The sequence below is a fragment of the Streptomyces sp. NPDC087787 genome (genome assembly GCF_044743035.1).
In the GTDB taxonomy this organism is placed as follows: domain Bacteria; phylum Actinomycetota; class Actinomycetes; order Streptomycetales; family Streptomycetaceae; genus Streptomyces.
Genome location: NZ_JBIUVQ010000004.1, coordinates 227,139 through 340,787, shown reverse-complemented (window position 1 = coordinate 340,787; position 113,649 = coordinate 227,139). Strand labels below are relative to the sequence as shown.

The window sequence follows — 113,649 nt, the reverse complement described above, 5'->3', positions numbered from 1 at the left end:
TGCCCGCCGTGTCCTCCTCGCCGATGGCGATGTCCATGAGGTAGCCGACGTCGCTGAACAGCCGCTCCGGGTCCAGGACGCAGTCCACCTGGCACCAGTCGCGCCAGGACCGGGCCAGGGTACGCAGCGCCGACGTCTTGCCCGTGCCGGGCGGGCCGTGCAGCAGGAGGAGCCGGCCCGCGATGTCCTCGGGGGTCGTCTTCATCAGCCGGTCCATGGCGTCCGCGACCGGGGCGGTGTAGTTCGCCCGGACGTCGTCCCAGGTGCCCGCCGAGATCTGCCGGGTGGTGCGGTGCGGGCCGCGCCGGGGCGAGACGTACCAGAAGCCCATCGTCACGTTCTCCGGCTGCGGCTCCGGCTCGTCCGCGGCGCCGTCCGTCGCCTCCTCCAGCACCTTCGCGGCCAGCTCGGCGCTGGTCGCGGTGACCGTGACGTCGGCGCCCCGGTTCCACCGGGAGATCAGCAGCGTCCAGCCCTCGCCCTCGGCGAGGGTCGCGCTGCGGTCGTCGTCGCGGGCCGCGCGCAGCACCCGGGCGTCCTCGGGCAGCAGGGTGGCGCCGGTACGCACGCGGTCGATGTTCACCGCGTGCGAGTACGGCTGCTCGCCCGTCGCGAAGCGGCCGAGGAACAGCGCGTCGACGACGTCGGACGGCGAGTCGGAGTCGTCGACGGTGAGCCGGACCGGCAGAGCGTCGTGTGGGTTCGCGGACATGCCGCCATGATCTGTCACGCGGGCGCCGTGCGCACCCGGTTTCCCCCGCGCGTCCTGTGCCGGCGCCCGGACGGAGCCCGTCGTGGGCCGAGCCTGCCGCAACCCTGTCCCGCGGATGATTTCCGCCCGTACTGTGGTCCTTGATGACACGTCATGGGGGGAATATGGGGGCGGGTCGGTGGCGGCTCACCGCGCTGCTCGGCGTGGGAGCGACGGCGGTGGCCCTGCTCGTGGCCCTGATCAGCACGCTGCCCGGCGGCGCGAGCACCGAGGGCACCACACGCGACGGCGACAGGGTGCACGGCACACCGGCCACCCCGCGGGGCGCGGACGTGCCGGACGTCGGCTGGGGCTTCACCCACACCCAGTTCAGCGCCGACGAGGGCGGCGCGGCCGCGACCGGCCGGGTCGAGGCGCTGCTGTCGAAGGACGGCGGCCTGCCGCAGAACCAGGCGATCATGGGCTGGGGCGCCGACAACCCCGAGCCGGTCAAGGGGCGTTACGACTTCGAGGCGCTGGACCGGCGGATCGACTTCGTCCGCGCCTCGGGCGGCACCCCGGTGATCACGCTGTGCTGCGCGCCCGACTGGATGAAGGGCGGCCGGGCCGGCGCGGACAACACCGACTGGAGCCAGAAGGCCCTGGAGACCGCCCCGGCCCGCGACCACTACAAGGACTACGCGGCCCTCGCCGCGACCGTCGCCAGGCGCTACCCGGACGTACGCCACTTCATCGTCTGGAACGAGTTCAAGGGTTTCTGGAACAACGCCGAGAGCCGCTGGGACTATGAGGGCTACACCGACCTCTACAACCTCGTCCACAAGGCGCTCAAGCAGGTCGACCCCAAGATCATGGTGGGCGGACCGTACCTGGTCATGGACAGCGTCGACCCACGGCACCAGGACGCCTCCACCGTCCTGCGCGGCCCCTGGGGAGCCATGGACCAGCGGGTCCTGGACGCCTTCGCCTACTGGAACCGGCACAAGGCGGGCGCCGACTTCGTCGTCGTGGACGGCTCCAGCTACACCAACGACGACGACCTGCTGCCCGACGAGTTCCGCGCCACCGACAAGCTCACGGACGTCGGCCGCTGGGTGCGGCGGCAGACGGGCGGACTGCCGTTGTGGTGGGCCGAGTACTACGTCGAGCCCGCCGACCGCAACGACGACCGCAAGGAGTGGTCCGAGCCGCACCGCGTCGCCGTCCAGGCCGCCGGCCTGATCGCCATGGCCAAGGGCGGTGCCTCCACCGGCTTCTACTGGAACCCGGAGAACCGCACGGGCGACTGCCCCGGCTGCCTGTGGACTCCGACCGGCTCCTCCGGCGGCGGCCGGGCGCTGCCCATGCACGACCTGGTCTCCCGCTTCGGCCGGGCGTTCCCGCCGGGCACCGGGTACAGGACGGTGTCCGTCGCCCCGGACGACGTGCCCAACGTGCGCGTCCTGGCCGACGACCGGACGGTCCTGGTGGTCAACACCCTGAACCGCACGATCAGCGCGCGGGTCGACGGCAGGCGCTTCGACCTGAAGGCGTACGAGGTGAAGTGGCTGCGGCGGTAGACCGCCGCAGCCGCTTCACCCGACGCGTGCTCAGCCGCCTCCCAGCGTCAGGAACCGCTGCACCAGCGAGGCGAACAGCACCGCAAGCAGCGGCAGCGAGAACCAGAAGCTGATCCTGAGCCACCGCAGCCGGCGCACACTGGGCCGCATCGCGACCCGGACGACCTCCCGGGCCGTCAGCATCACCGTCAGCGCCAGCGCCGCGAGTCCGCCGGCCACCGACCACGGCGTCCACGTCACCTTCGGCCCGATCGGACCCGGATGCGGCCCGGGCACAGGACCGCCGGGCCGCTCGCGCAGCTCGTACAGGGTCACGTCGTCGTTGGCGAGGACCTTCCTCAGCTCCCGCCGGTCGTCGAGGTTGCGCACGAGCCGCGACTCCCAGGCGGCCGAGTAGCCCACGTCCATCCGCAGATACGTCACCTGACTGCGGTTGACCATCAGGTACGCGTTGGGCCCCGCGTCCTTCAGCGACTCGACCAGCCCGGAGACCAGCACCGGGTCGGCCGGCGCCAGGGTGGGCACGTAGTCGACGCGCTCCATGTCCCGCGCGCCCCACGGCATGGCCGGAGTGACGTTGGTGGCCGGGTCGTTGCTCAGCCACAGCAGCCGCACCGTCGGCCGGTCGTGGGCGTACACGTAGTCCATCGCCGCGACCTCGCCGGGCCGGATCCGCTCGAAGGTCTCGTTGCCCCACCGGGCGACCAGGAAGCCGCCCATCAGCAGCAGGCCCGCCATCAGCGCGGCCAGCGGCGCGAGGCTCACCCAGTCCTTGTCCCGCTCCTCCGCGGTGGCCCCGGTGCGCGGGAAGAGCGCGAGCGCGGCGAGCAGCGCGGCCCCGGGCAGGGCGAACATGAAGACCCGCAGCGCCATCTCGCCGCCGTAGGACTGCATGCCGAAGCCGAGGAACGGCACGAAGGCGAGCACCAGCAGCGACCGCTCCCGGTACTTGTGCTCGCGCCGCCGCCACCAGCCCCAGCAGGCGGACGCCATCACGGAACCGGCCAGCAGCACGCGTGCGTACAGCACCAGTTGATGGGTCGAGTCGCCGCCCTGGATGCGGCCCGAGACGGACGTCGAGACATTGCTGCCGACCCCGCCGACCCCGCCGAACAGCTCGTCGAAGTGCCCCGACCAGTACGGCTCGGCCATGAAACCCAGCCAGAAGGCCGCCATCACGGCGAACAGCACGGGCAGGCCGCGCAGTTCGGACCTGCGGACCAGGACCAGCACGGCCAGCACACCCAGCATCACGAACGGGGTGAGCTGGTGCGCGGGGACACTCGCGGCGAACAGGCCGATCACCACCAGGAGCAGCACCGCCCGCTGCCGCCGGTCGGCCGGTTCCACCTCCGCCTCGCCCGGCCGCGCCGTGGTCCACAGCATCCGCGGCGCCCGGAACCAGACGAGGAGGATCGCCACGAACGCCAGGTACAGCAGATAGGTGAAGCCCTGCGGGGAGAAGTAGTCCTGGCCCACCCAGCCGCTGAGCACGAAGATCCACACACCGGTCCATCTGGCCCGCCAGCTCGCCCGCAGCGAACGGGTGAGCAGGAACATGGGGGGCAGGTAGAGCAGTTGGACGGTCAGCGGCCACCAGCGGATGACCTCGGTGAAGTCGCTCAGACCGCAGGCGCGGGCGACGAAGGCGGCCACCGCGAAGAACCCGGGCCAGCTCCACCGCGCGTCCAGGTCCGGTACGGCCGAACCGGTGCGGTCGATGAAGTCGATGAAACCGAGGTGCTGCCAGGCGGTGGCGAAGCGCGGCGCGCTCTCGATCACCGCGGGCAGGGCGTGCAGGGAGACGACGGTGGCGACCAGGGTGACCAGCAGCAGCGTCCGGTGCTCGCGGCGCAGCCACAGCAGCGCGGCGAACACCCCGGTCAGCAGCGCCGCGCCGGCCAGGGTCGGCAGCGGCAGCACCGAGATCAGGCCCAGGCCGCCCATCCGGTCCAGGTCGGAGTCGTCCAGGCGCAGCGCGGGCACCCAGTACAGCAGCAGCGCGGTGATCAGCAGGCAGCCGAGCAGGACACCGGCCCGGGTGGGGACGAGCCGCTCCCGCCAGGAGGGGGCGGGGCCGCCGCCCCGGGCGGGACCGGTCTCCTCCGCCGAGGCGTCTTCCGCCGGGGCCGCCGCCTCTACGCCGGGCCGGTCCACGGCCGCGGAGGCCGCCTCCGGTACGCCGGCCGACCCGCCGGTGGTGTGCGTCCCGTCCGGTACGACGGCACGCTCCTTCGTCCCGAACGGGGCGTCCACCTCCGGTCCGCCGGCCGGACCCAGCTCCTGGACGGGCAGCCCCAGGGCCTGCGGCCCGTGCGGTCCGGCCGGTGGCCGGCCGGGGTCCTTGGCGGTGGTGCCGGCGGGCGGGGCGCCCGGTCCGGGCCGCACGTCCGGGCGGCGCTCCACGTGGTCGAAGTCGGCGTGGATGCCCAGGGCGAGGGTGCCGGACTCCAGCGCCCAGGCGGGCGTCCGGTGCGGCGCGGTCCGGGCGGGGGCCTCGCGCGCCCCCAGATCGGCGAGGTCCCCGTCGGGTGCCGCGTCGTCGGGGACGCCAGCGGCGGCCCCGGGCCTGACGGTCCGGTACAGCTTCGGCGCGGCGATCGCGACGATCACGGCGAGGCTGGAGATCTCCGCGACTCCGGCGCCGGTCAGCCCCATCCGGGGGAGCAGCAGCAGCGTCAGACCCAGCACCAGCGCGCACAACAGGCCCTGTAGCCAGGCCAGTCCGGCGGTACGGCTCTGGGCGCGCAGCACCGCGAAGTACGTCTCCATCACGACCCGCAGCAGCGCGCCGACGGCGAACCAGCGCAGCAGAGGGGTGGCGGCGTTGGCGTAGCCCTCGCCGAAGACGTGCAGGATGTACGGGGCCAGCAGGAACAGCAGCCCGCAGATGGGCAGCATGATGCGGACCATCCGCTTCAGCGCGGCACGGGTGTTGGCGGCCAGCCGGGCCGGGTCGTGCGACCCCTCGACGGTCAGCGAGGCGCCCATGTTGATGGCGAGCAGGTTGACCGTGCCGCCGATCGTGGTGGTGATGTAAAAGTACGCGTTGTCGGCGGAGCTGACCTGCGCGGCGATGATCACCGGCACCAGGTAGACGACCGCGAGGGAGAACAGGGAGCCGGTGTAGTCGCCCGCCAGGAACCGCCCGAGCTCCTTCGCCGTCGGCGGCCGGGCATGGTCCTCGGTGGCCCGTACGTGCCGGGGCACCAGGCGCCGGAACACCAGCCAGCCCAGCGGCACGATGGAGAAGGCGATCGCCGCGACCCAGGAGACGAAGACGCCGGTGGTCGGGATCGCGGCGGCCAGTCCCACCAGCAGGGCCAGTTTCACCGCCGAGAACACGGTGTTGCCCACCGGGACCCAGGGCGCGCTGCGCAGTCCGGTCAGCACCCCGTCCTGGAGGGTGAGCAGGTTCCAGGCCATGACGGCGACGACGAAACCGAGACCGTGGGCGAGTCCGTGCAGGAAGCGGTACGACGGTCCCCACACGTCGAGGGTGAGCAGGAACACCCCGGCCGCGCACGCCACGATCACCGAACTGCCCATGTACGTCCGGGCGATGAGATGCCGGGTGGCGCGGCCGGAGACCGGGATGAAGCGGGCCAGGGCGCCGGTGAGGGTGACCGCGGTCAGCCCGGCGAGGAGCTTCATGGCGGCGATGGCGGCCGAGCCCTGGCCGACGGCGTCGTCGGAGTAGTAGCGGGCGGCGACCAGCCAGTAGCCGAGGCCCAGCACCGCGGAGATACCGGTGTTGAGCATCAGCGCGTAGGCGTTGCGGAACAGCGGGTTGCCGCCGGGGGACCGGCCCCGTCCGGGCAGTCGCAGCCGGCGCCCCGGCTGCTCGGGCGCCTCGGGCCCGGTGGCCGATGCCTCGGTGGTGGTGGTCGTGTCAGACACGGGTACGGATGGCCTTCCGGCGGACCTGTCGGGCTCTGCGGACCATGGCGTAGCCCTTGGTGAGGGCGCGGTCCCGGGCGAAGTCGCGGGTGATCGCGCGGCCCTGGACGATCCGCTCGAACTCCTCGGTGGTCGTACTGCGGCGCACGGTGAGCCGCCGCAGGGCGTACGGGCCCTGACGCCGGCGGGCGAGGTCGTTGCCGACGGCGAGGGCCTGGGTGAAGCCGGCGCCCCGCACCAGGGTCCGCACCCGGTGGCTGGAGTAGCCGTAGGGGTAGGCGAACGAGGCCGGCACGGAGCCGAGTTCGGCGGTGACGATCTCCTTGCAGCGGATCAGCTCCGACCACAGGGTGTCGTCGTCGAGCTGGTCGAGCTGCGGATGGGTGTGGCTGTGCCCGCCGATCTCGACCCCGCCGGCGGAGAGTTCGCGCACCTGGTCCCAGTCGAGCATGGTGTCCAGGCCGCCTCCGGTGTCGTGGGCGCCGCGGATCCAGCCGGTGGAGACGAACAGCGTGGCGGGGAAGCCGTAGTGGTCCAGCGTCGGCAGGGCGTGGCGGTGCACGCCCTCGTAGCCGTCGTCGAAGGTGATCAGGACGGGGTTCGCGGGCAGCGGGGGCAGGCCGGTGCCACGCCAGTGCTCGGCCAGCCGGGCCGTGGTGACCGGCTGGAAGCCGCGGTCCTTGAGCACGGCCATCTGCTCCCCGAACGCCTCCGGTGTCACGGACAGATCCCGGGTCGCCTCGTTGGGCTCCGCCGAGACCGCGTGGTACATGAGCACGGGCACGGGCAAGCCGGCACGGCCGTTCATACGGCAGATCCCTTCTCGTCCTGAGCGGCCGTCCCGCTGGGCGGGCACTGCGCGGCCCTTCTGTCCAGCGGTGCCTTCGGGGTGGTCGTCCCGCTCGGCGGGGATGGCGTGGCCCCTTCGCCCGGCGGCGTCCGCGTGGGCGTCGCCCTGGACGGGGGCCGGGTGGTCCTTCCGTCTGGTGGGGTCCGTCCCGTCCGGGGCACCGAGAAGGCCGGGTCGGTTCGGCGGGCCCTCACGGTGCCGACGGCGTAGCCGCTCGCGGCGGTGAGTACGCCGGCGACGATCGCGCCGGCGCGGCCCGCGGCGCCCGGGCGGGCCAGCAGGGCGTCCCGCAGCCCGCGGGCCAGACCGGCGGGCAGTACCCGGGTGGTGTAGCGGCGCTCGGACTCGAGGCCCTTGGCCGCGCCGACGCTCAGCGCGACCAGCGCCTTCGACAGGCCCTCGGCGTAGACGCGGGTGCGGAAGTAGCGGAAGTGCTCGCGCGCCTCGGGCACCCGGTGGTGGATGACCGCCCGGTCGTCGATCAGGAGGACCGCGTCCGGCCGGGCCCGGGTGAGCCGGATGCACAGCTCCGTCTCCTCGCAGCCCAGTGGCCGCTTGTCGCCGTCGCGGCCGATACCCGTGGCGAAGCCGCCCGCCGCGTCGAACGCCGTACGCCGGAAGGAGGCGTTGCCGCCGAGCACGTTGCGCACCCGGACCCGGCCCGGCGGCAGGCCGCGGTAGGTGCAGCCCACCACCCAGTCGAACTCCTCGGGGAACCAGGCCGGCCGGCGGCCCGACGCCCAGACCGGGACCGTCCGGCCGCCGACCGCCATCACGCGCGGGTCCGAGTACCCCTCGGCGAAGTGCCGCAGCCAGTCCCGCTCGGCCACGGCGTCGTCGTCGAGGAAGGCGACGACCTCGCCGCGGGAGGCGGCGATACCCGTGTTGCGGCCGGCGGACAGGCCGCGCGGACCCGCGTTGGCGAGCACCCGCACCTCGCCGCCGCCCAGGTCCTCCGCGTACTCCTCGGCCAGCCTCTCCAGCAGTGCCGGGTTGTGGTCCACCACCAGGAGGATCTCCAGGGCCGGCCGGGACTGCGCCCGCACCGAGGAGACCGCCGCGAGGATGTCCTCCCAGCGGTCCTCGGTGTAGACGCAGATCACGACGGAGATGCCGAGACCGCTCAAGACGCCTCTCCCCGCACCGCGTCGAGCATCGGCGACCGGCGGATCCGGCGTGCCTCGCGGCGCAGTTCGCGCCGGTTGGAGCGCTCCTCGAGGATCACCCTCAGCACGCGCAGCCCGTCCCGCACGGCACGCAGATTGCTCATGCCATGGATGCGCAGGTACTCGTGGCTGGGGATCTCCTGCACCTTCAGCCCGGCCTTGACCACTCTGATGTTCATCAGCGTCTCGACCTCGAAGCCGGTGCAGTCCAGCTCGATCTTGTCCAGGCAGTGCCGCCAGAACGCGTTGTACCCGTAGCACAGATCGGTGTAGCGGGCGCCGAACTTCCTGTTGACCACCGTGCACAGGGCCCAGTTGCCGAGCTTGCGGATGAAGGTCATGTCGTCGGTGCCGCCGCCGTTGGCGAACCGGGACCCCTTGGCGAAGTCCGCGCCCGAGACCAGGGCGGAGACGTAGGAGACGATCTCGCCGCCGTCGGCCGAGCCGTCCGCGTCGACCATCACGATGATGTCGCCGGTGCACTCCTCGAAGCCGGTGATCAGGGCATCCCCCTTGCCCTTGCCGCGCTGCCCGACGACCTTCACCTCGGGCCACAGAGCCCGGGCCACCTCGACGGTGTCGTCGGTGGAGTTGCCGTCCACGAGCACCACTTCGTGGATCCAGTCCGGAAGCGTCTTGAAGACGTAGGGCAGGTTCTCCGCCTCGTTCATGGCGGGGATCACCACGCTCACCGGCGGGGTGATGGCCAAGTGCGAGGAGATGGGCCGGTATTCCGCGGCGAGCGTCGGATCCTGTTCCGACGAAGGCGAGCGCAGAACGGAACTCATGAGTGGTGTTCCCTCTCGTCCGGCGGACCGCCCGCCCCTCGGGCGGCCCGGCTGTGTATCCGGTTCGAAAGGGGGGTTGATCACCCGGGGCGCGCCGGAACGGTTCTGTCGGACACGCCGGGTGAGCTGGCAAAGCTGTCCGGCGTGCCGCGGAACGGCAGCCGGTCGCGCGGCACGGCTCGGTCACACCTGCGGTCACCGAGCACGGCACCCCCCTACCGCGCTCCGCGCCAGAACGTCCCGGCCCCTGAGCCCTCCCCTTGAGCCGCTTGCAGACGGTCCGATGCGGGTGAGATGTACGACGGTATTGACGATTGCACCAGTATGGCAAGACCTGGAACCAAGTCTCACGTTTTTGTTGGTTTTGCCGTAACGCGACCCTGTGTGTGCTGTTCAGTGCCTGGAGCGGATTTGTCCGATGCGCTTCAGAGCCCGATCCGCGGGCTCGAACAGCTCCGGCCGCGACAGCACCGCGTTGCGCAGCGCCCGGACCGGGGCGCGGCGCGCCCGGTGTCCGACCGCCACCGGATGACGGCGTGTCACCCAGCCCTCGGACACGCTGAGTTCGCGTGTCTTCAGGGAGTCCTTGTACTCCTTCTGGCCCCGGCCGAGATCCAGGTACGCGATGCCGTCGGCGGCAGCCGCCTCGGCCATGCGCAGATGCAGGATCAGTCCCGGGGAGAACTTCGCGTACGCCGGGTCGTAGGCCGGGAACCAGCAGGCCAGCACCCGTTCGGTGCGCAGTCCGAAGTGGGCGGCGACCGGCCGGCCGTCCGCGTACAGCACCGACAGGATGCCCGCGAAGGGGTCCGAGCGGGTGTGGAAGAGCCGCGTGACCAGGCGGCTGATCCACTCGGACGCGAAGCGGTCGCTGCGCCCGGTCCGCCGGTACTGGGCGGACTTCCAGGCCATCAGCCGGCGCAGTGCGGCGGGGTCGCGCTCGTCGTGGACGTAGCGCACCGGGCCCGCGTCGCGGCCCAGCTTCCGCTCCTTGGCGAGCGTGGTCCGGGTGAACTTCGGTGAGCGGTCCCGCAGTTCGCGCAGATAGGTGTCGTACCCCTGGTCGACGTCCATGACCGGGGACGGGAAGGTGCCGGAGGCTCCCGCCTCGAACGGCTCCTGGCCCGCCACCAGGTGGTCGAACTCCCAGACGGCCAGCGAGCAGGCTCGCAGCAGCTCACGGGCGTCCCAGGTGTAGCCGGGCCGGTGGACCAGGCCCTGGCAGTCGGAGACGCCGAGCCCGACGGCCCGGCCGACGCCTGTGGCCGATCTCTGGAACGGGAAGAACGCGGCGGGCTCGCCGTCCTCGCGGACCACCGCGATCCGCACGCCGCGTCTGCACCGGCCCACCGCGAGCGCGAACTCGGGGGACAGGAAAGGGTTCGCCAGCTCCTCCGCGCCGTGCAGATGAGCCTTGGACTGCATCGCGGTCCACGCCGCCCGGTCGGCGGCCGTCAGCTCGCCGGGGCGGTACACGCTGATGTCCACGTCAGGAGCCCTGTCTTCTCGCCGTACGGCCGCGCCCGCGCCGCACCAGAACCAGCAGGAGAACGAGGGAGCAGAACGCGGTGACGGCCAGCAGTCCGCCGCCGACGGACCACCGGTGCACGGCCAGCATCCCCTGGGCGACCAGCATGTCGAGGGCGACCGCGCCCGCAAGCGAGACGAGCGCGCGACCGAAGGGATCCAGCCCGCGCAGCGCGGCGGCGATGGCCGCGGCCGGCGCCGCGAGCAGGAAGAACAGCGTCAGCGGGCCGCGCAGTGGGGAGCCGGAGCCGGTGAGCGCGAGCAGCGCGCCGAGCCCCCCGGCCGTCGTCGCGGCGCCCGCGAGCAGCGGTGTCAGGTCCCTCCCCGGCCCCGGCCGCGCCCGCTGTGTGCCCGGTGTCGCAACTGACTTGATGCGTATGGTCTGCATTGGCGACTTTGCCCCCCGAAGCGCCGGATGCCGGGCTTCAATGTCGCGCAGCCCCGCTGCCGCGTCAAGATGCGGACGCGGCCGTACGGGTTCACGCGCGCCCGCACGCCCCTCTCGAGCGTCCGGTTCCTTACCTTCCAACCCGCTTGTGTCACAACGGATTTCATTGATCGTTGAAAAGTTTTGGCATGGACACTTCCAGTCAACACGCGTAGCTGCTACCACGGTTACGGCAGAGATCCTGCTAAAGGGAGGTTCTATGAGACGAAGTTCCCGAATTTCCGCCTATGTCGGCTCTCTCCTCCTGACCATCGGCCTCGCCCTGACCGGGGCGACGACGGCGCAGGCGTCCCAACTGGCGGCGAACGGGCCGTATGTGGCCCTCGGCGACTCCTACTCCTCCGGTGTGGGCGCCGGCAGCTACATCAGCTCCAGCGGCAGTTGCAACCGCAGTACGAACGCGTACCCCTACCTGTGGAACGCCGCCCACTCCCCGTCCTCGTTCTCCTTCAACGCCTGCTCGGGCGCCAGGACCGACGACGTGCTGGCCAACCAGCTCGGCTCGCTCAACTCCGCCACCGCCCTCGTCTCGATCACCGTCGGCGGCAACGACGCGGGATTCTCCGACGTCATGACGACCTGTGTGCTGCAGTCCGACAACGACTGCATCTCGCGGATCAACACCGCCAGGGCGTACGTCGACTCGACGCTGCCCGGCAAGCTGAACAACCTCTACTCGACGATCAGCGCCAAGGCCCCCAACGCGCGCGTGGTCGTCATCGGCTACCCCCGCTTCTACCTGCTCGGACAGCTCTGCCTGGGCCTCAGTGAGGCCAAGCGCTCCGCCATCAACGGCGCCGCCGACTACATCGACGCCGCCACCGCCAAGATCGCCGCGAACCACGGCTTCGTCTTCGGCGACGTCCGCGCCACCTTCACCGGCCACGAGATCTGCTCCGGCAGCTCCTGGCTGCACAGCGTCAACTGGCTCAGCATCGGCGAGTCGTACCACCCGACGGCGGCCGGCCACTCCGGCGGCTACCTCCCGGTGTTCACCAAGGCCGCCTGACCCACCGTCACCACCAGGCCTTCTTCCCGGCCCGAAGCGGAGACTCCCGCCCGCAGGGGTCTCCGCTTCGGGCCGATCCGTTCCAGGACCCCCGGACGACGATGGCTCAGCCCAGCGCCGCCACCGCCCCCTTGAGCATCAGCCCGGTTCCCAGCGCGACGACCACGCAGGCCGATCCGAGCGGCGCGGACCTGCGCACCAGGGCCGCCGCCGGGCCCGCGGTCCAGCGGGGCCGCCCGTCCAGCAGCCGGTTCATCCCGCTGCCCAGCCTGACCACGGCGAACCCGGCCGCGGTGAGGGTCAGGGCGAGCCCGACGCCGTACGCCACCACGAGCAGCAGCCCGAACCAGGCCTGCCCCATCGCCGCCGCGCCCACCAGGACCACCACGGCGGACGGACTGGGCACCAGCCCGCCGGCGAAACCCAGGAGCAGGGTGCCGCGGAGCGTGGGGACGGCGGGGTGGGTGTGGGTGTGGCCGCCGTGGGTGTGTTCCAGGCCGTGGGTGTGGTCGTGGTCATGGCTGTGGGTGTGCCCGTGTCCGTGACTGTGCCCATGACCGTGGCTGTGCCCGTGGTCGCGGTGGCGCCAGGCGCGGCGTACGAGGGCGGCGCCCCCCAGGGTGACCAGAACGCCGCTCGCGATGCCCAGCCAGGCGATCACCGAGGGCGCGGCCGCGGAACCGGCGGCGACCAGCAGCCCGAGGGCGACCACGCCGAGAGTGTGCGTGACGGTCACCGAGGCGGCCAGCGGCAGCACGTCCCGCAGGCGGGCCCGGCCGCCCCGCGCCGCAGCCATCGCCGCCATCACGGTCTTGCCGTGACCAGGGGCCAGGGCGTGCAGGGAGCCGAGCCCGACCGCGACGGCCAGGGCGAGGGCGGCGAAGCCGAGGGTGAGGTCGTGCCGGGCGACCAGGTCGTCCAGGGCCCGCGTCCAGCGGTCGGCGCCGCGGGGCAGTACGGAGGCGGCGGGCGCGTCGCGCCGGTCGTCGGCGAGCGCGGGGCCGCCCGGCCGCACCCGCAGGGACGCGCCGGCGGTGTCGGCGGGGGAGGACAGCAACCGCGCGGGATAGTCGGTCAGTTCACGGGACACGGAGATCGTCGGAACGTCGGACGCGGTGAGCGTCATCCGGTCGCCGCGTGCCGTGATCTCCCGCCAGCCGGGCCCGGACGCCGCCTCCGCGCCCCGGAAGCCGACGGCGACGGCGGCGGTGGCGTCCTCGGGCAGCGGCGCGCTCAGCGCGCACTCCACCCGGAGGGTGTCGAGTCCCGCCTGGCCGGGGCGCACGCGCGCCTGGCTGCTGTGCGCGGTGAGCGCGACCGTGCCCCCGTCGACGGTGACGGCGCTGTCCCGTGCGGCCTTCTCGCACCGCTGCCGGGCCCACGCGGCGAGGCCGATCCGCTCGATGTCCGGCTTGGCCTGGGTCGCCGGGATCTCGGCGAGGTCCTCGACGTGTTCCACGCGGAGCGCGCCGGGGGAGGCGACCAGTCCGTCGTAGCGGTTGACGGTGAAGTTCCCGAGCGGGTGGGCGCCGGCTGCGCCGGCCGGGACGAGGACGAGCGCGCAGGCCGCGGTGAGGGCGGCCGCGGCGGCGCGGAGCGTACGGAGGTGCTTCACCGGGCCGCCTCCAGGGACTTCAGGGCCGTACGCGCCGCACGGGCTGCCGGCGGGGAGAAGCCCGGGTTCAGCCGCAGGGCGGCGGTCAGATGGGTGCGGGCGGCGTCGTCGTGGCCGGTGGCGCGCTCGATCATGCCGCGGTGGTAGAGGAACGCGGCGCTGCGGTAGCCGGTGGCCGTGGCCTGCCGGGCGTGGGGAAGGGCCTCCTGGGCGCGGCCGTTGCGGTACAGCGCCCAGGCGAGCGCGTCCGCGGTGTGCACGGTGTGCCGGCGGGCCCATTCGGCGCGGGCCGCGCGCAGCGCCGCCCCGGTGTCGCCGTGGTCGGCCGCCGCGAGCGCGGTGTCGAGGTCCGCGTTGACGCCGCCCGCGCGGGCGAGCGCGATCCAGGCGTCCACGAGGGCGTACTGGTTCTCCGCCTTCGCCCGGTCCCCGGCGGCGGCGCGGGCCTCGTACAGCTCCCCGAGATCGACGAGCGGACCGGGCAGCGGGTAGCGGGAGACGACGTCCTCCAGGTCCCTGACGGCGTCGGCGCGGTCACCGCTCGCCGCCCGGGCGCGGGCGCGGCCCTCCAGGGCGGGCAGGTAGCCGTCGTCGGCGGCCAGGGCCCGCGCGTAGTGGCCGAGGGCTTCCTTGTACTCACCCTGGTTCCAGGCGAGCCGGCCGAGCTGGGTGGCGACGTAGGCGATGTCGCCGCGGGCGGTGGCGGAGGCGAGCGCCTGCTCGAGGACGCGGCGCGCGGTGGTGACGTCGCCGCGCAGTTCGCGCACGTAGGCGTAGCGCGCGAAGACCGGTACGCCCGGGCGCCGGGCGTCGGCGGTGTCGGCGGCCTCGGACGCCTCGTCGTACCGGCCGAGTTCGACGAGGGCGTCGATACGGGAGCACAGGGCGCGTTCGCTGTAGGGGTTCTGCTTCAGGGCCCGGTCCGCGTAGGACAGGGCGCCGGCGAAGTCGTGCCGGGCGGCGGCGAGGGCGGCGCGGCCGGCGAGGGCCTGCTCGTTTCCGGGCGCCAGCTCCAGCGACCGTGCCAGCGCCTTCTCGGCCTGCGGGTACCGCGCGGGGTCGCCCTTGGTCCGCGCCTCCTCGACGTAGGCGAGCCCGAGGGCGGCCCATCCGCCGTGGTCCTTGGGCTGCGCCCGCAGATGTGCCTGAAGGGACGTCACGTCGGCGCCGCGACTGTTGCCGACGAACGGTTCCGGCGCACCGGCCGCGTGGCCGGCCGCCCCACGGCCGTCCCGCGCCGCCCCCACGGCCAGGGCGCTCCCGGTCATGACCACGGCCAGCAGCACCACCATGCCGGCCATCGGCCCCCACCGCCGCCGACGCCTCTTCCCGGCGCCGCGCCCAGCCAGGGGTGCCGGAGCGGTGACGGTGTTGCCGTGGGGGTCTTCGGCCCCGCGTTCCCGCGCGGCGGCGGGGGTGCCGTCCTGCGAACCTCCGGCCTCGCGCTCGGCGGGGGCGGCGGGAGCGTCGTCGCAGGGGCCTCGGGCCCCGCGATCCCCGGCGTGCCCGGGGGCGTCGTCCCGCGGGTCTCCGGCTCCGGGATCTCCGTCCCGCGGGTCTTCGGCCCCGCGCTCCGCCGGGGCCGTGGGGGTGTCCTCGTGCGGGTGTTCGCGGTGGTCCTCCCTCGGCGGGGCCGCCGGGACGCGGTCGTGCTCCGGGGGTTGGGGTTCCGCAGGCGGCGTGGGGCCCGTGGCGTGTTCGTCGTTCGGTGGGGTGGGGTCGTCGCGCCGGGCCATGCCCTCTCCTTGGTCGCCTCAGTGGTCCGGGCCGTGTCCCAGGTACGGCCGTGGGGTGGGCGGCGCGGCCCGCGTCGTGGGGGACGGGTGGAACGCGGACCGCGCCGGTCGGTGGGGGCGTGGGTCAGTACGCGCGCTGCGAGCGGCGGCGCCACCAGGACAGGCCCGTGCCGATCAGCAGGACCCCGGCCGCTCCCGCGGCCGCCGAACCGGCCATCAGCATCGTGTCGCCGGAGCCGCCCTTGGGCCGCAACGCGTCGGCCAACCCGCTGCGCACGTCCGCGCTCGTGCCTCCGGCGGCCCGTGCCTGCGAACCGGACGCCGGCTCGGCCACGTACGGGAAGGAGTTCTCGAACTCCTGGTCGTTCGCGTCGACCCCGTCGCTCAGGTCGTTCTTCGCGCCGAGCAGCGCGCCCTCCATCACCAGGAGCGCGGCGTCGATCACGTCGTCGGTGAGCCGGCGGCCGTTCGGGAAGCCCGCGGTGTCGCCGTCGAGGACGCCAAGACGCTTCGGGTGCGGGCTCGGCGCGATCGAGGTGTTCAGCCGCAGCTGCTCCGAAGGCCTCACGTACGGTGGCTGGTTGAGGTCCTTCACGCCCTTGAGGAACACCTCCACGAGATCGTCGCGCGGCTCGGCGGGCGCCTTGATGTCGTAGATCTGCTCGATGAGCTTCGGCAGCTCGGGATGGGTGACGTTCCCCAGGAACCGCGCGTCGCCGTCCGGCGAGGACGCGTTGAACGTGTCCTTGTCCTTCTGCGGGTTGACGACCTCGTTGACGAGCGGGTTGCCCAGGCGCGAGACCTGCGTGAAGCCGCCGCGGGCGTTCTTGCGCTGCGTCGTCGACCAGATGCCCACGACCGGCTGCCCGGCCGACTGGCGGATCAGGTCGTTCGGCACCTGGAGGGCGATCGTGTTGACGTTGTAGCCGGCGAGCGTGTCGTTGCCGACCTCGGACAGGTCCCCGCCGTACAGCAGGTCGAAGACGCGCAGGTCCGCGAAGAACGGGTCGTCGGCCTGCCCGGCGAACGTCGCCGCGCCCGCCGCCGTCCGGTGGACGGCCTGCTTGCGAAGTTCGCCGTAGTCCGGCATCGACGCCTTGCCGACGTTCGACGGTGCCACCGGCACAGCGTCCGCGAGGCGTGTCCTGGACACCTGCCTGTGGTGGCGGAACTTGATCAGGTCGACGTCGTAGGTCTGGGTCACGTTCAGGTTCGGGTCGTCCAGGCTGTGCACCGGACCCGTGTTGTAGAGGAACGTGTTCTTGTTCTTGACGTGCGTCCGGAACGTGTACCGGAAGACCAGGTCGCTCTGCGCGTCACCGTCGTTGTCGATGTGCAGGTCGTACTGGGCGTCGTCCGCGAACGTGTAGAAGTTCGGACCCCCGGCCGGCTCCTCGAACGGTATCCAGTTCGCCACGACGGTCGTCGTGTCGGGCTTGTCCGGACTGACGAACGCGTACAGGTCCGTGTTGTCGTACTGCGGTGTGCCCGAGACGAGCGGCGCCTCCCGGTGACTGGAGGCCGCGGCCCGCCCGGGTTCGAGCACGGCCGTGCCGGCGGCCGCGAGACTCCCGGCGGCCAGCGCGCCGCAGAGGAGAGAGGCGAGGCCTCTGCGTCCCTCCCCGGGAACCGAACGCCTGGGGGCGCCCCCGCCGCGCCTGGGGAGACTGGGGAAACTTGTCATGCCGATCCGTCCTCAGTGCCGACTTGCCTGTCGCATGGGGATTCGGAGACCGGGCCGGTCCGGATGGGTCCGTCGCCGGATTTCTTTTCTTCCGGTCCGACCCGCGTTTTCGGCCCGCCGATCCGTACCTCATCCAAGGGGCGCGCACGCGGCGCGCCCCGCGTGCGCGAGGACGGGCCCACTGCGGCCGGCGGAGAGGGGACGGCGGGTGGAGGCGGACGAGCTTCTGGTGCTCGTGGCGGGGGGCGACCACAAGGCGTTCGAGGAGCTGTACGGGCTGGTTTCCGGGCCCATCTACGGCCTGGTGCGGCGCGTGGTGCGCGACCCGGCCCAGTCCGAGGAGGTCGCCCAGGAGGTGCTGCTCGAACTGTGGCGATCCGCCCCGAGGTTCGACCCCGGACGGGGCAGCGCCCTGTCCTGGGTGCTCACCCTCGCCCACCGCCGCGCCGTCGACCGGGTGCGCAGCGCCCGCGCCGCGGGCGAGCGGGAGCAGCGCGAGGCCGCGCGCGCCGCGTCGCCCGCCTTCGACCACGTCGCCGAGGAGGTCGAGGCCGGCCTGGAACGCGAGTGGGTACGGCGCTGCCTGGACCGCCTCACCGCCCTGCAACGCCAGTCCGTCACCCTCGCCTACTACGACGGCTATACGTACCGTGAAGTGGCCGAGCGGCTGTCCCTGCCGCTGGGCACGGTCAAGACGCGGATGCGCGACGGGCTCATCCGGCTGCGTGAATGCCTGGGATGTGCCGCATGAGCCTGCTCGACCGCCTGCTGCGCCGCGAGGACCCGCACTCCCTCGCCGCGCCCTACGCCCTCAACGCGCTGGAACCGGCCGAACGGGTCCGCTTCGAGAAGCACCTGCGGAACTGCCCCGCGTGCGTCGCCCAGGTGCGGGCCCTGGCCGAGGACGCGGTGCGTCTGGCCCGGTCCACCGCCGTACCGGCGCCCGCCGCGCTGCGCGAGCGGGTGCTGGCCGCGATACGCGACATCCCTCAGGATCCCGCGCCGGCGCGGGAGCGCACGCCCCAACTGCCACCGCACGTCTGGGGCACCCGGCCGCCGCCCACGCGCACCCGTGCGCCCCGGCCGCGCCCCCTGTTCGTTCCCTTCGCCACGGTGACGGCCGCCGCGGCCCTCGTCGTCGCGGCGCTCTTCGCCGTCCAGGCGAACCGGACCCAGGAAGAGCTGGCGGCCCAGCGGAACCGGGCGAGTGAGATCGACCACGTGCTCGCGGCGCCGGACACACGGGCCGCCACCAGCCTGGACGCGCAGGGCCGCAGTATCGGAGTGATCGCTTCCGCCTCTCGGGGACGGGCCGTGGTGACCCTGGGCGGGTACGCGGACCCGCCCAGCGGCCGCGTGCGCCAGCTGTGGCTCATGCGCCCCGGCGCGCCACCGCGCTCCCTCGGCCTCTTCGCGGATGACACGCCCCTGGTCGTCGTGGGTCTCACCCGGTCGGCTGCATCACTCGCCGTGACAGTGGAACCCGACGGGGGGTCACCTCAGCCCACTACGCAGCCGATTGTTCAACTCGCCTTGAAATCTGTCGGATTCGGAGAGTAATCGTCAACACCCCTCCAGGGAAGGTGAATCCTGGCACCTCGATACACGAGTGCCCCAACGGGGCGATAGGGTTACCCTGCCCGGGCCGGGTGGACTCGTACGGGTGGGGAGTGACATGGAGCAGATAACAGTGCGCAGCAGGGCCAGGATCCCTGCGATCACTTGCGGGAGCAGCGCGACCAGCTCGCGTCTCGACCGCCATCTGTCGGTGCTGGCCGGCCCAGCCGTGCCGCAGCGGGAGACGGTCGAGGCGACGTCGCTGATGCGCGAGCTCACCGCACGTGGTCCGCACGACCGCACGGGCAGGCGCGCCCGGGTCCACCGCGTGTCGCTGTTCGCACCGCTGCGCCGGCTGCGCCGCTCGCTGTTCGGCGCCCGCTGAGTCCCGGCCGGCGGCCCCCAGGCCCGCTCGTCTCCCGTGTTCAGGCCACCACGCCGTCCCGGCGCGGCGCCGCGATCCCGCCGTCCGTCATTCCCGCGGCACGCCGGCGCCCCGGTGTGCTGATCAGAGCGCGGGTACGTCCCCGTGCCCGGCCCGGTCCCGCCCGGCAGCGTGATCGGGCGGCAGCACCGTCCTGAGCGGCCGACCGGCCTCCCCCACCTCCCCACCTCCCGCCACCGCTCCCGGGCAGGCGGTACACGACCCTCGGACGCGCGCAGGCGATGCCCGCGCCCTCCAGCCGGGCGCCATCTTGGCCCTGTACAACAACGTCCCCCCGCATGGGACGGGTTCGCGCCGCGCGGCTGAGGCGGCCCCTCAGAGCAGGGCGAACTGACCCTCCGGGCCCTCCTCGCGGTGATCGAGGACCGAGGCCGGGCGGCGGGCCGCAGCCGGTACCGGCAGGATTCCCGCGGAGCGCAGGCCGGTCGCGGTGATCGGCGCCGTCACCTCCAACGCCTCGAGCCGCGGCCGGAGTTCCGCCAGCAGGGCGAGGACCGTGATCAGCTCCAGCAGCTCGGACGTCCACGCCTGCGGCCAGGTCGCGGGCCGCACGGCCGCGAGAGTGCCCGGTTCGCCCTGGGCGGTCCGTGCGGCGAACCACCGCTCCAGGACCCGCTCCGAGCCGGCCTCGAAGTCCCAGGCCTGCGGCGGGACGGGGGAGACGCGGCCCTCGTCGAGGTGCAGGGTCTCCTCGTCGCGGTCGTAGCGCAGGGTCAGCGGACGTGCGGGCAGCGGGGCACGGACGTAGGGGCGGCGGCCGCCGGGGAGTTTGGGGCGCTCGCCGTCGCGGCGCATCAGCCACAGCGTCCTGCGGCCCAGTTCCACTCCGGCCGCCCAGGCCCCGGCGTCCCCGGTGAGCGGGACCACCGGGCCGTCCGGACCGGGGCGGGCCGCCGCGAGCGTCCAGGCGAGGACGTCCTCCGGGGTGGGGCGGTGCCCGAGGCGGGCGGCGAGGTGGTCCAGCAGGCCGGGCGCCAGGTTCGGTTCCGCCGCCGCCGGACGGCGGTACAGGGGCCGGACGCGGCCCGGGCGCAGGAGGGGGAGCAGGGACGTCGCCAGCAGGGGCGGTCCGGTGCCGGGCGTGGCGGCGGTCTCCGCCACGAAGACCTGGCGGGCGTCCGCCACCCGCCACAACTCGGGCCGGGCCGCGTCGATCAGACGGTGGTCGGGGATCAGCCACTGCTCGTCGAAGGGCGCCACGAGCACACGTGCCGGCTCCGGGCACGGCCCGGACGCGCGGATCAGCCTCTCGGTGCCGCCGGACCGGCCCGGCAGCTGCCCGACGGCCGTGTACGGCGTGCGCGAGCGCGTCGGCTCGAACAGGGCCTCCCGCTCGGGGCCCCGGGCCTTCAGCAGGGCCTCCCAGCGGGCTTTGAGGGAGCCCGCGTCGGGGGCCACCGGCCACCCCCGGCCCAGCCGCGGCGGTGCGACGGACCACGGCATGAGGTCGGCCAGCGGCGGAGCGTCGTCGTGCGTCACGCCGGGCATCGTACGACCTGGCACGGGCGGCCGGGTCAGGTGGCGTCGAGGGAGACCGTGAAGGAGAAACGGTCCCCCCGGTAGTGGATCACCGCCACGTCCAGCGGCCGCCCCGCCGTGTCGTAGGTGATCCCGGTGTAGTGCAGGATCGGGCTGAGCAGCGGGACGCGCAGCAGCCGCGCCGTCTCCGGATCGGCCAGCCGGGCCTCGACGGTGTCCGTGATCCGGCTGATGTCCGCGCCCGCCACGTCCCGCAGCACCTTGGTCATCGGCCACCGCACCAGATCCTCCGGCGCCATCCGGCGGGCCAGCTCCGGACGGACGTAGTTGCGGGCGTGGTTGGTCGGCTCACCCGTCTTCTCGTCGCCGCGCAGCCGGTGGTACGCCGCCACCTCGTCCAGACCGGGGAAGAACTCGGCGAGTTCGGCGGGCACCGGCTCCGTGCCGTGGGCCAGCAGCTCGGTGGTCATGCCGGACTGCTGGGCCACGATGGCGTCCACCGAGCCCAGCAGCCGCACCGGGGCGCCCCGCCGGGCACCGGGCTCGATGAACGTGCCGCGCCGCCGGTGCCGTGTGATCAGCCCCTCGTCCTCCAGCTCCTTCAGCGCCTGACGCATCGTCAGCACGCTCACCCCGTAGTGCCCGGCCAGTTGTTCCTCGGTGGGCAGGCGCAGCGGGTCCTGGGGCGAGCGGCCGAGGATCGAGGCACGCAGGGACTGCGACACCTGGTACCACAGCGGCAGCTTGCGGTTCAGCACGATCGAATCCGGAGCGAAGGAGGTCACGGGTCATCCGTACCGGTAGGTAATCGATCAAGGCAAGGGTCTTTCGTTCGGATCAGGCCCGCGAGCCCGGCATGATCCGAACGAAAGGCCCTAGGGGCGGAAGTTCCGCTCCAGCCCCTTCCAGACGTCGTCGTACCGCCGCTGAAGGTGCTCTGCCCCGGCCGCGTGGGGGGTGAGCGTCAGCGGCCAGCGCGTCTCGAACATGAACGCCAGCCCGTCGTCCACCTTCTGCGGCTTCAGCTCAGCCGCGCTCGCCCTGTCGAAGGTCTCCCGGTCCGGGCCGTGCGCCGACATCATGTTGTGCAGCGAGCCGCCGCCCGGCACGAAGCCCTCCGCCTTGGCGTCGTAGGCGCCCTCGATCAGGCCCATGTACTCGCTCATCACGTTCCGGTGGAAGTACGGCGGCCGGAAGGTGTCCTCGCCGACCAGCCAGCGCGGCGCGAAGACGACGAAGTCCACGCCGGCCAGGCCCGGGGTGTCGGAGGGCGAGGTCAGCACCGTGAAGATCGACGGGTCCGGGTGGTCGTACGAGATCGTGCCGATCACGTTGAAGCGGCGCAGGTCGTAGACGTACGGCACGAGGTTGCCGTGCCAGGCCACCACGTCGAGCGGGGAGTGGTCGTAGGTGGCGGTCCACAGGTTGCCGCAGAACTTGTTCACCACCTCCACCGGGCCCTCGGTGTCCTCGTAGGCGGCGACCGGCGCGCGGAAGTCCCGGGCGTTGGCCAGCCCGTTGGCGCCGATGGGGCCGAGGTCGGGGAGGCGGAAGGGGGCGCCGTAGTTCTCGCAGACGTAGCCGCGGGCGGTGGCGTCGAGCAGCTCCACCCGGAAGCGCACCCCGCGCGGGATGAGAGCCACCTCCCCCGGCTCGGCGCGCAGCAGTCCGAACTCGGTGCGCAGCAGCAGCCCGCCGCGCTCCGGCACGATCAGCAGCTCGCCGTCCGCGTCGCTGAAGACGCGCTCCATCGAGGAGTCGGCGTGGTAGAGGTGCACGGCCACGCCGGTGCGCTGCGTCACGTCGCCGTTGCCGCCCAGGGTCCACAGGCCGGCGAGGAAGTCCGTGCCGCGGGCGGGCTCCGGCCGCGGGTTCCAGCGCAGCCGGTTCGGGTCGGGCACCGTCTCGGTGAACGGCGCCGTGCGGATCGCGCCGTTGCCGGTCCGGGTGAACGCCGGGTGGGCGGCCGAGGGGCGGATCCGGTACAGCCACGAGCGGCGGTTGTGGGCCCTCGGCTCGGTGAACGCCGTACCGCTGAGCTGCTCCGCGTACAGCCCGAGCGGGGCGCGCTGCGGGGAGTTGCGGCCGTCGGGCAGCGCGCCTGGAACCGCCTCGGAACCGTGCTCGTTGCCGAACCCGGAGAGGTAGGTCAGTTTCTCGGCGGTGCTGCGTGCGTCCCCGCTCATGATCGCTCCCTTGCAACCTGATTCCTATGGAACACCGTAGGATTGCGTTTTCCGGGGCGCAAGACCCCCTACTCCGGGCGGAGGACGGAACCCGACTTCCGGGGGATCCGCCGGTCGGGCCGCTGCTCTACGCTCCCCGTCATGTCGTCGTGGACGCGGGGATCACTCGCTGCGCTCGCGGCCTCGGCCCTGCTCTTCGCCGGGCCGGCGGGCTGTGGACGGAAGGCTGGGCACGGGCAGGGGGACGAGAAGCCGGCCGAGCCCGTGGGCAAGCTGCTCGACCACACCGACGAGGAGGGCCGGCGCTACCGCGAGGTGGACCGGAAGACCGCTCCCGAGGTCCGTGTCGAGGTGCGGCCGGGGTCCGGCGGCGACTGGAACGTACGGCTGGCCGTGCGCCGCTTCCGCTTCTCCCCGGCCGGCACGCCGGCCCGCGCGACGGCCGGGCGCGGCCTCGCCCAGCTGCTGGTGGACGGCCGGCTCGTCGTCCGCCTGCGCGCCCCGGAGTACCGCCTCGCCGGCCGGCTCGTGCCCCACGGCACCCATCACGTCACCGTCCGCCTCCACGCCGACGACGGCACGGTCTGGGCGGTGGCCGGCGACCCGGTCCAGTCCACGGCCGACATCACGGCCGCGCCGCAGGACCAGGGCGTGTCGTCCCCGGCCGTGTCCTCGAAGCGTAGCGGGGCTGCCGGGAGGCGCGCTTCACCCGCTCGCCGGGGGAAGGCATGATGAAGCCGTGTCCGACCCCGCCCCGCTTCGCCGCGCGCCCGTCCAGCGGCGCAGTGCCGAACGGCTGACCCGGATCCTCGACGCCTGCGCCGACCTCCTCGACGAGGCCGGCTACGACGCGCTGACCACGCGGGCCGTCGCGGCGCGTGCCGGCGTGCCCATCGGCTCGGTCTACCGGTTCTTCGGCAACAAGCGGGCGATGGCGGACGCGCTGGCCCAGCGCAACCTCGACCGGTACACCGAGCGCGTCGCCGGGCGGCTGAAGAGGGCAGGGAAGGCGGGGAACTGCGGATGGAGTGCCGCCATGGACACCGTCCTCGACGAGTACCTGGCCATGAAGCGGACCGCCCCCGGGTTCTCCCTCGTCGACTTCGGCAACCAGATCCCCGTCGGTGTCCGCCACGCCGAACCCAACCACCGCGTCGCCGACCGGCTCGCCGAGCTCCTGGCCGGCTACCTGGGCCGCGTGCCGGACGACGACCTTCGCCGCACCTTCCTGATCGCCGTCGAGACCGCCGACACCCTGGTCCAACTCGCCTTCCGTGTCGACGCGCAGGGCGACGAGCGGATCATCGAGGAGATGCGGTGGATGCTGCGCGCCCACCTGGCGCGGGCGCTGGACTGACGCCGTTTCCCCCATGCCGTGAGGTGCCCGGCGGGGAGGGGCGGAACACGGTTGCTCCGGCCGGGCGAAAGCTGACGGCGCGTCGGGTGCGGGTCGCCTCGTGATGCGAGCGCATATGAAAGACAGTCAGTCGAAAGAACGATTTGTATGAAAATCGTCTGACTCGGAGGAACGCGCATGCCCACCCTGACAATCCCACGCACCTTCGGCTCCCGCGCCGTCGCCGTCGGTCTGACGGCCCTGACCGTGGCCGGTGCCACGTGGCTGGCGGCGCCGTCCGCCATGGCCCAGGGGGAAGCCGGCGACATCAAGATCCACAGGGTGGGCGTGCCCTTCGGTGTCTCGAAGGACGACCCCGTCGCCTGCCGGTTCTACCTGGACGCCGTCAACTTCGACGTCCTGCCCAACGTGACCTACACCATCCACGCGCAGCCACCGCTGCCCAACAGTGCCACCGTCACCGGCACCATCGCCCTGGGCGCCGGCGCCGGCCACACCGAGCCGCTGGGGCTCGCCGACGGGCAGTACAAGCTCTCCTGGACCATCGACGGTACCTCCAAGGAGAAGATCTTCCGCGTCAACTGCCGCGGGGACCACGGCCGGCGCGAAGGGGCGCAGGGGCCGGGCCGCCCGATCGAGGACCAGGGCCGCGGCCGCGACGACCGGGGCCGCGGTCACGAGGACCACGGGCGCGGCAACGAGGCGTCGGGCCCGATCCGCGACGACCGCGGCGGCCCGCGGGGCGGTGTCCAGGCGGGCGGCGGCGGCCTCGCCTCCTCGGTCGCGGCGTTCTCGCCGGTGACCGGGGCCGCGGCCGTCGGGCTGGTCGTGGTCAGCGGGGTCGTGTACACGCGGCTGGTCCGCCGGCGCCCGCATGGCGCCGCGTAGGCGCAGACGCAGGCCCTGGTACCGGACCCGTGCCTACCGCCTGGCCAGGACGACCGTGCTCGCGGTCGTCCTGGTCACGGCCGGGAACCGGTGCGGTGGACAGCACGACGGCACCGCGCCGGAGCGAGCCGCAGGGCCGGGCGCGGTGGCCCCGGCCCACCACCCGGGTCCTTCCGGCGCGGCCGCCGACGGCGCGGCCGGCGACGAGGCGAACGGCGGCAGGGCCGGCGACAGCGGCACGCACCGCGGCGGTGTCGGCACGGACGGTTCGAACGGCGACGGCCCGGCCCCCGGCAAGTCCCCCTCGCCACGGCCCGGTTCTCCCTCCCCGCGCCCGCCCGCGCCGCTGCCCCGCTCTCCCGCGACCACCCTGCGCATCCCCTCCCTCGGCGTCGACGCGCCGATCATCCGGGTCGGCCTCGACGGCGACCGGGAGCTGAAGACGCCACCGGTCGACAGGCCCAAGCTCGTCGGCTGGTACGACGGCGGTCCCACACCCGGGGAGCCCGGCACGGCGGTCGCGGTCGGGCACCGCGACACCAGGACCGGCGCCGCCGTCTTCGCCGGACTCGGCCGGCTCGGTCCGGGCCACCGCATCGAGGTCCGGCGCCAGGACGGCCGCACCGCCGTCTACACCGTCGACAAGGTACGGGTCTTCGACAAGGCCCGTTTCCCGGACAAGGAGGTGTACGCCACGTCCCGCCGCCCCGAACTCCGCGTGATCACCTGCGGCGGCCTCTACACCCACAGAACCGGCTACTCCAGCAACGTCGTCGTCTTCGCCCACCTGACGTCGACGACCTGACACCGCGCGGCACGGCGGGCGGGTGGCCCACGACCGGCCGCCCGCCCTTGAACATGATCGTCCGGTTTCTCGCCTGGCGGACGCCGGCTTCCGATCCTGCCCGTTCTCTTCCCCCCGGCGCGCACCGTCCGTTAACTTCCGTGACTCATACGCCCCGTACGACCCGCACGAGGCGTTCGACCCGCGGAGCCTCAGTGCTCTGGTGAGTCCCGGGGGAATGCCTCATGACACGCGCCATCTCTCTGCACGACGTGAGCAAGACCTACGCCAAGGGCGTCCGCGTGGTGGACCGCCTCTCGCTCGACATCGCGCCCGGCGAGTTCCTGGTGCTGCTCGGGCCGTCCGGCTGCGGGAAGTCCACCGTGCTCAGGATGATCGCCGGACTGGAGGAGATCACCGAGGGGCAGTTGCTGCTCGACGGCGAGTACGGCAACGAACTGCCGCCCTCCGGCCGGGACATGGCGATGGTCTTCCAGAACTTCGCGCTCTATCCGAACATGACCAGCCGCGACAACATCGGCTTCCCGCTGCGCATCGAGTCGCCCGGCACGGACCCCGCCCGCCGTGTCGACGCCACCGCCCGGATGCTGGGCATCGAGGACCTCATGGACCGCTTCCCCAGCCAGCTCTCCGGCGGCGAACGGCAGCGCGTCGCCATGGGGCGCGCGATCTCCCGGCACCCCTCCGCCTTCCTGATGGACGAGCCGCTGTCCAACCTCGACGCCAAGCTCCGCAACCACCTGCGCGCCGAGATATCCAAGCTGACCCGGGAGTTGGGTGTCACCACGGTCTACGTCACCCACGACCAGTCCGAGGCCATGTCCCTGGGCGACCGGGTCGCCGTCCTGCGCGGCGGCGTCCTCCAGCAGGTGGACACCCCGCGCGCGGTCTACGCCCTGCCCCGCAACGTCTTCGTGGCCGCCTTCATCGGCACCCCGCGCATCAACCTGCTGCGCGGCCTGATCCGCGCCCCGCTCGACGGCGCCATGACCATCAGCCTGGGCAAGCAGTTCCTGCGCCTGCCCGAACCCCTGTCCCTGGACCATCAGTTGCTGCGCGTTCAGCAGGGCCGCGAGGTGATCGTGGGGCTGCGCTCGGAGGCCGTCCGGATCGCCCCCAAGTTCTCGGCCTCCTCCCGGCGGCCGGGAGTTCCCGCGCCCGCCGCCCGGCCCGGGGAAGTGGCGATCACCGGGCTGGTGGAGCACATGGAGTTCCAGGGCCACGAGGTCCTCGTCCACTTCAACACCGGCTCCCGCCCAGCCGTCGTACCGGACCTGGAGGCCCCGCGCCCCACCCGGCGCCCGACCCGGCGGCGCCGGCGCGAGGGCACGGTCCTGAACCGGCTGCGGGGCCGGGCGGGCGCCCTGCGCGCGGGCCCCGTGGTGGTGCTGGACCACCCCTCGGGACCCGAGCCGGATCCGGTCGCCGCGCCCGACCCGCGCCTGCCGGGCGACCTGGTCGTGCGGACCACGCCGGACATCGAGCTGCGGCACGGCATGCAGGTGCCGCTCCTGGTCGACCTCGCCCGCCTGTTCGTCTTCGACCAGCGCGGCGAGCGCATCTGCCCGGCCCCGGACCGCCTGCCCGACCTGGAGGAGTGAAGCGCCCCGGCGGGCCGTGGGCCGGCCGGGGGGAGGGGCGGGCCGCGCGGCAGAGCTGCCGGCGCTGGTTTATGGACCGTCACCAGCTTGTCCGCGACAGTGATCACGCGGACGAGACCGACGACGGCCCCCGCCCCGGAGGAGCACGATGAAGGCAGACGACGGCATGTACATCGAGGGCGCCTGGCGTCCCGCCGCGGGCCGTGACGTCATCGAGGTGGTGAACCCGGCCGACGAGCAGGTGATCGGCACCGTGCCCGCGGGCACCGCCGAGGACGTCGACGCGGCCGTACGGGCGGCCCGCGCCGCACTGCCCGGCTGGTCCGCGACCGCGCCCGCCGGGCGGGCCGCCCGGCTGGGCGCCCTGCGGGACGTGCTGGCGGCCCGCGAGGAGGAGATCGCCGAGACCGTTACCGCCGAACTCGGCTCGCCGCTCGCCTTCTCCCGGACGGTCCACGTGGGCATGCCGATCGCGGTCGCCGGCTTCTACGCCGAGCTCGCGGCGACGTACGCCTTCGAGGAGAAGGCCGGCAACTCCACCGTGTTCCACGAGCCCATCGGCGTGGTCGGGGCGATCACCCCCTGGAACTACCCGCTGCACCAGATCGTCGCCAAGGCCGCCCCCGCGCTGGCCGCCGGCTGCACCGTCGTCCTCAAGCCCGCCGAGGACACCCCGCTCACCGCCCGGCTGTTCGCCGGGGCGATCGACGAGGCCGGGTTCCCGGCGGGCGTGTTCAACCTGGTCACCGGGGCCGGCCCGGTCGCCGGACAGGCGCTCGCCGAGCACCCGGACGTGGACCTGGTCTCCTTCACCGGCTCCACCGCCGTCGGCAGGCGGATCGGCGCGATCGCGGGCGGCGCCGTCAAGAAGGTCGCCCTGGAACTGGGCGGCAAGTCCGCCAACGTCATCCTGCCGGGCGCCGACCTCGCCAGGGCGGTGAACGTCGGCGTCGCCAACGTCATGTCCAACTCCGGCCAGACGTGCAGCGCCTGGACCCGCATGCTGGTCCACCGCGACCGGTACGAGGAGGCGGTCGAACTGGCCGCGACGGCCGCCGCCAAGTACGGCGAGCGCATCGGCCCCGTGGTGAACGCCGAGCAGCGTGCGCGTGTGCGCGGTTACATCGAGCAGGGTGTCGCCGAGGGCGCCCGCCTGGTCGCGGGCGGCCCCGAATCCCCGCGCGAACGGGGCTACTTCGTCAGCCCCACCGTCCTCGCCGACGTCACCCCCGGCATGACCGTCGCCCAGGAGGAGATCTTCGGCCCGGTGCTCACGATCCTCCGCTACGACGACGTGGAGGACGCCCTGCGCATCGCCAACGGCACGGTCTACGGCCTCGCCGGTGCCGTCTGGGCGGCCGACGAGACGGAGGCGGTGGCCTTCGCCCGCCGCATGGACACCGGCCAGGTCGACATCAACGGCGGCCGTTTCAACCCCCTCGCCCCCTTCGGCGGCTACAAGCAGTCCGGCGTGGGCCGCGAACTCGGCACACACGGACTCACCGAATACATCCAGACCAAGTCCCTCCAGTTCTAAGGGAGTCACGTCCCATGGCCGTACGTGCCGCCGTTCTGCCCGCCGTCGGGTCTCCGCTGGAGGTCACCGGGATCGAGTTGCCGGAGCCCGGGCCGGGCCGGGTCCGGGTGCGGCTCGCCGCCGCCGGGGTCTGCCACTCCGATCTGTCGCTGACCAACGGCACCCTGCGGGTTCCGGTGCCCGCCGTCCTCGGGCACGAGGGCGCGGGGACCGTCGTCGCGGTCGGCGAGGGCGTCACCCAGGTCGCACCGGGCGACGCGGTGGTGCTCAACTGGGCCCCCTCCTGCGGGAAATGCCACCCCTGCTCGCTCGGCGAGGTCTGGCTGTGCGCCAACGCGATGAACGGCGCCGCCGACGTCCACGCCCGCACCGCCGACGGCACCGAACTGCACCCCGGCCTGAACGTCGCCGCCTTCGCCGAGGAGACGGTGGTCGCCGCCTCCTGCGTGCTGCCCCTCCCGGACGGCGTCCCGCTCACCGACGCCGCGCTCCTCGGCTGCGCCGTCCTCACCGGCTACGGCGCCGTCCACCACGCCGCGAAGGTGCGCCCCGGCGAGACGGTCGCCGTGTTCGGCGCCGGCGGAGTGGGCCTCGCCACCCTCCAGGCCGCCCGGATCGCGGGCGCCGAGCGGATCGTCGCCGTGGACGTCTCCCCGGACAAGGAGGAACTCGCCCGCCGGGCGGGCGCCACGGACTTCCTCACGGCCACGGCGGACACACCCCGCGAGATCCGCGCCCTCACCGGGAAACAGGGCGTCGACGCCGCCGTGGAGTGCGTGGGGCGCGCGGTCACCATCCGCGCCGCCTGGGAGTCCACCCGCCGCGGCGGCCGCACCACGGTCGTCGGCATCGGCGGCAAGGACGAGCAGGTCACCTTCAACGCGCTGGAACTGTTCCACTGGGGCCGCACCCTGACCGGCTGCGTCTACGGCAACGCGGACCCGGCCAGGGACCTGCCCGTGCTCGCCGAGCACGTCCGCACCGGCCGGCTGGACCTGACCACCCTGGTCACCGACCGGATCTCCCTGGACGACATCCCGGCCGCCTTCGAGAACATGCTGGCCGGCAAGGGTGGCCGGGCGCTGGTGATGTTCTGAGACCCACGGCGCGGGCCCGGATCAGGGCACGCGTTCCGGACGGGGCTCCTCACGCGCCGTGCGGGAGGTCCGGCGGGGCGGGCGGGAGCGGGAGACCGCCACTCCGGCCAGGCACAGGGCCCCGCCCACCAGGGTCACCGCCCCCGGCACCTCACCCAGCGCCAGCCACGACATCAGCACGACCAGGGCCGGTACGGCGTACGTCGTCGCGCCCATCCGGCTCGCGGTCGTGCGGGACAGCGCGTAGGCCCAGGTCGTGAAGGCGAGCGCGGTCGGGAACACACCCAGGTAGACCATGTTGAGCGTGGCCGGCAGCGGGGCACGGGCGGCCTCGTGGAGCAGTTGGCCGGTGAAGGGGAGACAGACGACCGCGCCGACCAGGCACCCGAACGTCGTCACCTGCAACGCGCTCGCCCGGCCCAGCGCCGGCTTCTGGGCGACGACCCCGGAGGCGTACGCGACCGCCGCCAACAGGCACAGCACCACGCCGAACACCGAGGAGCCGCCCCCGCCCGACATCGACAGGCCCACGGTCACCGCACCCGCGAACGACACCGCCATGCCCGCCAGCAGGCGCGGCGGCATCGGATCACCCAGCAGCCGCGCCCCGAGCAGCGCGATCAGCAGCGGGCCGACATTGACCACCAGGGCCGCGGTACCGGCGTCGACCTGCTGCTCGCCCCAGTTCAGGACCACCATGTAGAAGCCGAACCACAGCAGCCCGGATATCGCGATCCCGCGCCAGGCCGCCCGCGGCGGCCACCCCTCCCGCCGCACCAGGCAGATCGCGCCCAGCGTCAGGGCACCGGCCAGCAGCCGGCCGAGGGCGAGCGCGCCCGGCGAGTACGCGGCACCCGCGCTGCGGATGGAGACGAAGGCGGAGGCCCACAGCACCACGGTGACCGTGGCGGCCGCGGCGGCCGCGCGGGACGGGGAGACGTTCATCATGTTTCCTGAGGCTAGGCGGGCGGGGCAGGGCGGGGCTGGCGGATTTCGGACGGCCAGGGCGGGTCGGCGGCGTGTTCTCAGTGGTGCGCACTCGACGGTCCGGCGCCGCCCGGAGTTCTGAGTATGCGAGCTGAGTATTCCGACGGATGCGGCGGCGGGCCCGTGGGACGACGCTGGTCGCCATGAGTGACACACCGGTCAAGCAGCAGAACACAGCGGCCTTCTACGGGCAGTCGGTCGCCTCGTTCGCCATCGCCATGGCGGCCACCACCATCGGCATCTTCAGGCTGAACGCCGACGCCTGGGTGCGCGCCTTCCTCGCCATCGCCGTCCTGTACCTTGTCACCTCCGCCTTCACCCTGGCCAAGGTGATCAGGGACCGCCAGGAGGCCGGCCGGATCGTCAGCCGGGTCGACCAGGCCCGGCTGGAAAAGCTGCTCTCCGAACACGATCCGTTCGAGAAGCTGTGACGCCACGGGCCGCCGCACACGACCGCCCACAAGGCTAAGCGAGCGCTCACCCTCGGCGGTATGGTGGACCCCCTGACGCGAAAGAGGGGCGAGCGAGCGATGACTACGGCGGAGGAGACGGCCGGCGGCGACCCGCAGCCGTGGGGCGAGGTCACCCCGGACGCGGCCCGGCGGCTGCTCGTGGCCGCCGTGGAGGCCTTCGCCGAACGCGGCTACCACGCGACGACGACCCGCGACATCGCGGGCCGGGCCGGAATGAGCCCGGCCGCCCTCTACATCCACTACCGGACCAAGGAAGAACTGCTCCACCGCATCAGCCGGATCGGCCACGAGAAGGCACTGGAGATCCTGCGCGCGGCCGCCCGGCGCGAGGGCGACGCGACCGAGCGGCTCGCCGACGCCGTGAGTTCCTTCGTGCGCTGGCACGCGGGCGGACGCACCACGGCCCGGGTCGTGCAGTACGAGCTGGACTCGCTCGGCCCGGACGCCCGTGCGGAGATCCTCGCCCTGCGCCGCCAGGTCGACGCCGAGGTGCGCGGGATCATCGAGGACGGCGTCGCCTCGGGCGAGTTCGACGTGCTGGACGTGCGCGGCACCACGCTGGCCGTGCTCTCCCTGTGCATCGACGTCGCCCGCTGGTTCAACGTCGACGGCCCCCGCACGCCCGAGGAGGTCGGCGCGCTCTACGCCGACCTCGTGCTGCGGATGGTCGGGGCCGGACAGCACCGCCCCGAGAGGCCCTAGAGGTAGTACCGCACCACCGACTCGGCCACGCACACCGGCTTGTCGCCGCCCTCGCGCTCCACGGTGAAGGCGACGGTCACCTGCGCCCCGCCCGGCACCTCGTCCACGCCCGTGATCACGGCGGTGGACCGCAGCCGTGAGCCGACCGGGACGGGGGCGGGGAAACGGACCTTGTTGGTGCCGTAGTTGACGCCCATCCGCACGCCCCGCACCTCGATCAGCTGCGGCCCGAAGACCGGGAGCAGCGACAGGGTCAGATAGCCATGGGCGATGGTGGTGCCGAAGGGGCCCGCGGCGGCCCTCTCCGGGTCCACGTGGATCCACTGGTGGTCGCCGGTCGCGTCGGCGAAGAGGTCGATCCGCTTCTGGTCGATCTCCAGCCAGTCGGTGTACCCGAGCGGCTCGCCCACCGCGGCCCTGAGTTCCTCGGGGGACGTGAAGATCCTCGGCTCCGCCATGTGTCCGGCCTCCCGCCTCGCGGATGAAGTCTAAGCAACTGCTTAGCATGGTCGGATGAGGGGCCCCTGTCAACGGACCGGGCGGGTGGCGCGGTCGGTAGGCTCTGAGAGGTGCCCCAGCTTCCCGAGAAGATCCACGAGCTGACCGTCGGCCAGGTGGCGGCGCGCAGCGGCGCGGCCGTCTCAGCGCTGCACTTCTACGAGTCCAAGGGCCTGATCAGCAGTCGCCGCACATCGGGCAACCAGCGCCGCTACTCCCGCGACACGCTGCGCCGGGTCGCCTTCGTCCGGGCGGCGCAGCGCGTGGGCATCCCGCTCGCCACTATCCGTGAGGCGCTCGCCCGGCTTCCCGAGGAGCGCACGCCCACGCGGGAGGACTGGGCCCGCCTCTCCGAGGCCTGGCGCTCCGAGCTCGACGAGCGCATCAGGCAGCTCAACCGGCTGCGCGACCACCTCACCGACTGCATCGGCTGCGGCTGCCTGTCCCTGGACACCTGTGTGCTGTCCAACCCGGACGACGTCTTCGGCGAACGCCTGACGGGCTCGCGTCTCATGGCGGAGCGGGGGAGCGGCCCCGGCCACGCGTAGGCCGCTCGCGCGGAACCGGCCGCCGTCGCACCGGACCCCTCGGGCTGTCCCACGGAATGCGCCGTCCGCCGCCCCGCGAGGCGCGCCGATCCGCACGGTGCCGGCGCCCGGCGGTCCCCCCGGCCGCCGGGCGGCCGGGTTCCGAGGCATCCCCGTCAGCCGCCCGGCGGGACCGGCGCGCCTTGCCTCAAGCGCCCGCCGTCGTGGTCAGGCGGACATCAACAGCCGCCCCCGCCTGGCGTACGCCAGGGCCTCGGGGTCGAGAACGGGCAGCGGGACCAGGATCCCGCAGTCCGCGCAGACCGGCCCGGACGACGGCTCGTGGTCCAGGTCGTGGGACCAGCCGAGCCGCTCCCCGCCGCACACCGGGCACGACGCGCCCGGTTCGCGCTCCAGCGCGGCGATCAGCCGGCGCAGCACCTCGGCCAGCGGTTCGCGCGGGTGCACCCGCGGGTCGTCGCACCAGGCGACCCCGAATCCGCCCCAGGTCATCCGGTGCCAGTCGTCCACGCTGCCCGGCCTGCGCAGCCCGTCGTGCTTCTCCTGCTTGCGGCGCCTGGCGAACCCGGCCTCGTAGTCGAGCCACACCGAACGCGCTTCTTCCAGTTCGTCCAGTGCGGCCACGAGCCGCACCGGATCGGGGGACCTGTCCTCGGGGCCGAACCCGGCCCGCGAGCACAGATGGTCCCAGGTCGCCCTGTGCCCATAGGGAGCGAACCGCTCGAGGCACTTGCGCAGCGAGTAACGCCGCAGCGCCAGATCGCACCGCGGGTCCCTCACCTGTCTCGCCAGACTCCGGAAACCGGCCATCGCCCTGCACCTCCGTCACACCTGCATCCGCACTTCGGTCACTGCGGCGTCGTACGGAGCCGTCACGACGGCTCCGCCGGATAGACGTGCCGACGTCCCATCCGGCTCCATCCGTTTTCCGATGCCCGCCATAACGCCGCCCTGGTTGACCTTCACGGGGTGGCGCCGAAAAGTGACGCACGTTCATCTTCCCCCTGGGGGGATACCGGCGGTAACGTCCGGCACCACCCCTCGGGAGGAGTTGCCATGCCACGGCGCACCCCACACAACGCGCTCGACAGACTGAGAACTCCCCGCACATTCCCCGGGTTCCTGAAGACCGCCTCGGTATGCGTTCTCATTGCCGGTCTTTTGTCACCCTTTTCTCAAGCGGCGGCGGCCGGAACCCCGGCCGGCGCCGCCGCCGCGACCGCCGCGGCCCCGAGCGACTACTGCGGCGGCCGGTGCTCCGACATCCTGCCGCCCGGCGAGAACGGCAACGCCACCCTCGCCCAGGTCCTCCTCAACCAGGCCTTCGGCATCCAGCCCGACCACGCCGAGGACCAGCTCGGCCCTTACGCGAACCTGGCCACGGGCTACCCGGCGCTCACCGACGCGAAGATCAACTCCTTCTTCAACGACGCCTCGTTCGGCGTCCCCTCCGGACAGATCGCGTCCACCGAGAGACCGGCGGGCCGCGCCGACGTGACGATCGTCCGTGACAAGAAGACCGGTGTACCCCACATCACGGGCACCACCCGTTACGGCACCGAGTTCGGCGCCGGATACGCCGCCGCCCAGGACCGGCTGTGGCTCATGGACGTCTTCCGGCACGTCGGCCGCGGGCAGCTGACCTCCTTCGCCGGTGGCGCGGCCGCCAACCAGGGCCTGGAACAGGAGTTCTGGCGCAACGCCCCGTACACCGAGGCCGACCTCCAGGCGCAGATCGACCGCGCCGTGGCCGGCAACGGAGCCCGCGGGCAGCAGGCGCTCGCCGACGTGAACGCCTACCTCGACGGCATCAACGCCTACATCGACGCCTCCGACTCCGGCCGCTACTTCCCGGGCGAGTACGTCCTGACCGGCCACAAGGACTCGATCACCAACGCCGGTACCATCGCCCACTTCAAGGTCACCGACATGGTCGCGCTGGGTTCCGTGGTCGGCGCCCTGTTCGGCTCGGGCGGCGGCGGCGAGGTGAACAACGCGCTGTCCCTGCTGGCCGCCCAGTCCAAGTTCGGAGTCGCGGAGGGCACCAGGATCTGGGAGTCCTTCCGCGAGCGCAACGACCCCGAGGCCGCCCTGACCGTCCACGACGGCAAGAGCTACCCGTACGCGACGAAGCCCGACGACCCCAGGGGCCGGGCGCTGCCCGACGCCGGCTCGGTGGCCGAGGAACCGCTCGTGTACGACCGCACGGGCAGCGCTACGGCCAAGGCGGCGCGGGGTGCCACCTCCTCGGCCGCGAAGAGCGCCCTGTCCTCCGCCCGGCGCGGCATGTCCAACGCCCTCGTGGTCGGCGGCGAGCACACCGCGAGCGGCCACCCGGTCGCCGTCTTCGGTCCGCAGACCGGCTACTTCGCGCCCCAGTTGCTGATGCTCCAGGAGATCCAGGGTCCGGGCATCAGCGCCCGCGGCGCCTCCTTCGCCGGGCTGAGCATGTACGTCGAACTCGGCCGCGGCCAGGACTACTCGTGGAGCGCCACGACCTCCGGCCAGGACATCGTCGACACCTACGCCGTGGAGCTGTGCCAGGACGACTTCCACTACCTCTACCGCGGTACCTGCACGGCCATGGACAAGGTCGAGCAGGCCAACTCCTGGAAGCCCACCGTCGCCGACGGAACGGCGGCCGGCTCGTACACCATGCGCGTGTGGCGCACGAAGTACGGCCCCGTCGAGTACCGCGCCACCGTCGGCGGCAAGAAGGTCGCCTACACCACCCTGCGCTCCTCCTACCTGCACGAGGCCGACTCGATCATCGGTTTCCAGATGCTCAACGACCCCGACCTCGTGAGGGGCCCGGAGGACTTCCAGAAGGCCGCGCAGCACATCAACTACACGTTCAACTGGTTCTACGCCGACTCCCGGCACACCGCCTACTACAACAGCGGCGACAACCCGGTGCGGGCGAACGGCGTCGACGCCGAGTTCCCGGTGTGGGCACAGCCGGCGTACGAGTGGCGCAACTGGGACCCGGCGGCCAACACTGCGGACCACACACCGCCCTCCGCCCACCCCGCCTCCGTCGACCAGGACTACTACATCTCCTGGAACAACAAGCAGGCCCTCGACTACTCCGCGGCCTCCTGGGGCAACGGCTCCGTGCACCGCGGCGACCTGCTGGAGGACCGGGTGAGCAAACTGGTCGCGGCCGGCGGCGTGACGCGCGCCTCGCTGGTGAAGGCGATGGCGGATGCGGCCCTGACCGACCTCAGGGCCGAGGACGTGCTGCCGAACCTGCTGAAGGTGATCAACAGCTCGCCCGTGACCGACTCCACGGCCGCGGCGGCGGTGGGCAAGCTCCAGGCATGGCTGTCCGCGGGAGCGAAGCGCACCGTGATCTCGGCCGGCTCCAAGGCGTACGCCAACGCCGAGGCCATCAGGATCCTGGACGCCTGGTGGCCGCTGCTGGTGAGGGCCGAGTTCGAACCGGGCCTCGGCAGCGACCTCTACGGCGCCTTCACCGCCAATCTGCCGGTCGACGAGTCACCGTCGGCCGGACACGGCCCGACCGGCTCGCACGCCGGAAGCGCCTTCCAGTACGGCTGGTGGAGCTATGTCGACAAGGACATCCGGGCGGTGCTCGGCGAGTCGGTGCAGGGTCCGCTGGGCCGGACGTTCTGCGGCGGCGGCACTCCGAGCGCCTGCCGAGACACCCTGATCGGCACGCTGAAGCAGGCGGCGGGAGCGAAGGCGGCCCAGGTCTACCCCGGCGACGACGAGTGCTCCGCGGGCGACCAGTGGTGTGCCGACTCGATCGTCCAGCGTGCCCTGGGCGGCATCAAGCACGGCAGGATCAGCTGGCAGAACCGCCCGACCTTCCAGCAGGTCGTGGAGTACACCGGCCACCGGTAGGGCCTCGCGAACGCGGGGTCCGAGCCAGGCGGCGGGCCGGTGTCAGTGGACGCGGCCCGCCGCCAGCACCACCCGCGCCAGTTCCGGGTGCAGGATGTCGCTGTGCGCCCCGGACGGCGGGCCGCCGCGCCTGACCACCTCGGACACGTCCACGTTGACGCATCCCGACACCGGGAACGGCCCGGCCAGCGCGGCGGCGAGGGTGCACGCGCGCGTGCCGGGCACCGCCTGCACCCCGTCGTGCCCCATCGCACCCCAGGCGGGACCGAGCAGGGCGCCCACGTCGACGCCGAGCACCGACCGGTCGTCGTCCGCCATCCGCGAGGCCAGCGGATACAGCGTGCCGAGGGCCGTGTCGAAGCGGGAGTGGCAGCACACCAGGGGGCCGTCGACACGGCGCTCCCGGCCCCGCAGCACCCCGCCCGCGCGGGGATCGCCGGGCAGCCGGGACGCGAACGCGTAGTGGGAGAAGGCGCCTTGGAGCAGCGTCACGGACTTCACCGGCCGGGCGCCCTCGGGCAGCCCGCTCAGCGCGAACGACACCAGCCGCCCGCCGAAGCTGTGCCCCACCAGATGGATGCGCACGCCGGGCGCCGCCTGCGCGAGCTGTCCGAGCACCGGCCCGAGCCCCCGCTCGCCGACGACGCCCGCGCGCCGCTTCATCGTGCAGTACGCCGCCTGCCGCAGCAGTTCCTTGGCGCCGTTCCACGGGTTCGGCAGCGTGAACGACCGCTGCCCGCCCGGGTCCTGGAGTCCGGCGAGGGCGCCGGCGAACTCGGCGCAGACCTCCGCCGCGGGCCGTGCGAACATCGCCGGCTCGCGCTGTGGCACGCCCTCCGTCACGGTGTCCGCCGCGAACCGGGCGGCCGGCCCCGGCGATGCGTCCTCCGTCAGCCGCCTCAACAGCCGTCCGAACTCCTCCAGCGCGGCCGGCTCCCGCGCGGGGCCGTCCAGCGTCCGCGCGAGCGCGTCGACCACGGCGGCCCGCCCGGGGAAGGTGTCCCGCAGTGCCTTGCGGGTGTCCTTGTCGAGCGCCGTCGACAGCACCGGTCCGGCGGCGGTGGAGCGGGGGAAGTCGGGGATGGGCTCGTCGCAGAACCGCATCGAGGGCCACACCACCCCGACGTACCCGATCCCGGCCGCCGGGGCGAGCCGCGGGATCGGTGCGAAGAAGCGGCCGTAGAGCCGGGTCGCGCCCGAACGGTCGTTGTTCCAGCCGTGCGCGAAGACGATCAGGTCGCGCACCGCCCGCCGTCCGGCTCCGGCGAGCAGCCGGTCCCGCTCGGCGCCGTCCACGTCCCCGTCGGCGTCGAAGGTCAGCTCCCAGTAGGGCGCCACACCGATGTCCGGATCCGCCATGACCGGCCCCCTCGTCCCCACAGGCTCAGCGATGTGTCGGGCATCGTCCTGCCAACGGGGGAGAGGGGCCAGGGGTCACGGCGCCTCAGTAGAGGAGGTACTGCTTCCGCATCCTTCGGAACGCGGCCAGCTCCTGCCGCCAGGCCGCCACCACCTCGTCGGTGTCCGCCCCGGCGTCGATCATCGTGCGCACCCGGGTGGAGCCGGTGAGCTTGTCGATCCAGTTGTCCGAGCGCCAGGCGAAGCCGCTCCAGACCCGCTTGGCGGTCACCAGCAGACCGATCCCGGTCCGCACCGGATCGAAGGCGTCCCGGTTGTGCACATGGATCTGCACCCCGCCGACGGTCCTGTCCTGGAACTTGGAGAAGGTGGGCGTGAAGTACGCCTCCCGGAAGTGCACCCCCGGCAGGTGCAGCGCGCCGGCCGCGGCCGCCCAGCGCCCGTCGACGCCCTCCGCGCCGAGCAGTTCGAAGGGGCGGGTGGTGCCCCGGCCCTCCGACAGGTTGGTGCCCTCGAACAGACAGGTCCCTGAGTAGACCAGGGCGGTCTCGGGGGTCGGCATGTTCGGGCTCGGCGGCACCCAGGGCAGTCCGGAGGCGTCGTAGAAGTCCGAGCGCCGCCAGCCGGTCATCAGGACGGTCTCCAGCGGGACCGGCGTGGTCAGGAACTCGCCGTTGAACAGCCGGGCCAGCTCGGCGACGGTCATGCCGTGCGCCTGCGCGATCGGCTGCCGTCCCACGAAGGTCGCGAACTCCGGGCGCAGCACCGGACCGAGCGCCTCCCGGCCGCTCACCGGGTTGGGCCGGTCGAGCACCACGAACCGCTTGCCGGCGAGGGCCGCGGCCTCCATGCAGTCGTACAGCGTCCAGATGTAGGTGTAGAAACGGGCGCCCGCGTCCTGGATGTCGAAGACCACCGTGTCCACGCCGGAGGCCGTGAAGACGTCGGCGAGCGGCTGCCCGCTCTTGAGGTACGTGTCGTACACCGGCAGCCCGGTGGCCGGGTCGTCGTAGCGGCCCTCCGAGCCGCCCGCCTGCGCGGTGCCGCGGAAGCCGTGCTCGGGGCCGAAGACGGCCACCAGGTTCACCCGGCGGTCGGCGTGCATCACGTCCACGATGTGCCGCACGTCCCGGGTGACGCCGGTCGGGTTGGTGACCACCCCGACCCGCTGCCCGCGCAGCGAGGCGTAGCCCTCGGCGTCCAGGCGCTCGAAACCGGTGCGCAGCGGGCGGCCGCCCCCGGGGGCGGCCTGGGCCGGGGCCGCCACGGCTCCGGAGGCCGCGGCGGCGGTGGTGGCGAGCAGGCTCCGTCTGGACAGCTTCATGCGGTGACCTCCGTGATCGCTGCGGGTGTCATGTTCACGCACGCTAGCGTGCGCCCGTCCGCCAGGGAACGAAGCGGACGGCGCCTCCTGCGGAACATGTCTTCCAGCACCACATACCGACTGGCTAGTCTGGAGTGGCGGAGTCGTTCCGTGTCATGTCACAGCCAGGCCGAAGGAGGCCGATGGTGCAAGCCGTGCAGGGTGCGGGAGTGGTGGTCACCGGAGCCGGCGGCGGGATCGGCGCCGCGCTGGCCCGCCGGTTCGCCGCCGAGGGCGCCCGCGTCGTCGTCAACGACCTCGACGCGGACCGGGCGGCGGCCGTCGCCGCGGAGATCGGCGGCACCGCCCTCCCGGGCGACGCCTCCGAGGTCGTCGCCGCGGCCCGCGACGCGCTCGGCGGCTCGGTCGACGTCTACTGCGCCAACGCGGGCCTCGGCGCGGGCGGTTCCGAGGCGGCAGGCGAGGAGGTGTGGGCGCAGGCCTGGGACGTCAATGTCATGGCCCACGTCCGCGCCGCCGGGACGCTGCTCCCCGACTGGCTGGAGCGCGGCAGCGGCCGGTTCGTCTCCACCGTCTCCGCGGCCGGGCTGCTCACCATGATCGGCGCCGCCCCCTACAGCGTCACCAAGCACGGCGCGTACGCCTTCGCCGAGTGGCTGTCCCTGACGTACCGCCACCGCGGGATCAAGGTCCACGCCATCTGTCCGCAGGGCGTGCGCACCGACATGCTGGCCGCCACCGGCAGCGCCGGCGACCTGGTGCTGAAGCCCACCGCGATCGAACCGGAGGACGTGGCCGACGCCCTGCTCCAGGGCATCGCCGAGGACCGCTTCCTGGTCCTGCCGCACCCCGAGGTGGCCGGGTACTACCGGGTCCGGGCCGCCGACCCCGACCGCTGGCTGACGAACATGAACCACATCCAGCGAAAGTGGGAGGTCTCGCGGGGAGAGTAGGGACCGGCCCGAGCTGCCGGGATCCTGCCGGACGTGCCGGGGACGGCAAGTGGGAAGATCCTCCGTCGGGAACTGCGTTCCCGTACGCGGGACAGCGAGCAGGAACACGGAAGGCAGGTGGCGGCAGGTGCCCAGGACGACGGACTCAGGCGGCACGCCGGTGCCGCAGCGGCTCCTGGCCGCCGCCACCCGGCTCTTCGCCGAACAGGGCTACGATCGCACCTCGGTGCAGGAGATCGTCGAGGCGGCCGGCGTCACCAAAGGGGCGCTGTACCACTACTTCGGCTCCAAGGACGACCTCCTGCACGAGGTGTACGCGCGCGTGCTGCGCGTCCAGCAGGAGCGCCTCGACGCCTTCGCGGACGCCGACGAACCGGTCGAGAAGAGGCTGCGGGACGCGGCGGCGGACGTGGTGGTCACCACCATCGAGAACCTCGACGACGCCATGATCTTCTTCCGCTCGATGCACCATCTCGGCCCGGAGAAGAACAAGCAGGTGCGCGCCGAGCGCCGGCGCTACCACGAACGCTTCCGCGCGCTCATCGAGGAGGGCCAGCGGGCCGGCGTCTTCTCCACGGCGACCCCGGCCGACCTGGTCGTCGACTACCACTTCGGCTCCGTCCACCACCTGTCGACCTGGTACCGCCCCGACGGCCCGCTCGGCCCCCAGCAGCTCGCCGACCACCTGGCCGACCTGCTGCTGCGCGCACTGCGGCCGTAGCCGGTCCGCGCGGAGCCACCGGTTCACCCCGGTGACCGGTGCCCCTTCAGGCGCTCGTAGGCGGTCAGCCCGTCCGGTACCCACTGCCACTCGCCCAGGCGGCGTTCCACCTCGTCCTCGGGCAGGAAGTCGTACCAGGCGACCTCCTCGGCCTGCGGCCTCACCGGCAGCTCGCAGCGCACCTGGTAGACCGCCGACCACCAGGTACGGCCCGCGCCGTCGTCGTACAGGAACTTGAAGAGGTACTCGGGGCGGGGCAGCCCCGTCACGCCCAGTTCCTCCTCGGCCTCGCGCAGGGCCGCGTCGTCGTAGGCCTCGCCCGCGCCGACCACCCCGCCGACGAACATGTCGTGGAGGGAGGGGAAGACCAGCTTGGTGGAGGTGCGCCGGTGGACGAAGAGGCGGCCCTCCGCGTCCCGGGCCTGCACGAAGACACAGCGGTGGCGCAGCCCCTCGGCGTACGCCCGGCCGCGCGGGGACTGCCCGACGACGCGGTCGTGCTCGTCGACGATGTCGAGGATCTCGTCTGCAGCGCTCATACGCCCATCCAAGCAGGCCGCCTTCGCCGTCGGCGCCGCGTGGGACTCAGCGTGGCTGCAGGTCGCGTTTCTGTTCCGGTACCGTGCCGGCCGGCATCGCCGGGTGCATGCCGAGCAGGACGATGCCCGTCACGATGGCCGCGAGCCCCGAGGCCTCCCAGGCCAGCGCCCCGGTGTCGGTGCGCAGCCGGTCGCCGAGGAAGCCCACCCCGCAGGCGATCCCGGCCAGCGGCTCGGCCGCGGTCAGCGCCGGCAGGGACATGCGCAGCGGCGCCGTCTCGAACGCGCTCTGCACCAGGATCAGTCCGGCGACGCCGATCACCAGCAGTCCGTACGGCTGCCAGCCGGTGAACAGCTCCGTCCAGCCGCCCGCCGAGAACCGCTGCCCGCTCACCCGGGTCAGGGCGTCCTGCACGCCGTAGAGCAGCCCGGCGGCCACCGCCAGCAGGACCGGTCCCCAGCTCAGCCGGGAGCGCTTGGCGTAGGCCGTCAGCAGCAGGGCCACGCCCACCATCACGCCGATGATCAGCCAGTGCCGCAGCGGGTCGGTGACGGCGCTGCCGGCGCGCGGCCGGCCCGCCACGATGAACGCGGTCACGCCACCTGCCAGCAGGGCGAGTCCCGCCCAGCCCTGGCCGCCCAGGGGCTGTCTGGTCTGCCGTCGGGACAGCGCGAGGGCGAACAGCAGGTTCGTGGCCAGCAGCGGTTCCACCAGCGAGATCTCGCCCCGGCCCAGGGCGAGGGCGCCCAGCACCATGCCGCCGATCATCAGCCCCAGACCGCCCAGCCAGCGCGGCACCCGCATCAGGTCCAGCAGCAGCCGGGGCGAGAGGAAGTCGCGAAGCGGTGCCCGCTGGGCCGCGTTCTGCTGGAGCACGAAACCGAAACCCAGACAGCAGGCGGCGCTCACGGCGAGAATCACAACCAGAACCGACACGCTGCGTACCTCGATCATCCGGCCGGGCCACGGGGTGCGTAGTGGCCGACTGTAGCGTCCCGGGACCCGGTCCGCCGCCGGGATGGCCCGGATTCGGGCGGACCGCCCGGTACGACGCTCCGCGGCCGGGGGCGCCGACGCGGCCACTGGCCGTGCCGGGACCCGGGGCAACCGCCGCGCCGACGCGTAGGCCACAGGAGTGACCCTCCCGCCGGAGGGACCGCCGCCACGGCCCGGTGACCCGGCCTCTTCACAAGTGCCGCCTGGGCAAAGGCAGTTGACGCGTGTAACGCACGGCTGACCCTTGACGGGGTGCGTTGGCTGGGGGTTTGCTGTCCGTGATCAGCCGATGGCAAGCCGATGACCGACGAGCAAGCCGAGGCCGGTGAGCCGAACGGGGGCCGCTCCCGGGGCGTGCGCCGGGCCACGAAACAAAGAGCGCGTGAGGAAGTTCCGCGGTGTCCCCACCCCCGCCTCCCCTCGGACGCGGCCGCAAGCGCGCCGCCCAGGCCTTCGACACCGCACTCGACGACAGGGAACTCCGCGAGGCGCGCGCGGCGTTGGCGCAGGGAAGGTGGCAGGCGGTGCGCTCACTGCTGGTGCGCACCAAGGACGACTGGGACCGCCGCGGCCACCGTGTCACCGTTCTCGCGGAGGAGTCCCACACCGCGGCCTGGACCCGTGACTGGCTGCTCGCCGAGCCCGAGTCCGCCGACGCCTCCGTCCTGCTCGGCATGTCCCTGGTGCAGGGCGCCCTGTCCGGCAGGGAGAAGCCGGACCGGGCCCGCGAGGCCTGCCGGGCGGCGGCCGGGCTGGCGCCCGCCGACCCGACGCCCTGGCTGGGCCTGCTCCTGCTGGAGCGGGGCCTCGGCGACGAGGAGGAGGTCGTCCGCCTCTTCGACAGGATCCGCCACCGCCATCCCGACCACCACCACGCCCACCACCTGATGGTGGCCCAACTGGCCGAGCGGCACGCCGACGCCGGCCCCGACCCGCTGCACGAGGTCTACGACTTCGCCAACTGGGCCGCCGAGCAGGCGCCCGCCGACTCACCCCTCGCCATGCTCCCGGTGGTCGCGCACGCCGAGCGCTACCGCGTCCTGGCCGGCGCGGGACACGCGCAGGCCGACCCGGCCGCCTCCGGGCACTGGACGGGCCGCAGGGCCCGGCAGGTGATGAAGGCCGCCTTCGACTGGTGGCTGGAGTGGGAGCAGGAGGACCATCCGCGTCGCCTGGTCGATCTGAACTTCCTCGCCCACGCCAAGCACTGCGAGGGCCGGGGCGCCGAGGCCGCCGCCCTGTTCCACCGCATCGGCGACCATCCCACCCAGGCGCCGTGGGCGTACCCCGACCGAGATCCGTACACCGCCTTCCGCATCGCGCGCGCCGCCGCGCTCGGTGCGGTGTAGTGCCCAGCAACCCCGTACGCACCACGACCCCGACGCCCGAAAGGACGAACCCCCGATGACGACGGGCAGTTCGAGCACGAACAGATCCACCGCCGACGGTGGCGGCATCAGCACCTTCAAGGGGCAGGAGCGCGCCCTGCGCGCCGACCGCCTCGGCACGGGGGGTCTGCTGCTCTCCGTGCTCGCCGCGACCGCCCCGCTCATGGTGGTCGCGGGTGTCATGCCCACTACATTCGCGGTGATGGGGATCGTCGGGCAGCCGCTGCTCTTCGTGCTCCTGGGCACCGTACTGATCCTCTTCAGCTTCGGTTACGCCGAGATGAGCCGCCACGTCCACAACGCGGGCGCCTTCTACGCGTACATCTCCCGGGGCCTCGGCGGCACGGCGGGCGCCGGCGCGGCCCTCGTCGCCCTCGTCGCCTACAACGCGCTCCAGGCCGGCATCTACGGGATCTTCGGCTTCGAGGTCTCCAACCTGTTCGCCACCTACGCCGACCTCACCGTCGCCTGGTGGATCCCCGCGCTCGTGGCCGCGGGCGTCGTCGGCGCGCTCGGCTGGCTGAAGATCGACGTCAACGCGCGCGTGCTCGGCGTACTGCTGGTCATCGAGGTCGTACTCGTCGTGATCTTCGACGTGGCCGCGATCGCCGACCCGGCCAAGGAGGGCCTGTCCCTGCACGCCTTCAACCCGGACACGCTCGCCGGCGCCGGCATCGGCACCGCGCTGTGCTTCTGCATCGCCGCCTTCCTCGGCTTCGAGCAGGCCCCGGTGTACGCCGAGGAGACCAGCCGCCCGCACGTCCTGGTCCCGCGCGTGATGTTCCTCGCCGTCGCCGGCGTCGCCGTGTTCTTCGCGATCAGCAGCTGGGCCCTGACCATCGCCACCGGCCCCTCGGCGATCATCGGCACGTCCCAGAAGGAGAGCGCCGGACTGCTGTTCACCCTGACCGAGTCGCGGCTCGGCGGCACCTTCACCGACGTCCTGCACGTCCTGTTCGTCACCGGCATGTTCGCGGCCATGCTGAGCTTCCACAACGTGGTCGCCCGGTACGCCTTCGCCATGGGCCGCGAGGGCCTGCTCCCGGCCGCCTTCGGGCGCACCTCCAGCTCCAGCGGCGCGCCCGCGACCGGATCCCTCTCGCAGACCGTCGTCTCACTGGTCATCGTGATCGCCTTCGCCGTCACCGACGACAAGCCGACCGGCGACCCGACCGCGCCCGTGCTGCACCTGTTCACCTGGTTCGGCAACCTCGGCGCGCTCGGCGTCATCGTGCTGATGGCGGCGGCCAGCGTGTCGGTGATCGTCTTCTTCGTACGGCGCGGCGCCGCGGCCGCGCAGGCCTGGCGGCTGGTCACCTCCGCCGTGGCCGGCCTGGCGCTGCTGGTGATCGCCACCTATACGGTCAAGGACTTCGACGTCCTGGTCGACGCCGGCCCCGGCTCGCTCCTGAGCCGGGTGCTGCCCGGCATCATCGGCCTCGCCCTCGTCGTCGGCCTGGTCCAGGGAGCCGTACTGCGCTCCCGCCGGCCGGAGGCGCACGCCCGCATCGGCCTGGGCAACGAGGCCTTCCAGCTGGAGAAGGCGGCCGAGGCGGCGGAGACCGCCGAGGCGGCGGAGGCGGCGGAGACGGCGTCCTAGGCCCAGGTACGGAGACGCTGGGTACGGAAACCCCGGGTACGGAAACCCCGGATACGGAAACCCCGGATACGGAAACCCCGGATACGGAAACCCCGGATACGGAAAACAATGACGGAAGTCTGACGAGCACCCGCGATCCCTGGCCCGCCGGGGGCGCGGGTGCTCGAATGAAGACGTGAACCCCGAACTCCCCCAGGACGATGGGCGGCCCGAAGAGGAGGGGCGCCCCGTCGGCCGCCGCGTCTTCCTCGCCACCCTCGGCCTCGGCGCCCTCGGCGTGGCCACCGCGCCCACACTCCAACGCGGCGTGGAGGGCCTGCTCGGCGCGGTGTCCGGCAAGGACCCCACCGGTCTGACCGGCCTGCTGCCGAACGGCGGCGGCTTCCGCTACTACTCGGTCGCCGCCTCGGTCCCGCACAAGGACGCCACGGACTACCGCCTCACCGTCGACGGCCTCGTCGACCACCCCGCCACCTACACGCTGGACGACCTCAGGGCCCTGCCCCGGACCCGGCTGGTCCGCGACGTCCAGTGCGTCACCGGCTGGCGGGTGCCCGGCACCCCCTTCGAGGGCGTACGCCTCTCCCGGCTGCTCGACGCGGCCGGAGTGCGGGCGGGCGCCCGGGCCGTCCGCTTCACCTGCTTCGACGGCACCTACACCGAGAGCCTCACCCTCGCCCAGGCCCGCCGCCCCGACGTGCTCGTCGCGCTGCGCATGCAGGGCAAGGACCTGGCGCACGCGCACGGCGGGCCGGTCCGCCTGTACGTGGCCCCCATGTACTTCTACAAGTCGGCCAAGTGGCTCTCCGGCATCACCGTCACCGACCGCGTCGAGCCCGGCTACTGGGAGAACCTCGGCTACGACGTCGACGCCTGGGTCGGCCGTTCGAACGGACGCAGCGATGTCCCTACGAGCTGACACCCCGGCCCCGCCCGGCACCCGCGTCCGCCGCTTCACCCGGGCCGAGCGGTGGGTGCACCGGACCACGGCCGCGCTCATGGGCGTGTGCGTGGTCACGGCGGCCTGCCTGTACATCCCCCAGCTCGCCGAGCTGGTCGGCCGGCGCGAACTGGTCGTCCGCGTCCACGAGTGCGCGGGCCTCGCCCTGCCCGTACCGGTCCTGCTGGGCCTGGCCTCCCGCGCCTTCCGCGCCGACCTGCGCTTCCTCAACCGCTTCGGCCGGCACGACCGGGTCTGGCTGCGCGCCGCCCTGCGCCGCGACCGCCGGCCCGCCTCCCGCCCGGCCGGGAAGTTCAACGCCGGCCAGAAGATCTACGCCGCCTGGATCGCCGGGGCCGGCCTGGTCATGCTCGGCACGGGTCTGATGATGTGGTTCACCCACCTCACCCCGGTGGCCTGGCGCACCAGCGCCACCTTCGTCCACGACTGGCTCGCCCTGACCATCGCTGTCGTCCTGGCCGGCCACATCGGCATGGCCCTCGGCGACCCGGAGGCCCGCCGCGGCCTGCGCACCGGCCTGGTGACCCGCGCATGGGCGGCCGAGCAGCACCCGCTGTGGCGTCCGTGGGGCGGCACGGACACCGTACGAACGCGGCGGCCGTGACCGGGCGATGCCCCGGTCACGGCCGCCGTGAACCGCGTACCCCTAGATCACCAGGGACAGCAGCAGCACCAGGGCGCCCGCCACCACCGAGATGATCGTCTCCATGACCGACCAGCTCTTGATCGTCTGGCCGACGCTCAGCCCGAAGTACTCCTTCACCAGCCAGAACCCGGCGTCGTTGACATGGCTGAAGAACAGCGAGCCGGCACCGATGGCCAGCACCAGCAGAGCGGCGTGGGTGGTCGACATGTCGGCCGCGAGCGGGGCGGCCAGACCGGCCGCCGAGATGGTCGCCACGGTCGCCGAACCGGTCGCGAGCCGGATCGCCACCGCGATCAGCCAGCCGAGGAGCAGCGCCGGGATCGACCAGTCCTTGGAGATGTCCAGGACCATCTGGCCAACCCCGGCGTCGATCAGCGTCTGCTTGAAGCCGCCGCCCGCGCCCACGATCAGCAGGATGCCGGCGATGGGCATGAGGCCCTTCTCGACGATCGAGGAGATCCGCTCCTTGCTGAACCCGGCCGGCATCCCCAGGGTGAAGACGCCGACGAGCACGGCGGCGAGCAACGCGATCATCGGGGAGCCGATGACGTCGAAGACACGCTGGATCATGTTCGCCGGGTCGTCCACGACGATGTCGACCAGGGCCTTGGCCAGCATCAGCACCACCGGGAGCAGCACCGTGGCCAGCGTGGCGCCGAAGCCCGGACGCCGCTGGAGCTCCTCCGACGGGCGCTGGGGCAGCATCCGCTCCGGGACGGGGACGTCCACCCAGCGGGCCGCGACCTTCGCGAACAGCGGACCGGCTATGACCACCGTGGGTATGGCGACCAGAATGCCCAGCGCCAGCGTCACGCCCAGGTTGGCCTTGACCGCGTCGATGGCGACCAGCGGGCCGGGGTGCGGCGGGATCAGGCCGTGCATCACGGACAGACCGGCCAGCGCCGGCACACCGATGCGCATCAGGGAGTAGTTGCCGCGCTTGGCCACCATCAGCACGACCGGGATCAGCAGCACGATGCCGACCTCGAAGAACAGCGGCAGACCGATCACGGACGCGATCAGCACCATCGCCCACGGCATCGCCCGGCCCCTGGCCTTCGCCAGGATCGTGTCGACGACCTGGTCGGCGCCGCCGGAGTCGGCGAGCAGCTTGCCGAGGATCGCGCCGAGGGCGATCAGCACGCCCACGCCGGCGACGGTGGAGCCCAGGCCGGCGGTGAAGCTGGCGATCGCCTTGTCGAGCGGTGCCCCGGCGACCGCGCCGAGGACCAGCGTTCCGATGGTCAGGGACAGGAAGGCGTGCAGCTTGAACCGGGTGATGAGCAGGACGATGACGGCGATGCCCGCGAGGGCGGCGATGCCGAGCTGGGCATGGCCGGCCGAGGTGATCGGCGGGGGCGCGTCCGCTGCCAGCATCTCGACGCTGAGTCTGGTCACGGTTTTCCCTTGCTGGTGAAGTGGGACGGTGGGGAGAGGTGTGCCGCAGTCGGCGAGCGTGGGGGTGAGGCCCCGCGGCTCAGGGCCGCTGCTCCTCGGCGGACTGCGAAGAGCTGTCGAGGCCGTCCAGCGCGGACAACGCGCGTGCGGTGATCTCCTCGGGCGACCCGGAGACGTCGACGTCGACGCCCCGCTCGTCCCGCTGGAGCGGCTCCAGAGTGGCGAACTGGGAGTCCAGCAGCGCCGTCGGCATGAAGTGCCCCTGGCGCTGCGCCATCCGGTCCTCGATCAGCTTCCGGTCGCCCGTCAGGTGCACGAAGACGACACCGGGAGCCGCGGCCCGCAGCCGGTCGCGGTACGACCGCTTCAGCGCCGAGCTGCTCACCACCCCGCCGAGCCCCGCCCGCCCGTGCGCCCAGGCGCCGATGGCATCCAGCCACGGCCACCGGTCCTCGTCGCGGAGCGGGATCCCGGCCGTCATCCTGTCGATGTTGGCCCGCGGGTGGAAGTCGTCGCCCTCGGCGTACGGAACGCCGAGCCGGGCGGCGAGCAGGGGACCGATCGTGGTCTTGCCCGTGCCGGCGACGCCCATCACCACGACGACGTGGGGGGTGCGCATCACTGCCTCGCTGTCTTCCTCGACATGGGACGCCGACATCCGGCGTCCGCCACACTGAAACCTATAGGTACGACTAATTCAAGAGTGTGTGACATATAAGTCTGACTTTTTGAGATCGTGATCCGCCCCGTACGCTGAGTGCATGAGCACACCGGGCCGAGGGCTGCACGGCCGCGTACTGGACACCCTCGGTCCCGCCATCACCGCGGGCGAGTACCCGCCGGGCAGCGTGCTGCGTACCGACGAACTCGCACAGCGCTTCGACGTATCACGCTCCGTGATGCGCGAGGCGGTGCGCGTCCTGGAGTCCATGCACCTGGTCGCCTCCCGCCGCCGCGTCGGCGTGACCGTGCTCCCACGGACCGAGTGGAACGTCTACGACCCGCAGGTCATCCGCTGGCGCCTGGCCGGCGCCGACCGGCCCCGGCAACTGCGGTCGCTGACCGTGCTGCGCTCCGCCGTCGAACCGGTCGCCGCGGGCCTGGCCGCCCGGCTCGCCACCCCCGAGCAGTGCGCCGAACTCACCGAGTGCGCCCTCGGCATGGTGGCCAACTCACGCGGCCACCACCGGCTTCAGGCGTATCTGGTCCACGACATCGCCTTCCACCGGGTGATCCTCGGCGCCTCCGGGAACGAGATGTTCGCCCGCCTCGGCGACGTGGTCGCCGAGGTCCTGGCGGGCCGCACCCACCACGAGGTCATGTTCGAGGAGCCCGACCCCGCGGCCGTCACCCTCCACGTTCAGCTCGCCGAGGCGGTCCGGGCCCGCGACGAGGACCTCGCCGAGCGGCTGACCCGCGAGATCACCACGGGAGCCCTCCAGGAACTGGACGTCCTGGCGCCGTAGCCCGGCGCTCGCCTCACTCCTCGGGGAAGTCCCCGTCCACGTACACCCACGCCCCGTCGACCCGCTCGAACCGGCTGCGTTCGAGCAGCGAGCCGCCGCGGTAGGACGCCCGGAACGTCACCGTCCCGGTGCCGTGGAAGGCCGAGCCGTCCGTCGTGCCGAGGATCTCCAGCCCCGTCCAGCGCATTCCGGGATCGAGGTCGAGTCGCGCCGGCCGGGTCCGCGGGTGCCAGGTCCGCAGCAGGTATCCCGCGTCCCGCCGCACGAAGGCGCAGTACCGCGAGCGCATCAGCGCCTCGGCGGTCGGCGCGGCGCTGCCGCCGTGGTAGCGGCCGCAGCAGCTCTCGTACGGCTCGGGCAGCCCGCACGGGCAGGAACGCGTGGTCATGCCCCCCATTCTGCCCGCGGCGGCGTCCGCGCCTGCCGCCGGTTCGTTCCCCCCGGGTACGCCCGGGTACGCCCCCCGCTCCGTCGCGCCCGTGCGGCGCGCGCCCGAGGGGGGCACAGTGGAAGACGGAGGCCACGCCGGGTCGCTCGTCGCCTCGACGCCGTGGCCTTGCCTCCCACCGGAGTTGAGGAGACACGGACGATGACTCGACCCGTCGGCAGCCGGCCTCCGTCCGTCAAGGAGTGGCGGCTCAGTCTGTACCTGTCGGAACACGACCCGGACACCACCGCCCGGATCGTCCTGGACACCGGCGACAACGTCATGGAGACCCGCGCGGAGGCCCGCCGCAATCCGTACGACATGGCGGTGCCCGAGATCGGCGACGAACTCGCGGCCGGCCGCGCGCTGATCGCACTCGGCCGCGAGCTGCTGCGCGCCGCCGCGGGCGACATCGACGCGGTGGGAGCGCCCGAGGCCACGCCTCCCGCTCCCCTGTGGACCTCCAGGGAGTGAAGGAGCCGCACGGTGCTCTTCACGGACCGTATCGACGCGGGACGGCGGCTGGCCGCCCGCCTGGACCACCTCACCGGCCAGGACGTCGTGGTGCTCGGCCTGCCCCGGGGCGGCGTCCCCGTGGCCGAGGCCGTCGCGGACGCCCTCGGCGCACCGCTGGACGTGTGCCTGGTACGGAAGCTGGGCGTCCCCTCCCACCCGGAGCTGGGCATGGGGGCGATCGGGGAGGACGGCGTACGCGTCCTCGGCGAGGACGTGCTGCGCGAGGCCCGCGTCACACCCGCGGAGCTCGCGCGCGTCGAGGAGCGCGAACGCCGCGAGCTCGACCGGCGTGCCGCGCGCTACCGGGGCCAACGGCCACCCGCCGCCGTCGCGGGCCGTACCGTCGTGGTCGTCGACGACGGCGTGGCCACCGGCTCGACCGCACGCGCGGCCTGCCGGACGGTACGCGCCCGCGGGGCCGCGCGGACCGTGCTGGCGGTCCCCGTCGCACCGCCGGACTGGACGTACCGGCTCGGCGGCGAGGCGGACGAGCTGGTGTGCCTGGACACCCCGCCGGACTTCTTCGCGGTCGGCCAGTTCTACGCCGACTTCGCCCAGCTCGACGACGAGGACGTCGTCGCCTGCCTCCGCCGGGCGGCGGCCCGCTCCCGCGGGGTCCCCGTCGACCGCGAGGTGGAGGTGGCGGCCGGCTCAGTGCGGCTCGGCGGCCACCTGACCGTGCCCCCCGGCGCCGTCGGCGTCGTGGTCTTCGCCCACGGCAGCGGCAGCGGACGGCACAGCCCGCGGAACCGGTTCGTCGCCGAGGGCCTGAACCGGGCCGGCCTCGGCACCCTCCTGTTCGACCTGCTCACCGAGCAGGAGGCGGAGGAGCGGGCCAACGTGTTCGACACCGAGCTGCTGGCCGCCCGGCTCACCGCCGCCACCGACTGGCTGCGCGGCCGGCCCGGCACCGAGCGGCAGGCGGTCGGCTACTTCGGCGCCAGCACCGGCGCGGCCGCCGCCCTCCGGGCCGCGGCGGAACCCGGCGCGGACATCGCCGCCGTGGTCTCCCGCGGCGGCCGTCCCGACCTCGCCGGGCCGCGCCTGCCGGACGTGACCGCCCCCACGCTGCTGATCGTGGGCGGTGCCGACGACCTGGTCCTCGGCCTCAACCGCGAGGCGCAGGCCCGTCTGCGCTGCGAGAGCCGCCTCAGCGTCGTTCCCGGCGCCACCCACCTCTTCGAGGAGCCCGGCGCCCTGGGGACGGTGACCGAACTGGCCCGGGACTGGTTCACGGACCACATGGCGGCGGCGCATGTGTAGCCCGGGGCCGGTACGCGGTGTGTGCCGGCGCGGTGCGCGGCGGGAACACGAAAGACGGTGCCGACCGACAACCGGTCGACACCGTCTTCTGGTGGTGGGGCACCGACGGAACTGGCTGGCCAGGTGCTATTTCGGTGCTCGCGGAGATCGTTTCCCGCGCTGTTCCACCGGTTTTCCCACGATGCAGGCCAGCGGTCCGGTCACCAGACCACCACCACAGCGTTAGCGGGATCGAGTGCCCCGGGACGAGTGCGCTCCACAGAGCTCGTAAGACGGTCGTGAGCGCCCGTGCTGGCAAGCCGTGGCCGACATGATCGCCCCAGCTTTGGGCGACAGCGATACTTCCGGGGAGGCGCAAGCTGGTCAGTTGACTTGGCCGAGATCCTTGCCGTACCAGATCTCTGTGTACAGCCCCGTGCAATATGCCGGAATCTCGCGGTAGCCGTGGCGGACGTACAGGGCGCGGGCCTCGACCAGGTCCAGGCGGGTGTTGAGGACCATCCGGGAGGCGCCGAGCAGACGGGCCTCGCTCTCCAGTAGCTCCAGCAGGAGGTCGGCGCCCCAAGTACTCGGCAGGGCTCCGGCTTCGCTTGTCTCCTCGTGGCACAGCGAAGAGTGTCGCCCACCCGGACCTCCTGGCATGACAGCGGCCACCACCTCCACCACATGCTGTTCCAAAAACACCCTCCCGGTGTTCTTTCCTGGTGGAGAATCTCGATGGACGCGATCGACCAGTACCGGCCCAGAATTCCCGGCCCCGTCTGGGAGCACATCGGCCCCGACTGCCGCCGCGCGGTGGCCAAGGCCAGGCCCGCCACGCCGAAGGAAGCACGCGACTGGCTCGGCGCCCTCGCACACGCCGCCGCCCACGCGTACGGCACAGGACGCCCCACCCGAGCCGAGCATCTGGTCACCCCCGAAGCGATCGAGTGGTATCTGCCCACCGGCTGCCTGCACGTGGAGGAGTCCTCCCGTTCTAATCGCCGCTGCCGTCTCAACAAACTGCGCCGCGCCCTGCTCGGCCCCGACCGGGCCACCGGCCAGCCCGCCGCCTACTCCGGCTCGGACTCCTCCCGCCCCTACACACGATCCGAACAGGCCCAGCTGTATGCCAACGCCCGCGTCCAGCCCACCGACGAACTGCGCTACGGCCTGCTCGCCCTGCTGGCCCTCGGCTTCGGCTGCGCCCTGGACTCACCCGAGATCATCCCGCTGCACACCCACGATGTCCGCGAAGCACCCAACGGCGCCGTGGCCGTCGCCGTCCGCGGACAGCGCGCCCGCGTGATGCTGTGCCGCACCGCCTGGGCCCCGGTCCTGACCGAGGCCACCGCCTGGGCCTCCCGCCCCGGTGAGGCCCGTCATCTCTTCCGCCCCTCCAGCCACGCCCGCGGCACGAACACCGTCACCAACACAAGCCGGCTTCGCCGGCGCCCAACTCGTCGAGGGCAACTGGTACTGCCCCTCCATGCCCGACGAGCTCAAGAACGCCACCAAGGACCTCATCCACGAGAAGATCGACAAGCAGTCCTGGATCAACCGCATCCGCGCCCGCGCCGCCTACATCTTCATGCCCAAGCAGCGCCCCGACGCCGAGGGCCACCGCCGCGTCATGTGCCCTGCGGAAGCGGGCCGCGCCCAGTGCCCCCTCAAGAAGCACACCCTCGGCCGCGGCATCCACCTGCCCCTCGTCGACCCAGCGCCCAGCCCGGCGGGCTCACCCCCGTGCTGCAGCCAGAAGACCATCACAGTCCCGGCCGAGTCCGGCGCAGACCAGTGGCAGCCCCTCCAATACGGCTCAGAAGCCTGGCAGCGCGTGTACTTCCGGCTCCGCAACAGCGTCGAGGGCATCAACGGCTACGCCAAGGAACGCCTCGAAGATGCCGGCACCCGCCGCATCCGCGGCATCGCCGCCCAGACGCTTCTGCTGGCCTTCCAGCTCGCCCATGCCAACCGCCGCAAACTCACCGCCTGGGCGAACGCCATCGCCCTCCACGGCGACCGACCCCACCGTCGGCCCACCCGCCGCCGCAAGACCAAGCCACTGGGCACCTGGACCCCCAAGGGCTACATCACCGAGCCAGAAAAGACCGAGCCCGATGAGTGAGACTGCCCACACTTCAACAGCCCACTAAAGATCAACAACCACAAAGATCGACTGCCCGGCGGCTCGCCAGCCGCCGGGCAGTCATGCATATAAGCACCATCACACCGACCCTGGCCTGCCCAGGCATACCAAAACGGGCTCATCGTGATCACGATGAGCCCGTTTCGTCGTTGCTACCAGAGCACTTTCATCGGTGCTCCGTGGTGTCCGAGGGGGGACTTGAACCCCCACGCCCGATAAAGGGCACTAGCACCTCAAGCTAGCGCGTCTGCCATTCCGCCACCCGGACGAGGTGTCTGTCGTGCGGGCCTTCCCGCCGCGACGAAGGAAACATTACCAGGCTTTCGGGCAGGTCCGATCACCCGCCCTGCCCAGGGCCGCGCGGGCGCCGGCCGGGGCAGGAGGCTCTCTTGGGGTTGGCGCGGGGGAGGGGGAGGATGAGTGGACCACCGGCACACGAGGTGGCCACCAGCACACAGCGGGAGGAAGCAGCGTGAGCGAGACGGGCACGGCCAGGGGCGTCACCGGCGAGGACGAGGTCGTGAACCTCTGCCGCGAGCTGATCCAGATCGACACCAGCAACTACGGCGACCACTCGGGGCCGGGTGAGCGGGCGGCGGCCGAGTACGTCGCCGAGAAGCTCGCCGAGGTGGGCCTGGAGCCGAAGATCTTCGAGTCGCACCCGGGCCGGGCCTCGACGGTGGCCCGTATCGAGGGCGAGGACCCCTCCCGGCCCGCCCTGCTGATCCACGGCCACACCGACGTCGTACCGGCCAACGCCGACGACTGGACCCATCACCCCTTCTCCGGCGAGGTCGCGGACGGGTGCGTGTGGGGCCGCGGCGCGGTCGACATGAAGGACATGGACGCGATGACGCTGGCGGTCGTGCGCGACCGGCTGCGCAGCGGGCGCAGGCCTCCGCGGGACATCGTGCTCGCCTTCCTCGCCGACGAGGAGGCGGGCGGCACGTACGGCGCCCGGTACCTGGTGGACCGGCACCGGGACCTGTTCGAGGGGGTCACCGAGGCGATCAGCGAGGTCGGCGGGTTCTCCTTCACCGTCAGCGAGCAGCGGCGGCTGTACCTGATCCAGACGGCCGAGAAGGGCATGCACTGGATGAAGCTGACCGTGGCCGGCACCGCGGGGCACGGCTCGATGATCCACCGGGACAACGCGATCACCGAGCTGTCGGAGGCCGTGGCACGGCTCGGGCGGCACAGGTTCCCGGTGCGGGTGACCAAGACCACCCGCGCCTTCCTGGACGAGCTGGGCGACGCGCTCGGCACCGAGCTCGACCCGGAGGACATGGACGGCACGATCGCCAAGCTCGGCGGTATCGCCAAGCTCATCGGCGCGACCCTGAGCAACACCGCCAATCCCACGCAGCTGGGCGCCGGTTACAAGGTCAACGTCATTCCGGGCGAGGCGACCGCGCACGTCGACGGACGGTTCCTGCCCGGCTTCGAGGAGGAGTTCCTCGCGGACCTGGACCGGATCCTGGGACCGAAGGTCAAGCGCGAGGACGTGCACTCCGACAAGGCCGTCGAGACCACCTTCGACGGGGCCCTGGTCGAGGCGATGCAGTCCGCGCTGCTGGCCGAGGACCCGGCCGCGAAGGCCATCCCGTACATGCTCTCCGGCGGTACCGACGCCAAGTCCTTCGACGACCTGGGCATCCGGGGCTTCGGCTTCGCGCCGCTGAAGCTGCCGCCGGAGCTGGACTTCGCGGGCATGTTCCACGGCGTGGACGAGCGGGTGCCGGTGGACGGCCTTAAGTTCGGGGTGCGCGTGCTCGACCGGTTCATCGACGCGTCCTGAGGCGCGTGTCCTGAGACGTGTCCTGCGATCCGCCCGGTCCGTCATCACCGGCTTGACCCCGGTATTCGGCCGCGCGTGCGGGAATGACCGGGACGGGTGAATGCGACCATAAGCTCGTATCCCGATTAGTTCCTCCTCGTTACAGGTGATGCGATCAGCAACATGAGATCGCTTTTGCCAACGAGGAGGAATAATGATCAAGAAGGTCGTCGCTGCCGCGGTCGCCACCGGTGGACTGGTTCTCGCGGGCGCCGGGATGGCCGCCGCCGACTCGGGTGCCCAGGGTGCTGCCGTGCAGTCCCCGGGTGTCCTTTCCGGCAACGTCATCCAGGTGCCCGTTCACGTGCCGGTGAACGTGTGCGGCAACACGATCTCGGTGATCGGGCTGCTGAACCCCGCCTTCGGCAACACCTGCGTCAACCACTGACGTTGTGCCCCGCCCCGTGAGGGTCTGACTCCATCGACTCCGTGGGGGGTCTGAACCCGTCGGCCCCGGAGCGCCCGCCATGCGCTCCGGGGCCGACCGGTTTGCAGGCGCGGTCCCGACGTCGAACTCCGACAGGTGCGACCGCGCGTTCCGGAAGGTTCGAGAAGGTCGAAGGCAGGGATTCAGCAACATGCGACAGGTCACCCGCAAGGGCCTGATGACGGTGGCCGCGGCCACCGGTGTGATCGCCGCGGCGAGCGGTTACGCCCACGCCGACGCGGGCGCTTCCGGCGCCGCGTCCAACTCACCGGGCGTGCTGTCCGGCAACACGGTGCAGGTGCCGGTGCACGTGCCGGTGAACGTCTGCGGCAACACGATCAACGTCGTCGGGCTGCTCAACCCGGCGGCGGGCAACACCTGCGTCCAGCAGGGCGGCAGCCACGCGGGCGGGAACAACGGCGGCTCCCACGCCGAGGGGCGCACCAGCGGCTCGCCCGGCGTCGGCTCCGGGAACACGGTGCAGGTGCCGGTCGACGTGCCCGTCAACGTCTGCGGCAACAGCGTCGACGTGATCGGCGTGGCCAACCCGGCCCTGGGCAACCACTGCGCCAACGGCGGCGGGAGCCACACCACGCCTCCGGGCGGCGACCGGGAGGTCCCGCCCAGCACACCTGGCCACCCGGGCCACCCCGGCCACCCCGGCCACCCGGGCCACCCCAGTCACCCAGGCCACCCCAGTCACCCAGGCCACCCGAGCCACCCGGGTCACCCAGGGAACCCGGGCACGCCCGGAACCCCCGGCACTCCGGGAACGCCGGACACTCCGGGAACTCCTGGAAACCCCGGCACTCCGGGCACTCCGGGCACTCCCGAGACGCCCGGTACGCCCTCCACGCCTCCCTCCGCGGGTGGCGGCAGCGGCACCCCCGGTGGATCGACGCGGGTGAACCATCCGACCGCGCACTCCGTCGCCGTGACCGACAGGGCGCAACTCGCCCAGACCGGCACCGAACTGCCGATGGGCACCGTCCTGCCGGTGGGCGCGGGCGCGCTGCTCGCGGGTGCCGTGCTGTACCGCAGGGCTCGGGCCTCGGCCAGGTAGTCCGACGACGGCCGTGTGCCAGGCGGCCTGACGGCTATGCGCATGACAAGGCGGGCCTCGCATCGAGCGGGGCCCGCCGTGACTCGGGCCGCCTCAGCTCACCATGTGGCGCGCACCTGGCGGATGATCCGCCGGCGCAACCGCACCCTGCGGCTGCCGTCGCGCAGCAGGCTCAGGCGGTACAACTCCCAGTGTCCGTACTCGGCGTGGTCCGTCAGCAGACGTGCCGTCTCCTTGCGGGACACCCCGCGCGGGACATGCACGTCGACAAATTCGTATTCCGGCATCGCATCTATTGTGCGGGCTGGGGCCCGGTACGGATAGCGTCTGCACTATGTCTGATGCTGCGCAGCCCACCGCTGCCGAGGTACGCGCCGCCGCCGAGGCGGTCAAGACCGCGCTCGACCGCCACCTGGCCGCGGTCGAACGCCGGTCGGGGGAAGAGGACCCGGCCGTCTACGAGGGGTTCAACCAGCTGGCCGCGGCCGCGGAGGCGTACGACGAGTTGCTCTACGACCGCTACGACGAGGTCACGCCCTTCGAGATCCCCGGTGACGACTCGCTGCCGCCGTACACGGGGCCCGAGGAACCGAACGCGATCAGCGTGATGATCCGCCGCGATTACGCCGTGGCCGAGCCGCAGCGGCTGCTGGCGCAGGCCCAGCGGGTGGAGGCCGCGGACTCCGACGCCGTCCTGGGCACCGCCGAGGGCGCCTCCGGCACGGTGCACGGGGCGATCGGCATCCTGTTCGGCGAGTTCGAACCGGACGAGATCGCCTCCCGGCACAAGGAGTTCGGCCTGGAGGAGGGAGACTCCACGCTGTGGGTCACCGCCGCGGACGAGCCCGCCGACCCGGGCGACTGGCTGGACGCCCCCTTCGAGCACGTCGATCCGGAACGGGTCGTGTGCCGCTTCGACGTCAGCGCGGTCTTCGACGAAGAGGACGAGGACCTCGACGGCGACCTCGAAGAGGATGAGGACGAGGACCTCGACGAGGACGACTTCAACGCGCCCCTCGACGACGAGGACCTGGAACCGCTGGACGCGAACGACCGCTGAGGCCGTCGGCGGACCGGCGGCCGGCCGGTCCGCCCGGCCGCGCGCCGGTCCGCCCGGCCGCGCGCCGGTGGGCCGGGCCGCGCGCCCGGGTGGGTCCGCGGCGGCCGGGCCGTGTGTTCCGGGCGGTCAGCCGGCCGTCCCCTCCTGGGTCCCGGTGTCCTGCGCCGGGGGCTGGAGCAGGGCGGGCAGACGGGTCGTACGGGGCTTGGCCGGGACCTCGGCGACGGCCCGCGGGAGCGCCTGCTCCACGCCGTGCACCACGGACAGATGCCGGGCGGCCCTGCTGAACGCCGTGCAGACCCACGGGCGGCTGAGCGCCTGTGCCGCGTCGCCGGGCAGCACCACGACCACCGCCGGCCACCGGCCGCCCACCGCCTGGTGCGCGGTCAGCGCCCACCCGTGCCGCAGACGTGTCTCCACCCGCTCCTTCGGGACCACCACGTGGGCACCCGAACAAGACAGGTGCAGCCCCTCGGCGTCGGCCTTCACCACATGACCGGGCAGCGTACGGCCCGGGGCGGGGGAGTAGGCGATCCGGTCGCCCGGGTCGAAACCGCCGAAGCGGCCGGGCCCCGGGTTGAGCCGCTCCTTCAGCGCCGCGTTCAGCGCGCGCGTGCCGGCCGCGCCGCCGTGACCGGGGGTGATCACCACGGTCTGCTCGGCCGGGATGCCGATCGCCCGCGGCACCGAGTCCGCGACGAGCTGCACGGTCCGGTGCACGGCCTCGCCCGCCTCTCGCACCGGGACGATCACGACCTCCTTGCCGGGCGCCGCCACCTGGTTCAGCTCGCCCACGCCGATGCCGGAGACCAGCTCGCCCAGCGGGCCCGGGTCCGGCACGCGCGAGGCGATCTGCGGGCACACCCGCGCCGCCAGCAGATCCGCGAACACCCGTCCCGGCCCCACGGACCACAGCACGGTCGGATCCCCGGTCAGCACCAGCCGCGCCCCGTCGGGCAGCGACTCGACCAGCAGGGCCGCCGTCTCGACGTCCAGCTGGGGCGCGTCGAGCACGACGAGGAGGTCGAGGGCGAGGGAACCGTCCTCGTCCCGGCCGGGGCCCTCGGCGCCGGACAGCAGTCCGGCCACCGTGGCGACGGGGGGCGCGGACGCCTCCGCGGGTGCCTGTGCCTCCTGTGCCTTTTGTGCATGCTGGAGCCGCCGCACGAGCTGCCCGAAGCCGTCCCGGCCGAGCGGGCTGTGGGGGGCGGCCCAGGCGCGCAGTCCGAGGCGCCGTGCCTCGCCCAGCAGCCGCGCGGGCTCCACGCGGGACGCCTCCCCGCCGGTGTGCAGCACCAGGCAGTGCCCGGCGACGGCACGGAGCAACTCGGCGGCCGAGCCCTGGGCGGAGGCGGCGGCCCGTTCCCAGTCCGGGGCCGAACCGCCTTGCTTCGGCGTGGAGTTGATCAGGCGGGCGAGTCCGTCGGCCAGGCTCTCCTCGGCGAGCGCGTACCGCTCCAGGCCGACGAGCACGCGCACCGGGCGCTCGCCGGCCTCGTCCGCCTCCTCGGCGGGCGGGGCGTCCTCCAGGGCGTCCTGGAACACCAGGGCCTCGCCCTCCGCCAGCGTGGCGTTCAGGGCCGCCTCGGGATCGGGCACCGCCCGCTGAGCCAGGGCGGCGGTCAGCGCCGGAGCCTCCAGGGCCGTGTGCCCGGCGAGGGCGGCCTGCTCCAGCAGCCACACGGTGAAGGCCCGGCCGCGGCGCTCGTCGTCCGGGCCGCACTCCGCGCCGAGCAGGGCGCGCGCGAATCCGTCGGCCTGCTCCGGTCGCACGCCGGTGACGTGCAGCAACTGCCAGGGGTCCTCGTTGAGCCGCTCCTCCGCGCCCTCCCCGAGAGCCGCGGCGACCTGCGGGGCGAGCGTCTCCGGGGCGCCGCCCCGGGCCAGCACCCGGCGCACCGCCTCGACGGTCCCAGGCGCCGGAGCGGCGGGCTCGGTGGCGGGCTCGGGGGCTTCGGTCATCGGCCGCCGTGCCGGTTCGGGGGCCGGGCGGCGCGGTGCGGGCTCGGGCTCGGCGAAGACGGTGGCCGCGGGCTTCTCACCGCTCTCCACGGCCCGCACGGCGGCCAGCAGGTCGGCCGCGGTGCCGCTGAGCCTGCCGCCGCTCTCGATCGGCCCCTTCCGCTCGGCCTTCCGCTGCTCGATCCGCGCCCGCTCGACCCGCTGAGCCGCCAACTCGGCCTCGGCCTCAGACCTCCCGCCCGAGCCACCCGCCTCCGCGCCGGCCCGTCCGTCCTCCCCGGCGTCCGACTGCCCGTCGGCTGCGGAGCCACCGTCGCCCGCGCCGTCCGCGTCCGCGCCGTCCGACGACGCGCCGGCCCGCCCGTCCGCCTCCGCGTCCGACCGCTCGTCCGTCCTGGCACCCGACCGCTCGTCGTCCGCCAAGCCGACGTCGCCCGCGTTGCCCTCCGGGCCGCCGTCCGAGTCCGGGGCGGCGCCCGTGCCCCCGGCTTCCGGCGCGCCGCCGCCCGCGTCGGCCTCCGCACCGCCCCCCGGCGTACCGCCCGCCACGACCGGGCCGTCGTGGCGCGGGCCGTTGTCCGCCCCGGGGTCCGGGATGCCAGGCCCGGTCTGTTCCGTGGTCTCCGGCTCCGTGCTCACAGCGTGCTCCAGTCGTGATCGGGATAGCGGTGCACGGGCTCCGACACGTCGTCGAGGGCCCGGCAGATCTCGTCAGGAAGACTAAGCGCCTCCACTGACAGCACGGCCGTGAGCTGCTGCGCGTTGCGGGTGCCGACGATCGGCGCGGCCACGCCGGGCCGGTCCCGGACCCAGGCGAGGGCCACCTCGAGCGGGGTCACCGCCAGCCCGTCCGCCGCCGTGGACACCGCGTCCACGATGCGGCCCGCGGTGTCGTCCAGGTACGGCTCGACGAACGGCGCCAGGTGCTCCGAGGCACCCCGCGAGTCCGGCGGTGTCGCGTTGCGGTACTTACCGGTCAGCACGCCCCGGCCCAGCGGTGAGGACGGCAGCAGACCGACGCCCAGGTCCAGCGCGGCGGGCAGCACCTCGCGCTCCACACCGCGTTGCAGCAGTGAGTACTCCATCTGCGTGCTCGCCAGCCGCGTCCGGGCGCCGGGCGCGGCGAGCTGCCAGGTCGCCGCCTTGGCCAGTTGCCAGCCGCAGAAGTTGGAGACGCCCGCGTAGCGCACCCGGCCGCTGCCGACGGCTAGGTCGACCGCGTGCAGGGTCTCCTCCAGCGGTGTGTGCGGATCGAAGGCGTGGACGTGCCACAAGTCGACGTAGTCCGTGCCGAGGCGGGCGAGGGAGGCGTCCAGCGCCGCCAGCAGATGGCCGCGGGAGCCGTCGAAGCGCCGGTCCGGGTCCGGCACGCTGCCCGCCTTGGTCGAGAGGACCAGGTCACGGCGGGGCACGAGACCCTCCATGAGCCGCCCGAGCAGATACTCGGCCTGTCCGTCGCTGTAGACGTCCGCCGTGTCGACGAGGGTGCCGCCCGCCTCCCAGAACACCTTCAGCATGTCCGCGGCGTCGTGCTCGTCGGTGTCCCGGCCCCAGGTGAGGGTGCCGAGGCCGATGCGGGACACGCGCAGGCCCGTACGGCCGAGATGCCTCTGCTCCATGGTCGCGAGATTACTGGCCACGGCCGACACGTGGGTGACCTGTGGACAACCCGGTTTCCGCCCCTCCGGGCCGGCGCCGCGAACCCGCCGTACCGCAGGTCATGCACTGCCGTGGGCCGCGGGGCCGCGCTAGTGTTCCCCGCACAACGGACGTTACTGATGGGTAAGGGGAACGGCATGCAGCTCGGGATCAACCTCGGCTACTGGGGTGCCGGCATGGACGCGGACAACCTGGCCGTCGCGCAGGAGGCGGACCGGCTCGGATACGCCGTGTGCTGGGCCGCCGAGGCCTACGGCTCGGACGCGGCCACCGTGCTCACCTGGGTCGCCGCACAGACCGAGCGCATCGACGTGGGCTCGGCCATCTTCCAGATCCCCGCCCGGCAGCCCGCGATGACGGCGATGACGGCCGCCACGCTGGACTCGCTGTCCGGCGGCCGCTTCCGGCTCGGCCTCGGCGTGTCAGGACCGCAGGTGTCCGAGGGCTGGTACGGAGTGAAGTTCGACAAGCCGCTGGCCCGCACCCGCGAGTACGTCGAGATCGTCCGCAGGGCGATGACGCGGGAGCGGCTGACGTACGACGGCGAGCACTGGACGCTGCCGCTGCCGGGCGGCCCCGGCAAGCCGATCAAGCTGACCGTGCACACGCAGCGTGAGCACATCCCGCTCTACATCGCCGCCATCGGCCCGAAGAACCTGGAGCAGACCGGCGAGATCGCCGACGGCGCGCTGCTCATCTTCCCCTCCGCCGACCACCTGGAGGACACCGCCGTCAAGCACCTGCGCGCGGGCCGCGAGAAGGCCGGCCTGACCCTGGACGGCTTCGACGTCTGCCCCACCCTGCCGCTGGCCGTCGGAGACGACAAGGACGTGTCCCGCCTCGCCGACACCTTCCGCCCCTACACCGCGCTGTACGTGGGCGGCATGGGCAGCCGCAAGCAGAACTTCTACAACCAGCTCGCCCGCCGCATGGGCTACGAGAAGGAGGCCGCCGAGATCCAGGACAAGTACCTGTCCGGCGACAAGCAGGGCGCCGCGGCCGCCGTACCGCAGCAGCTCATCGACCAGACCACGCTGCTCGGCTCCGTCGACCGGATCGCGGACCGCATGAAGGCCTACGCGGCGGCCGGGGTGACCACGCTGACCCTCGCCCCCGCGGGGTTCACGCTGGAGGAGCGGCTCGCCTCGCTCCGGGCCGGCACCGAGGCCCTGGAGCGCACCGGGCTTGCGTGACCGCCCGCCGCGACAAGGGCGGGCGACGCGTCCGGGAGATTTTCGCGGCCGTGGTGGGGGCTCGGGGGTCTTCCCCGCCACGGCCGTCACGGAGAACAACGCGCCGGCCGCCGCCCGGTTACGCCCGCGCCCGGACCCGTTCGGCCGGGCCAGGTGCTCCGCGCGGCCGGCGTCCACGCCGTGCACGCCTCCGGGCGACTGGTGGGCCTACAGCCAGCCCCGTCGCTTGAACAGCCGGTACAGCAGCATCTCCAGAAGGGCCATCAGCAGGATCACGGCGGGGTAGGACCAGAGCCGGCGCAGCTCGGGCATGTGCGTGAAGTTCATGCCGTAGATGCCCGCGATCATCGTGGGCACCGCGGCCATGGCCGCCCACGCGGAGATCTTCCGCATGTCGTCGTTCTGCTGGACACCGGTCTGCGCGAGGTGCGCCGACAGGACGTCCGAGACCAGCCGGTCCAGGCTCTCCACCGAGTCGTTGACCCGGCTCAGATGGTCACTGACGTCCCGGAAGAAGGGCCGCGCCCGGTCGTCCACGAACGGCACCGCCGGGTGGAACAGACCCGTGCCGCTGCCGCCCAGGCGGGACATCGGCAGCGCCAGCGGGCCCGTCGCCCGCCGGAACTCCGTGACCCGGCGCTTGAAGGCGTAGATCCGTGAGGCGGAGTTCCGCGAGCCCCCGTCCGGCGAGAAGACCTCCGCCTCCAGCTCCTCCAGGTCCGTCTGGAGCTCGGCGGCCACGTCCAGGTAGTGGTCGACGGTGGTGTCGGCGATCGCGTACAGCACGGCGGTCGGGCCGTGGCCGAGCATCTCCGGCTCCTGTTCGAGACGGTGCCGCACGGCGGCCGGCCCGTCGCCCTCGCCGTGGCGGACCGTCACCACGAACGAGTCGCCCAGGAAGATCATGATCTCGCCGGTGGAGACGGCGTCGCTGCGCGGGTCGTACACCACGGGCTTGAGCACCACGAACAGCGAGTCCTCGTAGACCTCCAGCTTGGGCCGCTGATGGGCCTTCAGGGCGTCCTCCACCGCCAGGGGATGCAGCGCGAACTCCTCGCTGACCAGGCCGAACTCCTCCTCGCTCGGCTCGTGCAGCCCCACCCACACGAAACCCCCGGCGGCCCGTGCCGCGGCGAGGGCACCGGAGAGGCCGCCTGAGCCCGATGCGCGGTGGCCGTCGCGATAGACGGCGCAGTCGACGATCACAGAGAGTGTTCTCCCTTCGTCCGGTCACCACCCGAAGCGTCCGTACGCCTACCCTGGCCGCATGCCCACGCTGATCCTCGTCAGGCACGGACGCTCCACCGCCAACACCGCCGGGCTGCTCGCCGGCTGGACCCCCGGGGTCGCCCTGGACGAACGCGGCACCGCACAGGCCGCGGCGCTGCCGGGGCGGCTCGACGGACTGCCGATCGCCGAAGTCGTCACCAGCCCGCTCCAGCGCTGCCGGGAGACCGTGGGACCGCTGCTGGACTCCCGGCCGGAACTGACCGCGCACACGGACGAGCGGATCGGCGAGTGCGACTACGGCGACTGGTCCGGCCGCAAGCTCGCCGAACTCAAGGACGAGCCGCTGATGGAGGTGGTGCAGGCGCACCCCTCGGCCGCCGCGTTCCCCGGCGGCGAGTCGATGCGCGCGATGCAGACCCGCGCCGCCGAGGCGGTGCGCGAGTGGAACGCGCGCGTGGAGCGCGACCACGGCGCCGACGCCGTCTACCTCATGTGCTCCCACGGTGACATCATCAAGTCCCTCGTCGCGGAGGCGCTCGGACTTCATCTGGACCTCTTCCAGAGGATCTCCGTCGAACCCTGTTCCGTCACCGCGATCCGCTACACCCGGTTGCGGCCCTTCCTGGTGCGGCTCGGCGACACCGGGGACTTCGCGTCCCTGGCACCGCGCGAGGAGCCGGAAGGCAGCGACGCACCGGTCGGGGGCGGCGCGGGCGCACCGTGATCGTCGGCCGCAGTAGGGTGAAGCGGTCGCCTTCGACTTCCCCATTCAGACGCACTCACGATTCCCATGGAGACAGGACGTGTCCCGTCAGGTGTTCCTCTACGACCCCCCGGACCGCTTCGTGGCCGGCACGGTCGGGCTGCCCGGGCGCCGTACGTTCTTCCTCCAGGCCACCGCGGGCCCCCGGGTGACCAGCGTGGCCCTGGAGAAGACCCAGGTCGCCGCGCTCGCCGAGCGCATGGACGAACTGCTGGACGAGGTGCTGCGCCGCAGCGGCGGCAGCGCCTCCGTGCCCGCCGTTGCGCCCACCGAGATCGCCGACAGCGAACCGCTGGACACTCCCATCGAGGAGGAGTTCCGGGTGGGCACCATGGCGCTCGCCTGGGACGGCGAGGAACAGCGGATGATCGTCGAGGCGCAGGCCCTCGTCGAGCTCGACGCGGAGTCCGAGGAGGACCTCGCCGAGGCCGAGGAGCGGCTGCTCCAGGACGAGGAGAACGGCCCCCCGATGCTGCGGGTCCGGCTCACCGGCGCGCAGGCGAGGGCCTTCGCCAAGCGTGCCCTCGACGTCGTCAACGCCGGGCGGCCGCCGTGCCCGCTGTGCAGTCTCCCGCTCGACCCGGAAGGACACGTATGTCCGCGCCAGAACGGATACCGCCGCGGCGCGTGACGCCCGGCGCCGAGGCCGCCGAACTGCTCGCCCACGGCGAGCTGACCGTGCGCGGCCGCATCCGCGAGGCCTCCAACGCGGCACTGTTCTGCACGGTCGCGTACGACGGCCGTGAGGCGTCATGCGTGTACAAGCCGGTCGCCGGTGAGCGGCCGCTGTGGGACTTCCCCGACGGCACCCTCGCCGCGCGCGAGGTGGCGGCGTACGAGGTCTCCGAGGCGACCGGCTGGTCCCTGGTGCCGCCCACCGTGCTGCGCGACGGCCCGTACGGCGAGGGCATGGTCCAGCTGTGGATCGAGGCGACCCCCGAGGCCGAGCTGCTCGCGCTGCTGGACGCCGAGGAACCCGGCCCGGGGTGGAAGGCGATCGGCTTCGCCGAGGTCGGCGCGGGGCGTACGGCCCTGCTGGTGCACGCCGACGACGAGCGGCTGCGCCGTCTTGCCGTCCTCGACGCGGTGATCAACAACGCCGACCGCAAGGGCGGCCATCTGCTGCCGACCACCGACGGGCACCTCTACGGCATCGACCACGGCGTCACCTTCAACGTCGAGAACAAGCTGCGCACCCTGCTGTGGGGCTGGGCGGGCGACCCCCTGCCGCCGGAGGTCCTGGCCGTCCTCGAGGTGCTGCGGGACGCGCTTCGCGACGGCGCCCCGCTCGCGGCGCGGCTGGCCGCCCTGATCACCCCGGCCGAGCTCGACGCCACCCGGGCACGGGTGACCGCGCTGCTCACCTCAGGCGCCCACCCGGAGCCGGCCGGGGACTGGCCGGCGATCCCGTGGCCGCCTGTCTGAAAGCAGACGGGGACTGGCCGAGAGCGGAGGGGCCGGCCACCGTTCGGGGTGGTCCGGTTCGAAGACGGGACCGCGGTCCGGTTACGCTCATGACATGCATGCCTGGCCCGCTTCCGAAGTCCCCGCCCTGCCTGGTGAGGGCCGCGACCTCAGGATCCACGACACCGCGACCGGTGGCCCGGTCACTCTCGACCCCGGTCCCGTCGCCCGTATCTATGTCTGCGGCATCACGCCGTACGACGCCACCCACATGGGGCACGCGGCGACCTACAACGCGTTCGACCTCGTGCAGCGCGTGTGGCTCGACACCAAGCGGCAGGTGCACTACGTCCAGAACGTGACCGACGTCGACGATCCCCTGCTGGAGCGGGCGCAGCGCGACGACGTCGACTGGGTGGAGCTGGCCGAGCAGGAGACCGCGCTGTTCCGCGAGGACATGACGGCCCTGCGGATGCTGCCGCCGCGGCACTACATCGGCGCCGTGGAGGCCATACCCGGCATCGTCCCGCTGGTCGAGAGACTGCGCGACCTGGGCGCGGCCTACGAACTCGAAGGCGACGTCTACTTCTCCGTCGAGTCCGACCCCCACTTCGGCGGGGTCTCCCGCCTGGACGCCGCGGCCATGCGGCTGCTGTCCGCCGAGCGCGGCGGCGACCCGGACCGCCCCGGCAAGAAGAACCCGCTCGACCCGATGCTGTGGATGGCCGCCCGCGACGGCGAGCCGAGCTGGGACGGCGGCTCCCTCGGCCGCGGCCGGCCCGGCTGGCACATCGAGTGCGTCGCCATCGCCCTGGACCACCTCGGCATGGGCTTCGACGTGCAGGGCGGCGGCTCCGACCTCGCCTTCCCGCACCACGAGATGGGCGCCTCGCACGCCCAGGTGCTCACCGGCGAGTTCCCCATGGCCAAGGCGTACGTCCACGCCGGCATGGTCGCGCTCGACGGCGAGAAGATGTCGAAGTCCAAGGGCAACCTGGTCTTCGTGTCGAAGCTCAGGCGCGACGGCGTCGACCCCGCCGCGATCCGCCTCGCGCTCCTCGCCCACCACTACCGCTCCGACTGGGAGTGGACCGACCAGGTGCTCCAGGACGCCGTCGAGCGCCTGGACCGCTGGCGCTCGGCCGTCTCCCGGCCCGACGGCCCGTCCGCGGACGCGCTGGTCGAGGAGATCCGCGACGCCCTCGCCGACGATCTGAACGCCCCGGCGGCTCTCGCCGCGGTGGACCGCTGGGCGGCCCTCCAGCAGGAGCGCGGCGGAGAGGACACCGGCGCCCCCGGCCTCGTCTCGCGCGCCGTGGACGCCCTGCTGGGCGTGGCTGTCTGACCCGGACGGCCCGGCACGGCGTCAGGGGCGGTGCGCACGAAGCGCACCGCCCCTGATCCGTTCACTCCTCCGACGAGTCGTTCCCGGCGTCGCTCTCGTCCGACTCCGCCTTCGGCGGTCGCTGCGGCCGGGACCGGCCACCGGAGCCGTCCCGCAGATACGAGCCGCCGTCGCCGCCGTCCGCCGTGGCGTGGCCGCCCGGCGACGGGCCGCCGCCGTCCCGGCGGCGCAGATACCGCTCGAACTCACGGGCGATCGCCTCGCCCGACGCCTCCGGCAGCTCGGCGGTGTCGCGGGCCTCCTCCAGCGTCTGGACGTACTCCGCGACCTCGCTGTCCTCGGCGGCGAGCTGGTCCACGCCCACCTGCCAGGCACGCGCGTCCTCCGGCAGCTCACCCAGCGGAATGCGCAGGTCGAGCAGGTCCTCCAGACGGTTCAGGAGGGCCAGCGTCGCCTTCGGGTTCGGCGGCTGGGACACGTAGTGCGGGACCGCCGCCCACAGCGACACGGCCGGGACACCCGCGTGCGTGCAGGCCTCCTGGAGGATTCCGACGATGCCCGTCGGCCCCTCGTACTTGGTCTCCTCCAGGTCCATGCGACGGGCCAGATCCGCATCCGACGTGGTCCCGCTGATCGGGACCGGACGCGTGTGCGGGGTGTCGCCGAGCAGCGCGCCCAGGATGACGACCAGCTCCACGCCCAGCTCGTGCGCGAAGCCGAGCAGCTCGTTGCAGAACGAGCGCCAGCGCATGGACGGTTCGATGCCGCGGACCAGCACCAGGTCGCGCGGCTTGTCCCCGCCGACGCGCACCACCGACAACCTGGTCGTCGGCCAGGTGATCTTGCGTACGCCGCCGTCCATGAACACGGTGGGACGATTGACCTGGAAGTCGTAGTAGTCCTCGGCGTCCAGTGCCGCGAAGACCTCGCCCTTCCACTCCCTCTCCAGATGCGCGACCGCGGTGGAGGCGGCGTCGCCGGCATCGTTCCAGCCCTCGAACGCGGCCACCATGACCGGGTCGATCAGCTCGGGAACCCCCTCGAGCTCGATCACCCAGCGCCTCCTTCCGACGTGCCCTCGCCTGACCCACCAACCTTACGGCGTTCGGCGGGGGCGTCCGCAGCCCCCTTGCACGGGGGAGTGAACGGATCACTGCCCCGTCCGAGTCCTTCGAACACCCATGGTGGCCGGGCCGGGTCACCTCCCGTCGAGAAGGTCCCGCACCTTCGCCCGCACCTCGTCCGTGGCCAGGCCGCGGATCGTCAGTGTCGTACGCCGGCGCAGCACGTCGTCCGCCGTCCGGGCCCACTCGTGGTCGCGGGCCCAGACGACCTGTGCCCAGATCTCCGGGGCGTCCGGGTGGACGCGCTCGCCCAGTTCCGGGTTCTCGTTGGCCAGCCGGGCGATGTCGAAGGCCAGCGAACCGTAGTGCGTGGCCAGGTGCCTGGCGGTGTCGGCGGCCATGCGCGGGCCGGGCGCCGGACGGTCCACCAGGAGCCGGTGGGCGACCGCGCGCGGGTTGGCGATGCCCGGCAGCGGCAGCTTCCTCGGCAGCGAGGAGACCGGTTCGAGGTCCTCGCCCAGCGGGGCGCCCGGCAGCGACTCCAGCTTCCTCATCACGGTGCGGCCGATGTGCCGGAAGGTGGTCCACTTGCCGCCCGCCACGGACAGCATGCCGCCCCGGCCCTCGGTCACCACCGTCTCGCGCCTGGCCTTCGCGGTGTTCCCGGGGCCGCCCGGCAGCACCCGCAGCCCGGCGAAGGCGTACGTGATCAGGTCGCGGTCGAGCTGCTGGTCGCGGACGGAGAACGCGGCCTCGTCGAGTATCTGGGCGATGTCCTTGTCGTCGACCGCGACGTCGGCCGGGTCGCCCTCGTACTCCTCGTCGGTCGTGCCGAGCAGCAGCATGTCCTCCCAGGGGAGGGCGAACGTGATGCGGTACTTGTCGATCGGAGTGGCCAGCGCGGCCTTCCACGGGGAGGTGCGCCTCAGCACCAGGTGCGCGCCCTTGGACAGGCGGATGGACGGCGCCGTGTTCGGGTCCTCCATCCGGCGCAGGTGGTCGACCCACGGTCCGGTCGCGTTCAGCACCAGACGGGCGTTCACCCCGAACTCCTCGCCGGACAGCCGGTCCCTCAGCTCGGCGCCGGTGACCCGGCCCCGGGTGAGGCGCAGGCCGGTCACCTCGGCGTGGTTGAGGACGACCGCGCCCGACTCGACGGCGGCGCGGACCGTCATCAGGGCCATGCGCGCGTCGTTCATCTGGTCGTCGCCGTAGACGGCCACGGCCCTGAGGTTCTCGGTGCGCAGCTCCGGCACGTCCTGCGCGGCCTTCGCCGGACTGAGCAGGTGGCCGACGCCGTCGCCGAAGGCGGACAGCGCGGAGTAGGCGAATACGCCCGCCCCGAGCTTCGCCGCGCCGTGCGGCCCGCCCTTGTACACGGGCAGGTAGAAGGTGAGCGGGTTCGCCAGGTGGGGGGCCACCCGGCGGGAGACCGCACGGCGCTCGAAGTGGTTCTCCGCCACCAGCCGCACGGCGCCGGTCTGCAGGTAGCGCAGGCCTCCGTGGAGCAGCTTGGAGGAGGCGGAGGAGGTGGCGCCGGCGAAGTCGCCGGCGTCGACCAGGGCCACCCTGAGACCGGACTGCGCGGCGTGCCAGGCGGTGGAGATGCCCAGGATGCCGCCGCCGATCACGAGGAGGTCGTAGGCGGCCTTCGAGAGCTGTTCCCGGGTCTCGGCACGGCTCGGGTTCGGGCCGAAGGAGGGCGCCGTCCCCAGGGCGGGCACGGACTGCAGGGTGGACTGACCGGTCATCGCTTGTTCTTGCTCCTCGTCGGCTCTCGTCAGCTCTCGTCGTCGAGCCAGCCCATGGTCCGCTCGACGGCCTTGAGCCAGTTCTTGTACTCGCGGTCGCGGACGTCCGCGTCCATGCGGGGGGTCCATTCGGCGGCCCGGCGCCAGTTGGCGCGCAGGTCGTCGGTGCTGTTCCAGAAGCCGACGGCGAGACCGGCGGCGTAGGCGGCACCGAGGCAGGTGGTCTCGGCGACCATCGGCCGCACCACGGGCGCGTCGAGGAAGTCCGAGAGTGTCTGCATCAGCAGGTTGTTGGAGGTCATGCCGCCGTCGACCTTCAGCGCCGTCAGCTCGACACCGGAGTCCTTGGTCATGGCGTCCGCGATCTCCCGCGTCTGCCAGGCGGTCGCCTCCAGGACGGCGCGCGCGAGGTGCGCCTTGGTCACGTACCGGGTCAGGCCGGCGATCACACCGCGGGCGTCGGAGCGCCAGTACGGGGCGAACAGGCCGGAGAAGGCCGGGACGAAGTAGGCGCCGCCGTTGTCCTCGACCGAGAGCGCGAGCGTCTCGATCTCGGCCGCGGTGGAGATCAGGCCCATCTGGTCGCGCATCCACTGCACCAGGGAGCCGGTGACGGCGATCGAGCCCTCCAGGGCGTAGACCGGCTTGTCGTCGCCGATCCGGTAGCCGACGGTGGTCAGCAGTCCGCTGTAGGAGTTGATGATCTTGTCGCCGGTGTTCATCACCATGAAGGTGCCGGTGCCGTACGTCGACTTGGTCTCGCCCTCGGCGAAGCAGGTCTGGCCGAACAGGGCCGCCTGCTGGTCGCCGAGCGCGGAGGCGACCGGGATGCCGCCGAGCAGGTCGCCCAGCCTGCCGCCCTTGATCTCGCCGTAGACCTCGGCCGAGGAGCGGATCTCGGGCAGGATCCGCGTGGGTACGCCGATCGACTCGGCGATCTTCGGGTCCCACTCCATGGTGTGCAGGTTCATCAGGAGGGTCCGGGAGGCGTTGGTGACGTCGGTGACGTGCCTGCCGCCGTCCGTGCCGCCGGTGAGGTTCCAGATGACCCAGGTGTCCATGGTGCCGAAGAGCAGGTCGCCCGCCTCGGCGCGCTCGCGCAGGCCCTCGACGTTGTCGAGCAGCCAGCGGGCCTTGGGGCCGGCGAAGTAGGAGGCGAGGGGGAGGCCCGTCTCGCGGCGGAAGCGGTCCTGGCCGACGTTGCGGCCCAGTTCCTTGCACAGGGCGTCGGTGCGGGTGTCCTGCCAGACGATGGCGTTGTGGACGGGCTCGCCGGTGTTCCGGTCCCACAGCACGGTGGTCTCGCGCTGGTTGGTGATGCCGATGGCCTTGATGTCGTCGCGGGTGATGCCGGCCTTCGCGATGGCTCCGGCGACGACCTCCTGGACGTTGGTCCAGATCTCGGTGGCGTCGTGTTCGACCCAGCCCGGCCTGGGGAAGATCTGTTCGTGTTCCTTCTGGTCGACGGAGACGATCCGGCCGTCCCGGTCGAAGACGATGCAGCGGCTCGAGGTGGTGCCCTGGTCGATGGCTGCGATGAAGGGCCCTTGGCCGTGCGATGCGAGGCCGGCGGTGTGGGCGTCGGTCACTTGTCTGCTCCTGTGGTCCGTGGTCGGTGGGGCGGGAGGACGGCGTTCGGGTGCGGCGCGGTGCCGTCAGGCGAAGGCGACGTTGTAGATGCCCGCGCCGACGGCGCCGCCGATGAGCGGGCCGACCACCGGGATCCAGGCGTAACCCCAGTCGGAGCCGCCCTTGTCGGGCAGGGGCAGCAGGGCGTGGACGATGCGCGGGCCGAGGTCGCGGGCCGGGTTGATGGCGTAGCCCGTGGGACCGCCGAGGGAGAGGCCGATGGAGACGACGACGAGGGCGGTGACCAGACCGCCGAGGACGCCGAGGCCGTTGCCCTGGTCGTTCAGGCCCTGGGTGAGGACGGCGAGGATCAGCACGACGGTGCCGACGATCTCCGTGGCGAGGTTCTGCACGGCGTGCCGGATCTCGGGGCCGGTGGAGAAGATGCCGAGGACGGGGCCCGCGCCCTTCTCCTGGGCCTCGACCGCCTTGGCGGCGGTGGTCTGGGCGCCGGGGCCGCCGACGATCTCCCGGTCGGTGAGGTGGGCGTGGAACTGACCGTAGTAGGCGACCCAGACCAGGGCCGCGCCGATCATGGCGCCGAGCATCTGGCCGCCGAGATAGGTCGGGACGTCCGTCCAGTCGCTGTTCCTGATGGCCAGGGCGACGGTCACGGCCGGGTTGAGGTGGGCGCCGGAGAGGGGGCCCGAGATGTACACGGCCGTCATCACGGCGAACCCCCACCCGAAGGCGATGGCGAGCCAGCCGGCGTTGCGGGCCTTGGAGGCCTTCAGCGTCACCGCGGCGCAGACGCCGCCGCCGAGCAGGATGAGTACGGCGGTACCGATGGTCTCGCCGATGAAGATGTCGGAGCTGGACACCCGCGACTCCTTTGTCCTTCGTCCAGAGGTGGCCGAAACCCCGGGTCCCTCCTGCCGGGGGCTCGCGCCCTCGTGGGTGAGGGCGATACCGGCCCATGGCGTTGTCACACCCTAGCGCGTATTGCCGCAAGCTGTTCGACAATGCCGACCGTTGGACGGGAGTCTCGCCCCACGTCTCCCAACCGTCAAGGCCTCTCACCATTCGGACCACGATCATTACCGTCCGTCACGCCCGCAGGGGCCGTGCGTTCCGACCGCCGCTGCTGGGGCGGTCGCTTTTGCCGTGTGGGCGCGGCGGCCCGCCGCGAGGGCTCCGGTCCTCGCCGTGCGGGCACGGCGAAGGCCGGTGCGCCCGGCGGCGTACCGGCCTCGTCGTACGGGAGGCAGAGGGCCGCGCGCGGACGCCGGCGGCCTCGGCCGGGTCAGAGGCGGCCCGCGCGCAAGAGGCCTGCAGCCCGGGCCGCTCAGGAGCGGCCCATGCGCAGAGGCCCGCGGTCCGGCCGGGTCAGGAGCGACCTACGCGCAGAGGTCTGAGGCCCTGCCGAGGAGCGGCCCGCGTGTAGGGGCCCGCGGCCCGGCCCGGTCAGAAGCGGCCCATGCGCAGCAGCTTGCAGTCTGACCGGGAGAGGCGGCCCGCGTGCAGAGGCCTGCAGCCTGGCCGGGTCAGAAGCGGCCCGCGCCCAGGTCGCGGGAGACCGCTCGGGCGCAGTCGCGTACCGCTGCCACCAGGTCGTGGCGCAGTTCGCCGTCACGGCAGACGCGCTCCACGGCGCCGGTGATGCCGACCGCGCCGACCGGCATGCGCCGCCGGTCGTGGATGGGGGCGGCGACGGAGGCGACGCCCTCCCAGGTCTCCTCCACGTCGGCGGCGTAGCCACGCGCGCGCGTGACGTCGAGGATGTGCTCGAAGCCGTCGATCCCGCACACGGTCCGGTCCGTGAACGCCTTGCGGTCGGCCTCGACCGCCTCGCTGTGCGCCACCGGGTCGTACGCCGCCAGCACCTTGCCCAGAGCCGTGCAGTGCAGCGGCTGCATCGCCCCGATCTCCAGCACCTGCCGGCTGTCGTCCGGGCGGAAGACGTGGTGCACGATCAGCACGCCGTGCTGGTGGAGCACTCCCAGGTAGACGCTCTCCCCGCTGGACCGGGCCAGATCGTCCGTCCACACCAGGGCACGCGCCCGCAGTTCGTGCACGTCGAGATAGGTGGTGCCCAGGCGCAGCAGCTCCGCGCCGAGCTGGTACCGCCCGGAGGCCTCGTCCTGTTCGACGAAGCCCTCGTGCTGGAGAGTGCGCAGTATGCCGTGGGCGGTGCCCTTGGCGAGGCCCAGTGAGGAGGCGATGTCCGACAGGCCCAGCCGCCGCTCACCGCCCGCCAGCAACCGCAGCATCGCGGCCGCCCGCTCGAGCGACTGGATGTTCCGTGCCATCGCCGTCCTGCCTCCGTCCCCTTCGACCGCCGACGCCGCGACTGTCGCCGTAGCGCCCGTTCGGCAATGCCGAACACTACCGGTCCGTGCCGATACCCCGCCAATGCCCGGCCGGCGCCTGGTGCGCGACCCGGCCACCCGGGGGTCCTGCGGCCGCCATCCTCGTCCGCTTGGTGGACGCCGCGTCCGCGAGGGGCCGGTCCCGGCTACCCTGGCGGCGTGCGCCTCGCCCGGAGTGAGCCCTGCTCGCCTCACGGCAAGGCGCAAAGCCGACAGCCGTCGCACACCGAGGGAGCCCCTTCATGGCCGCGTTGCCGCCGACCCCGTCCGCCGACAGCCGGACCCGCGCGTCCGCCCTGCGTGAGGCACTCGCCACCCGTGTGGTGGTCGCCGACGGAGCGATGGGCACCATGCTCCAGGCCCAGGAACCCTCGATGGAGGACTTCCAGCAGCTGGAGGGCTGCAACGAGGTCCTGAACGTCACCCGCCCCGACATCGTCCGTTCGGTCCACTCCGCCTACTTCGAGGTCGGAGTGGACTGCGTGGAGACCAACACGTTCGGGGCCAACCTGACCGCCCTGGGCGAGTACGACATCGCCGAGCGGGTCGCCGAGCTGTCCGAGGCCGGTGCCCGTATCGCCCGCGAGGCGGCGGACGCGTACACCGCCGTGGACGGCCGCCCGCGCTGGGTGCTGGGCTCCATGGGCCCGGGCACGAAGCTGCCGACACTGGGCCACACCACCTTCGCCGCCATCCGCGACGCCTACCGGCAGAACGCCGAGGGCCTGCTCGCCGGGGGCGCGGACGCGCTGCTCGTGGAGACCACCCAGGACCTGCTCCAGACCAAGGCCTCCGTCATCGCGGCCCGCCGCGCGATGGAGACCGCCGGGTACGAGGTCCCGCTGATCGTGTCGGTGACGGTGGAGACGACCGGCACCATGCTGCTGGGCTCGGAGATCGGCGCCGCGCTGACGGCGCTGGAACCGCTGGGCGTCGACATGATCGGCCTGAACTGCGCGACCGGCCCCGCCGAGATGAGCGAGCACCTGCGCTACCTGTCACGGCACGCGCGCATCCCGCTGTCGTGCATGCCGAACGCCGGCCTCCCCGTGCTCACCAAGGACGGCGCGCACTACCCGCTGACGGCGCCGGAACTGGCCGAAGCGCAGGGGCACTTCGTGCGCGACTACGGACTGTCCCTGGTCGGCGGCTGCTGCGGCACCACACCGGAGCACCTGCGCCAGGTGGTCGAGCGGGTGCGGGACCTGTCCCCTGTCGAGCGCAGCCCGCGTCCGGAGCCGGGCGCGGCCTCCCTGTACCAGACGGTGCCCTTCCGGCAGGACACCTCCTACCTGGCGATCGGCGAGCGGACGAACGCCAACGGTTCGAAGAAGTTCCGCGAGGCCATGCTCGAGGGCCGCTGGGACGACTGCGTGGAGCTGGCCCGCGACCAGATCCGCGAGGGCGCGCACATGCTGGACCTGTGCGTGGACTACGTCGGCCGGGACGGGGTCGCGGACATGCGCGAGCTGGCGGGCCGGTTCGCCACGGCCTCGACGCTGCCGATCGTGCTGGACTCCACCGAGGTCGACGTGATCCGGGCCGGCCTTGAGCAGCTCGGCGGCCGGGCGGTGATCAACTCGGTGAACTACGAGGACGGCGACGGGCCCGATTCGCGGTTCGCGCGGGTGACGGCCCTGGCGCGGGAGCACGGGGCGGCGCTGATCGCGCTGACCATCGACGAGGAGGGCCAGGCCCGCACCGCCGAGAAGAAGGTGGAGATCGCCGAGCGGCTGATCGAGGACCTGACCGGCAACTGGGGCATCCGCGAGGAGGACATCCTCGTCGACTGCCTGACCTTCACCATCTGCACCGGTCAGGAGGAGTCCCGGGGCGACGGTGTGGCCACCATCGAGGGCATCAGGGAGCTGAAGCGGCGGCACCCGGACGTGCAGACCACGCTGGGCCTCTCGAACATCTCCTTCGGCCTGAACCCGGCCGCGCGAATCCTGCTGAACAGCGTGTTCCTGGACGAGTGCGTCAAGGCGGGCCTGGACTCGGCGATCGTGCACGCGAGCAAGATCCTGCCGATCGCCCGCTTCGACGAGGAGCAGGTCACCACCGCGCTCGACCTGATCCACGACCGCCGCCGCGAGGGCTACGACCCGCTGCAGAAGCTCATGCAGCTCTTCGAGGGCGCCACGGCGAAGTCGCTGAAGGCGGGCAAGGCCGAGGAGCTGGCCGCGCTGCCGCTGGAGGAGCGGCTCAAGCGGCGGATCATCGACGGTGAGAAGAACGGCCTGGAGCGGGACCTGGACGAGGCCCTGAGCACGCGCAAGGCCCTGGACATCGTCAACGACACCCTGCTGGACGGCATGAAGGTGGTCGGTGAGCTGTTCGGCTCCGGCCAGATGCAGCTGCCGTTCGTGCTCCAGTCGGCCGAGGTGATGAAGAGCGCGGTCGCCCACCTGGAGCCGCACATGGAGAAGACCGACGAGGCGGGCAAGGGCACGATCGTGCTGGCGACCGTACGCGGCGACGTCCACGACATCGGCAAGAACCTCGTCGACATCATCCTGTCCAACAACGGCTACAACGTGGTCAACCTGGGCATCAAGCAGCCCGTCTCGGCGATCCTGGAGGCCGCCGAGGAGCACAGGGCCGACGTGATCGGCATGTCCGGGCTGCTGGTGAAGTCCACGGTGATCATGAAGGAGAACCTGGAGGAGCTGAACGCCCGCGGCCTGGCGACCGGCTACCCGGTCATCCTCGGCGGCGCCGCCCTGACCCGCGCCTACGTCGAGCAGGACCTGTACGAGCTGTACGACGGGGAGGTCCGCTACGCCCGTGACGCGTTCGAGGGCCTGCGCCTGATGGATGCCCTGATCGGGGTCAAGCGGGGCGTGCCGGGCGCGAAGCTGCCCGAACTCAGGCAGCGGCGGGTGCGGACCGCCACCGCCCAGGTCGTGGAGGAGCAGCGCCCGGAGGAGGGGCACGTCCGCTCCGACGTGGCCACCGACAACCCGGTCCCCGAGCCGCCGTTCCGCGGCACCCGGGTGATCAAGGGCATCCAGCTCAAGGAGTACGCGTCCTGGCTGGACGAGGGCGCCCTGTTCAAGGGCCAGTGGGGGCTCAAGCAGGCCCGCACCGGCGCCGGGCCCACCTACGAGGAACTCGTCGAGACCGAGGGCCGGCCCCGGCTGCGCGGCCTGCTGGAGCGACTCCAGACGGACAGCCTGCTGGAGGCCGCGGTGGTCTACGGCTACTTCCCCTGCGTGTCCAAGGACGACGACCTGATCATCCTGGACGAGCGGGGCAACGAGCGCACCCGCTTCACCTTCCCCCGCCAGCGGCGCGGCCGCCGGCTGTGCCTGGCGGACTTCTTCCGCCCGGAGGAGTCGGGGGAGCAGGACGTGGTCGGCTTCCAGGTGGTCACCGTCGGCTCCCGGATCGGCGAGGAGACCGCGCGGCTGTTCGCCGCCGACTCCTACCGCGACTACCTGGAGCTGCACGGGCTGTCCGTGCAGCTGGCCGAGGCCCTCGCCGAGTACTGGCACGCCCGCGTACGCGCCGAGCTGGGCTTCGGCGGTGAGGACCCGGCCGACATGGAGGACATGTTCGCCCTGAAGTACCGGGGTGCCCGCTTCTCCCTCGGCTACGGCGCCTGCCCCGATCTGGAGGACCGCGCCAAGATCGCCGATCTCCTGAGTCCCGAACGCATCGGCGTCCACCTCTCCGAGGAGTTCCAGCTCCACCCCGAGCAGTCCACCGACGCCATCGTCATCCACCACCCGGAAGCCAAGTACTTCAACGCCCGCTGACCCGGGCCCGCCCTGGCCCCCGGGGCAGACGGGCGGCCCCGCGGACCTGAGCCGCGGGCGGTTCGTGCGCGCGTTTCCGTTGTTGGCGTCGTACAATTGTCGGTCCATCGCAGGCCGGTTCCCAATGGGAACCGGCCTGATCGTCCCTCGAGGAGGTATGCGCGGATGACCAGCACGGTACCGGCGCTCGGAACCCGTACGGCCGAAGGCTCGGCCCTGCAGGCCGTGCTCCTGGACATGGACGGAACCCTGGTGGACACCGAGGGCTTCTGGTGGGACGTCGAGGTGGAGGTCTTCGCCGCACTCGGGCACACGCTCGACGAGTCCTGGAGACATGTCGTCGTCGGCGGCCCCATGACCCGCAGCGCGGGCTTCCTCATCGAGGCCACCGGCGCCTCCGTCACCCTCGCCGAGGTCACCATCCTGCTCAACCAGGGCTTCGAGGCCCGTATCGACGGCGCGCTGCCCCTGATGCCGGGCGCCGCACGGCTGCTGGCCGAACTGTCCGAGCAGCGGATCCCGACCGCCCTGGTCTCCGCCTCGCACCGCCGCATCATCGACCGCGTCCTGACCACACTCGGCCCCCAGCACTTCGCCCTCTCCGTGGCGGGCGACGAGGTCCTGCGCACCAAGCCGCACCCCGACCCCTACCTGCTGGCCGCCGCCGGACTCGGCGCGGACCCGGCCCGGTGCGCCGTCATCGAGGACACCGCCACCGGCGTCGCCGCCGCCGAAGCCGCAGGCTGCCGGGTTGTCGCCGTCCCCTCGGTCGCCCCCATCCCCCCGGCCTTCCGGCGGACCGTCGTCCCCAGCCTGGAGGACGTGGACCTGTCATTTCTGCACGGCCTGATGACAGAAATGCGCTAACCGTTCACCCAGCGTGCCGCGTCGCGCGGGAAAAACACCTTCGCGGATGTCCGCACGAATTCGCAGCTCGCCGTGTGGCCGAATTCCGGTACCCGTCTCCCTACATGTGGGTGTGACGTTCCCCACTCGCCAGGGGGTCGACAAGAGGTGCCGTAGCGTGCTGTCCGCCTCCTTTCGGACGCTGCGCGTGTGTCCTTGTGTCCCGTTTGGTGGGACGCTGCACGAATCCTTCCGGTGACGGGTTTCCGGTCCGTCCGCACCCGGTTCCGCAGCGTGATGGGAACTCAACTCCGGTGAACGCGAACGGTCCTGCGAAGGAGGACTAATCTCATCGCGAGAACATCGACCCTGCCCCTGTGATCCGTCGCGACATCCTGCATGCCGGATACACAGACATGACAGCTCTGGAGAAACTCGAGCATGAACCGCAAGACTTTGGTGCTGCCGGCCGTGGTCGGTCTGCTCGCGCCGGTACTCGCCGCGTGCGGCGGTTCCGACAGCGGCGGCAAGAGCGGCGACGCGATCGTCGTCGGCACCACGGACCGGTTCACCGCTGACGAGGAGGCCCCGGCGCCCGTCGATCCGGCGTACGCCTACGACGTCGGCACCTGGAACATCCTGCGCCAGACCGTGCAGACCCTGATGATCCAGCCCAAGGGCGACGGCGACCCCGTTCCCGAGGCGGCCGAGAAGTGCGGCTTCACGGACAGCGGCAACGAGCGCTACGCCTGCACGCTGCGCGACGGCCTGAAGTTCTCGAGCGGCGAGCCCATCACCGCGGCCGACGTGAAGTTCTCCATCGACCGCGCCATCTCCATCAACGCCGACAGCGGTGTGTCCGGACTGCTGTCCACCGTGGACACCGTGGAGACCCAGGGCGACCGTGAGGTCATCTTCCACCTCAACACGGCCGACGCCATCTTCCCGTACAAGCTGTCGACGCCCGTCGCGGGCATCGTCAACCCCAAGGACTACGACAAGAGCAAGCTCCGCGACGGCTTCGCCGTGGACGGCTCCGGTCCGTACACCATGAAGGCCAACGTCAAGAACGGCGAGATGGTCGACGCGGTCTTCACCAAGAACCCCAACTACCAGGGGACGTTGAAGCTCAACAACGACAAGGTGCAGATGCGTTCCTTCCCGGACGCCGACGCGATGGGCGACGCTCTGGACAAGGGCGACATCGACGTCATGACCCGCACCATGTCGCCCGAGCAGATCCGCACGCTGTCGGCCGCCAACAAGGACAGCAAGGTCGGCATCGTCGAGACGGCCGGCCTGGAGATCCGCTACCTGGCCTTCAACACCGACGCCGCGACGGTGAAGACCAAGGCCGTGCGTGAGGCCATGGCCCAGGTCATCAACCGCAGCGAACTCGTCTCCGAGGTCTACGGCACCCAGGCCGAGCCGCTGTACTCGATGGTCCCGGCCACCATCACCGGCCACTCCAACTCCTTCTTCAACCGGTACGGCGACCCGAACGTGACCAAGGCCCGGTCGCTGCTGGAGAAGGCCGGAGTCACCACCCCGGTGAAGCTGACGATGCACTACACGACGGACCACTACGGCCCGGCCACCAAGAAGGAATTCGAGATCCTTCGCCAGCAGCTCAACAACAGCGGCCTGTTCGACGTCGACATCCAGGGCACGCCCTGGGACACCTTCCGCCCGGCGGAGAAGAAGGGCCAGTACGACGTCTTCGGCATGGGCTGGTTCCCTGACTTCCCGGACGCCGACAACTACCTGGCGCCGTTCCTCGACAAGGGCAACACCCTCAACATTCCTTACGCCAACAGCGACATCCGCAACACCCTGATCCCGCAGTCCCGTCGCCAGGCCGACCGGCTCTCCGCGTCCACCAGCCTGACGACCATTCAGGACCAGGTCGCCATCGACGTCCCGCTGATCCCGCTGTGGCAGGGCAAGCAGTACGTCGCCTCCCGCGACAACATCACGGGCACCGCGTACGCCCTCAACTCCTCGGCCACGCTCCAGCTGTGGGAGCTCGGCCGCGGTGTGAGCGGCTGATCCGCGAGCACGTCCACGACGAAGGGCGCCCCTTCCCGGTCTTCCGGAAGGGGCGCCCTTCGTCGTCGAGCCGGGCCGCGGGGCGGCCCGCTACTGCGCGCCGGGGCGTACCAGTCCGCTCTCGTACGCGTACACCGCGGCCTGCACGCGGTCGCGCAGCCCCAGCTTCGTCAGTACGTGCCCGACATGCGTCTTGACCGTCGTCTCGCTGACGAACAGATCGGCGGCGATCTCGGCGTTGGACAGGCCGCGCGCCACCAGCTTCAGCACCTCCACCTCACGGTCGGTGAGGGTGTGCAGCGTGTCCGGCATCTGCTCCTCGCCGGAGGGCAGGTGCGTGGCGTACTTGTCCAGCAGCCGGCGCGTGATGCTCGGCGCCAGCATCGCCTCGCCGGCCGCGACCACCCGGATCGCCTGCACCAGCTCGTTGGCCGGCGCGTCCTTGAGCAGGAAGCCGCTCGCGCCGGCGCGCAGCGCCTCCACCACGTACTCGTCGAGGTCGAAGGTCGTCAGCACCAGCACCTTCGCCGGACCGTTCCGCTCCGGTCCTGTGATCTGCCGGGTCGCCTCCACGCCGTCCATCCGCGGCATGCGGATGTCCATCAGCACCACGTCGGGCTGAAGGGCCCGCACCTGGTCCAGGGCCTGCAGGCCGTCTCCGGCCTCGCCCACGACCGCGATGTCCTGCTCGGCCTCCAGGATCATCCGGAACCCGGTGCGCAGCAGCGGCTGGTCGTCGACCAGTAGGACGCGGATGGCCACGTGAGTCTCCTTCGCTAGTCCGGCCCCATTCTGCCCTGCGCCGTGCTGCCGGATTCCTCCGCCCTCACCGGCAGCGGATAGGGCGGGGGAGTGCCGCCGAACTCCGGGCAGTGGGCGCGGTGGTCGCACCAGCCGCACAGCTTGGTGGGGCGCGGCCGCCAGTCGCCGGTCTCGGTGGCCAGCCGGATCGCCTCCCACAGCGCCAGCAGCTTGCGCTCCACCCGCTCCAGGTCGGCGGGGACCGGGTCGTAGGTCAGCACGTCGCCGCTGCCCAGGTACACCAGTTGCAGCCGCCGCGGGACGACTTTCTTCAGCCGCCACACCACCAGGGCGTAGAACTTCATCTGGAACAGCGCGCCCTCGGCGTACTCGGGGCGGGGCGCCTTGCCCGTCTTGTAGTCGACGATCCGCACCTCGCCCGTGGGCGCCACGTCCACCCGGTCGATGATGCCGCGCAGGGTCAGCCCCGAGTCCAGCTCCGCCTCGACGAACAGCTCACGCTCGGCCGGTTCGAGACGGGTCGGGTCCTCCAGCGTGAACCAGCGCTCCACCAGCCGCTCCGCCTCCGCCAGCCAGCGGGCCAGCCGCTCGCCGTCGGCGTCGTCGGCGAACAGCTCCACCAGCTCGGGCCGCGTCTCGCGCAGCCGTTGCCACTGGCCCGGGACCAGTGCCTTGGCCCGCGGCGCGGTCCGCTCCACGGCGGGCGCGTCGAAGAGCCGCTCCAGCACGGCGTGCACCAGCGTGCCCCTCGTCGCCGCCTCACTCGGTTTCTCCGGCAACCGGTCGATCACCCGGAACCGGTACAGCAGCGGACACTGCATGAAGTCCCCGGCCCGAGAGGGAGACAAGGACCTGGGCGGCACGACAGCCCGCCCGCTCGACGTCGCGTCCGTCCCTCGTCCACCCGCCGCGCCCGGCTCGTGCCCGCCCGGCACCGGGCCCGTCGCCGCGCCACCCGCGACGGGGCGGCCGGCGGCTGTCGTGCGCGTCTGTGTTCCACCACTGTCCGCGGTCACGACATCGGCGGCGGGCGCCTGAACGGGGACCGCCGGGGCCGGTGCGGCCGGGCGCGACTCTGCGGCCCCTGGCGCGTTGTTGCGTGAGGGGGCCGGTCCGACGGCGTCGTGCGGGGTGCCGGGCTCGCCCTCCGTGCTCGTCTCCATGCCCCAGACCCTACGGCCCGCCACCGACAGTGACCCGGGGACGGTCATGTTGTGCGCGAAGAGGGGAAAACACATGGGGTGCCGGGCATGAGCGATCGTCACGGCCGCATACCATCGACCCGAGACCTTCCGGCCGTCAGGCACGGGAGACTGCTTCGAACGAGGGGACACCGTGGACGTGAGCGGCGGGAGCGGACAGCCGCGTTCCGGCAAGGACGAGTCGGCAGATCGCCGCACGGGCCCGGTGGACCCGGCCCCCGACTCCGGCCCGGGCGCCGAGCCGGCCGACGCGGCCCCGCCCGAGCCGTCCCCGTGGACCTCCGCCACCGGAGCGGAGGGCGGCCCGGAAGAGCCGACGAGGGAGACGCGGGAGGCGCGGGAGGCGGAGGCGACGGGCGAGCCGAAACGCTCCGCCGACGCCCCCCAGCAGCCGCCCGCCACTCACGAGGGCCCGCAGGAGCCACCGGCCACCGGCGACGCCCCGCGGCCCACCGCGACCGCCGACGCCCCGCAGGAGCCGCAGGCCACCGGCGATGCCTCGAAGGACCCGTCGGCCGGCCGCGACGTCCCGCGGCAGCCGCCCGCCACCCACGACGCCCCGCAGGAGCCGTCCGCCACCGGCCACGCCCCGCAGCCGTCCGCCACCGGCGACGTCCACCACGGCGTCCACCCCGACCGCGGTTACGCCCACAGCGGCGACCCGGCCGCCGGACGTGAATCCGCCGCCCGTGCCGAGAGCCCGGCCCCCGTGCCCGGCGACCGCCCGCGCGTGCCCGGCGACGGTAACCGCCCCGAGCCCCACCCCGACCGCACTGAGGCCCGTTCCGGGGCCGGGCAGGAACCGCCGCGGCGCACCAGCGAGCCCAGGGGCGGGCTCCTCATGGGGCGGCCCTTCGGCGTGCCCGTCTACGTGGCGCCCAGCTGGTTCCTCGTGGCCGCGCTCATCACCTGGGTGTTCGGCGGGCAGCTCGACCGGGTGCTGCCCGAGCTCGGCGCCGCCCGCTACCTCGTAGCCCTCTTCTTCGCGGTCGCCTTCTACGGCTCCGTCCTGGTCCACGAACTCGCCCACACCATCGCCGCCCTCCGCTTCAAGCTCCCGGTCCGCCGCATCCAGCTCCAGTTCTTCGGCGGCGTCTCCGAGATCGAGAAGGAGGCCGAGACCCCCGGCCGCGAGTTCGTCCTCGCCTTCGTCGGCCCGCTGCTCTCGCTGATCCTCGCCGGTGTCTTCTACGCCGCCCTGCGGCCCGTCGAACGCGGCACGGTCCTCGGCGTCCTGCTGGCCGGCCTGATGATCTCCAACCTCATCGTCGCCGCCTTCAACCTGCTGCCCGGACTGCCCCTCGACGGCGGACGCATGCTGCGCGCCGTCGTCTGGAAGATCACCGGCAGACCGATGAGCGGCACCGTCGCCGCCGCCTGGGTCGGCCGCGCGCTCGCCGTCGCCGTGCTGATCGGACTGCCCCTGGTCACCCAGTCCGGCGCCCTCGGCGCCCCCGAGGACAGCGTCGGCGTGGGCACAGTCACCAACGCCCTGCTCGCCGCCATCCTGGCCGCGATCATCTGGACCGGCGCGGGCAACAGCCTGCGCATGGCCCGGCTGCGCGAACACCTCCCCGAGCTGCGTGCCCGCGCCCTCACCCGCCGCGCCGTCCCGGTCGAGACCAACACCTCCCTGGCCGAGGCCCTGCGCCGCGCCAACGCGTCCGGCGCCCGCGCCCTGGTCGTCGTCGACGGCCACGGCGAGCCGCTCTCCCTCGTCCGCGAGTCCGCCATCGTCGGCGTACCCGAGCACCGCCGCCCCTGGGTCTACGCCAGCGAACTCGCCCAGGAGCTCACCGACGGCATGCGCGTCTCCGCCGAACTCGCCGGCGAGGACCTCCTGGACGCGCTGCGCGCCGCCCCGGCCACCGAGTACCTCGTGGTGGAGAACAGCGGCGAGATCTACGGTGTGCTGTCCGCGTCCGACGTGGAGCGCGCGTTCGTCAAGGCCATGGCCCGCCCGTCGGCCTCCGCGTAGGGCTCCCGGCGGGCCCCTCCGCGTGGTCGGAGGGCCCGCCGGGGACCGGTAGGCTGGTCACATGTCCGAACCGACCGGTGCCGCCCGCCGCCGCGGGCCCTTCAAGGTCGGGGACCAGGTACAGCTGACCGACCCCAAGGGCCGCCACTACACGTTCACGCTCGAGGCCGGGAAGAACTTCCACACCCACAAAGGTTCCTTCCCGCACGACGAACTGATCGGCGCACCCGAGGGCAGCGTTGTCCGCACCACCGGCAACGTCGCCTACCTCGCGCTGCGCCCCCTGCTCCCCGACTACGTCCTGTCCATGCCCCGCGGGGCAGCTGTCGTATACCCGAAGGACGCGGGGCAGATCCTCGCCTTCGCCGACATCTTCCCCGGCGCACGCGTCGTGGAGGCCGGCGTCGGCTCCGGCTCGCTGAGCAGCTTCCTGCTGCGGGCGATCGGCGACCAGGGCATGCTGCACAGCTACGAGCGCCGCGCCGACTTCGCCGAGATCGCCCAGGCGAACGTGGAGCGCTACTTCGGCGGCCCGCACCCCGCCTGGCAGCTCACCGTCGGAGACCTCCAGGACAACCTGTCCGACACCGACGTCGACCGCGTCATCCTCGACATGCTCGCCCCCTGGGAGTGCCTGGAGTCCGTCTCCAAGGCGCTCGTCCCCGGCGGCATCCTGTGCTGCTACGTCGCGACCACCACCCAGCTCGCCCGGACCGTGGAGTCCATCCGCGAGATCGGCTGCTTCAACGAGCCGACCGCCTGGGAGACGATGATCCGCAACTGGCACATCGAGGGCCTGGCCGTCCGCCCGGACCACCGCATGATCGGCCACACCGGCTTCCTGCTCACCGCCCGCCGGCTCGCGGACGGCGTCGAGCCGCCCATGCGCCGCCGCCGCCCCGCCAAGGGCGCCTACGGCGAGGACTACGAGGGCCCCAACGCCGACGGCGGCGCCACCCGCTGACGCGGCCCGCCACCACGCGCAACACACGGGCGCCGTGGTGGAGTTCCCGACGACCACAGGGAACTCCGCCACGGCGCCCTCGCGTTGACCCCCACCCCGCCGTTCCCCCGCACTGTGACGTGTGGCACGATGCTGGCCACCCCACCGGCACAGCCCTCGCAGGAGATGCTCCTAGTGCAGCAGTCCGCCGTTCCGGAACTGGCCCACACGCACACCCGCCCCATCCACTGGATGGCCACCGCCACCGCGGTCGCCGGTGTGGTCGCCCTCTCCTCGCTCGTGCAGCCCGGCGCGGCCACGGCCGCCCAGCCGCAGGGCCCGCGCACGCACTCCGCACCCGCCGCCGCGGCCGCCCCGGGCACCACCGGCGTGACCTTCCCCATCGACTGCGGCCCGGTGCGGGCCGTGATGGCGAAGAAGGCCTCCGGGGACCTCGACGGGGACGGCCGGCCGGAGACCGTGGCCGTCGTGCACTGCGACGCCGCCATGGGCACCCCGCCCGACGCCGTCTACGTCCTCACCCAGGCCGCCGGCGCCGCCGAGCCGCGCGTGGTCGCCACCCTCGTCGAGGCCAAGGACCGGTATTCGGTCACGGACTTCGCAGTCCGTGACGGCGCGGTGACCGCCACCCTGCTCGGCTACTCCTCGCCCGACGTGCCCAATTGCTGCCCCGACCTCAAGGACGACGTGAAGTGGCGGTGGCAGAACGGCGCGTTCGTCCGCTCCACGGACGCCGGGGCGCGCGGTATCTGACCGCGTCCCGGACCACAGTCCCCGAAAATGTGAGAAAACAGACAATGGTGACGCCTCGCGCCGAGGTTGTCACTCCGCGTCAGGTCCGTACACCTCGACCCGGTCCGCGACGCGGCGTACATGGATGCACTCGCCCGGGCACTCCCTGGCCGAGTCCACCACGTCCGTGAGGAGCGGAAGCGGCACGGGCGTTGCCGCTCCGGCCTCCTGAAGGAGCTCGTCCTCCGGGCCCTTCACATAGGCCAGACCGTCGATGTCCAGCTCGAACACCTCGGGCGCGTACTGCGCGCAGATGCCGTCGCCGGTACACAGGTCCTGGTCGATCCAGACCTCCAGGGCCTCGCCACCGTCCGAGGTCTGCTGCTGCACGGTCATCTCTCCTGCCGTATCACGTCGAGCCGTACGGGAATCCGGCCAGCTCTGACGGGTGTTGAACATGTCGACCCTACCTCTGCCCGCTTTCCAATCATGTTCGGTGGGTATTCCCCTGGCGTGAGGGAGAGCGCAAGGGTGAAGATCGGACACACCCCGACAGTCTTTGTGATCTAGGGGTTTCAATCGACACCCACCCAGGTAGGGTCTGGAAGCGTCCAGCTCCCCTTGGAGGAGGTGAGGACCGTGGCAGCCCACGACGACGACATGAACCGCGGCATCCGCCCGGGACGCGGGTCCGACGACCCGGCCGGGCAGATCGCCTACCTTGAGCAGGAGATCGCCGTCCTGCGCCGCAAGCTCGCCGACTCTCCGCGTCACACGAGGATTCTCGAAGAGCGGATCGTCGAGTTGCAGACCAACCTGGCCGGCGTCTCCGCGCAGAACGAACGGCTTGCGAACACGCTCCGCGAGGCCCGCGACCAGATCGTGGCCCTCAAGGAAGAGGTCGACCGGCTCGCCCAGCCGCCGGCCGGCTTCGGAGTCTTCCTGCAGGCAAACGAGGACGGCACCGCCGACATCTTCACCGGTGGCCGCAAGCTGAGGGTGAACGTCAGCCCCAGCGTCGAGCTCGACGAGCTCAGGCGCGGCCAGGAACTGATGCTCAACGAGGCGCTCAACGTGGTCGAGGCCATGGAGTTCGAGCGCGTCGGCGACATCGTCACCCTCAAGGAGATCCTCGAGGACGGCGAGCGGGCCCTGGTGCTCGGGCACACCGACGAGGAGCGGGTGGTACGGCTCGCCGAGCCGCTGCTGGACGTCACCATCCGCCCCGGCGACGCGCTCCTGCTCGAACCCAGGTCCGGCTACGTCTACGAGGTCGTGCCCAAGAGCGAGGTCGAGGAACTCGTCCTCGAAGAGGTGCCCGACATCGGCTACGAGCAGATCGGCGGCCTCGGCAACCAGATCGAGGCCATCCGTGACGCCGTGGAGCTGCCGTACCTCTACCCGGACCTGTTCAAGGAGCACGAGCTGCGCCCGCCGAAGGGCGTCCTGCTCTACGGGCCTCCCGGATGCGGCAAGACGCTCATCGCCAAGGCCGTCGCGAACTCGCTCGCCAAGAAGGTCGCCGAGGTCACCGGACAGGCCGCGGGCAAGAGCTTCTTCCTCAACATCAAGGGCCCGGAGCTGCTGAACAAGTACGTCGGCGAGACCGAGCGGCAGATCCGCCTGGTCTTCCAGCGTGCCCGGGAGAAGGCCGGCGAGGGCACGCCGGTGATCGTCTTCTTCGACGAGATGGAGTCCCTCTTCCGCACCCGCGGCTCCGGTGTCAGCTCGGACGTGGAGAACACCATCGTCCCCCAGCTGCTCGCCGAGATCGACGGTGTGGAGGGCCTGCAGAACGTGGTCGTGATCGGCGCCTCCAACCGCGAGGACATGATCGACCCCGCCATCCTGCGGCCCGGCCGCCTCGATGTGAAGATCAAGATCGAGCGTCCGGACGCCGAGGCGGCGAAGGACATCTTCGGGAAGTACCTCACCGAGCGCCTCCCGCTGCACGCGGACGACGTCGCGGAACACGCGGGCGACAAGGACTCCACGGTCCAGGGCATGATCCAGACCGCGGTGGAACACATGTACGCCGAATCCGAGGAGAACCGCTTCCTGGAGGTCACCTACGCCAACGGCGACAAGGAAGTCCTGTATTTCAAGGACTTCAATTCCGGCGCCATGATCGAGAACATCGTGGGCCGCGCCAAGAAGATGGCGATCAAGGACTTCCTCGAGAAGAACCAGAAGGGTCTTCGCGTCTCCCACCTGCTCCAGGCATGCGTGGACGAGTTCAAGGAGAACGAGGACCTGCCGAACACCACCAACCCGGACGACTGGGCCCGGATCTCCGGAAAGAAGGGCGAGCGGATCGTCTACATCCGCACCCTCATCACCGGAAAGCAGGGCGCGGACACCGGACGTTCCATCGACACGGTGGCGAATACCGGACAGTACCTGTAAAAGCAGGGTGGCTGCGGGTGCCCTCCAGGGGGTACCCGCAGTCGGCTGTTTCCGGGGCCACCGCATGGAGCAGGCAATGACGCAAATGATCTCCCCACCAGCGCAAAGGCGTTCTAGGCTCTTTCGTACCGCCGGGTTGCGCAGTGCGGGGACGGGCACCGCACAGGCACCCGGGCACGAGCGGTACTTGAGCGACGTCCACGACCGAGGGCGCCGCCGGGCAAGGAGGGCCGCATGACCGTACGGCGAGTAATGGGCATCGAGACGGAGTACGGGATCTCCGTCCCCGGCCACCCCAATGCCAATGCCATGCTCACCTCATCCCAGATCGTCAACGCCTACGCGGCGGCCATGCACCGGGCCCGCCGGGCCCGCTGGGACTTCGAGGAGGAGAATCCGCTTCGGGACGCCCGGGGCTTCGACCTCGCCCGCGAGGCGGCCGACGCCAGCCAGCTCACCGACGAGGACATCGGTCTGGCCAACGTCATTCTCACCAACGGCGCACGGCTCTACGTCGACCACGCCCACCCGGAGTACAGCGCGCCCGAGGTCACCAACCCGCGGGACGCCGTCCTGTGGGACAAGGCCGGCGAACGGATCATGGCCGAGGCGGCGGAGCGGGCGGCCCAGCTGCCCGGCGCCCAGCCGATCCACCTCTACAAGAACAACACCGACAACAAGGGCGCCTCCTACGGCACGCACGAGAACTACCTGATGAAGCGGGAGACCGCGTTCTCGGACATCGTGCGCCACCTCACGCCCTTCTTCGTCTCCCGCCAGGTCATCACGGGCGCGGGACGCGTCGGCATCGGCCAGGACGGCCACGAGCACGGCTTCCAGCTCAGTCAGCGAGCGGACTACTTCGAGGTCGAGGTCGGCCTGGAGACCACGCTCAAGCGGCCGATCATCAACACGCGCGACGAGCCGCACGCCGACGCGGAGAAGTACCGCCGCCTGCACGTGATCATCGGCGACGCCAACCTCTCGGAGATCTCCACCTACCTCAAGCTGGGCACGACCGCTCTGGTCCTGTCCATGATCGAGGACGGCTTCATCGCCGTCGACCTGGCCGTCGACCAGCCCGTCCGCACGCTCCACCAGGTCTCGCACGACCCGGGCCTCAAGCGTCTGGTCACGCTGCGCAGCGGCCGTACGCTCACCGCGGTGCAGCTCCAGATGGAGTACTACGAGCTGTCGCGCAAGTACGTGGAGGAGCGGTTCGGCGCGGATGCCGACGAGCAGACCAAGGACGTGCTGTCCCGCTGGGAGGACACCCTCAACCGGCTGGAGAACGATCCGATGAGCCTGGCCGGCGAGCTGGACTGGGTCGCCAAGCGGGAGCTCATGGAGGGCTACCGGCGACGTGACGGCCTCGACTGGGACGCCGCCCGCCTCCACCTCGTCGACCTCCAGTACGCGGACGTACGCCCCGACAAGGGCCTGTACAACCGCCTGGTGGCCCGCGGACGCATCAAGCGCCTGCTGGACGAGGCCGAGGTGGACCGGGCCCGCAGGAAGCCGCCGGAGGACACGCGCGCGTACTTCCGCGGCCGCTGCCTGGAGCAGTACGCCGACGACGTCGCCGCGGCCTCCTGGGACTCGGTGATCTTCGATCTGCCGGGCCGGGACTCGCTGCAGCGCGTCCCAACCCTGGAACCGCTTCGCGGAACGCGTAATCACGTCAAGGAGCTCCTCGACCGCTGTCGTACCGCCGAAGACCTGGTCAGGGTGCTTTCCGGCGGCTGAGCGGATCTTGGACCGGGCCGCCCGTACAGGGTGGAAATCCCCGGTGCCGGGAATCATCGAGGTGGCCCTCGTACGTTGGAGAAAGTGCGGGGCCGATGTCGGACCCGGCTTGTAGGGTCGGAACATCACCGATCGGCCGTAATGCCGACCATGTCGGGCGAACTGAGCGGGGTGAGGGTAATGGCAACGAAGGACACCGGCGGCGGGCAGCAGAAGGCCACGCGTTCCACCGAGGAGGTCGAGGAGCAGTCCCAGGACGCGCAGGCCTCCGAGGACCTCAAGGAGCGACACGAGAAGCTGAGCGACGACGTGGACTCCGTGCTGGACGAGATCGACGACGTACTCGAGGAAAACGCCGAGGATTTCGTGCGCTCCTTCGTGCAAAAAGGTGGAGAGTGAAGGTCGTTTAGGCCGGCTCCTTTCGAAATGAAGGTGGGCGCGGGGGGTGAGTGTGGCCGGCGAGCCGAACGTGAAACAGTGCACGAAATGCAAGCGAGAGCTACCTCTTGCCGCATTCGCGCGGGGCAAGAATCGACGTGATGGCCTCCAGGTGCACTGCCGGGAGTGCGTGGCGGAGTACAGCGCCGCGCACTACCGGCGCCGCCGGGAAGCCGTGGGCAAGTCGGTTCGGGCGAGGGCGGAGGTCCCGGCCGGGCACAAGCTCTGCCGGACGTGTGGTGAGGTCAAGCCGCACAGTGAGTGGCATCGCAACGCGACTGCGTCGGACGGTCTGTCGACGCGCTGCAAGGCCTGCCGTGCCATCCGGGGACGGCAGGATCACCTGAAGCGTCAGTACGGCCTCACCGAAGCCGAGCGTGACGAGTTGATCGCCTTCCAGGGAGGCGTCTGCTGTATATGTCTCTCGGCTCCACCAGAGCATGTGGATCACTGCCATGAGACGGGTAGGGTCCGTGGCGTACTGTGCTTCAGCTGCAATGCCGCACTGGGGCAGTTCAAGGATCGGCCCGATGCCATAAGGCGGGCTGCTGCTTACGTGGAGGGAAACGCGTGGAAGCCAACACTCGTAGCACCGGGCGTCTACCGGCTGCCTTCCTGACGCCCGGGTCCTCCTCGTTCATGGACTTTCTCGCCGAGCACCAGCCGGAGCTGCTGCCGGGGAAGCGGCAGCTGCCGCCGACCCAAGGCGTGATCGAGGCGCCGCACGGCACCACCATCGTGGCGACGGCCTTCCCGGGTGGCGTCGTCCTGGCCGGTGACCGGCGGGCCACGATGGGGAACGTGATCGCGCAGCGGGACATCGAGAAGGTGTTCCCGGCGGACGAGTACTCGGCCGTCGGTATCGCCGGCACCGCCGGCCTGGCGGTGGAGATGGTGAAGCTGTTCCAGCTGGAGCTGGAGCACTTCGAGAAGGTCGAGGGGACGCAGCTCTCCCTGGAGGGCAAGGCGAACCGGCTGTCGACCATGATCCGCTCCAACCTGGGCATGGCCATGCAGGGACTGGCCGTGGTCCCGCTCTTCGCCGGGTACGACGTGGACCGCGAGAAGGGCCGGATCTTCTCCTACGACGTGACGGGCGGCCGTTCCGAGGAGCACGGCTTCGCGGCCACGGGCTCCGGCTCGGTCTTCGCGCGCGGCGCGATGAAGAAGTTGTTCCGGGAGGACCTGACCGAGGCCGAGGCCACGACACTGGTGGTCCAGGCCCTCTACGACGCGGCAGACGACGACTCGGCGACCGGTGGTCCCGATGTCGCCCGCCGGATCTATCCGATCGTCACCGTGATCACCGAGGACGGATTCCGCCGGCTCACCGAGGACGACTGTTCCGAGATCGCCCGCTCGGTGCTGCAGCGGCGCCTGGAGCAGCCGGACGGTCCGCGGGCCGCGCTGCTGTAGCCGGCGCCGGTTTTTGTCCGGGGTGATCCAGTGACTTCTACAGAAAGGGACGGATAACCGGTGTCGACGCCGTTCTATGTCTCACCTCAGCAGGCCATGGCCGACCGGGCGGAGTACGCCCGCAAGGGCATCGCCCGTGGCCGCAGCCTGGTCGTGCTGCAGTACGCCGACGGAATCGTGTTCGTCGGTGAGAATCCGTCCCGCGCGCTGCACAAGTTCAGCGAGATCTACGACCGGATCGCGTTCGCGGCGGCCGGCAAGTACAACGAGTACGAGAACCTCCGCATCGGCGGCGTCCGCTACGCCGACCTGCGCGGTTACACCTACGACCGGGACGACGTGACCGCCCGCGGCCTGGCGAACGTCTACGCCCAGACGCTGGGCACGATCTTCTCCAGCGCCGCGGAGAAGCCCTACGAGGTGGAGCTGGTGGTCGCCGAGGTGGGGGAGACCCCGGACGGCGACCAGATCTACCGGCTGCCGCACGACGGCTCGATCGTGGACGAGCACGGCTCGGTCGCGGTCGGCGGCAACGCCGAGCAGATCAGCGGCTACCTGGACCAGCGCCACCGCGACGGCATGTCCCTGGCCGAGGCGCTGAAGCTGGCCGTGCAGGCCCTGTCCCGCGACACCAACGGCAGCGAGCGGGAGATCCCCGCCGAGCGCCTGGAGGTGGCGGTGCTGGACCGTACGCGTCCGCAGAAGCGCAAGTTCAAGCGCATCGTGGGCCGTCAGCTGGCCCGGCTGCTGGAGGCCGACGGTGCGGCGACCGAGGCGGAGAGCGCCGACGAGGACGGCTCCGAGGAGAAGTAGTCCCGACCCTCCGTAGCCCCGTTCCCGGGTGCCCCGGCCCTCCAGTGGGCCGGGGCACCCGGGCGTTTCAGGGGGCTGGACGGCTTCAGGAGGGGCTGGGCGGCGCCGTGGAGCCCCGCACCACGAGCTCCACGGGAATGTCCCCGCCGTCCGGAGCGCGGCCCTCCAGGACGGCCAGCAGGGCGTGCATGCCCCGTTCGCCGAACAGTTCGGCGTCCAGCCGCACGGTGGTGAGCTCGGGGTCGATGGCGGTGGCGAGGGCGAGGTCGTCGACGCCGGTCACGGAGACGTCGTCGGGCACGCGCAGGCCGAGGCGGCGCAGGGCCTTGTAGGCGCCGGCGGCGAGCTTGTCGTCGTCGCAGACCAGCGCGGTGGGCCGGGGCCCGGGAGTGCTCAGGGCGGCCTCGGTGGCGGCCCTGGCGTCCTCGATGGAGATGGGGGCGCGGGCGGTGCGCACGGAGGTGCCGGGCACCGCGCCCAGCCGGGCGCGGAGTTCCCTCGCCCGCACCTCGAAGGTCCAGGAGGCCACGTCCGCCGCGAGGTGCAGGAAGCGCCGGTGGCCGAGCCCGAGCAGATGGCCGGCGATCTGGCGTACGCCGTCGGCGATGTCCAGGTTGACGGTCGCGGCGCCCAGGCTGCCCGCGGGGTCGCTGTCCAGCATGACCAGCGGGAGCTGGTCGCCGCGGATCGCCGTCAGCGCGTCGGCGGCCATGGAGGAGGCGATCACGCCGTCCAGCGCGGCCTGGGCGGAGGCGAAGGGGTTGCGCGCCGGGCCGATGCCCTCGGGGGAGGGGTAGAGCACGACGCCGAAGCCGTGTTCGGCGGCGACGCGGGCGGCGCCGGTGTAGACGCCGGCGAAGAACTCGGTGGTCAGCACGGGGACGACCAGGAGCACGGTCCGGGTGCGGCCCAGGCGCAGGTTGCGGGCGGCGAGGTTGGGCCGGTAGCCGAGTTCCTCGGCCGCCCGGCGGACCCGTTCGGCGGTCGCCTGCGACACCCGGCCGCGCCACTTGTCGCCGAGGACCAGGGAGACGGCGGCCTGGGACACCCCGGCGGCGTGCGCGACGTCACGGCTGGTGGGGCGCGTGCTGCTTCGGACCACCGCGGGGACGCTCCTTCTCTGGACTGGTGAACAGCGCACATGGTACGTATGACCGAGTACGTTATACGTAACACCAGAGGTTGCTCCAGCACCTCGGGCGAACCGGCGGAAGGCGGGGCGATGGCTGTGGGGTTCGGGGGATACCTGGAGATCCTCAAAGCGAGGCACGCCGCCCGGCTGCTGACCGGCACGCTCGTGGGGCGGCTGCCCAACGCCACCGCGGCGATCGCCATCGTGCTGTTCGTCCGGGCGGAGGGCGGCACGTACAGTCTCGCGGGAGCGCTGGCGGCGGTGTACGGCGTGGCCAACGCGGTGGGCCAGCCCGTGCTCGGGCGCCTGGTGGACCTGTACGGTCAGCCCCGCGTCCAGTTGCCCGCCGCGCTCGCCGCGGGCCTGGCGATGACGGCCTTCGCCCTGACCGGCACGCGGCCGGCCGCCCTGGCGTACGCCTCCGTGGCCGCGGCCGGGCTCTTCACCCCGCCGCTGGAGGGCGGTCTGCGGGCCCTGTGGCCCTCGGTGCTGCGCAGGAACGACCAGGTTCACACCGCGTACGCGATGGACGCCGTGGCACAGGAAGTGATGTTCACCGCCGGCCCGTTGCTCGTGACCCTCTGCGTCTCGCTGTGGTCGGCGCAGGCGGCGCTGGTGGTGCTGAACGGCATCGGGGTGCTGGGCGCGCTGTCCGTGGTCGTCTCGCCCCCTTCGCGGGCCTGGCGTTCGGCACCCCGGGAGGCGCACTGGCTGGGCGCGCTGCGCTCGCCCGGTCTGCTGGCGCTGCTCGGAGCCTTCCTCTTCGTCGGTGTCGCCATGGGCTCCATCACGGTGGCGGCGGTGCCCTATGCCGACGACCACGGCGGTGACGCGGTGTACGGCTGGCTGATGGCCGCCCTGGGGCTGGGCGCGCTGGTCGGCGGCACCGTCTACGGCGCCCGCCAGTGGGCGGGCGCGCCAGAACGGCGACTGCGGCTGCTGGTGGGTCTGCTGGCGGTGTGTTACCTGCCGCTGATGCTGATGCCCGGAGCGGTGCCGATGGTGGCGCTGACGGTGCTGTCCGGGGTGTTCCTGGCGCCGTGCATCGCCTGCGCGTTCATCATCGTGGACCGGCACGCTCCGGCCGGCACCGTGACGGAGGCTTTCTCCTGGCTGGTGACGACGTTCACCGTGGGCGCGTCCGTCGGAACGGGTGCTGCCGGCCCGGTGGTCCAGGCGGGAGGCGCGCTGTGGGGCTTCGCGGTGCCGGGCGCCGCCGGGGCCGTGTCGTTGCTGGTGTTGCTGCTGACCGGGCGGGTCCTCACAGCTCCCGCCGCAGGGGCGGTGGTTGCCGCTTCATCGGAAAATGATCCAAATCGTGCTGCCGAACCTCGTTTGAGCGCAGAGGATCGGGCGTAATGTTCAGTCATGGACCGCCGCATTTTCGGGCTGGAGAACGAGTACGGCGTCACGTGCACGTTCAGGGGACAGCGCCGCCTGTCGCCTGACGAGGTGGCGCGGTACCTCTTCCGCCGTGTCGTGTCATGGGGCCGCAGCAGCAATGTCTTTCTGCGAAACGGCGCCCGGCTCTATCTCGACGTGGGGTCACACCCGGAATACGCGACACCCGAGTGTGACAATGTGATCGAACTGGTCACCCACGACAAGGCCGGCGAGCGCATTCTCGAAGGACTCCTGGTGGACGCGGAACGACGCCTGCACGAGGAGGGAATCGCGGGCGACGTCTACCTCTTCAAGAACAACACCGATTCGGCGGGCAACTCCTACGGCTGCCACGAGAACTATCTGGTGGCACGGCACGGAGAGTTCTCCCGCCTCGCGGACATCCTCATCCCGTTCCTCGTCACGAGGCAGCTTCTCTGCGGGGCGGGCAAGGTCCTGCAGACCCCGCGCGGGGCGGTGTACTGCGTGAGTCAGCGGGCCGAGCACATCTGGGAGGGCGTCTCCTCGGCGACCACCCGTTCGCGGCCCATCATCAACACCCGCGACGAGCCGCACGCGGACGCGGAGCGCTACCGCCGGCTGCACGTCATCGTCGGCGACTCCAACATGTCCGAGACGACGATGCTGCTCAAGGTGGGCGCGACCGACCTGGTGCTGCGCATGATCGAGGCGGGCACGGTGATGCGCGACCTGACCCTGGAGAACCCCATCCGGGCGATCCGCGAGGTCAGCCACGACATCACGGGCCGCCGCAAGGTGCGTCTGGCCAGCGGCCGCGAGGCCTCCGCGCTGGAGGTGCAGCGCGAGTACTACGAGAAGGCCGTGGACTTCTGCGAGCGGCGCGGCATCCGCACCGGCACGGTGGAGCGGGTGCTGGAGCTGTGGGGCCGTACGCTGGACGCGATCGAGACCGAGGACCTCGACCGCATCGGCACCGAGATCGACTGGGTGATGAAGTACAAGCTCATCGAGCGGTACCGGGCCAAGCACAACATGACCATGTCGCATCCGCGGGTCGCCCAGATAGACCTCGCCTACCACGACATCCACCGCCGTCGTGGCCTGTACTACCTGCTGGAGAAGAAGGGCCAAGCCACCCGGATCTGCAACGACTTGAAGATCTTCGAGGGCAAGTCGGTGCCCCCGCAGACCACTCGGGCACGGCTGCGCGGCGACTTCATCCGGCGGGCACAGGAGCAGCGCAGGGACTTCACCGTCGACTGGGTGCACCTCAAGCTCAACGACCAGGCCCAGCGGACGGTGTTGTGCAAGGACCCGTTCCGTTCGGTGGACGACCGGGTGGAGAAGCTGATCGCCGGAATGTGAGCCCGGCGAAAGGCGCATGCCGGTTCGAGGGCCCCGGAACGCCACACGGGCGCCGTACGTTCCCCGTACGGCGCCCCGCTCACACCGTAGAGTTGCGCGCACGCCATCAGAAGATCGACCGATTACGAGGCCCCCACCGTGCGCCGACGCTCACTTCTTCTTTCCGTACCCGCGGGACTTGTCACCCTGGCCGCCTGCGGTAACGACAAGACCGCTTCGAGCAAGGCCAGCGAGAGCGCGACGCCGTCCCCCTCCGAGCCGTCCGCCGCGCCGTCGCCGAAGATCGTCTCCGGGCCGCTGCCGGAGATCACCGCGGGCACGAAGTTCGGCGAGAAGCCGACCGTCGCCAAGGGCAGTGGTGCCCCCTCGAAGGACATCGCCGTCAAGACGGTGATCGCGGGCGGCGGCCGCACCATCGCGGAGAACGACTACGTCCAGGCGCACTACCTGGGCCAGATCTGGGACACGGCCAAGCTCTTCGACAACTCCTACGACCGCAAGGCCCCCCTGGTCATCCAGCTCGCCCAGGGCACGATCATCGACGGCTGGCGCTATGCCCTCGCCGGCAAGAAGGTGGGCAGCCGCGTCCTGTTCTCCGTGCCGCCCACCTGGGGATACGGCACGCAGGGCAACGCCCAGGCCGGGATCAAGGGCACCGACACACTGGTGTTCGTCGTCGACCTCCAGGACACGTTCAACTCCAAGAGCTCGGCCAAGGGCAGGACGGTCGCCCAGGACAACGCGGACCTGCCCAAGGTCGGCACCAACACCGACGGCGCCGCTCCGTCCATCACCGTGCCCAAGAAGGCCGCGCCCACGAAGCTCGTGGCCGACTACGTGATCGAGGGCGACGGCCCCGTGGTCAAGCCGGAGAACACCGTGCTCGTCCAGTACAAGGGTGTGCTGTGGGCGGACGGCAAGGAGTTCGACTCGACGTACAAGCGCGACTCGCTGACCTCGTTCTCCCTTCAGCAGGTCGTCAAGGGCTGGGCCGAAGGACTGGCAGGCAAGAAGGTCGGCAGCCGGGTCCTCATCGTCGTCCCGCCCGCCCTGGGCTACGGCGACAACCCGCCCCCCAACAGCGGCATCAAGAAGGACTCCGTGCTGGTCTTCACGGTGGACATCCTGGCGGCGATGTAGCACCGCGCAGCGGTCTCCCGGCGCGGGCACGCACCCGGCGGGGATGTAAGACTGTTCAGGTTGTCTTGTTGTAGATGAGCAGGAGAAGCACGTGAGCATCGAGAAGCCCGAGATCGACTTCCCGGGCGGCGAGCCCCCGGCGGACCTCGAGATCAAGGAGATCTGGGAGGGCGACGGACCGGTGGCCAAGGCGGGCGACACCGTCTCCGTCCACTACGTCGGCGTGGCCTTCTCCACCGGTGAGGAGTTCGACGCGTCCTGGAACCGCGGTACGCCGCTCCGTTTCCAGCTCGGTGTCGGCCAGGTCATCGCCGGCTGGGACCAGGGTGTTCAGGGCATGAAGGTCGGCGGGCGCCGCCAGCTGACCATCCCGGCGCACCTGGCCTACGGCGACCGCGGCGCGGGTGGCCGGATCAAGCCCGGCGAGACGCTGATCTTCGTCTGCGACCTGGTCGCGGTCTGATCGTCCCGCATCGGATCCGCGCGGGATCCGATCATCCGGGGCCCATGCCTGTTCGGGCGTGGGCCTCGGCTTTTGTCCTTACGCCGCGGGGCGGTACGGTCATCGGTCGTAAGGACCATAGGGAAGGTGAAGGGCGTCGATGGCCATTGCCAAGGCCGAGCGGCTGATGAACCTGGCGCTGTGCCTGCTCGGGACGCGGCGGCCGCTGAGCAAGCGCGAGCTGCGGGAGTCCATCGAGGCCTACGTCGAGGCCTCCGGCCGCGACAGAGGCGTGGCCTCCGGCCGCGACAGAGGCGTCGGCTCCGGGGCCGAGAAGGGCGCCGCCGCGTCCGACGACTCCTTCAACCGCATGTTCGAGCGGGACAAGGACGACCTGCGTGAGCTCGGGCTGGTCATCGAGACCGTCGAGAGCCTGGACGGCGAGGTCGGCTATCTGGCCCGCCGGGACAGCAACCGGCTGCCGCCCATCACCCTGGACGCGGAGGAGGCCGCGGCGCTCGGTCTCGCGGCCAAGGTCTGGCAGCAGGCCCGGCTGGCCGGGGCGGCCAGCGGCGCCCTGCAGAAGCTGCGCGCGGCCGGACTGCCCGAGGACGTCGACCCCTACGAGGCGCACAGTGCGCTGGAGCCCCGTATCCCGGTGCACGAGGCCGCCTTCGAGCCGCTGATGCTGGCCTGCCGCGACCGCCGGCCGGTCGTCTTCGACTACCGCAAGGCCAACGCCGCCCAGCCCGGCACCCGGCATGTCGAGCCGTGGGCGCTGGAGTGCTGGCGCGGCCACTGGTACCTGGCCGGCTTCGACCGCGACCGCGGCGCCGAGCGGGTCTTCCGACTCTCCAGGATCACCGGCCGGGTCCGCTCCCGGGGCAGCGGCTTCACCGCGCCCGTCCCGGACGTCGTCACCGTTCGCGAGACCGTGGCGAGCTGGGCGGGCGAGAGCGCCGACCGCTCCGCGCGGATCCGGCTGCGCGCCGACGCCGGCTACCCCCTTCGGGCGAAGGCCACCGCCGTGCGGGAACTCGGGGACGGCTGGGACGAGTTGGACATCCCGTACGGGCACGGGCTGGACGCCTGGCTGGTGGAGTTCGGGCCGGACGTGGTGGTAGTGGAGCCGGCCGAGCTGCGGGCGGACGTGCTGGACCGGCTGCGTGCCGTGGCCAGGGGCTGAGGGGGAGCGGAGCGACACTGTGGCAGGCAAACCGGTCAGGCCCACGAGCGCCATCGACCAGACCCGGCGGATGCTCTCCCTGGTGACGTACCTCAGGGAGCGCCCCGGCGCCCGGATCGAGGACGTGGCGCGCGCCTTCGGCATCACCGAGGACGAGCTGGTCTCCGACCTCGACGTACTGCCCATGTGCGGTACGAGTTTCCGCGGCGGCGACCTGCTCGACATCGACACCGACGGCGAGCGCATCTGGTGGCACAACCCGGCCGCGCTCGGCGCGGAGGCGGCCGAGCCGCTGCGGCTGGCCGCCGACGAGGCGACCGCGCTGCTGGTGGCGGCCCGCGCGGTGGCCACGCTCCCCGGACTGCGGGAGAGCGACCGGCAGGCGCTGCTGCGTGCCACGGCCAAGGTGGAGGCCGCGGCAGGCGAGGCCGCCGGGGCCAGCTCCCGGCTGTCGGTGACCTTCGAGTCCGAGGGCGGGGTCTTCGCCGACGTGGACCGGGCGATCTCCGAGCGCCGCCGGCTGTGGATCCGCTACTACTCGCCCGCCCGCGACGAGGTGACCGAGCGCGAGATCGACCCCATTCGCCTGGTCAGCGTCGGGCACACCTATGTGGAGGCATGGTGCCGCCGCTCCGAGGCGCGGCGCACCTTCCGGCTCGACCGGGTCGCCGAGATCAAGATCCTCGACGAGCCCTCGGCGCCGCCCGAGATGGAGCTGCGCGACCTGTCCCAGGCCCTGGTGCAGCCGGCCGCTGAGGACCCGGAGGTGGTCGTCGAGGTCGGTCCCGGAGGCCGCTGGGTCGCCGAGTACTACCCGCACGACAGCGCCGATGAGCTTCCGGACGGCGGGCTGCGTATCACTTTGCGCACCCCGGATCCGGCGTCGCTGCGACGGCTGGCGCTGCGTCTGGGCCGCGACGGCCGGATCGTCGCCCCGCGGGAGCTGGCCGACAGCGCCCGGCAGGCGGCCCGTGAGGCCCTGGCGGCCTACGAGTCGGCGTACGACGGTGCCGTGGCGGCGGGGGAGCCCCGGGGTGCGGACGTGGTTCACGACGGTCGGTACGACAGGCAGGAGCAGGGGCTTTGAGCGAGTCGGCGACGGCTGGGGTGCGCGAGATGTCGGTGGCGGCGGCGTTCGCCGGAATGCGGAGCGTGACTCCGGTCGTCTTCCGGGCGGGCTGCCCCGACTGCCGGGGCAGGTTCGAGCTCACCGCGAGCGCGCTGCGTCTGGTGATCGGCGCCAGCAGCCGCACCACCTTCTACTCCTTCACCTGCCCCGACTGCGGCACCACGGTCCGCAAGCCGGCCGGCGAGCGGATCGTGGAACTGCTCTCCGGCGGCGGGGTCAGCACCCTGCGCCTGCACTCGGCCCCTCTAGGCTCGCCGTCATGATGTGGGCGATGGCCGCGGTGGCCGTGGGGTTCTTGGGAATGGCCGTGCTCGCGGTGCTCGCCGTCCGGGTCTTCGTCGAGGCGCAGCGTCTGGGCCGTCAGGTCACGGAGTCGGCGCGGCGCATCAACCGGGCCGCCGAGGACCTGGAGCGGGCGAGTCTGAGCGCCGCCCGGGCGGTGGACTCGAGGTGAGTCCTGCCGGGAAAGTCCCGGAAGTCCCGAGCGCTGCGGGTTTTTGATCGACACGCCCTGCCATCCTGCCCCTGTGGCCGGGTACGCTGCTGGTCATGGCCCGCGTAAGAGGCATGGGCCGCCCCAGCAGGAGTACGCACGGGGATCGCTCAGCGTTCACCCCCGGGCGTTAGGATTGCTAGCCGGCACGATGGCCGGACACCTGTCCGAGTGGTCGGACATGTCCGCCACCCCGCCTCAGTGAGAAGGTGAAGACTTTATGTTCCGTGGCGCATTTGAGCCGTGGCATCTGGTGCTCCTGGTTCTGGTGATCGTCCTGGTGTTCGGCTCGAAGAAGCTTCCGGACATGGCGCGCTCGCTCGGCAAGTCCGCGCGCATCCTCAAGAGCGAGGCCAAGGCGATGAAGGACGAGAAGTCGACCACTGCGGCCGGCTCGGCGACTCCGGCCGGTGAGGAGCAGCAGTCCCCGGCCCAGCGCACGATTCAGGCCGCGCCCGGTGACACGACCAGCTCTCGCCCGGTCAACGAGCCGACGGACACGACTCAGCGCTGACCGGACGACCGGAGGCCTTCCGGTCCGCTGCACGAGATGAGGGTGTGGGTTGCTGAAGTCTGCCCGCAAGAAGGAGAAGGACCCCGAGGGGCGGATGTCGCTCGCGGATCACCTCCGTGAGCTGCGCAACCGGCTCGGCAAAGGTGTCCTGGCGATCCTGGTCGTGACGATCGTCGCCGCCTTCTTCTACAAGGACATCGTCAACTTCATCACCAAGCCGGTGCTGGACTCGGTGGGGTGTGGGCAGTCCTTCCTCGACTTGGCCAAGTCGGAGAAGAACGGCGCCTGCGCGCACCTCACGATCAACGGCCTGCTGAAGCCGTTCACGCTGGCGCTGAAGGTGTCGCTGATGACGGGCGTGGTGCTGGCCTCGCCGGTCTGGCTCTATCAGCTGTGGGCGTTCGTCGCCCCGGGGCTGCACAAGCACGAGAAGAAGTACGGCTACGTGTTCGTCGCCGCCGGCTTCCCGCTCTTCCTCGGGGGCGCCTACTTCGCCTACCACGTGCTGCCCACCACCGCCAGGGTGCTGATCGACTTCACCCCCAGCGGTGTCGACAACCTGCTGCCGCTGGATGACCTGCTCAACCTCATCACGCGCATGGTGGTCGTCTTCGGGCTCTCCTTCGAGATGCCGCTCCTGCTCGTCATGCTCAACCTCACCGGCATCCTGTCCGGGAAGCGCATGCTCGGCTGGTGGCGGGGCATGGTCGTCGGCATCACGGCCTTCGCGGCGGTCGCCATGCCGAGCCCCGACCCGCTGACGATGCTGGCGCTGGCCGCACCGATCTGCGCACTGTACTTCGTCGCGGTGCTCATCTCCTTGCTCAACGACCGGCGCAAGGACCGGCTGGCCGCGCTGGGACCGTCGGACGACGAGGCCTCCGAACTCGACCTCACACCCGAGGAGATCGGCGAGGTCGAACCCGTCACCACCCGCCGCGCCCTGCCCGAGCAGACCGACACGGACCGGGTCAACGGGTACGACGACGTGACCTGATCACCATCACGGATTCCCCGGCCGGCCGCTCGCACCGCGAGCGGCCGGCTTTTCCACGCCCGGGGCGATCGGGATAATGATCGTCCTGTTGTCGGTGCGGCCCGGTACGCTCGAAAGCACGATGACAGAGGACCTCTCACCGGCCGAGCGGTACGCGGCAGCGCGCAGGCGAGCTGCCGAGCAGGCCACCGCGCTCGCGGGTTTCCGCGAGATGTACGACTTCGGTCTCGACCCGTTCCAGATCGAGGCCTGCCAGGCGCTCGAGGCGGGCAAGGGCGTACTGGTCGCCGCGCCCACGGGCTCCGGCAAGACGATCGTGGGCGAGTTCGCCGTCCACCTCGCCCTCCAGCAGGGCCGGAAATGCTTCTACACGACGCCGATCAAGGCGCTGTCGAACCAGAAGTACGCCGACCTGTGCCGTCGCTACGGCAGCGGCAAGGTCGGCCTCCTGACCGGCGACAACAGCCTCAACTCCGAGGCCCCGGTGGTCGTGATGACCACCGAGGTGCTGCGGAACATGCTGTACGCGGGATCCCAGACCCTGCTCGGTCTCGGCTACGTGGTCATGGACGAGGTGCACTACCTCTCCGACCGCTTCCGCGGCGCCGTGTGGGAGGAAGTGATCATCCACCTGCCGGAGTCGGTGACCCTGGTGTCCCTGTCGGCGACCGTGTCCAACGCCGAGGAGTTCGGCGACTGGCTGGACACCGTCCGCGGCGACACAGAGGTGATCGTCTCCGAGCACCGGCCCGTGCCGCTGTTCCAGCACGTGCTGGCCGGGCGCCGGATGTACGACCTGTTCGAGGAGGGCGAGAGCCGGCGGAGGGCGGTCAACCCCGACCTCACGCGCATGGCGCGGATGGAGGCCAGCCGCCCCTCGTTCCAGGACCGCCGGCGCGGCCGTGCGATGCGCGAGGCCGACCGCGAGCGGGAACGCAGACAGCGGTCCCGGATCTGGACCCCGAGCCGCCCCGAGGTCATCGAGCGCCTCGACGCCGAGGGCCTGCTGCCCGCGATCACCTTCATCTTCAGCCGCGCCGCCTGCGAAGCCGCCGTCCAGCAGTGCCTGTACGCGGGCCTCAGACTCAACGACGAGCAGGCGCGCGAGCGGGTCCGCGCCCTGGTCGAGGAGCGCACCGCCGCCATCCCGGCCGAGGACCTGCACGTCCTCGGCTACTACGAGTGGCTGGAGGGCCTGGAGCGCGGTATCGCCGCCCACCACGCGGGCATGCTGCCGACCTTCAAGGAGGTCGTCGAGGAACTGTTCGTGCAGGGCCTGGTCAAGGCGGTCTTCGCCACCGAGACCCTCGCCCTCGGCATCAACATGCCGGCCCGCTCGGTGGTCCTGGAAAAGCTCGTGAAGTGGAACGGCGAGCAGCACGCCGACATCACCCCCGGCGAATACACGCAGCTCACCGGCCGCGCCGGCCGCCGCGGCATCGACGTCGAGGGCCACGCGGTGGTGCTGTGGCAGCGCGGTATGAGCCCCGAGCACCTGGCGGGCCTGGCCGGCACCCGCACCTATCCGCTGCGCTCCAGCTTCAGGCCGTCGTACAACATGGCGGTCAACCTGGTGGACCAGTTCGGCCGGCACCGCTCGCGCGAGCTGCTGGAGACCTCCTTCGCGCAGTTCCAGGCGGACAGGTCGGTCGTCGGTATCTCCCGGCAGGTGCAGCGCAACGAGGAGGGCCTCGAAGGCTACAAGGCCTCCATGACGTGCCACCTCGGCGACTTCACGGAGTACGCGCGGCTGCGCCGGGAACTGAAGGACCGTGAGACCGAGTTGTCGCGGCAGGGCGCGGCCCAGCGGCGTGCCGAGGCCGCCGTCGCCCTGGAGAAGCTCAAGCCGGGCGACGTCATCCACGTCCCCACCGGCAAGTTCGCGGGCCTGGCTCTGGTGCTGGACCCGGGCCTGCCCGCGGGCCGCTCCAACGGCCACCGCGGCCTGGAGTACCACGACGGCCCGCGCCCGCTGGTGCTGACCGCCGAGCGGCAGGTCAAGCGGCTGGCGGCCATCGACTTCCCGGTGCCCGTGGAGCCGCTGGAGCGGATGCGGATCCCGAAGTCGTTCAACCCGCGCTCCCCGCAGTCCCGCCGCGACCTCGCCTCCGCGCTGCGCACCAAGGCCGGGCACATCTCGGCGGAGCGGCACCGCAAGCGGCGCTCCCAGGCGGCCGACGACCGCGAGATCGCCCGGCTGCGCGCCGCGCTGCGCGCCCACCCCTGCCACGGGTGCGACGACCGCGAGGACCACGCCCGCTGGGCCGAGCGCTACCACCGGCTGATGCGCGACACCAGGCATCTGGAGCACCGCATCGAGGGGCGTACGAACACCATCGCGCGCACCTTCGACCGGATCGTCGCGCTGCTGACGGAGCTCGACTACCTGCGCGGCGACGAGGTCACCGAGCACGGCAAGCGGCTGGCCCGGCTGTACGGCGAACTCGACCTGCTGGCCAGCGAATGCCTGCGCGAGGGGGTCTGGGAGGGACTGGGGCCGGCCGAACTCGCGGCGTGCGTCTCGGCGTTGGTGTACGAGGCGCGGGTCAGCGACGACGCGATGGCGCCCAAGCTGCCCTCGGGGAAGGCGAAGGCCGCGCTCGGCGAGATGGTGCGGATCTGGGGCCGCCTCGACGCGCTGGAGGAGGACTTCCGCATCAACCAGACCGAGGGGGTCGGCCAGCGTGAGCCCGACCTCGGTTTCGCCTGGGCCGCGTACATGTGGGCCTCCGGCAAGGGCCTGGACGAGGTGCTGCGCGAGGTGGAGATGCCGGCGGGCGACTTCGTGCGCTGGTGCAAGCAGGTGATCGACGTGCTGGGCCAGATCTCCGCGGCGGCGCCGGTGGAGGGCTCCTCGGTGGCCAGGAACGCGCGCAAGGCGGTGGACGGGCTGCTCCGGGGCGTCGTGGCCTATTCCTCGGTCGGGTAGGGAGCCGGACGATCGCATGGATCACGTGGCCCCGGCGAGTGCTGCCGGGGCCACGTGGTTTTCGTATGTCCGTACCGCGTCACCGTGCGTGTTCGAATCGTGTCGGGGTGTGCAAATGCCCCGAGCGTACTCCCGTCGTGCGCCCCGTTTCAGGCCCTTGCTGAATATGACATGGCGATGATCCGACCGGATTATGCTCGCCCGCGGCGCAGCGAGTTGAGGTTGTTCGCGAGCTTGCTCCCAAGCGTCCTCGAACGCGCCGAAATCCGCGTCGATTTCATGACGTACCCCCACTGGAAGCTGCCCGAACCCAGCCGATTCTCCTCAGAGGGCTTACATGGTGAGTGTTCAATCGCCCCCCGGTGGCCGTGAACTTCCCTACGCGCGCGTGCTGTTGCTGCCCGCACTGGTGATGGCGGCGGCCACCGGGGCCGCCGTGGCCCTGGTGCCGGACCCGGCCCGCCTCGCCGTCGCCTGCTGCGGCGCCGTCGCCACCCTGCTGGTGCTCACCACGGGCGCCGAGGCGGTGCGCCGCGGGCGCGCCATCCGGGAACAGCGGGCCCAGTACGCCCGGCGCACCGCGGACCTGGAAGGGCGCCTGGCCGCCCACGACCGGGAGATCCACCGTCTCGCCTCGGACGTCCTGCCCGCCGCCATCGACCACCTGCGCGGCAATCACACACCCGCCGAGGTGATGCGCGACATCGTCGACGGACACCCCGAGTGGCGAGGGATCCCCCAGTCGCAGCGCGCGGTGGTGCGCATGATCCTCAAGATCGTGGACGACGAGGAGAACATCCGCGACTCCACCCAGCGCGCCTTCGTCAGCATCGCCCGGCGCGTCCAGGCGATCGTGCACCAACAGGCAAGGGAACTCAGGGAGATGGAGGAGGACCACGGCCGCAGCCCCGAGGTCTTCGACGACCTGCTGCGCATCGACCACGGCACCGCGCTGATCGGCCGGCTGGCCGACTCCGTCTCCGTCATCGGCGGCGGCCGCCCCGGCCGCCAGTGGCCCAACCCGGTCACGCTCTACAGCGTGCTGCGCGGCGCCATGTCCCGGATCCTGGAGTACCGGCGGATCGAGCTGCACTCCATCGCCAAGGTCAACATCAAGGGCGTCGACGTCGAGCCCGTCATCCACGCCGCGGCCGAACTCCTCGACAACGCCACCCGCTACTCGCCGCCGCAGACCAAAGTGCACGTCACGGCCGTGGAGGTGCAGACCGGCGTCGCCATCGAGATCGAGGACGGCGGCGTCAGCCTGAACGAGGAGACACGCGCCCGGATCGAGCGGCTGCTCGAGGCGGCCAAGGCCGGCGTCGATCCGCTGGACCTCAGTGACACCCCCCGCCTGGGCCTCGCGGTCGTGGGACGGCTGTGCGCGAAGCACCGGATGCAGGTCTCCCTGCGGGCCTCCGCGTACGGCGGTGTCCGCGCGGTCCTCGTGGTGCCCGGCGAGATGACGACCACCGAACCCGCTCCGGGGCTCGCCCACGGCATCGGCGCCACCTCCGTGCCGCGTCCGGGCAAGGACGCGGTGGCGGGCCCCGAGCGCGCCCCGAAGAGACGCCGCCCCACCAGCCCCCGCGTCCCCGCCGCGGTTCTTCCGGCGGACGACGAGGTCCCCGAGGTCACCGAGTGGACGGCGGGCGGCCTGCCGCAGCGCCGCAGCCGGGCCAGGGCCCCACTGGGCCGGCGCGTCGCCGACCAGGCCGCCGCCGAGCGGGCCGGGCGGGAGGGCGGGACGGCGCGGGCCGCGTCCGGACCCGTGACCGCGCCCAGCAGGAAGGACCCCGAACCGGGACTCTGGGTCGAGGCGTTCTGGGACGGGCTGAAGAAGGACAACCCGGGTCCGGACCCGACCGCGTTCACCCGGGAACCGACCGCGTATCTCCACCTGATCGAGGAGCCGGCCCGTGCCGAGGCCGACGTCCGGGCCGACGACGAGGGGGACCTCAAGTGATCCAGCAGCGAGCCAACTTCGACTGGATGCTCAAGGAGCTCCACGACAGCGTGCCCGGCATCGGGATGATCGTGGTCCTCTCGGCCGACGGCCTGCGCATCGCCCGCTACGGCGGCGACGGCGACGCCGCCGACCGGGTCGCCGCGGCCTGCGCCGGACTCCAGAGCCTCGCGTCCGCCGTCGCCGTGGAGATCCCGGGCAGCGACGGCCGGATGAAGCTGGTCGTCATCGAGATCGACGGCGGCTACTTCTACCTCATGTCCGCCGGGGCCAACGCCTATCTCGCGGTGCTCGCCGACATCCGCACCGAACCCGGGCTCATGAGCGCCCGCATGCGCGACCTCGTGGTCCGCATCGGCGCCCACCTGACCAGTCCGCCGCGGCGGGGCGGGCAGACCGTATGAGCCCTCCGCGGCGCCAGAGGCGTTCCCCCGGGCACGAACCGCCCCCGCCGCCCCCCGAACCCGCCGGGCAGGGCGAGGAGAAGAACCCCGAGCGGCTGTACGTGGTCGCCGGGGCGGGCGAGGACGGCGCCCGCGCGGCCGTCGACCTGGTGACCCTGATCGTGGCGCGCACCGAGCCGCCGCCGTCCGCCACCCCGGAGCAGGTGGCGCTGGTGCGGCTGTGCGCCGCCCCGCTGTCCGTGGCCGAGCTGTCGGCCTACCTCGGCCTGCCGTTCAGCGCGACGACGGCGCTGATCACCGAGCTGCTCGCGGCCGGCCTTGTGCAGGCCCGCGCGCCGATCGTCCGCCGGGCGGTCCCCGACCGACACCTCCTCGAAGCGGTGATGCATGGACTTCAAAGGCTCTGACGCCCTCCCCGGCCCGCGTACCGAGGACCATCTGCCGCACACGGTACGGACCGCGGCGAAGATCGTGATCGTCGGTGGCTTCGGGGTCGGCAAGACGACCATGGTGGGCTCGGTCAGCGAGATCAGGCCGCTGACCACCGAGGAGACGATGACGCAGGCCGGGATCGGCGTCGACGACGACTACGGCTCGGAGTCCAAGACGGCCACCACCGTGGCGATGGACTTCGGCCGCATCACCGTCAGCGACCACCTGGTGCTCTATCTCTTCGGCACCCCCGGCCAGCAGCGCTTCTGGTTCCTGTGGAACGGGCTGTTCGAGGGCGCGCTCGGCGCGGTGGTGCTGGCCGACACCCGCCGGCTGGAGGTCAGCTTCGACGTCATGGGCCGCCTCGAGGAGCGCGGCGTGCCCTTCGTCGTCGCCGTCAACTCCTTCCCGGACGCCCCCCGTCACCCGGTCCCGGAGCTGCGTGCCGCGCTCGACCTGCCCGAGGAGATCCCGATCGTCGAGTGCGACGCGCGGCGCCGTTCCTCCAGCCGTGACGTGCTGTTGACGCTGACACGCTTCCTGCACTCCCTCGCCGTGACCGGCTCGCCCGTCTGATGCGCGCCGGCCGGCCCGTCCGCGCATCCACACCTGTTCCGTTCCCCGAAAGCGACCGCCGTGACGCCTGAACCCGATTCCCCGACCGGTCCGGACGACCTCGCCCCGGCCCCGCCGCCCGGCTGCCCCGTGCACGGCACCGGGCCCGGCGGGCTGCACCGGCTCCACGAGGCGCGGGACCTGAGAGTGCTCTACGAGCAACTCCGCGAGCAGTACGGCCCGGTGGCGCCCGTACTGCTCCACGACGACGTGCCGATGTGGGTGGTCCTCGGCCATGCCGAGAACCTGCACATGGTGAGCAGCCCCTCGCTGTTCACCAAGGACAGCCGTATCTGGACGCCACTCAGGGACGGCACGGTCAAGCCCGACCATCCGCTCATGCCGCACATCGCCTGGCAGCCGATCTGCGCGCACGCCGAGGGCGAGGAACTCAGGCGGCTGCGCGGCGCCGTGCAGGGCGCCCTGGAGTTCATCGACTTCCGCGCCCTGCGCCGCCACATCGGCCGGGCCACCCAGCGCCTGGTCAACCGGTTCTGCGAGACGGGCCGCGCCGACCTCGTCGCCCGGTTCACCGAGCATCTGCCCATGGCGGTGATGTGCCAGGTCCTCGGCATGCCGGAGGAGTACAACGACCGGATCGTGCAGGCCGCCCGCGACATGCTCAAGGGCACCGAGACGGCGATCGCCAGCAACGAGTACATCATGGACTGCCTGCTGCGGCTCACCGTCCGCCGCCGGGCCCGGCCCGAGGACGACCTCACCAGCCACCTCATCGACCAGCCGGCGGGCCTGACCGACGAGGAGGTCGGCCAGCATCTGCGCGTCGTACTCATCGGCACCTACGAGGCCAGCGCCAACCTGCTGGCCAACACCGTGCGCCGGGTTCTGACCGAGCCCGGTTTCCGGGCCCAGCTCAACGGCGGTCAGATGACCGTGCCGGAGGCGGTCGAGCAGTCGCTGTGGGACGAGCCGCCGTTCAGCACCATCTTCGGCTACTTCGCCAAGCAGGAGACCGAACTCGGTGGCCGGCGCATCCGCCGGGGTGACGGGCTGCTGCTGGGCATCGCGCCGGGCAACGCCGATCCCCGGGTGCGGCCCGGTCCGACGGCGGACATGCAGGGCAACCGCTCCCACCTCGCCTTCGGCGGCGGCCCGCACGAGTGCCCCGGCCAGGACGTCGGGCGTGCCATCGCCGACGTCGGCGTCGACATGCTGCTGACCCGGCTGCCGGACGTCCGGCTCGACTGCGAGGAGATGGAACTGCGCTGGACGGAGTCGATCGCCTCCCGCCATCTGCTGGAGCTGCCGGTGCGGTTCACGCCGCGGCCGCAGCAGGACGAGCGATCCAGGCCGAGCCACACCCCGCACCCGGTTGAGCCGTCACGCCCGGAGTGGGAGATCGGCACCGCGACCGCGGGACGGCGGCCGGAGCGGTCGCCGGAGCCGTCGGCCACGGGTTCGGCGGTGCCGGAGCCGGCGGCGGCCGTGGAGCCGGGTGTCGCCGTGAAGCCGGGTGTCGCACCGGCCGCCGAGGACCCGTACACCGCACCGGCCGCCGGCGCGGCCCGCCCCCACGGCGCCTGGCAGCGCCTCCTGCGCTGGTGGCGCGGTTACTGACGGCCCGCCCACCCCGCGAAGTCGGACCAGGCCCGGAGCGTCCGCCCGCTGGTGAACCGGTGCTCCGCCCCCGTGACCGGGTCCGTGAACTCCAGTGTCCGCGCGAGCAGTTGCAGCGGGCGCCGGAAGTCACCGGCGGGCACGGGGCCGGTCACCACCGGGTAGAGGGGGTCGCCCAGGATCGGTACGCCCAGCGCGTTCATGTGCACCCGCAGCTGGTGCGTCTGCCCGGTGGCGGGCACCAGCCGGTACCGTCCGAGCCCGTCCGGGCGGTGCCCGGCGAGCTCCACGCGCGTGACGGCGTTCGGGTCGCCCGCCACCTCGCGGGCGGCCTGGACCCCGCGCTCCTTCACGATCCGGCTGCGCACGGTCCGCGGCAGGGTCAGTGCCGGGTCGTACGGCGCCACCGCCTCGTACTCCTTGCGCACCAGCCGGTCACGGAACAGGGCCTGGTAGGCGCCGCGTTCCTCGGGCCGCACCGTGAACAGCACCAGCCCGGCGGTGAGCCGGTCCAGGCGGTGCGCGGCGCTCAGCGCGGGGATGCCCAGCTCCCGGCGCAGTCGTGCCAGCGCCGTCTCGGCGACGTGTGAACCGCGCGGGGTGGTGGCGAGGAAGTGCGGCTTGTCGACGACGACGAGGTGCTCGTCGCGGTGCACGACCCGGAGCGGGAAGGGCACCGGCACCTCCTCGGGCAGCTCCCGGTGGAACCACACGTACATGCCGGGCTCGTACGGCGCGTCCGTCGCCACCGCCCGTCCGTCGGCCCCGACGACCAGGCCCGCGTCGACCATGGCCCCGACCACCCCGGGCCCGGCCCCCGACAACCGCTCCACCAGATACGCCCGCACGGTCGCCCAGGACCCGGCGGCGGGCAGCCGTACCCGCACGGGGTCCACCCCGCGCTGCTGAGGCAGGGGAGAGGGCGGGGTACGGGTCTTGCGTCGCATCGACCGAAAGCCTACGAGGCCGCCCACGGGCCCGGGTAACCGGTGCGCCGACGGCTGCCTGTGGGCAGGAGCTTGCACGCCCCCCCGAAGGGGGGACTGATGCTGAAACGCCACTTCCCTCCGGAGCCACGATATATCGCGTGCATTGACGTGCCTGCCGAGACGCGATATGTTCGTGTCCGGATATTCGGAAGCGAGGTGACGGTGATGGCCGGCGGGCGCAGAAGGCTGAGCAATCCGCTCGCGCTGACCGTGATGACCACGCTCTGGCAGAAGCCGATGCACCCCTATGAGATCGCGCAGACCCTGCGCCGTCAGGGCAAGGACGCCAGCACCAAGATCAACTACGGCTCGCTCTACACGGTCGTGCAGAACCTGGAGGAGCGCGGCTTCGTCGAGGTGGTCGACGTCGAGCGGCGGGGCAACCGCCCCGAGCGCACGATCTACGCGCTCACCGGGTCCGGCCGTGAGGAGATGACGCGGTGGCTGTCGGACCTCG

General features: G+C 72.1%; 100 protein-coding genes, 1 tRNA gene and 2 pseudogenes (2 of these 103 running past the window's edge). 64 read left to right on the top strand and 39 right to left on the bottom strand.

Annotation, left to right across the window (positions count from 1 at the left end):
• A protein-coding gene (locus tag ACIOWN_RS09450) for a DUF5925 domain-containing protein (protein ID WP_398143610.1) crosses the window boundary here: on the bottom strand, positions 1 to 712 show its 5' portion. The gene continues 383 nt to the left of window position 1, outside the view; only the first 712 of its 1,095 coding nucleotides appear in the window; the start codon lies at positions 710 to 712; its stop codon lies beyond the left edge, outside the window.
• A 143-nt stretch (positions 713 to 855) separates the two neighbouring features.
• Here ACIOWN_RS09450 and ACIOWN_RS09445 point away from each other — a divergent pair, with 143 nt between their 5' ends.
• The gene (locus tag ACIOWN_RS09445; protein WP_401981332.1) at positions 856 to 2,271 is read left to right on the top strand and encodes a xylan 1,4-beta-xylosidase; all 1,416 of its coding nucleotides are present in this window, start codon (positions 856 to 858) and stop codon (positions 2,269 to 2,271) included.
• 30 nt (positions 2,272 to 2,301) lie between these two features.
• Here ACIOWN_RS09445 and ACIOWN_RS09440 read toward each other — a convergent pair whose 3' ends face one another.
• The 6 genes and pseudogenes from ACIOWN_RS09440 to ACIOWN_RS09415 all read right to left on the bottom strand — a co-directional run bounded on the left by ACIOWN_RS09440 (position 2,302) and on the right by ACIOWN_RS09415 (position 10,890).
• Positions 2,302 to 6,171: a lipopolysaccharide biosynthesis protein gene (locus tag ACIOWN_RS09440; RefSeq protein ID WP_401981329.1), complete on the bottom strand. Its 3,870-nt coding sequence runs from the start codon at positions 6,169 to 6,171 to the stop codon at positions 2,302 to 2,304.
• Positions 6,164 to 6,979, bottom strand: a complete 816-nt coding sequence (locus ACIOWN_RS09435) for a polysaccharide deacetylase family protein (protein ID WP_401981326.1) — start codon at positions 6,977 to 6,979, stop codon at positions 6,164 to 6,166. The genes ACIOWN_RS09440 and ACIOWN_RS09435 overlap by 8 nt, the downstream gene beginning before the upstream one ends.
• Positions 6,980 to 7,179: 200 nt before the next feature.
• Positions 7,180 to 8,148 (bottom strand): annotated as a pseudogene (locus tag ACIOWN_RS09430) (glycosyltransferase family 2 protein); the annotation flags it as partial.
• Complete coding sequence (locus ACIOWN_RS09425; RefSeq protein WP_401981324.1) at positions 8,145 to 8,975, bottom strand: glycosyltransferase family 2 protein; 831 nt, start codon at positions 8,973 to 8,975, stop codon at positions 8,145 to 8,147. The pseudogene ACIOWN_RS09430 and the gene ACIOWN_RS09425, both read right to left, overlap by 4 nt.
• A gap of 393 nt (positions 8,976 to 9,368) precedes the next feature.
• Positions 9,369 to 10,463, bottom strand: a complete 1,095-nt coding sequence (locus ACIOWN_RS09420) for a GNAT family N-acetyltransferase (protein WP_362346784.1) — start codon at positions 10,461 to 10,463, stop codon at positions 9,369 to 9,371.
• 1 nt (position 10,464) lies between these two features.
• A complete protein-coding gene (locus tag ACIOWN_RS09415; RefSeq protein ID WP_362346786.1) occupies positions 10,465 to 10,890 on the bottom strand; it encodes a hypothetical protein in 426 nt (141 codons plus the stop codon).
• Positions 10,891 to 11,149: 259 nt separating this feature from the next.
• On the opposite strand from ACIOWN_RS09415, the gene ACIOWN_RS09410 reads away from it, so the two are divergent.
• Complete coding sequence (locus ACIOWN_RS09410; protein ID WP_362346787.1) at positions 11,150 to 11,959, top strand: SGNH/GDSL hydrolase family protein; 810 nt, start codon at positions 11,150 to 11,152, stop codon at positions 11,957 to 11,959.
• A gap of 106 nt (positions 11,960 to 12,065) precedes the next feature.
• Here the strand turns inward: ACIOWN_RS09410 and ACIOWN_RS09405 are convergent, their stop codons facing one another.
• From ACIOWN_RS09405 to ACIOWN_RS09395, 3 genes are all read right to left on the bottom strand, one after another.
• A complete protein-coding gene (locus tag ACIOWN_RS09405) occupies positions 12,066 to 13,574 on the bottom strand; it encodes a nickel transporter (protein ID WP_362346789.1) in 1,509 nt (502 codons plus the stop codon).
• Positions 13,571 to 15,310, bottom strand: a complete 1,740-nt coding sequence (locus tag ACIOWN_RS09400) for a tetratricopeptide repeat protein (protein WP_401981320.1) — start codon at positions 15,308 to 15,310, stop codon at positions 13,571 to 13,573. The genes ACIOWN_RS09405 and ACIOWN_RS09400 overlap by 4 nt, the downstream gene beginning before the upstream one ends.
• A gap of 124 nt (positions 15,311 to 15,434) precedes the next feature.
• Positions 15,435 to 16,994, bottom strand: coding sequence for a DUF4331 domain-containing protein (locus ACIOWN_RS09395; protein WP_362346792.1), 1,560 nt, complete (start codon positions 16,992 to 16,994; stop codon positions 15,435 to 15,437).
• A 208-nt stretch (positions 16,995 to 17,202) separates the two neighbouring features.
• On the opposite strand from ACIOWN_RS09395, the gene ACIOWN_RS09390 reads away from it, so the two are divergent.
• The 3 genes from ACIOWN_RS09390 (at position 17,203) to ACIOWN_RS09380 (ending at position 18,936) form a co-directional block, all read left to right on the top strand.
• A complete protein-coding gene (locus ACIOWN_RS09390) occupies positions 17,203 to 17,745 on the top strand; it encodes a sigma-70 family RNA polymerase sigma factor (protein ID WP_362346794.1) in 543 nt (180 codons plus the stop codon).
• Positions 17,742 to 18,554: an anti-sigma factor gene (locus ACIOWN_RS09385; protein ID WP_362346795.1), complete on the top strand. Its 813-nt coding sequence runs from the start codon at positions 17,742 to 17,744 to the stop codon at positions 18,552 to 18,554. Before ACIOWN_RS09390 ends, ACIOWN_RS09385 begins: the two co-directional genes overlap by 4 nt.
• Before the next feature lie 115 nt (positions 18,555 to 18,669).
• Positions 18,670 to 18,936: a hypothetical protein gene (locus ACIOWN_RS09380; protein WP_362346797.1), complete on the top strand. Its 267-nt coding sequence runs from the start codon at positions 18,670 to 18,672 to the stop codon at positions 18,934 to 18,936.
• A gap of 375 nt (positions 18,937 to 19,311) precedes the next feature.
• Here the strand turns inward: ACIOWN_RS09380 and ACIOWN_RS09375 are convergent, their stop codons facing one another.
• The 3 genes from ACIOWN_RS09375 to hmgA form a co-directional block, all read right to left on the bottom strand.
• On the bottom strand, positions 19,312 to 20,484 hold the full coding sequence (locus tag ACIOWN_RS09375; protein WP_362346799.1) for a type ISP restriction/modification enzyme: 1,173 nt from the start codon (positions 20,482 to 20,484) through the stop codon (positions 19,312 to 19,314).
• Positions 20,485 to 20,510: 26 nt separating this feature from the next.
• Entirely contained in the window at positions 20,511 to 21,260 is a 750-nt protein-coding gene (locus ACIOWN_RS09370; RefSeq protein WP_362346801.1) for a GntR family transcriptional regulator, read from the bottom strand.
• Positions 21,261 to 21,350: 90 nt separating this feature from the next.
• The gene (gene hmgA, locus ACIOWN_RS09365; protein WP_401981316.1) at positions 21,351 to 22,661 is read right to left on the bottom strand and encodes a homogentisate 1,2-dioxygenase; all 1,311 of its coding nucleotides are present in this window, start codon (positions 22,659 to 22,661) and stop codon (positions 21,351 to 21,353) included.
• A 141-nt stretch (positions 22,662 to 22,802) separates the two neighbouring features.
• Here hmgA and ACIOWN_RS09360 point away from each other — a divergent pair, with 141 nt between their 5' ends.
• The 7 genes from ACIOWN_RS09360 to ACIOWN_RS09330 all read left to right on the top strand — a co-directional run bounded on the left by ACIOWN_RS09360 (position 22,803) and on the right by ACIOWN_RS09330 (position 29,946).
• The gene (locus ACIOWN_RS09360) at positions 22,803 to 23,393 is read left to right on the top strand and encodes a hypothetical protein (protein WP_401981314.1); all 591 of its coding nucleotides are present in this window, start codon (positions 22,803 to 22,805) and stop codon (positions 23,391 to 23,393) included.
• A gap of 7 nt (positions 23,394 to 23,400) precedes the next feature.
• Positions 23,401 to 24,018, top strand: coding sequence for a TetR/AcrR family transcriptional regulator (locus tag ACIOWN_RS09355; protein WP_362346806.1), 618 nt, complete (start codon positions 23,401 to 23,403; stop codon positions 24,016 to 24,018).
• Positions 24,019 to 24,195: 177 nt separating this feature from the next.
• Entirely contained in the window at positions 24,196 to 24,906 is a 711-nt protein-coding gene (locus ACIOWN_RS09350) for a hypothetical protein (RefSeq protein ID WP_362346808.1), read from the top strand.
• On the top strand, positions 24,893 to 25,711 hold the full coding sequence (locus ACIOWN_RS09345; RefSeq protein WP_362346810.1) for a class F sortase: 819 nt from the start codon (positions 24,893 to 24,895) through the stop codon (positions 25,709 to 25,711). Before ACIOWN_RS09350 ends, ACIOWN_RS09345 begins: the two co-directional genes overlap by 14 nt.
• A 224-nt stretch (positions 25,712 to 25,935) precedes the next feature.
• Complete coding sequence (locus ACIOWN_RS09340) at positions 25,936 to 27,312, top strand: ABC transporter ATP-binding protein (RefSeq protein WP_362346811.1); 1,377 nt, start codon at positions 25,936 to 25,938, stop codon at positions 27,310 to 27,312.
• A gap of 148 nt (positions 27,313 to 27,460) precedes the next feature.
• Positions 27,461 to 28,849, top strand: a complete 1,389-nt coding sequence (locus tag ACIOWN_RS09335; RefSeq protein WP_362346813.1) for an aldehyde dehydrogenase family protein — start codon at positions 27,461 to 27,463, stop codon at positions 28,847 to 28,849.
• Positions 28,850 to 28,863: 14 nt separating this feature from the next.
• Positions 28,864 to 29,946 (top strand): Zn-dependent alcohol dehydrogenase, encoded by a 1,083-nt coding sequence (locus tag ACIOWN_RS09330; RefSeq protein ID WP_362346815.1) that lies wholly within the window; start codon positions 28,864 to 28,866, stop codon positions 29,944 to 29,946.
• Between the two features lie 21 nt (positions 29,947 to 29,967).
• Here the strand turns inward: ACIOWN_RS09330 and ACIOWN_RS09325 are convergent, their stop codons facing one another.
• A complete protein-coding gene (locus ACIOWN_RS09325) occupies positions 29,968 to 30,891 on the bottom strand; it encodes a DMT family transporter (RefSeq protein ID WP_362347226.1) in 924 nt (307 codons plus the stop codon).
• A 185-nt stretch (positions 30,892 to 31,076) separates the two neighbouring features.
• Between ACIOWN_RS09325 and ACIOWN_RS09320 the strand changes: the two genes are divergently transcribed.
• On the top strand, positions 31,077 to 31,364 hold the full coding sequence (locus ACIOWN_RS09320; RefSeq protein ID WP_100567964.1) for a YiaA/YiaB family inner membrane protein: 288 nt from the start codon (positions 31,077 to 31,079) through the stop codon (positions 31,362 to 31,364).
• A gap of 99 nt (positions 31,365 to 31,463) precedes the next feature.
• Positions 31,464 to 32,108, top strand: coding sequence for a TetR/AcrR family transcriptional regulator (locus ACIOWN_RS09315; protein WP_362346817.1), 645 nt, complete (start codon positions 31,464 to 31,466; stop codon positions 32,106 to 32,108).
• Here ACIOWN_RS09315 and ACIOWN_RS09310 read toward each other — a convergent pair.
• Entirely contained in the window at positions 32,105 to 32,566 is a 462-nt protein-coding gene (locus ACIOWN_RS09310; RefSeq protein WP_362346818.1) for a MaoC family dehydratase, read from the bottom strand. The two genes, ACIOWN_RS09315 and ACIOWN_RS09310, sit on opposite strands and share 4 nt — an antisense overlap.
• A gap of 111 nt (positions 32,567 to 32,677) precedes the next feature.
• On the opposite strand from ACIOWN_RS09310, the gene soxR reads away from it, so the two are divergent.
• On the top strand, positions 32,678 to 33,154 hold the full coding sequence (soxR, locus tag ACIOWN_RS09305; protein WP_362346820.1) for a redox-sensitive transcriptional activator SoxR: 477 nt from the start codon (positions 32,678 to 32,680) through the stop codon (positions 33,152 to 33,154).
• A 207-nt stretch (positions 33,155 to 33,361) separates the two neighbouring features.
• Here the strand turns inward: soxR and ACIOWN_RS09300 are convergent, their stop codons facing one another.
• Entirely contained in the window at positions 33,362 to 33,964 is a 603-nt protein-coding gene (locus ACIOWN_RS09300) for a hypothetical protein (protein WP_401981307.1), read from the bottom strand.
• Positions 33,965 to 34,210: 246 nt separating this feature from the next.
• Between ACIOWN_RS09300 and ACIOWN_RS09295 the strand changes: the two genes are divergently transcribed.
• On the top strand, positions 34,211 to 37,021 hold the full coding sequence (locus ACIOWN_RS09295) for a penicillin acylase family protein (RefSeq protein WP_401981304.1): 2,811 nt from the start codon (positions 34,211 to 34,213) through the stop codon (positions 37,019 to 37,021).
• A gap of 42 nt (positions 37,022 to 37,063) precedes the next feature.
• Here the strand turns inward: ACIOWN_RS09295 and ACIOWN_RS09290 are convergent, their stop codons facing one another.
• Both ACIOWN_RS09290 and ACIOWN_RS09285 read right to left on the bottom strand, forming a co-directional pair.
• A complete protein-coding gene (locus ACIOWN_RS09290; RefSeq protein ID WP_401981301.1) occupies positions 37,064 to 38,380 on the bottom strand; it encodes a serine-threonine protein kinase in 1,317 nt (438 codons plus the stop codon).
• 85 nt (positions 38,381 to 38,465) lie between these two features.
• Positions 38,466 to 39,704 carry an exo-beta-N-acetylmuramidase NamZ domain-containing protein gene (locus ACIOWN_RS09285; protein WP_401981300.1) on the bottom strand — a complete coding sequence of 413 codons (1,239 nt, stop codon included), beginning with the start codon at positions 39,702 to 39,704 and terminating at the stop codon, positions 38,466 to 38,468.
• Between the two features lie 182 nt (positions 39,705 to 39,886).
• Between ACIOWN_RS09285 and ACIOWN_RS09280 the strand changes: the two genes are divergently transcribed.
• Both ACIOWN_RS09280 and ACIOWN_RS09275 read left to right on the top strand, forming a co-directional pair.
• Complete coding sequence (locus ACIOWN_RS09280; protein WP_401981297.1) at positions 39,887 to 40,657, top strand: SDR family oxidoreductase; 771 nt, start codon at positions 39,887 to 39,889, stop codon at positions 40,655 to 40,657.
• A 127-nt stretch (positions 40,658 to 40,784) separates the two neighbouring features.
• A complete protein-coding gene (locus ACIOWN_RS09275; RefSeq protein WP_100567715.1) occupies positions 40,785 to 41,378 on the top strand; it encodes a TetR/AcrR family transcriptional regulator in 594 nt (197 codons plus the stop codon).
• Positions 41,379 to 41,401: 23 nt separating this feature from the next.
• Here the strand turns inward: ACIOWN_RS09275 and ACIOWN_RS09270 are convergent, their stop codons facing one another.
• Together ACIOWN_RS09270 and ACIOWN_RS09265 are read right to left on the bottom strand one after the other, a co-directional pair.
• On the bottom strand, positions 41,402 to 41,917 hold the full coding sequence (locus ACIOWN_RS09270) for an NUDIX domain-containing protein (protein ID WP_362346830.1): 516 nt from the start codon (positions 41,915 to 41,917) through the stop codon (positions 41,402 to 41,404).
• A 46-nt stretch (positions 41,918 to 41,963) separates the two neighbouring features.
• Positions 41,964 to 42,854 carry a DMT family transporter gene (locus ACIOWN_RS09265; RefSeq protein WP_362346832.1) on the bottom strand — a complete coding sequence of 297 codons (891 nt, stop codon included), beginning with the start codon at positions 42,852 to 42,854 and terminating at the stop codon, positions 41,964 to 41,966.
• A 458-nt stretch (positions 42,855 to 43,312) separates the two neighbouring features.
• On the opposite strand from ACIOWN_RS09265, the gene ACIOWN_RS09260 reads away from it, so the two are divergent.
• The 4 genes from ACIOWN_RS09260 to ACIOWN_RS09245 all read left to right on the top strand — a co-directional run bounded on the left by ACIOWN_RS09260 (position 43,313) and on the right by ACIOWN_RS09245 (position 47,467).
• Positions 43,313 to 44,263, top strand: coding sequence for a hypothetical protein (locus ACIOWN_RS09260; protein WP_362346833.1), 951 nt, complete (start codon positions 43,313 to 43,315; stop codon positions 44,261 to 44,263).
• Positions 44,264 to 44,318: 55 nt separating this feature from the next.
• A complete protein-coding gene (locus ACIOWN_RS09255) occupies positions 44,319 to 45,902 on the top strand; it encodes an APC family permease (RefSeq protein ID WP_362346835.1) in 1,584 nt (527 codons plus the stop codon).
• Between the two features lie 175 nt (positions 45,903 to 46,077).
• Complete coding sequence (locus ACIOWN_RS09250) at positions 46,078 to 46,821, top strand: molybdopterin-dependent oxidoreductase (protein WP_362346837.1); 744 nt, start codon at positions 46,078 to 46,080, stop codon at positions 46,819 to 46,821.
• A complete protein-coding gene (locus ACIOWN_RS09245) occupies positions 46,805 to 47,467 on the top strand; it encodes a cytochrome b/b6 domain-containing protein (protein WP_401981292.1) in 663 nt (220 codons plus the stop codon). The genes ACIOWN_RS09250 and ACIOWN_RS09245 overlap by 17 nt, the downstream gene beginning before the upstream one ends.
• A gap of 42 nt (positions 47,468 to 47,509) precedes the next feature.
• On the opposite strand, the gene ACIOWN_RS09240 is transcribed toward ACIOWN_RS09245, so the two are convergent.
• Together ACIOWN_RS09240 and ACIOWN_RS09235 are read right to left on the bottom strand one after the other, a co-directional pair.
• Positions 47,510 to 48,907 (bottom strand): gluconate:H+ symporter, encoded by a 1,398-nt coding sequence (locus ACIOWN_RS09240; protein WP_362346840.1) that lies wholly within the window; start codon positions 48,905 to 48,907, stop codon positions 47,510 to 47,512.
• Between the two features lie 79 nt (positions 48,908 to 48,986).
• A complete protein-coding gene (locus ACIOWN_RS09235) occupies positions 48,987 to 49,526 on the bottom strand; it encodes a gluconokinase (protein ID WP_100567722.1) in 540 nt (179 codons plus the stop codon).
• 142 nt (positions 49,527 to 49,668) lie between these two features.
• On the opposite strand from ACIOWN_RS09235, the gene ACIOWN_RS09230 reads away from it, so the two are divergent.
• Positions 49,669 to 50,373, top strand: coding sequence for a FadR/GntR family transcriptional regulator (locus tag ACIOWN_RS09230; RefSeq protein WP_326801793.1), 705 nt, complete (start codon positions 49,669 to 49,671; stop codon positions 50,371 to 50,373).
• 13 nt (positions 50,374 to 50,386) lie between these two features.
• Here ACIOWN_RS09230 and ACIOWN_RS09225 read toward each other — a convergent pair whose 3' ends face one another.
• Positions 50,387 to 50,761 (bottom strand): YchJ family metal-binding protein, encoded by a 375-nt coding sequence (locus ACIOWN_RS09225; RefSeq protein ID WP_362346842.1) that lies wholly within the window; start codon positions 50,759 to 50,761, stop codon positions 50,387 to 50,389.
• A 201-nt stretch (positions 50,762 to 50,962) separates the two neighbouring features.
• Here ACIOWN_RS09225 and ACIOWN_RS09220 point away from each other — a divergent pair, with 201 nt between their 5' ends.
• Together ACIOWN_RS09220 and ACIOWN_RS09215 are read left to right on the top strand one after the other, a co-directional pair.
• The gene (locus tag ACIOWN_RS09220) at positions 50,963 to 51,274 is read left to right on the top strand and encodes a dsRBD fold-containing protein (RefSeq protein WP_362346844.1); all 312 of its coding nucleotides are present in this window, start codon (positions 50,963 to 50,965) and stop codon (positions 51,272 to 51,274) included.
• Positions 51,275 to 51,286: 12 nt separating this feature from the next.
• The gene (locus tag ACIOWN_RS09215; protein WP_401981288.1) at positions 51,287 to 52,579 is read left to right on the top strand and encodes a phosphoribosyltransferase family protein; all 1,293 of its coding nucleotides are present in this window, start codon (positions 51,287 to 51,289) and stop codon (positions 52,577 to 52,579) included.
• 363 nt (positions 52,580 to 52,942) lie between these two features.
• Here the strand turns inward: ACIOWN_RS09215 and ACIOWN_RS09210 are convergent.
• A pseudogene (locus ACIOWN_RS09210) lies at positions 52,943 to 53,140 on the bottom strand (GNAT family N-acetyltransferase); the annotation flags it as partial.
• A 907-nt stretch (positions 53,141 to 54,047) separates the two neighbouring features.
• Here ACIOWN_RS09210 and ACIOWN_RS09205 point away from each other — a divergent pair.
• Positions 54,048 to 54,686, top strand: a complete 639-nt coding sequence (locus tag ACIOWN_RS09205; RefSeq protein ID WP_401981286.1) for a hypothetical protein — start codon at positions 54,048 to 54,050, stop codon at positions 54,684 to 54,686.
• A 201-nt stretch (positions 54,687 to 54,887) separates the two neighbouring features.
• Here ACIOWN_RS09205 and ACIOWN_RS09200 read toward each other — a convergent pair.
• Positions 54,888 to 54,975 (bottom strand) — tRNA-Leu (locus tag ACIOWN_RS09200).
• A 204-nt stretch (positions 54,976 to 55,179) separates the two neighbouring features.
• On the opposite strand from ACIOWN_RS09200, the gene ACIOWN_RS09195 reads away from it, so the two are divergent.
• From ACIOWN_RS09195 to ACIOWN_RS09185, 3 genes are all read left to right on the top strand, one after another.
• Complete coding sequence (locus ACIOWN_RS09195; RefSeq protein ID WP_401981283.1) at positions 55,180 to 56,505, top strand: M20/M25/M40 family metallo-hydrolase; 1,326 nt, start codon at positions 55,180 to 55,182, stop codon at positions 56,503 to 56,505.
• A gap of 193 nt (positions 56,506 to 56,698) precedes the next feature.
• Positions 56,699 to 56,932, top strand: a complete 234-nt coding sequence (chpH, locus tag ACIOWN_RS09190; RefSeq protein WP_100567728.1) for a chaplin ChpH — start codon at positions 56,699 to 56,701, stop codon at positions 56,930 to 56,932.
• Positions 56,933 to 57,122: 190 nt separating this feature from the next.
• Positions 57,123 to 58,034: a chaplin gene (locus tag ACIOWN_RS09185; RefSeq protein ID WP_401981280.1), complete on the top strand. Its 912-nt coding sequence runs from the start codon at positions 57,123 to 57,125 to the stop codon at positions 58,032 to 58,034.
• A 98-nt stretch (positions 58,035 to 58,132) separates the two neighbouring features.
• Here the strand turns inward: ACIOWN_RS09185 and ACIOWN_RS09180 are convergent, their stop codons facing one another.
• A complete protein-coding gene (locus ACIOWN_RS09180) occupies positions 58,133 to 58,321 on the bottom strand; it encodes a DUF5703 family protein (RefSeq protein WP_362346853.1) in 189 nt (62 codons plus the stop codon).
• Positions 58,322 to 58,368: 47 nt separating this feature from the next.
• Between ACIOWN_RS09180 and ACIOWN_RS09175 the strand changes: the two genes are divergently transcribed.
• Positions 58,369 to 59,094, top strand: a complete 726-nt coding sequence (locus ACIOWN_RS09175) for a hypothetical protein (RefSeq protein ID WP_401981277.1) — start codon at positions 58,369 to 58,371, stop codon at positions 59,092 to 59,094.
• A gap of 126 nt (positions 59,095 to 59,220) precedes the next feature.
• On the opposite strand, the gene ACIOWN_RS09170 is transcribed toward ACIOWN_RS09175, so the two are convergent.
• The gene (locus ACIOWN_RS09170) at positions 59,221 to 61,695 is read right to left on the bottom strand and encodes a helix-hairpin-helix domain-containing protein (RefSeq protein ID WP_401981274.1); all 2,475 of its coding nucleotides are present in this window, start codon (positions 61,693 to 61,695) and stop codon (positions 59,221 to 59,223) included.
• Positions 61,692 to 62,675, bottom strand: coding sequence for an aldo/keto reductase (locus tag ACIOWN_RS09165; protein WP_401981271.1), 984 nt, complete (start codon positions 62,673 to 62,675; stop codon positions 61,692 to 61,694). Before ACIOWN_RS09165 ends, ACIOWN_RS09170 begins: the two co-directional genes overlap by 4 nt.
• A gap of 177 nt (positions 62,676 to 62,852) precedes the next feature.
• Here ACIOWN_RS09165 and ACIOWN_RS09160 point away from each other — a divergent pair, with 177 nt between their 5' ends.
• On the top strand, positions 62,853 to 63,908 hold the full coding sequence (locus ACIOWN_RS09160; protein WP_401981269.1) for an LLM class F420-dependent oxidoreductase: 1,056 nt from the start codon (positions 62,853 to 62,855) through the stop codon (positions 63,906 to 63,908).
• 207 nt (positions 63,909 to 64,115) lie between these two features.
• On the opposite strand, the gene ACIOWN_RS09155 is transcribed toward ACIOWN_RS09160, so the two are convergent.
• Positions 64,116 to 65,114, bottom strand: coding sequence for a magnesium and cobalt transport protein CorA (locus ACIOWN_RS09155; RefSeq protein ID WP_362346862.1), 999 nt, complete (start codon positions 65,112 to 65,114; stop codon positions 64,116 to 64,118).
• 61 nt (positions 65,115 to 65,175) lie between these two features.
• On the opposite strand from ACIOWN_RS09155, the gene ACIOWN_RS09150 reads away from it, so the two are divergent.
• The 4 genes from ACIOWN_RS09150 (at position 65,176) to mshC (ending at position 68,650) form a co-directional block, all read left to right on the top strand.
• Positions 65,176 to 65,862 carry a histidine phosphatase family protein gene (locus ACIOWN_RS09150; protein ID WP_362346864.1) on the top strand — a complete coding sequence of 229 codons (687 nt, stop codon included), beginning with the start codon at positions 65,176 to 65,178 and terminating at the stop codon, positions 65,860 to 65,862.
• Positions 65,863 to 65,941: 79 nt separating this feature from the next.
• On the top strand, positions 65,942 to 66,532 hold the full coding sequence (locus tag ACIOWN_RS09145) for a DUF3090 domain-containing protein (RefSeq protein WP_362346866.1): 591 nt from the start codon (positions 65,942 to 65,944) through the stop codon (positions 66,530 to 66,532).
• Positions 66,496 to 67,326, top strand: a complete 831-nt coding sequence (locus tag ACIOWN_RS09140) for an SCO1664 family protein (protein ID WP_362346868.1) — start codon at positions 66,496 to 66,498, stop codon at positions 67,324 to 67,326. Before ACIOWN_RS09145 ends, ACIOWN_RS09140 begins: the two co-directional genes overlap by 37 nt.
• A gap of 94 nt (positions 67,327 to 67,420) precedes the next feature.
• Complete coding sequence (gene mshC / locus ACIOWN_RS09135; RefSeq protein WP_362346870.1) at positions 67,421 to 68,650, top strand: cysteine--1-D-myo-inosityl 2-amino-2-deoxy-alpha-D-glucopyranoside ligase; 1,230 nt, start codon at positions 67,421 to 67,423, stop codon at positions 68,648 to 68,650.
• Between the two features lie 61 nt (positions 68,651 to 68,711).
• On the opposite strand, the gene ACIOWN_RS09130 is transcribed toward mshC, so the two are convergent.
• The 5 genes from ACIOWN_RS09130 to ACIOWN_RS09110 form a co-directional block, all read right to left on the bottom strand.
• Positions 68,712 to 69,704 (bottom strand): PAC2 family protein, encoded by a 993-nt coding sequence (locus tag ACIOWN_RS09130; protein ID WP_362346872.1) that lies wholly within the window; start codon positions 69,702 to 69,704, stop codon positions 68,712 to 68,714.
• Positions 69,705 to 69,848: 144 nt separating this feature from the next.
• Positions 69,849 to 71,465: a glycerol-3-phosphate dehydrogenase/oxidase gene (locus tag ACIOWN_RS09125; protein ID WP_362346874.1), complete on the bottom strand. Its 1,617-nt coding sequence runs from the start codon at positions 71,463 to 71,465 to the stop codon at positions 69,849 to 69,851.
• 29 nt (positions 71,466 to 71,494) lie between these two features.
• The gene (gene glpK / locus ACIOWN_RS09120) at positions 71,495 to 73,054 is read right to left on the bottom strand and encodes a glycerol kinase GlpK (protein ID WP_362346876.1); all 1,560 of its coding nucleotides are present in this window, start codon (positions 73,052 to 73,054) and stop codon (positions 71,495 to 71,497) included.
• A gap of 66 nt (positions 73,055 to 73,120) precedes the next feature.
• The gene (locus tag ACIOWN_RS09115; protein ID WP_362346878.1) at positions 73,121 to 73,915 is read right to left on the bottom strand and encodes an MIP/aquaporin family protein; all 795 of its coding nucleotides are present in this window, start codon (positions 73,913 to 73,915) and stop codon (positions 73,121 to 73,123) included.
• 663 nt (positions 73,916 to 74,578) lie between these two features.
• Complete coding sequence (locus ACIOWN_RS09110) at positions 74,579 to 75,343, bottom strand: IclR family transcriptional regulator (RefSeq protein WP_362346880.1); 765 nt, start codon at positions 75,341 to 75,343, stop codon at positions 74,579 to 74,581.
• Between the two features lie 302 nt (positions 75,344 to 75,645).
• On the opposite strand from ACIOWN_RS09110, the gene metH reads away from it, so the two are divergent.
• The 3 genes from metH (at position 75,646) to ACIOWN_RS09095 (ending at position 82,059) form a co-directional block, all read left to right on the top strand.
• Entirely contained in the window at positions 75,646 to 79,164 is a 3,519-nt protein-coding gene (gene metH, locus ACIOWN_RS09105; protein ID WP_401981261.1) for a methionine synthase, read from the top strand.
• A gap of 165 nt (positions 79,165 to 79,329) precedes the next feature.
• Positions 79,330 to 80,031 (top strand): HAD family phosphatase, encoded by a 702-nt coding sequence (locus ACIOWN_RS09100; RefSeq protein ID WP_362346883.1) that lies wholly within the window; start codon positions 79,330 to 79,332, stop codon positions 80,029 to 80,031.
• 420 nt (positions 80,032 to 80,451) lie between these two features.
• Positions 80,452 to 82,059, top strand: coding sequence for an ABC transporter substrate-binding protein (locus ACIOWN_RS09095; RefSeq protein ID WP_362346884.1), 1,608 nt, complete (start codon positions 80,452 to 80,454; stop codon positions 82,057 to 82,059).
• Positions 82,060 to 82,149: 90 nt separating this feature from the next.
• On the opposite strand, the gene ACIOWN_RS09090 is transcribed toward ACIOWN_RS09095, so the two are convergent.
• Together ACIOWN_RS09090 and ACIOWN_RS09085 are read right to left on the bottom strand one after the other, a co-directional pair.
• Positions 82,150 to 82,821, bottom strand: coding sequence for a response regulator transcription factor (locus ACIOWN_RS09090; RefSeq protein WP_362346886.1), 672 nt, complete (start codon positions 82,819 to 82,821; stop codon positions 82,150 to 82,152).
• 14 nt (positions 82,822 to 82,835) lie between these two features.
• A complete protein-coding gene (locus tag ACIOWN_RS09085) occupies positions 82,836 to 83,984 on the bottom strand; it encodes a RecB family exonuclease (protein ID WP_401981257.1) in 1,149 nt (382 codons plus the stop codon).
• 172 nt (positions 83,985 to 84,156) lie between these two features.
• Between ACIOWN_RS09085 and ACIOWN_RS09080 the strand changes: the two genes are divergently transcribed.
• The 3 genes from ACIOWN_RS09080 (at position 84,157) to ACIOWN_RS09070 (ending at position 87,718) form a co-directional block, all read left to right on the top strand.
• Entirely contained in the window at positions 84,157 to 86,001 is a 1,845-nt protein-coding gene (locus ACIOWN_RS09080; protein WP_401981254.1) for a site-2 protease family protein, read from the top strand.
• Positions 86,002 to 86,062: 61 nt separating this feature from the next.
• Positions 86,063 to 86,965, top strand: a complete 903-nt coding sequence (locus ACIOWN_RS09075) for a tRNA (adenine-N1)-methyltransferase (RefSeq protein ID WP_362346892.1) — start codon at positions 86,063 to 86,065, stop codon at positions 86,963 to 86,965.
• 174 nt (positions 86,966 to 87,139) lie between these two features.
• Positions 87,140 to 87,718, top strand: a complete 579-nt coding sequence (locus tag ACIOWN_RS09070; protein ID WP_401981397.1) for a hypothetical protein — start codon at positions 87,140 to 87,142, stop codon at positions 87,716 to 87,718.
• A gap of 69 nt (positions 87,719 to 87,787) precedes the next feature.
• Here ACIOWN_RS09070 and ACIOWN_RS09065 read toward each other — a convergent pair whose 3' ends face one another.
• Positions 87,788 to 88,093, bottom strand: a complete 306-nt coding sequence (locus ACIOWN_RS09065; RefSeq protein WP_362346894.1) for a ferredoxin — start codon at positions 88,091 to 88,093, stop codon at positions 87,788 to 87,790.
• 243 nt (positions 88,094 to 88,336) lie between these two features.
• Here ACIOWN_RS09065 and arc point away from each other — a divergent pair, with 243 nt between their 5' ends.
• From arc to prcA, 6 genes are all read left to right on the top strand, one after another.
• Positions 88,337 to 90,103, top strand: a complete 1,767-nt coding sequence (arc, locus tag ACIOWN_RS09060; protein ID WP_362346896.1) for a proteasome ATPase — start codon at positions 88,337 to 88,339, stop codon at positions 90,101 to 90,103.
• A 234-nt stretch (positions 90,104 to 90,337) separates the two neighbouring features.
• Complete coding sequence (dop, locus tag ACIOWN_RS09055) at positions 90,338 to 91,849, top strand: depupylase/deamidase Dop (RefSeq protein WP_362346898.1); 1,512 nt, start codon at positions 90,338 to 90,340, stop codon at positions 91,847 to 91,849.
• 180 nt (positions 91,850 to 92,029) lie between these two features.
• Positions 92,030 to 92,248 carry a ubiquitin-like protein Pup gene (locus ACIOWN_RS09050; protein ID WP_362346900.1) on the top strand — a complete coding sequence of 73 codons (219 nt, stop codon included), beginning with the start codon at positions 92,030 to 92,032 and terminating at the stop codon, positions 92,246 to 92,248.
• 52 nt (positions 92,249 to 92,300) lie between these two features.
• Entirely contained in the window at positions 92,301 to 92,906 is a 606-nt protein-coding gene (locus ACIOWN_RS09045; protein WP_401981394.1) for an endonuclease VII domain-containing protein, read from the top strand.
• A complete protein-coding gene (prcB, locus tag ACIOWN_RS09040; RefSeq protein ID WP_362346902.1) occupies positions 92,858 to 93,703 on the top strand; it encodes a proteasome subunit beta in 846 nt (281 codons plus the stop codon). Before ACIOWN_RS09045 ends, prcB begins: the two co-directional genes overlap by 49 nt.
• A 60-nt stretch (positions 93,704 to 93,763) precedes the next feature.
• Complete coding sequence (prcA, locus tag ACIOWN_RS09035; protein ID WP_100567755.1) at positions 93,764 to 94,516, top strand: proteasome subunit alpha; 753 nt, start codon at positions 93,764 to 93,766, stop codon at positions 94,514 to 94,516.
• A gap of 85 nt (positions 94,517 to 94,601) precedes the next feature.
• On the opposite strand, the gene ACIOWN_RS09030 is transcribed toward prcA, so the two are convergent.
• Positions 94,602 to 95,618, bottom strand: a complete 1,017-nt coding sequence (locus tag ACIOWN_RS09030; protein WP_362346904.1) for a LacI family DNA-binding transcriptional regulator — start codon at positions 95,616 to 95,618, stop codon at positions 94,602 to 94,604.
• Between the two features lie 120 nt (positions 95,619 to 95,738).
• Here ACIOWN_RS09030 and ACIOWN_RS09025 point away from each other — a divergent pair, with 120 nt between their 5' ends.
• The 16 genes from ACIOWN_RS09025 to ACIOWN_RS08950 all read left to right on the top strand — a co-directional run bounded on the left by ACIOWN_RS09025 (position 95,739) and on the right by ACIOWN_RS08950 (position 112,203).
• Complete coding sequence (locus ACIOWN_RS09025; RefSeq protein ID WP_362346906.1) at positions 95,739 to 97,007, top strand: MFS transporter; 1,269 nt, start codon at positions 95,739 to 95,741, stop codon at positions 97,005 to 97,007.
• Positions 97,008 to 97,016: 9 nt separating this feature from the next.
• The gene (gene pafA / locus ACIOWN_RS09020) at positions 97,017 to 98,378 is read left to right on the top strand and encodes a Pup--protein ligase (RefSeq protein ID WP_362346908.1); all 1,362 of its coding nucleotides are present in this window, start codon (positions 97,017 to 97,019) and stop codon (positions 98,376 to 98,378) included.
• Positions 98,379 to 98,516: 138 nt separating this feature from the next.
• Complete coding sequence (locus ACIOWN_RS09015; RefSeq protein ID WP_362346910.1) at positions 98,517 to 99,518, top strand: FKBP-type peptidyl-prolyl cis-trans isomerase; 1,002 nt, start codon at positions 98,517 to 98,519, stop codon at positions 99,516 to 99,518.
• Positions 99,519 to 99,609: 91 nt separating this feature from the next.
• Entirely contained in the window at positions 99,610 to 99,981 is a 372-nt protein-coding gene (locus tag ACIOWN_RS09010; RefSeq protein WP_100567760.1) for an FKBP-type peptidyl-prolyl cis-trans isomerase, read from the top strand.
• 139 nt (positions 99,982 to 100,120) lie between these two features.
• A complete protein-coding gene (locus tag ACIOWN_RS09005) occupies positions 100,121 to 101,146 on the top strand; it encodes a helix-turn-helix transcriptional regulator (RefSeq protein WP_401981247.1) in 1,026 nt (341 codons plus the stop codon).
• Positions 101,147 to 101,165: 19 nt separating this feature from the next.
• Positions 101,166 to 102,233, top strand: coding sequence for a WYL domain-containing protein (locus tag ACIOWN_RS09000; protein WP_362346913.1), 1,068 nt, complete (start codon positions 101,166 to 101,168; stop codon positions 102,231 to 102,233).
• Complete coding sequence (locus ACIOWN_RS08995) at positions 102,230 to 102,538, top strand: hypothetical protein (protein WP_362346915.1); 309 nt, start codon at positions 102,230 to 102,232, stop codon at positions 102,536 to 102,538. Before ACIOWN_RS09000 ends, ACIOWN_RS08995 begins: the two co-directional genes overlap by 4 nt.
• Positions 102,535 to 102,729 carry a hypothetical protein gene (locus tag ACIOWN_RS08990; RefSeq protein ID WP_362346916.1) on the top strand — a complete coding sequence of 65 codons (195 nt, stop codon included), beginning with the start codon at positions 102,535 to 102,537 and terminating at the stop codon, positions 102,727 to 102,729. Before ACIOWN_RS08995 ends, ACIOWN_RS08990 begins: the two co-directional genes overlap by 4 nt.
• 259 nt (positions 102,730 to 102,988) lie before the next feature.
• Positions 102,989 to 103,282 carry a Sec-independent protein translocase subunit TatA gene (tatA, locus tag ACIOWN_RS08985; RefSeq protein WP_358737153.1) on the top strand — a complete coding sequence of 98 codons (294 nt, stop codon included), beginning with the start codon at positions 102,989 to 102,991 and terminating at the stop codon, positions 103,280 to 103,282.
• 49 nt (positions 103,283 to 103,331) lie between these two features.
• Positions 103,332 to 104,279 (top strand): twin-arginine translocase subunit TatC, encoded by a 948-nt coding sequence (gene tatC / locus ACIOWN_RS08980; RefSeq protein ID WP_362346918.1) that lies wholly within the window; start codon positions 103,332 to 103,334, stop codon positions 104,277 to 104,279.
• A 76-nt stretch (positions 104,280 to 104,355) separates the two neighbouring features.
• Positions 104,356 to 107,208: a DEAD/DEAH box helicase gene (locus ACIOWN_RS08975; RefSeq protein WP_362346920.1), complete on the top strand. Its 2,853-nt coding sequence runs from the start codon at positions 104,356 to 104,358 to the stop codon at positions 107,206 to 107,208.
• Between the two features lie 337 nt (positions 107,209 to 107,545).
• On the top strand, positions 107,546 to 109,174 hold the full coding sequence (locus tag ACIOWN_RS08970) for an ATP-binding protein (protein ID WP_362346921.1): 1,629 nt from the start codon (positions 107,546 to 107,548) through the stop codon (positions 109,172 to 109,174).
• Positions 109,171 to 109,578 (top strand): roadblock/LC7 domain-containing protein, encoded by a 408-nt coding sequence (locus ACIOWN_RS08965; protein WP_100567769.1) that lies wholly within the window; start codon positions 109,171 to 109,173, stop codon positions 109,576 to 109,578. The genes ACIOWN_RS08970 and ACIOWN_RS08965 overlap by 4 nt, the downstream gene beginning before the upstream one ends.
• Complete coding sequence (locus ACIOWN_RS08960; protein WP_362346923.1) at positions 109,575 to 109,985, top strand: DUF742 domain-containing protein; 411 nt, start codon at positions 109,575 to 109,577, stop codon at positions 109,983 to 109,985. The genes ACIOWN_RS08965 and ACIOWN_RS08960 overlap by 4 nt, the downstream gene beginning before the upstream one ends.
• Positions 109,966 to 110,586, top strand: coding sequence for an ATP/GTP-binding protein (locus tag ACIOWN_RS08955; protein ID WP_362346925.1), 621 nt, complete (start codon positions 109,966 to 109,968; stop codon positions 110,584 to 110,586). Before ACIOWN_RS08960 ends, ACIOWN_RS08955 begins: the two co-directional genes overlap by 20 nt.
• Before the next feature lie 60 nt (positions 110,587 to 110,646).
• Positions 110,647 to 112,203 (top strand): cytochrome P450, encoded by a 1,557-nt coding sequence (locus tag ACIOWN_RS08950; protein ID WP_401981241.1) that lies wholly within the window; start codon positions 110,647 to 110,649, stop codon positions 112,201 to 112,203.
• Here the strand turns inward: ACIOWN_RS08950 and ACIOWN_RS08945 are convergent.
• Positions 112,197 to 113,150, bottom strand: a complete 954-nt coding sequence (locus ACIOWN_RS08945; RefSeq protein WP_401981238.1) for an RluA family pseudouridine synthase — start codon at positions 113,148 to 113,150, stop codon at positions 112,197 to 112,199. The genes ACIOWN_RS08950 and ACIOWN_RS08945 overlap by 7 nt on opposite strands.
• 207 nt (positions 113,151 to 113,357) lie before the next feature.
• Here ACIOWN_RS08945 and ACIOWN_RS08940 point away from each other — a divergent pair, with 207 nt between their 5' ends.
• Positions 113,358 to 113,649 carry the 5' end (the start) of a PadR family transcriptional regulator gene (locus tag ACIOWN_RS08940; RefSeq protein WP_362346930.1) on the top strand. The gene runs 356 nt beyond the window's last position, so 292 of the gene's 648 nt are visible here — the first part of the coding sequence; it begins with the start codon at positions 113,358 to 113,360; its stop codon lies beyond the right edge, outside the window.

Bases quoted from the DNA above. Each gene is read 5' to 3' on its own strand.
- ACIOWN_RS09445 (WP_401981332.1), top strand. From the start codon at position 856: ATGACACGTCATGGGGGGAATATGGGGGCGGGTCGGTGGCGGCTCACC.
- ACIOWN_RS09435 (WP_401981326.1), bottom strand. From the start codon at position 6,979: ATGAACGGCCGTGCCGGCTTGCCCGTGCCCGTGCTCATGTACCACGCG.
- ACIOWN_RS09425 (WP_401981324.1), bottom strand. From the start codon at position 8,975: ATGAGTTCCGTTCTGCGCTCGCCTTCGTCGGAACAGGATCCGACGCTC.
- ACIOWN_RS09415 (WP_362346786.1), bottom strand. From the start codon at position 10,890: ATGCAGACCATACGCATCAAGTCAGTTGCGACACCGGGCACACAGCGG.
- ACIOWN_RS09410 (WP_362346787.1), top strand. From the start codon at position 11,150: ATGAGACGAAGTTCCCGAATTTCCGCCTATGTCGGCTCTCTCCTCCTG.
- ACIOWN_RS09400 (WP_401981320.1), bottom strand. From the start codon at position 15,310: ATGGCCCGGCGCGACGACCCCACCCCACCGAACGACGAACACGCCACG.
- ACIOWN_RS09395 (WP_362346792.1), bottom strand. From the start codon at position 16,994: ATGACAAGTTTCCCCAGTCTCCCCAGGCGCGGCGGGGGCGCCCCCAGG.
- ACIOWN_RS09385 (WP_362346795.1), top strand. From the start codon at position 17,742: ATGAGCCTGCTCGACCGCCTGCTGCGCCGCGAGGACCCGCACTCCCTC.
- ACIOWN_RS09380 (WP_362346797.1), top strand. From the start codon at position 18,670: ATGGAGCAGATAACAGTGCGCAGCAGGGCCAGGATCCCTGCGATCACT.
- ACIOWN_RS09375 (WP_362346799.1), bottom strand. From the start codon at position 20,484: ATGCCCGGCGTGACGCACGACGACGCTCCGCCGCTGGCCGACCTCATG.
- hmgA (WP_401981316.1), bottom strand. From the start codon at position 22,661: ATGAGCGGGGACGCACGCAGCACCGCCGAGAAACTGACCTACCTCTCC.
- ACIOWN_RS09360 (WP_401981314.1), top strand. From the start codon at position 22,803: ATGTCGTCGTGGACGCGGGGATCACTCGCTGCGCTCGCGGCCTCGGCC.
- ACIOWN_RS09350 (WP_362346808.1), top strand. From the start codon at position 24,196: ATGCCCACCCTGACAATCCCACGCACCTTCGGCTCCCGCGCCGTCGCC.
- ACIOWN_RS09345 (WP_362346810.1), top strand. From the start codon at position 24,893: ATGGCGCCGCGTAGGCGCAGACGCAGGCCCTGGTACCGGACCCGTGCC.
- ACIOWN_RS09340 (WP_362346811.1), top strand. From the start codon at position 25,936: ATGACACGCGCCATCTCTCTGCACGACGTGAGCAAGACCTACGCCAAG.
- ACIOWN_RS09335 (WP_362346813.1), top strand. From the start codon at position 27,461: ATGAAGGCAGACGACGGCATGTACATCGAGGGCGCCTGGCGTCCCGCC.
- ACIOWN_RS09330 (WP_362346815.1), top strand. From the start codon at position 28,864: ATGGCCGTACGTGCCGCCGTTCTGCCCGCCGTCGGGTCTCCGCTGGAG.
- ACIOWN_RS09325 (WP_362347226.1), bottom strand. From the start codon at position 30,891: ATGAACGTCTCCCCGTCCCGCGCGGCCGCCGCGGCCGCCACGGTCACC.
- ACIOWN_RS09320 (WP_100567964.1), top strand. From the start codon at position 31,077: ATGAGTGACACACCGGTCAAGCAGCAGAACACAGCGGCCTTCTACGGG.
- ACIOWN_RS09315 (WP_362346817.1), top strand. From the start codon at position 31,464: ATGACTACGGCGGAGGAGACGGCCGGCGGCGACCCGCAGCCGTGGGGC.
- ACIOWN_RS09310 (WP_362346818.1), bottom strand. From the start codon at position 32,566: ATGGCGGAGCCGAGGATCTTCACGTCCCCCGAGGAACTCAGGGCCGCG.
- ACIOWN_RS09300 (WP_401981307.1), bottom strand. From the start codon at position 33,964: ATGGCCGGTTTCCGGAGTCTGGCGAGACAGGTGAGGGACCCGCGGTGC.
- ACIOWN_RS09295 (WP_401981304.1), top strand. From the start codon at position 34,211: ATGCCACGGCGCACCCCACACAACGCGCTCGACAGACTGAGAACTCCC.
- ACIOWN_RS09290 (WP_401981301.1), bottom strand. From the start codon at position 38,380: ATGGCGGATCCGGACATCGGTGTGGCGCCCTACTGGGAGCTGACCTTC.
- ACIOWN_RS09285 (WP_401981300.1), bottom strand. From the start codon at position 39,704: ATGAAGCTGTCCAGACGGAGCCTGCTCGCCACCACCGCCGCCGCGGCC.
- ACIOWN_RS09280 (WP_401981297.1), top strand. From the start codon at position 39,887: ATGGTGCAAGCCGTGCAGGGTGCGGGAGTGGTGGTCACCGGAGCCGGC.
- ACIOWN_RS09270 (WP_362346830.1), bottom strand. From the start codon at position 41,917: ATGAGCGCTGCAGACGAGATCCTCGACATCGTCGACGAGCACGACCGC.
- ACIOWN_RS09255 (WP_362346835.1), top strand. From the start codon at position 44,319: ATGACGACGGGCAGTTCGAGCACGAACAGATCCACCGCCGACGGTGGC.
- ACIOWN_RS09245 (WP_401981292.1), top strand. From the start codon at position 46,805: ATGTCCCTACGAGCTGACACCCCGGCCCCGCCCGGCACCCGCGTCCGC.
- ACIOWN_RS09235 (WP_100567722.1), bottom strand. From the start codon at position 49,526: ATGCGCACCCCCCACGTCGTCGTGGTGATGGGCGTCGCCGGCACGGGC.
- ACIOWN_RS09230 (WP_326801793.1), top strand. From the start codon at position 49,669: ATGAGCACACCGGGCCGAGGGCTGCACGGCCGCGTACTGGACACCCTC.
- ACIOWN_RS09225 (WP_362346842.1), bottom strand. From the start codon at position 50,761: ATGACCACGCGTTCCTGCCCGTGCGGGCTGCCCGAGCCGTACGAGAGC.
- ACIOWN_RS09220 (WP_362346844.1), top strand. From the start codon at position 50,963: ATGACTCGACCCGTCGGCAGCCGGCCTCCGTCCGTCAAGGAGTGGCGG.
- ACIOWN_RS09205 (WP_401981286.1), top strand. From the start codon at position 54,048: ATGCCCGACGAGCTCAAGAACGCCACCAAGGACCTCATCCACGAGAAG.
- chpH (WP_100567728.1), top strand. From the start codon at position 56,699: ATGATCAAGAAGGTCGTCGCTGCCGCGGTCGCCACCGGTGGACTGGTT.
- ACIOWN_RS09185 (WP_401981280.1), top strand. From the start codon at position 57,123: ATGCGACAGGTCACCCGCAAGGGCCTGATGACGGTGGCCGCGGCCACC.
- ACIOWN_RS09180 (WP_362346853.1), bottom strand. From the start codon at position 58,321: ATGCCGGAATACGAATTTGTCGACGTGCATGTCCCGCGCGGGGTGTCC.
- ACIOWN_RS09175 (WP_401981277.1), top strand. From the start codon at position 58,369: ATGTCTGATGCTGCGCAGCCCACCGCTGCCGAGGTACGCGCCGCCGCC.
- ACIOWN_RS09165 (WP_401981271.1), bottom strand. From the start codon at position 62,675: ATGGAGCAGAGGCATCTCGGCCGTACGGGCCTGCGCGTGTCCCGCATC.
- ACIOWN_RS09160 (WP_401981269.1), top strand. From the start codon at position 62,853: ATGCAGCTCGGGATCAACCTCGGCTACTGGGGTGCCGGCATGGACGCG.
- ACIOWN_RS09150 (WP_362346864.1), top strand. From the start codon at position 65,176: ATGCCCACGCTGATCCTCGTCAGGCACGGACGCTCCACCGCCAACACC.
- ACIOWN_RS09140 (WP_362346868.1), top strand. From the start codon at position 66,496: ATGTCCGCGCCAGAACGGATACCGCCGCGGCGCGTGACGCCCGGCGCC.
- mshC (WP_362346870.1), top strand. From the start codon at position 67,421: ATGCATGCCTGGCCCGCTTCCGAAGTCCCCGCCCTGCCTGGTGAGGGC.
- ACIOWN_RS09125 (WP_362346874.1), bottom strand. From the start codon at position 71,465: ATGACCGGTCAGTCCACCCTGCAGTCCGTGCCCGCCCTGGGGACGGCG.
- ACIOWN_RS09110 (WP_362346880.1), bottom strand. From the start codon at position 75,343: ATGGCACGGAACATCCAGTCGCTCGAGCGGGCGGCCGCGATGCTGCGG.
- metH (WP_401981261.1), top strand. From the start codon at position 75,646: ATGGCCGCGTTGCCGCCGACCCCGTCCGCCGACAGCCGGACCCGCGCG.
- ACIOWN_RS09100 (WP_362346883.1), top strand. From the start codon at position 79,330: ATGACCAGCACGGTACCGGCGCTCGGAACCCGTACGGCCGAAGGCTCG.
- ACIOWN_RS09095 (WP_362346884.1), top strand. From the start codon at position 80,452: ATGAACCGCAAGACTTTGGTGCTGCCGGCCGTGGTCGGTCTGCTCGCG.
- ACIOWN_RS09085 (WP_401981257.1), bottom strand. From the start codon at position 83,984: ATGGAGACGAGCACGGAGGGCGAGCCCGGCACCCCGCACGACGCCGTC.
- ACIOWN_RS09075 (WP_362346892.1), top strand. From the start codon at position 86,063: ATGTCCGAACCGACCGGTGCCGCCCGCCGCCGCGGGCCCTTCAAGGTC.
- ACIOWN_RS09065 (WP_362346894.1), bottom strand. From the start codon at position 88,093: ATGACCGTGCAGCAGCAGACCTCGGACGGTGGCGAGGCCCTGGAGGTC.
- dop (WP_362346898.1), top strand. From the start codon at position 90,338: ATGACCGTACGGCGAGTAATGGGCATCGAGACGGAGTACGGGATCTCC.
- ACIOWN_RS09050 (WP_362346900.1), top strand. From the start codon at position 92,030: ATGGCAACGAAGGACACCGGCGGCGGGCAGCAGAAGGCCACGCGTTCC.
- ACIOWN_RS09025 (WP_362346906.1), top strand. From the start codon at position 95,739: ATGGCTGTGGGGTTCGGGGGATACCTGGAGATCCTCAAAGCGAGGCAC.
- pafA (WP_362346908.1), top strand. From the start codon at position 97,017: ATGGACCGCCGCATTTTCGGGCTGGAGAACGAGTACGGCGTCACGTGC.
- ACIOWN_RS09005 (WP_401981247.1), top strand. From the start codon at position 100,121: ATGGCCATTGCCAAGGCCGAGCGGCTGATGAACCTGGCGCTGTGCCTG.
- ACIOWN_RS08990 (WP_362346916.1), top strand. From the start codon at position 102,535: ATGATGTGGGCGATGGCCGCGGTGGCCGTGGGGTTCTTGGGAATGGCC.
- tatA (WP_358737153.1), top strand. From the start codon at position 102,989: ATGTTCCGTGGCGCATTTGAGCCGTGGCATCTGGTGCTCCTGGTTCTG.
- ACIOWN_RS08975 (WP_362346920.1), top strand. From the start codon at position 104,356: ATGATCGTCCTGTTGTCGGTGCGGCCCGGTACGCTCGAAAGCACGATG.
- ACIOWN_RS08970 (WP_362346921.1), top strand. From the start codon at position 107,546: ATGGTGAGTGTTCAATCGCCCCCCGGTGGCCGTGAACTTCCCTACGCG.
- ACIOWN_RS08960 (WP_362346923.1), top strand. From the start codon at position 109,575: ATGAGCCCTCCGCGGCGCCAGAGGCGTTCCCCCGGGCACGAACCGCCC.
- ACIOWN_RS08955 (WP_362346925.1), top strand. From the start codon at position 109,966: ATGGACTTCAAAGGCTCTGACGCCCTCCCCGGCCCGCGTACCGAGGAC.
- ACIOWN_RS08945 (WP_401981238.1), bottom strand. From the start codon at position 113,150: ATGCGACGCAAGACCCGTACCCCGCCCTCTCCCCTGCCTCAGCAGCGC.